This window comes from Kitasatospora sp. NPDC034023 (assembly GCF_055575795.1).
This window is the reverse complement of record NZ_JBVIRY010000022.1, coordinates 1-113,416: the sequence shown is the minus strand read 5'-3', so window position 1 is coordinate 113,416 and position 113,416 is coordinate 1. Positions and strand designations below refer to the sequence as shown.

Below are 113,416 nucleotides of genomic sequence, written 5' to 3'. Positions count from 1 at the left end.
GCCGACGTCGACGCCGCGGAGGTGCCGGAGCTGGTGGGCTTCCGGCCGGTGGCGCTGGAGCCGTTCCCGTTCCCGACCGTGGTGGTCTCCTCGACCGACGACCCGTGGGTCTCCCCCGAGCGGGCCCGTGCCTTCGCCGCGGCCTGGGGCGCCCGGTACGTCGAGCCGGGCGCGTACGGGCACCTCAACTCCGCCTCCGGACTGGGCGATTGGCCGGAGGGCCGCACACTGCTCGCCGAGCTGTGACACCGTGAACGGGGGGACGATGGACAAGCGGACGTCCCGGACCAGGCGCGTCCTGGTCCGGCTGCTGGCGGCCGGCGGGCTGGCCGCCGTACTGCTGTACACCGAGGGGCAGTGGGAGAGCCGCTCGGGCGGCCGGATGCTGGTCGCCGACCTGCTCAACCGGCCCGAACTGCTGCTCGGCGCGGCGCTGGCCACGCTGATCGCGGCCGCCTGGCTGGGCGACCTGCGCGGCGCCGCCCTGCGGACGGCCACCCGGGCGGTCACGGTGACCGCCGGCGTGGTGTTCCTGCTCGGCGTGCTGGCCGCGCACAAGGTGTCGGCGGCCGAGACCCGCAGCCGGGAGGCCGCCCCGGCGGGGGCGGAGCAGGCGCTGGTGGTGGTGCACCGCTCGTACGCCACCGGGCCGACGCCGGGCGAGCACTGGCAGGTGTTCCTGGAGTCCGGCGAGGGCTGGACGGCGCGGCGCTGGTCACTGGCCGACATCGGCGGGGGCCCGGACGACGCCCGGCTGGTGGAGGCGAGCTGGACCGGGCGGGAGCAGATCACCGTGGTGACGGACTCCTACCGGCGGGTGTTCAACCTCGACGAGGACAGCGGCGAGCCGGTCGAGGCCCGGTAGGCCCGAGGCATGCCAGAACGGCTCACCCGAGCCCCAGGGCGTGGGCGGCGAGCGCCAGCAGCGCGGCGTTGCCGGCCGCGCCCAGGGCGGTGGCGGAGAGGAAGCGGGCCGCGGTGCCGTCCGGGAACGGGTTGACGGTCATCGCGAGCAGGAAGCCCGGCATCGTCCAGACCACCGCCGTCCACTGCCGCACCGCCTTGGCGGCGCCGGGGCCGGTCGCGGCGCGCCGTTCGTGCGCGGCCGCGAGGCCGATCACCAGGGAGCCGGCCAGGTAGCCGATCGAGGGGCAGAAGACGGCGGGGACGCCGAGGATGCTGTGCGGCATGGCGCCATCGTCCGCCGACGCGGCGCGGCCCCGCATGAGTACGGGTACTCAGGCGGGGCCGGCCGGTGCGGACCGGGCTTCGGCTACTGGTCCTCGGGGTCCGGCGGGGTGGACGGCGCGGAGCGGCCGGTCGGGTTGGCGCCGCGCGGCTTGGCCTGGCCGCCGTTGTTCCCGTTGTTGCCGTTGTTCCCGTTGTTGCCGTTGTTCCCGTTGTTGCCGTTGTTCCCGTTGGCCCCCGGGCTGCCGGTGGCCGGGGCGCCGGTGCAGGTGACCGGGTTCGGCGAGCCGCCGGGGGTGCTGCAGCCGGTGTCGCGCTTGGGCGGGTCCGGGATGTAGACGGTGGTGAACCGCTGCTCCGGCATGTTCCGGACCGCGTCGCTCATCGCCTGCTGCCAGATCGGCCCCGGGCCGGTCGCGCCGAACACCTCGGCCTGGTACTTGCCGCCGATCCGGATGTTGCGCATCGGCACCTTGGTGCCCGGGCTGCCCAGCCAGACCGAGCCGGCCAGGTTGCCCGTGTAGCCGGTGAACCAGGCCGACTTCTTCTCGTCCGTGGTACCGGTCTTGCCGGCGATCTGGCGGCCGTCGTCCAGGCCCAGGTCCCGGGCGGTGCCGCCCTTCTCGGTGACCCCGAGCAGCACGCTGTTGACCACGTCGGCGGTGTCCTCCGACATCACCTGGGTGCACTGGGCCGACGGCACCGGCACGTCCTTGCCGTCGACCGTGGTGATCCGGTTGATCGCCATCGGCGCGCAGTGGCTGCCCCGGGCGGCGAAGGTCGCGTACACGTTGGCCATGGTCAGCGGGCTGACCTCCTGGGTGCCGAGGCCGAGCGCGGGCACCTCCTGCAGCGGCGAGCCGTCCGCCTTGCCCGCCACGCCCAGCTTGTTGGCCATCTGCTTGACCGCGCAGAGGCCGATCTCCTGCTCCATCTGCACGAAGTAGGTGTTGACCGAGAGCGCCATGGCCTGCTTGAGCTCGTACGGGCCCTGCTCGGAGGCGCTCTCGTTGGGGATCGTCCCCTCCTTCTTGCCCTTGCTGAGGTTCTTCCAGGTGCCGTCGCAGGTCTTCATCGTCGGCCAGTCCATCCGGTTCGGCGCGTCGTACCGCTGGGTCGACGACAGTCCGGCCTCCAGGGCGGCGGCGGCCACGATCGGCTTGAAGTTGGAGCCGGGCTGGAAGCCGATGCCACCGCCCATCGCCGCGTCCACGTTGTAGTTGACGACGGTCTCGTTCTTCTCCTTGGCCAGGCCGTACGGGCGGGTCTGCGCCATCGCCAGGATCTTGCCGGTGCCGGGCTCGACCATCGTCATCGCGGCCGAGACCGGGTCGGTGACGTACACCTTGGTGGAGACGGCGTTCTGGGCGGCGGCCTGCTTCTCCGGGTCCAGGGTGGTGTAGATGTTGAGGCCGCCGGTGTCCCACAGCTTCGTGCGCTCGGCCGCGCTCTTGCCGAACGCCGGGTCCTGCTTGACGACGTGGCGCACGTAGTCGCAGAAGAAGCCCATGCCGGCCTTGGCGGTGATGCAACCGTTCTGCGGGTCCTTGTAGGTGAGGCCCAGCGGGGCGGCCTTCGCCTCCTTGGCCTGGTCCGCGGTGATGTGCTTGTTCTCCACCATCTTGTCGATGACGGTGTCGCGGCGCTTCTGGGCGGCCACCGGGTGCAGCTTCGGGTCGTACTGGGTGGGGTTCTGCACGAGCCCGGCGAGCATCGCCGCCTCGGGGAGGCTCAGGTCCTTGGCGTCCTTGCTGAAGTAGCGCTGCGCGGCGGCCTGGATGCCGTACGCCTGGTGGCCGTAGAAGGTGATGTTCAGGTAGTTGGTGAGGATCTGTTCCTTGCTCAGGTCCTCCTCCAGCTTGATGGCGTACCGGAGTTCCTGGATCTTGCGGCCGAGCGTCTTGCGCTGCGCCTCGCGCACCGCCTCCGGATCGTCCCCGGCCTTCTCCACGTTGACGTTCTTCACGTACTGCTGGGTCAGCGTGGAGGCGCCCTGGACGGTGGCGCCGCTCTCGGCGTTCTTGGTGACGGCCCGCAGGACGCCCTTGAGGTCCACCGCGCCGTGCTCGTAGAACCGGGCGTCCTCGATGTCCACCTGGGCCTGGCGGATCAGCGGGGACATCTGGTCGGCGGTGAGGACGGTGCGGTCGCGTTCGTAGACCTTGGCGATCAGACCGCCGTTGGCGTCGAAGATCTGGGTGGCCTGGGTGAGCGGCGGCGTCTTGAAGTCGTCGGGGATGCTCTCGAAGCCCTCGGCGCCGCTCTTCGCCCCGAGCCCGACCGCGCCGGCCGCCGGGAGGATCAGGCCTGCCAGCAGCACCCCGCCGAGGACGCTGGCGCCGAGGAACTTGGCCGCGTGGCGCAGGATCCCGATCGGAGTCTCACGGCGCCTCGGGCGCGGCACCCAGGTGTCGCCCGGGTCCGGGGAAGATATGCGGCGGCTCTTCGGTGACATAGATCGAACATTAAGGCCGTGAACACCCCGCGTGGGCGGGGTGTCGGCGAGGGATTGTCACAAAATCGCGACAGATTCGACTCATTCACGAGAGTCGAACGGACGTGCACGCAGGGACAAGGGCCGTTCGTCCACGGCCTGTTGGCCCCGCGTGCCACCCGGCGGGCTCGGACCGCGCCCGGCTCCCGCTCAGCAATTCCCCGGCTCGCGCCCGGCTTTCCGGTACCCGGCCCGCACCGGTCCCACGCTCACTCCGGGCACGCCCACTCCGCCCGCGCTCACTCCGCCGGGCAGAAGACGTCCTCGGCCGGGCGGCGGCCCGTCACCAGGTAGTCCGTCACCACCGCGTCGCCGCAGGCGTTCCCGTGGGCCACGTACGTCTCGTGGCCGCCCGAGTCCACCGCCACCATCCGGGCCCGCTGCCCGAACGCGGCGCGCAGCTTGAGCGCGCCGGTGTACGGGCTGTAGGGGTCGCGCAGGTTCTGGGCCAGCAGGACGTTCGCCGGGCCGCGGTCGGTCACCTTCACCGGCGGCTCGGCGGGCGCGGACGGCCAGAAGGCGCAGGGCGTCACGTTCGCCGGCATGCCCGCGGTGAGCGGACGGGCGGCACGCTCGGCGGCGACGTCCTTCACGTACGCGGCCGGGTCGGTGGGCCAGTTGACGTCGTTGCACAGCGTGCCGACCGAGACGGCGATGGTGTTCTGCATGACCTGCTCCGGCGGCGTCATCGGGGCGGGCAACGGGCGGCGACCGAGACCGGCCAGCATCAGCCGGGCCAGGTGCGGGAAGGCGGCGTCCGCGGACAGGCTCTGCATCATGGTCTCGCGCAGCACGTTTCCGTTCAGCTCGGCCGGCTCGGCCCCGGGCCAGGGCAGCGGAGCGCGGTCCAGGCGGGCGGCGAGGTCGAGGAAGAGCGGGCGGACCTCCTCGGGGGTGTCCGCGACCCGGTCCGGATTGCCGGGCGACGCCGCCCACTTGGCGAAGTCCGGGAAGCGGTCCTCGGCACCCTGGCCGAAGGCGGCGAGCCAGCCGCGCTCCACCCGGGTCGGGTTCGGGTCGTCGTTGCTGTCCAGCACGATCCGGTCGGTCCGCTGCGGGAACATGGTGGCGTAGACGGCACCCGCGTAGGTGCCGTACGAGACGCCCCAGGCGGAGAGCTTGCGCTCGCCGAGGGCCCCGCGGATGGCGTCGATGTCGCGGGCCTCGTTCGCGCTGGAGATGCTGCGCAGTACCGGGCCGCCGTTGCTGGCGCAGGCCTCGGCGAGGCGGCGCGCGTAGCCGACGTTGCCGTCGATCGAGCCGTCGGCGGCGGGCCAGGAGCGCAGCTTGACCATCGTCAGGTCGGAGCGGTCCAGGTCGCAGCTGACCGGGGTGGAGCGGCCGACGCCGCGCGGGTCGAAACCGACCAGGTCGAAGCGGTCCAGGACGGACTGCGGGAGGCGCTTGGCCGCGCTGCTCGGAACGTCCAGGCCGGAGCCGCCCGGTCCGCCGGGGATGGTCAGCAGGACACCGTGGCGCTGGCCCGGCCGGGCAGCGGGGATGCGGGAGATCGCGAGGGTGATCTGCTCGCCGTACGGGTCGCGGTAGTCCAGCGGGACGGTGACGGTGGCGCACCGCTGGCGCGGGTCCGCGTCGCCCTGGCAGGTGGTCCAGGTGAGGCGGTCCTTCCCGCCGTTCGGGGCGTCGGCGGAGGCGGGCAGGGCGGTCAGCGCGGTGACGGCGAGTGCGGCGGCCGCGGTCGCGGCGGCGGTGACGGTGATCGTGTTCTTCGGCATGCCCAAGAGTCTGCTGCGGCAGCGCACTTGGCCCCATCCGGGCAGCGGGCCGGTCGGGGGTAGGGGAAACCCCCGTCCACCGGGTGGAGGCCGCAACCGGGTGCGGCCTCCGACGCCGGGGACCGGCGGATGGTGAGGGCGCCTCAGAGAGGATTCCGGCGGGCCGGCAGCGGGATGCGTCAGAGGGTGTGTCAGAGACCGAGCAGGGCCGGGTCGGCGGCGAGGGCGCGCAGCGGCTCGCGCGGGTCGGCGACCAGCCTGCGCCCGGCCAGGTCGAGGATGCCGCCGACGCCGGTGATCTCGGCGGCCAGCACGCCGTCCTCGCGGATCAGGCGCTGCACCACCTGGAAGGTCTTGCCGTCCCGCCAGGTGAACGAGCAGCTCACGTCCACCGAGTCGCCCGCGCGCAGCTCCCGCAGGTACTTGACCGTGGTCTCCAGGACGACCGGGCCGACGCCCTTGGCGACCAGGTCGGCCTGGCGGATCCCGGCCGCCTGGAGGTACTCCCAGCGGGCGTGCTCGGCGTACTGGAGGTAGACGGCCTGGTTGAGGTGGCCCTGGGTGTCGGTCTCGTACCCGCGGACAGTGATGCGGGTGGTGAAGTCCTGATCGGTCATGCCCGCACGCTACTCCTGGCAGCAGGGGTGCCACCTCGTGTCTTCCGTCACCCCGGACACGTCAATCGGGACCCGTCAATCCGGACCCGTCAGTCCGGCAGGGTCGCCGCCAGCGGTGCCAGGGCGTCCGGCCGTTGGTCGACGGGCAGGTGCTCGACCGGGTGGAAGCCGCAGCCGAGCGCGGTCGCGCCGCCGTCGCACGTCCGGTCGTCACCGACCATCAGCACGTCGGCCGGGGCCAGGCCGAGCCGGGCGCAGGCGGTCTCGAAGATCATCGGGTCGGGCTTCTGGGCGCCGATCTCGTAGGACAGGACGTACGTGTCGACCAGCTCGTCCAGCCCGTGGGCGCGGAAGACCGGGCGCAGGTCCCAGCCGATGTTGCTCACCACGGCGACCGGGACGCCCCGGCGGCGCAGCTCGCGCAGCACGGGGGCGGCGTCCGGGTAGGGGCGCCAGCTCGCGGGCGCCATGTGGGTCTCGTACAGGGCGTCCGCGTCGAGGCCGGCGGGCGGTTCGGCCGCGCGGGTCAGCGCGGTGTACGCGGCGCGGTGCAGCTCGGGGGTCAAGTCGCGGGTGTCCCATGCCTCCTGGACCTCCGGCGGGATCCGGCGCGGCGGCACACCCCCGGGTAGCGCCCCGAACTCCTCCAGCCGGTCCACCAGTTCGGCCTGCTCACGGGCGGGCAGGTCGAGGCCGGTGGCGGCGGTGAAGGCCGCCAGCCACTCGGCGGTGGAGACGACCCGGAAGAGGGTGCCGGAGAAGTCGAACATCACGCCTTTGGTCATGGCGTCGAGCCTAGCTGCGTGTTCGACGCGGCGAGGGGTCGTGAGGACTCAGCGCAGGGTGAGGATGCGCGGGCCGTCCTCGGTGATGGCGACGGTGTGCTCGATGTGGGCGGCGCGCGTGCCGTCGGTGGTGCGCAGGGTCCAGCCGTCCGGGTCGGTGTCGTAGTCGTCCCGGCCGCCGGCGATCAGCATCGGCTCGATGGCCAGCACCAGGCCCGGCCGCAACGGGTAACCCCGGCCCGGGCGGCCGACGTTGGACACATGCGGGTCCTCGTGCATGCGGCGGCCGATGCCGTGCCCGCCGAAGCCCTCCGGCGTGCCGAACCGTCCGCCTCGGATGACGCGGCCGATGGCGTGGGAGATGTCGCCGGTCCGGTTGCCGACCACGGCGGCGGCGATGCCGGCGTCCAGGGCGCGCCGGGTGGCGTCGATCAGCGCGGTGTCCTCGGGGCGGGCGGTGCCGACGGTGAAGCTGACGGCGGAGTCGCCGGCCCAACCGTCCAGCACCGCACCGCAGTCGATGCTCACCAGGTCGCCGTCGCACAGCCGGTAGCCGTTCGGGATGCCGTGCACGACGGCGTCGTTGACGGAGGCGCAGATGACGGCGGGGAACGGGACGGGCGCGAAGGACGGACGGTAGCCGAGGAACGGCGAACTCGCCCCGGCCGCGTTCAGTACGCCCCGTGCGACCTCGTCCAGCTCCAGCAGGCTGACGCCGACTGCCGCCGTCTCCCGCACGGCGGCCAGCGCGTCCGCCACCACCCGCCCGGCCTCGCGCATCGCCTCGAGGGCGGCGTCCGACTTGATTTCGACCATGGTGAACCACTCCCCTGGATCCAATTCTTATACCGGTATTTGTATCACGGTCGATGGTGGACGAGCATCCACCCGGCACGTGCCGCGAGGAAGCCGGCGGCGGGGCGGGGCGGCGGCCGCAGACGGCCTGCCAGGGAATATGTGGCGATCGGGTGGCTCGCGATCCGCTAGTGTTCGGCCGCGCAATCCGATGATCTGACCATGAGGAACCCACGTGACGACCCCGCCGACCGCCCCCGTCGACGAGACCCCCCAGCCTGCCGAGCCGCTCCCCCAGCAGCCCGAGGGCGCCGAACTCCCCGCCCCGGCCGAGCTCCCCGCCCCCGCCGAGCCCTCGCGGCTCCGCCGGATCACCCGCCGCGTGGGAGGCCCGCTCCTCCTGGTCGCGCTGATCACGGGCGGCCTGATCGTCGCCAACTTCGCCAGCAAGTCCGAGCCGGAAGCCGCCCAGGCCGGGGACTGCGTGCACGACATCGGCCACGGTTCCAAGCCGAAGATGGAGCTCGTGACCTGCACCAAGCCCACCGCCGACTACAAGGTCACCAAGGTCGTCCACGACGGTGGCGCCCAGGCCGCGTGCGACTCCGAGGCGGATGACGTCTTCGGCTCCTACTCCGAGGAGCGCAACACCACCGTCGTCATCCTCTGCCTGGCCCTGAACCGCGACCGGCCGGGCGGCCCGGCCGACCTCCCCAACTGGCCCGCCGACTCCACCGCGCCGAAGCCCTAGGGTCCGTCTTCGAGCCCCCGTCGTCCGGCCACGGGCCGGAGTCCGAGCCACAGGCCCTAGACTCTGGGGCATGGTGAGGACTCCGCTGACCCCGTGGGAGCACGCGCGTGGGGAGCGCTTCGGGGCGCTGCTGCGCGAAGCGCGTGGTGAGCGCAGCATGGTCGAGGTGGCGGCGGTGGCCGGTGTCTCGGCGGAAACGCTGCGCAAGATCGAGACGGGGCGGGCGCCGACCCCGTCGTTCTTCACCATCGCGGCGCTGGCCTTCGCGCTCGACCTGTCGCTCGACGAGCTCGCCTCCGCCTGCGCGGTGCCGGCGGACGGCGAGCACGGCGAGGCGCTCTCGGCATGACGGACGACGGCCCGCCCGGCGCGTGGTGCGCGGGGCGGGCCGTCGTCCTGGCCGTGGCCTTGGTGCTGGTTCAGCCGACCGAGCTGTTGTAGCTCTCGATCGCCGGCTGCAGCTCCTTGGCCGCGTCGGCCAGCGCCTGCTGGGCCGACTTGCTGCCCGAGATGGCCTGCTCGATCGCGGTCTCCACGCCCTTGCGGGCCTGCGGCATCACGCCGAGCAGGCAGCCGGCGGTGGCCGGGGTGGGCTTGGTGGTCTTCAGCTGGTCGATCGCGGTCTGGAACTGCGGGTACTTGGCCACCCACTCCTTGTCCTTGGGGTCGTCCAGGGACTTCGTGTTGACCGGGAAGTAGCCGGTGCCGGTGTGCCAGACGGCCTGCTGCTCGGGAGCCGTCACGAACTTCTCGAACTCCCAGGCGGCGCGCTTCTCGGCGTCCGAGTGGCCGGGGCCGCTGATCCACAGCGAGGCGCCGCCGATCGCCGGGCCGCCCTGGTCGGCGGCGGTGACCTTCGGGAAGGCCGCGGTGCCGACGCCGAACTTCGCCGCCTCGGTGTAGCCGCGCAGCACGCCGGTGGACTCCAGGTGCATCGCGACGGTGCCGGCCTTGAAGGCGGCCTGGGCGTCGTCGGTGGTGCGGCCGGTGTTGGCCGCGTAGCCGCCCTTGACCAGGTCGGCCCACCACTGGACGATCCGGGCGCCCTGCGCGGAGTCGAACACGACCTTGCCGGCCTTGTTGCTGCGGCCGTTGTCGTTGTCGCAGTACATGGAGCCGGACTCGGCCAGCAGCTGCTCGACGAACCAGCCGTAGATGGCGGCGCCGAAACCGTAGCGGACGGTCTTGCCGTCGGCGTCCTTCTTGGTCAGCTTCTTCGCCAGCTCGCCCAGCTCGTTGAGGTCCTTGGGCGGCTGGGCCGGGTCGAGGCCGGCCTCCTTGAAGGCGTCGGTGTTCAGGTAGAGCAGCGGCATCGAGGAGTTGAACGGCATCGACTGGAGCTTGCCGCCGACCGAGTAGTAGTTGCGGATGTTGGCGTCCAGGTCGTCCAGCGCGTAGCCGTCCTTGTCGGCGAAGGCCTGGGCGGGGACGGTCTGCTTGGAGTCGATCATGAACCGGGTGCCGATGTCGTAGACCTGCACCAGGGCGGGCGTGCCCTTCTGCTGCACCGAGGCCTTGTACTTGGTGACCAGCTCGTCGTACTTGCCCTGGAACTGCGCCTTGACCTCGATCTTGCCCTGGTGCGCGGCGTTGAACTGGTCGACCAGCCCGGTGAGCACCTCGGCGTTCTTGCCGGTCATCGAGTGCCAGAACTCGACGCTGGTGACGCCGGAGGCCTGGTCGAGGGCCTGGGCGCCGGGCGCGGCGGCGTCGTTGGAGCCGCCGGAGCCGGAGCCACCGGAGGAACTGCAGGCGGTCAGGGACAGGCCGGCCACCAGCAGGGCCGCGAGCGCGCGTGCACTCTTCTTCACGAGGGTTCTCTCTCTGGTAGGAGGGGGCGCACGTCGACAGGACGGACGCGGGCAGGACGGACGCGGGCGGGACGGACGCGGGCAGGACGGACGTGCGCGGGACGGAGGGTCAGCGCACCGCGCCCGCGGTGAGGCCGCGGACGATGAAGCGCTGGCCGAAGACCACCAGGGCGAGGGTGGGCAGCAGGGAGAGCACGACGCCGGCCAGGATCAGCCCGGGGTCGGCCATCTCGGAGTCGCGCAGCGAGGTGAGGCCGATCTGCAGGGTCTGCATGTTCGCCGTGCGGGTGATGATCAGCGGCCAGAAGTACTGGTTCCAGGCGGAGAGGAAGACGTAGATCGACAGCGCCGCGAGCGCGGGCTTGTTGAGCGGGACGACGATCCGCCACAGGAACCGCCAGTGGCCGGCGCCGTCGATCCGGGCGGCGTCGCGCAGTTCGCCGGGCAGCTGGCGGAAGGCCTGGCGCAGCATGAAGGTGCCGAAGCCGGAGGCCAGGAAGGGTAGCACCAGGCCGAAGTAGGTGTTGCCGAGACCCCAGCCGGACAGCGTCAGGTAGTTGGGGATGATGATGGCCTCCCACGGGACCATCAGCGTCGCCAGGAACACCCCGAACACCGCGGCCCGGGCCTTCAGCGGCAGGAAGACGAAGGCGTACGCGGCCAGGATCGAGGTGAACAGCTGGGCGAGGGTGATGGCGGTGGCCACGATCGCCGAGTTGGCGTACTGGCGGGCCAGCGGGATCGCGTCCACGGCGCCGGAGAAGTTCCGTCCGGTGACCGAGTGCGGTACCAGCGCGGGCGGGTACGAGGAGAGTTCGGACGGGCCCATGAAGGCGCCGGCGATCGCGTAGTACACCGGGAAGGCCACGGTGACGACGGCGACGGCGAGCAGTAGGTAGACCGCGGCGCGGCCGAGCAGGTCGCGCGGGGAGCGCCCGGCGAGGGGGCGGGTGCGCGGGCGGGGCGCCTTCGACGCCTCGGGCGCCTCGGCTCCGGTGGCGATGGTGGTCATGCGTAGTGCACCTTCCGCTCCAGGACGCCGAACTGGACGGCCGTGCAGGCGAGGACGACCACGAGCAGCACCACGGCCTGGGCGCTCGCGGTGCCGAAGTCGCTGGAGCCGTAGGCGAAGGCCTTCTCGTAGACGGAGTAGACGAGGGTCCGGGTGGAGCCGTCCGGCCCGCCCTTGGTGAGGATGTGGATCTGGCCGAAGCTCTGCAGCGCGTGGACGGTGGAGACCACGGTCAGGAAGAACAGGTTCGGGCCGAGCATCGGGATGGTGATCGAGCGGGCCAGCCGCAGGCCCGACGCGCCGTCGATGCGGGCCGCCTCCACGATCTCGCCCGGGATCGAGCCGATGCCGGCGGACAGCACCAGCACGTTGTAGCCGAGGTTCATCCAGACCGTGGTGACGGCCACCGACACCAGCGCGTACCGGGAGTCGGTCAGCCAGCCGATCGGGCCGAGGCCGACGTGCGAGAGCAGGCCGTTGAGCACCCCGCTGGCCGGGTTGAAGAACACCGCGAAGACCACCGACGCGCTGGCCACCGAGAAGGCGAAGGGCAGCGCGAAGGCGGAGCGCAGCAGTCGCACGCCCCGGATCCGGTTCTCCAGGAGCAGCACCAGCGCCAGCGCGCCGAGCACCCCGGGCACCACGGTGAGCACGGTGAACAGCCCCGTGGTGACGAGGGTGCGGCGGAAGTCCGCCGAGGTCAGCAGGTCGGTGTAGTGCTTCGTCCCGACGAAGCGGGAGGGCGCGCCGAAGAGGTCGTTGGCGTGCCCGCTCAGGTAGATCGTCCGTCCCAGCGGGTAGCCGATGAAGAGGACGAAGACCACCAGGGAGGGCAGCAGGAAGGCCCAGGCGAGCCCGTGTTCTCCCCAGCGGCTTCGGCGGCCCACCCGGGGCGCGGTGTGCGGTGCGGTCGGCATGCGGTGCGCGTCCGCCTTTCGTGATGTCGGTTCCGGCCGAAACCGTGTCTTGCCCACACGACGCGGCGGGAACCTCGTGGTGATCAACGGGTGTCACCCGGATTACGCGTTCGCGTCAGATTCGGCCGGTCGTGCCCGGACGGGCTCCCGGACGGCGGTTGAGCGGTTCACCGCGTTGTCGGAGGGGTGTCGTACGGTGCGCGGGTGGACGAAACGGAATTCGACATACGGGCCGCAATGGCCGAAAGTTTGCGCTGCCGCGCGGGCTCCTGGGCACTCGTCAGGGGCTTCGCCGCGTACTGGGGCGAGCCACTCGGGCCGGACGACGGCTTCTCGGACGCCGAACTCGACGCCGCCGAACAGCGGCTGGGCCTGCGGCTGCCGACGGCGCTGCGCGAGGCGTACCGGCTGTTCGGCCGGCGGGCGGACCTGACCAGCAACCAGGACGTGCTGCTGACGCCGGACGAACTGTTCGTACTCGATGGGGCGCTGGTCTACCGGGCGGAGAACCAGGGCTGCGCGCACTGGGGCGTGCTGCTGACCGACCTCGAGCGGGAGGACGTCGAGCGGGAGGGCGTCGGCCACGAGCGGGAGGGCGTCGAGCAGGAGGGCGTCGGCCACGAGCAGGAGGGCGCCGACCGCGACAGCCTCGACCACAAGGACCCGCCGACGGTGATCCGGCCGGACCTCGCCGACAAGTCGGCGGAGCGGTGGGAGCCCTGGGAGGAGCGCTTCTCGACGGCGGCCGCGGTGATGGCGATGACGGAGAAGCTACTGGAGGACCACGAGCTGACCGACGTCATCGAGTCGGAGGACGAACTTCCCGCCGGTTTCCGCGAGTTGCCCGCACTCGGCCGGAACTGCCGCTGGTACCAGGGGCCGGACGTGCTGGTCGGGGTGGTCGAGGACGCCTGGATGACGGCCCGGGCACGCACCCCGCAGGCGCTGGAGGCGCTGTACGAGGCGGTGCCCGGGGACTGGCTGGGCGAGTAGGCCCGGCGGCGGTCAGGCGGTGGCGCCGCCGTCCAGCACCAGGTCGGCGCCGACGGTGTAGCCCGCCTCGGGCGAGGCGAGGTAGAGCACGGCGGCGGCGATCTCCTCGACCGCGCCGGCCCGGCCGAGCGGGACCTGGGCCTTCATCCGCTCACCCTTGTCGGCGGCGCTCTCGCCGGGGCGGGAGGACATGGGGGTGTCCACCGGGCCGGGGCTCACCAGGTTGATCCGCACGCCCTCGGCGATGTGGTCGAGGGCGGCGGCGCGGGTCAGTGCGGTGACGGCGGCCTTGCTGGCGGCGTAGGCGCCGATGCCGGCGATCCGCCGGTGGGCACCGACATTGGAGGAGACGTTGACGATCGCGCCGCCGCCGTGGGCCCGCAGGTGGCCGATCTGGTGCTGCATCGCGAGCAGCGTGCCGGTGACGTTGATGTCGATCACCCGCTGCCACTCGGCCTCGTCGATGTCGGCGACCGGGCCGAGGGCGCCGAGCACCCCGGCGTTGTTGACGGCGACGTCCAGCCCGCCGAACCGCTCGACCGTCTCGCGGACCAGCCGAGCGGCGTCCTCACTGTTCGTCACGTCGCCGGTCAGCGCGACCGCCTTGCCGCCGGCTTGCTCGATCAGCTCGACGGTCTCGGCGAGCGGGCCCGCGGAGCGGCCGGCGACCGCGACCCGGGCGCCCTCCTGGGCGAAGGCGAGCGCGATGGCCCGTCCGATGCCGCTGCCGCCACCGGTGACGAGGACGGACTTGTCGGCGAAACGCGTGGTCATGAGGTGAACTCCTTGATCCGAGTGGTGCGTTCTGACGCGGTGCTGGTTCGTTCCGGTGCGGTGGTGCTTGGCTCCGGTGCGGTGGTGCTTGGCTCCGGCGCGCTGGTGCTTGGCTCCGGCGCGGTGGTGCTTGGTTCCGGTCCGGTGGTGATGCGATCCGGTGCGGTGGTGCTTGGTTCCGGCGCGCTGGTGGTTCGGGACAGGGCGGCGACCGCGACGGCGGTGAGTGCCAGCCCGGCGGCGGCCGCCGCGAAGGCCGTGGCGTATCCGCCGACGACGCTCGCGCGGGTGGCGGCGAGCGCCATCAGGGCGGCCAACCCGGCGGTGGGGCCGAGCTCCATGGCCGTGTTGTACACGCCCGCGGCCAGGCCGGTCCGCTCGGGGGCCACCCCGCCGGTGGCGAGGACGGCCGCTCCGGCGAAGGCCGCGGCGGCTCCGGCGGGCAGCAGGAGCAGTCCGGGCAGCAGCCCGAGGGTGTACCCGCTGCCGGGAGCGAGGCCCGCGAGCAGGGCGAGTCCGGCACCCGCCACGGCGAGCCCGCCGGCGGTGACCGACGCCGGGCCGTACCGGACGGTCAGCGGGCCGGCCAGGCGGCCGGACAGCAGCAGGGCGGCCGCGTACGGCAGGAAGGCCGCGGAGGTGGCGGCGGCGCTCCAGCCGCGCTGCTGCTGGAGGTAAAGCGAGAGCAGGACGAAGGTCAGCGTGGTGCCGGCGGCGGTCACCATGACGGCGGCGAGCGCGACGGCGCGGCGCCGGTCGGCCAGGAAACCGGGCGGCAGCAGCGGGTCGGCGGTGCGGCGTTCGGCGGCGGCGAAGGCGAGCAGCAGGGCGAGTCCGGCGAGCAGTGGCCCGTACACCTCGGGGTCGGCCCAGCCGCGCTCGGTGGACGCGACCAGGGCGTAGCTCGCCGCGCAGACACCGGCGGTGGCGAGGGCCGCGCCGCGCAGGTCCAGGGCCGGGCGGCGCCCGGCGGGGGTGGCGGCGGGCAGCGTGCCGGAGCGGGCGAGTCCGGTGAGGGCGACCAGGACGGGCACCGCGAACAGCCAGCGCCAGGAGACCGCGGCGGCGACCGCGCCGGACAGCACACTGCCGACGGTGGCGCCGAGCACCGACAGGCCGCCCCAGGTGGCCATCGCCCGTCGGTAGGCGGCGGGTTCGGGGTGGAGGACGCGGACCACCGCGACCGCCGCCGGGGCGGTGAGGGCCGCGCCGGCGCCCTGGACGAGGCGGCTCGCGAGCAGGACGGGGTAGCCGGGCGCGAGGGCGCAGGCGATCGAGGCGGCGCCGAGCAGGAGCAGGCCCGCTCGGAGGATCCGGCGCCCGCCGTGACGGTCGGCCAGCCGACCGCCGAGGAGGAGCAGGGAGCTGAAGGTGAGCCCGTAGGAGGCGCTGAGCAGCAGCACTCCGGACGGGCCGAGCCCGAACTCCCGGGCCACCAGTGGCAGCGGAACGGTGAGGATCGTGATCGTGAAGATCAGCACCGCCTGTACGACGCCCAGCAGTGCGAATCCGAACCGACCCGCCGTAGCGGCACTCATGAGAACCCCCCTTCTCTATAAAGACCGTTCGGTCCAGATTATGGACAGCAGGGGACGCGACCGGTCAGGCCTCGGCCGCCGGTCGCCAGTCGCCGGCCGTCACCTCGGGTCCAGCAGCGTCAGCGCCTGCTCGGCGGCGTCCCCCACCCGGGCCGCGCCGTCGGCGGCCTTGCCCATCACCCGCATGCCCTGCATCAGCACCATCAGCATCCGGGCGAGCGCCCGGGGCTCCCGCCCGGCGGGCAGTTCGCCCTGCGCCTCGGCCCGCACCAGGGCGGCGGTCAGCACCGTCTCCAGGTGGGCGAGGCTGGCTCCCACCCGGCGGGCCGCCGAGGGGTCGTGCGGGGCGAGTTCGACGGCGGTGTTGATGACGAAGCAGCCGCGCTCCCGCCGACCCCCGGCCGACTCCGCCGCGTACCGCCGCACCAGCGCCCGGACGGCCGGCAGCACCGGACCGGGCTGGGACAGCTCCGCCAGCAGCACCGGGTCGGTCTGCTCGGCGTACCGCTCCAGCGCCCGCAGGTAGAGCTCGTGCTTACTGCCGAAGGTGGCGTAGATGCTGGCCCGGGCGATGCCGAGGCGCTCGACCAGGTCGGCCATCGAGGTGGCCTCGTAGCCGCGCTGCCAGAACAGCTCGAGGGCCGCCTGCAGTACCGCGTCCGGGTCGAATTCCTTCGTTCTGGCCATGTCGCACACCCTAGCCAGTTCAAGAATGATCGGTCAAGAAAAGCCGAGCTCCGACCCGCGCCGAACATCTGACAGGGCATTGCCAAGTGGACTAGACCAAGGCTAGCCTTACCGCCCCATCCCTCCTCCCCACAGGAGGCGTTCCGGCATGTCCGCACACTTCCCCACCACCCCCCGCCAGGCCGCCGGGGCCGCCAGACCCGTGGTGCTGACGGCCTTTCGGATCGTCGTCGGCCTGCTCTTCGCCTGCCACGGCGCCGCCTCGCTCTTCGGCGTCCTGGGCGGCGCCAAGGGCGGCGGCACCCTCCCGCTCGGCCAGTGGCCCGGCTGGTGGGCTGCCCTGATCCAACTCGTCGGCGGCGCCCTGGTCCTGCTCGGCGCCGGCACCCGGTCGGCCGCCCTGCTCTGCTCCGGCTCCATGGCCTACGCCTACTTCACCGTCCACCAGGAACACGCGCTGCTGCCGCTGCAGAACGGGGGCGAGGCCTCGGTCATGTTCTGCTGGGCGTTCCTCACCATCGCCGTGCTCGGCTCCGGCCCGTACGCCCTGGACCGCGCCCTGACCCGCCGCTCCGCCGCCGGCGCACCGGCCGAACCGGCCCCGGCCGAAGCCCCGAGCACCACGACCTGAGCCCAGCCCCGACGGTGCGGAAGTCACCCGCACGGGAGGACGACCGCCCCTGGTCCCGAGCCGCACAACCCCCCGGCGGCCGCGGCTGCTTTCGGCCGGCCGCGGCCCCGGCCGGCCGAGACGGCGCACCGATCAGGCGGGCCCGCTTGCTCCCCCCGTGTCGGCGAGTGCGGCCACGGCGCGGTCAATGGCCTTCTCCACCCCTATCCGCCCCTTGCCCGCGTCGCCGAGCCGCCGCGTCATCAGGCGGACCAGCCCGTGGTGGAACAGGGCCGGGCCGCAGGCCGTCCAACGGCCCCGGACCTCGGGACTGAGCATGAACGCCAGCACGTCGTCGGGCTCGGCCGGGACGAAGCGGAACTCGCTGTGCTCCCACTTGTCGTCGATGCCCCTGCTCCACCGGTCGCGCAGCTGCTCCTCGCTGAGATCCGGCAGCACGGCCAGGAAGAACGCGGCCCACTGGTGCAGCTCGGTGTCCATCGCAAAGGAGAGCAACTCCAGCTCGCAGCGGTCGTCCTCGTGGACGGCCAGCTCCTCACGCAGGGCACGGCGGGCGGCACCGAAGAGGTCGGGCACCCCGTCCTTGAGGTCGTGCCGCCCGGACAGCCCCTCGTTGGCCGAGGAGTTCCAGTTCCCGGCGTTCATGCCGACGGTCGCGCTGCGCCGGGAGAACAGCATCTTCTGGTCGCGGCCCGTCACGACGGCCACATTGGCGCCGAAGCTGGCGGAGAGGAAGCCGTTGACGAGGATGGGATCCTGGCCGTCCAGGTAGTGCTCCCGCAGCGTCCTTCCCGCGCCCTCGCCGTCCTCCAGGGCCCGATCCAGCTGCTGGGCGGCGAGGAAGGTGAAGTAGTCGGCCGACGAGAACCTGATCTCCACGATCGGGTCCTCGCGGTCGTCGCTGCGGGTGACGGCCACCGTCTCCACCGCGAACAGCGGATGGTTCCAGCGCCGGTCACGGCCCGCCACCGCACGGGTGCGCTGCTCGTCCTCGATCTCCTGGCGCCAGCGCCGCACCTCCTCCGGCACGAACACGGGATCGTCGGCCTCGTAGTAGATCCTGAGGTTCCGCTCGCTGATGGGCCGGGTGCCGTCCCCTTCGTAGACGTAACAGGTGGTGCGCAGTGGCCCGATACGGAAGTGCTCCCGGTCGTGCAAGGGTTCCCCCATCCGTCAATCCGCTTCTGATACATGACAGTTGCACACCGGTGTGACGAGCGGCAACATGATCTGCCACGGACGGGGGAGGTCGAGTGGGGATGGGCGGGGACCACGGCGAGGCCGTTGTGGTGTGCCTGGACACCTACGATCACCACCCGCACTTCGACCTGCCCGGCGCCCGCGAGCACGCCGAGGAGTTCCGCTCACTGGCGCGTCGGCTGGGCTTCACGACCGACGCCCCACCCGTCACGGGCACGAGGCACGAGGTCCTTCAGGGGCTGCGCCGCTTCGCGGCCTCGCCCGCCAGGCGGAAGATCCTCTACTGGATCGGTCACGGGATCAAGAAGGGCCGGAGCAGGGCGGTCGTCCTGCCCTGCCGGGACCTCGATCCGGACCAGTACGACGGCAGCCTGACCACCGAGGACATGGCCGAACTGCTCAGACAGGCGAGCGGCGACATCCTGGTGGTCCTCGACACCTGCCACGCCTCGGACGCCGCCCGCGAGGTGCACGCGGGCTTCTTCGACCGAGAGGACGACCACCTCGGCCCGCGGCCGGCCGCCAAGGGCTCACCCGACTTCCGCGGGGTGGGCGTCCTCGGCACGGTGCACGGCGACCAGCGGGCGCAGCTCGGCGCCTGGCTGAACGCGTTCCGCCGCGTCTGCGACGATCCCCGCTTCGAGTTCCGCGAGCGGCTGCTGTGGACGCCGTACGCCCAGGCACTGCACGCGTCCGAGGTGGTCGAGGCAGTCAGCAGTGTGCTCGCCGACGAGTTGGTGTTCCCGCAGTTCCACGGCGGCAGCAGGCTCGTCGGCCTGATCGTCAACCCGTACTACGACGCGCTCGCCCGGCCGTTGTCCACGGCTGCCCGGTCGCGTCGGCAGGAGCTGCTCGACGCCCACGTGCAGACGATGCTGCGCAGCCGCTTCACCGGGCTGCTCGTGGAGGACGACGCCGGCTTCTTCACCGGACGGCGGAACTACCTCGGCCGCCTCGTCGACTGGATCGGTTCACCCGGCCGCAACGGCGCGCTGATCGTCACCGGGGGCCCGGGCAGCGGCAAGTCGGCTCTACTCGCCCAGCTGGCCCTGATGACCATCGCGAACACCCCGCAGTTCAGAGGGCTTTCGCCGATCCGCCGACGGGCGATGCTCAGCGCCATCGACGCCGGCATCCAGTGCCGCGGCCGCAGCGCCCTCGAATGCGCGCGTGAGCTGGCCGAGGGCCTGCAACTCGAGGAACCCGGGGACGGCTGGCCGGATCTGCGGGCGCTGATGGACGCCCTGCTGACGAAGTGCCGTGACGCCGCGTCGACGACCTTCCTGGTCGACGGGCTCGACGAGACCGACCCGGCCCACCTGGACTCGCTCATCGTCGAGGTCCTGATCCCGCTCTCCCACGAGCCGACCGTCCGCGTCCTGATCGGCACGCGACCCCTGCCCGAAGGGGGTGCCGCCGCGCTCCTGGACGGCGCACTCAGGTTCGACCTCGACCGCGCGCCGGACCGGGACGACGACATCCTCGGCTATGTGCGCGCCCGCCTCGGCGGCCCGGAAGGGCCGTACCGCGACGCCGAGGGGACACTCGACGCGGTGTGCCGCGCCCTGGGCCACCGGAGCGCGGGCACCTTCCTGGTGGCGAAGCTGCACTGCTCCGCCCTGCTGCGGCTGAACCGGGCGGTGGGACCGGAGGACGAGGAGTTCCGGCAGGTGCTGGCCTCGGGACTGGACGAGGCCCTGGACCACGAGATCCGGGCGCTGGACACGGCCGCACCGGGCGCAACCTCCGCCGCCGGCTGGGCTCTTGGACTCCTGATCCCGCTGGCGCTCTCCTTCGGAGCCGGTCTGCCGGAGGACGACAGGATCTGGCTCCTGGCGGCCCGGGCGCTGGCCGAGGCGCGAGGAGAGAGCCACCACTACGAGGCCCACGACATCGTCGCGATGCGCAAGTTCGGCGGCGCGCACATCGTGGCGCACGGTGAGGCCGGCCAGCCGGTCTTCCGGCTGAACCACGAGGCGCTCGTCAGCCACGTGCTGCGCGCCGCCGGCCTCCCGGACGCCGAGACGCACGCCACGATGGCCGCGGTGCTCCACCAGGTCCACCACGAGCTGTACCGAGGCCGCGGCGCCACCAACTCCTACATCGCGCGGTACGCGGCCGCGCACGCCGCCCGGGCCGGTCGGCTGGCCGGTCTCCTCCAGGACGCCGAACTGCTCGTCCGGCTCGATCCCGAGCGGCTCGTGGCCCAACTCGACCAGCCCGGCGCGGCCGCCTCGGCGGAGGTGGACCTGTACCGGCCGATCGCCGAGGACCTGGCGCGCAGGTCGCCGGACGAACGCGCCGCCCTGCTGCAGGCGGAGGCCCTGCGTCAGCAGCCGGAACTCATGCCCTGGGCGCGTTCCGCCGCACACCTGCACTGGACGGACGAGTGGACCACCGCTGAGCGGTCCGCCCCCGAACGCAGCCTGGGCCTGCCGTTCGGAGACGTCCTCGTCGTGTCGGCAAGCCCGGACGGAGGACTCTACGCCGCCGCCGAACGCCTGTGGCACTGGAGCACCCTCGGTGGTCGGCCCGACCTCGTACGGGGCCACGTACCCGCCGCACTCGGCGCGGCGACCCCTCGGCTGACGGCACTGGCCGCTCCCTCCCACGAATGCGGGATCGCAGCGGTGGCGGCAGCCGCCGAACGCGTCCTGGTCTGGCCGCGGAGCGGGCCGGGACTCGTCCACATGCTCGGCTGGGCGGCGCCCATCAGCGCCGTCGCCGTGGGGATCGTGGCCGGCCGGGCGATCGTCGCGGCCGCTTTCGGCACCCATGTGGCCGTCTGGGACTGGCGGGAGGGCCGGCTTCGGCATCTCGGGTTCTGGCGGAGCCGGGTGGGCGAGGTGTACGCCACGGCCGTCACCACCGTCGGGGGCTCGCCCTGCCTGTTGGTCGGCGGCGAGCGGGGGGTGGTCGCCCTGGATCCGTGGGTCGGCGTGGGGCGCGGCGCGTTCGGCTCCGACGCCGGCCGGGTGGAATGCCTCGCCGTCACCACGGCGGGCGACCGTCCCTGGGTGGCCGCGGTCACCACGTCGAGCCCGCAGGTTCGCGTGTGGCGGCTCGACGAGGAGGGCCGGCAGCTGCGGGCGGAGTCCGTCTTCAGCGCCCGTCTCCGGCACCCCTCGGGAGCGACCGCCGCCCTGACCGACTCCACGAACCCGCTGCTCTTCGCGGTGGACGGCGGGCGGATCCGCCAGTGGGACGTGGCAGCCCGCCGTGAGCTCGCCCCGCTGACCGGACTCCGGTCGCGGCCGACCTCCGTCACGGTACTGCGCGGCCGGGTGGCCGTGGCCGACGGGAGCCGGGTACGGGTGTGGGAGCACGGGCCCGCCGCGGACGCGGGCTCCCCGAGCGGCCGCACGGGGCTGCCCGCACCGGGCCTGGAGCACGCCGGGGCCCTGGTGTGCACCGCTCCCGGCGAGGGTGCCGTGGTCGTCGCCGCCCGGGGAGCCGTGCGGGTGTGGGACCTGCGGGGGCGGGTCGTCCACGACGAGTCGGAGCTCGCCGCCTACAAGGCCGTGGATCTGCGCGCTGACACCTCGGGTGCGTTGTGGCTGGCGGCAGCCGGGCGGAGCACGGCGCACGGGCCCACCGTCGTGGTCCGCCGGCTCGGGGCCGGCGCGGCGACCGCCCTGCCCGTCGCGCCCGGTGAGGACGGCACGGTGAGGGCCGTGACTCTGGCCGCCCGCCGGGCCGTCCGGGTGTTCGCCGCCGACAACCGCCATGTCCGGCGCTGGGACGTACGGTCCGCCACGGCCCTGCCGCCCCTGCACGTGCCCAACGACATGGTGCGCAGCCTCTCCTTCGTCGAGTCGCCGCTGGGCCGCTCCTTCCTGATCGCCGGTGCGGGCGACACCGTGTGGTTGTGGGACGGGGAGGAGCCCGGCACCCCGGTGCCGCTGAGGCCGTCGGACCGTGCACCCGTCCGCGCCCTGTCCGGCACGCACGACGACAACGGGCGCAGGCATGTCGCCGTGGCGACGGACAAGGGTGTCTTCGTCGCACAGCCGGCGGCACTGGAGGCGGCGCGCGGCGCCGTGGAACTGCGCCCGTTGAGCACGACGGTGACGGCGGTGCGTTCCCTGGTCTGCCGGAGCCTGCCGGGCAACCGCGTGGTGGTCCTGGCCGCCGACGCCTCGCACGTGCTGCACCTGTGGGACGTGCACGCGGATCGGCCCGCGCCGGGCGTACCCGATCGCGGCTTCGCCGTCTACCAGGTGATGGCACAGGCCGCGCCGGGGGGATCCGAGCTCGTCGTGGCGTCCGTGGGCCTGGAACGCATGGACGTCCTGACGGTGTCCCCGCCCGGCGGCGCCGTTCCGGCCTGAACGTCGGCACCGACAGCGAACCGGCGAAGTGAAGGAGGATCAGCAGGTGGCACACGATCTTGTGGTGTTCGTCCCCGGGGTGATGGGAAGCGTTCTGCGCGACGGAGACGGTCGCGACGTGTGGAACCTGTCGTTCGGCGTCGGCGGCAGACTGGCCCTGGGCGCCGAACGGTTCTTCGAACGTCTGACACTGCCTCCCGGACTGGGCGACGAGGCGCCCGACGGGCCGTACGCCTTGACGCCCGCCGGCCTGTTGCGGGAACCGCGCATCTACCCGGGGCTGCTGCCCCACGTGGCGTACCGGGAGCTGGCCCGGCACCTGGGGGAGCTGGCCGAGGGGCGGGTCGCCGTGTTCCCCTACGACTGGCGGCTGTCCAACCGGCACTCCGCGGCCCTGCTGAAGGAGTTCACCGGCCGCGAACTCGCGCGGTGGCGCGAGGAACGACGGGCGGCGGGCGACGAGGAGGAACCCCGCGTGGTCTTCGTCTGCCATTCCATGGGGGGCCTGGTCACCCGCTACTACCTCGAGGTACTGGGCGGGCGGGAGACCGCCCGGTCACTGGTGACCATCGGAACGCCGTACTCGGGTGCGGTGAAAGCCGTACGGATCCTCACCGGGACCCTGTCCGGCAGGAAGCTCCTCGGGATCGGGACCAGGCTGCGCGAAGCCCTCGTGACAGCTGCCCGCACCATGCCGTCCGTCCACCAACTCCTGCCCACCTACCAGTGCGTGACGGACCACGCCTCGGGGACGCGGCTGAACGCGGTGCCCCTTCCCGACCTCGACAGCGCCATAGTCGACGACGCCTTCGCCTTCCGCCGCGAGCTGGACGAGGCGGTGCGCCGGAACGCCGCGGCCGACCTGATGGCGGGCCGCCCCGCCGCGTACCGGGTGTTCGCCTCGGGTGGCAAGGGGGAGCCGACCGACGTCGCGCTCGGCGTGAGCGGGGGGACCGTCACCTACGCGGACCGCTTCGGGGACCAGGACCGCTGGCAGGGGGACGGCACCGTGCCGTGCCTGTCGGCCACGCCACCCGAGTGGGAGGACGCCGCCCGGGTCGACTGGTTCCGTCTCGGGCACACGGCCCTGCCCAATGACGCCATGCTCCACCGCCAGCTGTACGACCGATACGAAGCGCTGGACCACCGCCCGTACCAGACACTCGGCACCGGGTTCGGCATCGACGTCCCGGAGGCTGTGGCCGCCGGCACCCCGCTGCCGGTGACCGCGGTGTCCGAGGACCCCGGCCTCCTCCTGGAGGCCCGCCTCGTCTCGGCGGCCGGCGGGGAGACCGTCGAGCGGCGGCGGCTGCGCCCCGACGGCGACGGCGGCTACAGTGCCACCTTCTCGCCCCCGCCGGGCGTGTGGACGGTGGAGGCGAAGGCCGCGCAGGCCACTGGCATCCCCGTGCAGCGGGAAGCAGTGCTGGTCCTGGACTGAGGCCGCTCCCGCGTGGTGCCCGGCGCCGGCCGGAGCCGGTCGCCGAACGGGGCACGCGCTAACCCTCGGCGAGGTGGCGTTCCACGGAGGCGACCTTGGCGGTGAGGCCGTCGGTGACCCCGGCCCGGTCGTCGATCTTGATGACCGTGCTCACCCGGTTGCTGTGGGCCTTCACCGCCTCGATCGCCTCCCGGATCACCGGCATCACCTCGTCCCACTCGCCCTCGATGCTGGTGAACATCGCGTCCGTCCGGTTCGGGAGCCCGCTCGCGCGGACCACCCGGACGGCGGCGGCGACCGCCTCCCCCACGTCCTCGCCGATCCCCAGCGGGGTCACCGAAAAGGCTGCGATCACGGCTCTGCGCTCCTTGTGTCGACGGCACTGGTCGCCGGTTCGGACCCTCCCGAACCGGCGACCAGGCTAGCCGGACAGCCCGTCAGGCCACCGAAGGCAGCGGCGGTTCGACGGCCAGCGGTGCGGTGGAGCGGGCCCGGTGCTGGGCGGCCCAGGAGGTGAGGGCGACCGTGCAGGCGTGGTCCAGGTGGCGCAGCCCGGACCAGTCCAGCTCGACCGGCCGGTCGTCCGGCAGCCGTTCCAGGGTGTCCAGCAGCCGGGGCAGCCGCAGGAAGGTGGCGTTGCCGCTCAGCCGGACCCGGTGCAGCGCCTGGCCGCTCGGCAGCACCAGTTCCTCCACCGCGATCTGCAGGTGGGAGGTCTGCCAGGCGGACTTGACCACCGCCAGGCCGATGCCGATCAGCACCCCCTCGAACAGGTCGGTGGCGATGATCGAGACCGCCGTCACCACGAGCACCAGCGCCTCGCCCCGGTGGCCGCGCCAGAGCGCGACGATCCGGCGCAGCGGCACGAGCTTGGCGCCGGCGTGGACGAGCACGGCGGCGAGCGCGGTGAGCGGGACGAGCCCGAGCGCACCGGGCAGCAGCGCGGTGAACAGCAGCAGCCAGCAGCCGTGCAGGAAACGGGAGGCCTTGGTCTTGGCGCCGGCCTGGACATTGGTGGCGCTGCGGACGATCACCGCGGTCATCGGCAGCGCGCCGAGCAGGCCGCAGACGGTGTTGCCGACGCCCTGGGCGGTGAGTTCGCGGTCGTAGTCGGTGCGCGGGCCGTGGTGCATCCGGTCGACGGCGGCGGCGCTGAACAGCGTCTCGGCGGAGGCGATCAGGGTGAAGGCGACGACCGTGCCGATGCCGGCGGTGCCGGCCAGCGCGCCCAGGGAGTCACGGTCGGGCAGCCGGACGACGTCGAGCAGGCCGGCCACCCGGATCCGGGCGACCGGCAGGTCGGCGGCGGCGGTGACGGCGGCGGCGAGGCCGACGGCGGCCAGCGGCGCGGGGACGGCGCGGGCGACCCGCTCCGGCAGGTACCTCCAGCCGACCAGCACCAGCAGGGTGCCGAGGCCGAGGGCGACCGCGCTCGGTTCGGCCGCGGCGGTGATGACGTCCTTCAGCAGGCCGGGCAGTCCGGCGATCTTCTCCGGTCCGGTGGCGGGGGAGCGGCGGTCGGCGAGCGCGTAGAGCTGGCCGAACACCAGGGTCAGTCCGATGCCGGCCAGCATGCCGTGCACCACCGAGGCGGACATCGCCCGGAACCAGCGGCCGAGCCGCAGGGCGCCCATCGCCAGCTGGAGCAGGCCGGTGCCGAGCACCAGCAGGCCGAGGGCGCCGGTGCCGTACTGCCGGACGGCGTCGGCGACCAGGACGGTCAGCCCGGCGGCGGGCCCGCTGACCTGGAGGCTGCTGCCGGGCAGGGCGCCGACCACCAGGCCGCCGACGATGCCGGTGACCAGGCCGAGCTCGGCCGGGACGCCGGAGGCGACGGCCACTCCGACGCAGAGCGGGAGGGCGACCAGGAACACCACCAGCGAGGCGGGCAGGTCCCGGCGCCAGGGCACGGCGCGCAGCGCGGCGATCGAGAGCCGGGTCCGGCCCGGCGGGGCGTTCTTCCGGGGGCGGCCCGGCGGGCTCTCGCTCCGGTGCGGCGGTCGGTTCACCCGGTCACCGCCGGGGGTCGGGCAGGGGTACAGCAGCGCATGGGGACGTTCCTTCCGCGCGCCCGCCGCTGCGGGCACGCCGGTTGCCGTGCGGGAGAAAGGTGCCGTGCGGGAGAAAGGTGCCGTGCGGGAGCAGGTCTCAGCAGAAGAAGGCCGCAGCGGTTGGTCGCAGCGGGAGACGAGGGAAGGCGGGAGAGGAAGGGCGGAGGACCACGGTGCGGCCGGGGGGTGCGTCCCTCGCTCGGGTGCGGCGGACCGGGCGCGCTGGTCCTGGACGGGGCCGCCGGCGGACTTCCCCCGCTCCCCGGCGCTCCCGAACCCCCCTGCCGCGGCCTCAGTTGGACGTCACGGGCCCGGCGTGCCACCGACGGTACCCAGGGGGTCGGGGCGGACCCACCTCGGTCACCGCCCCTTCACGTGAGCTGCACACCGGGCACGCTTTCCCGCGCGGAACGATCGCTTCCCTCCGTACGCCCGCACGATCGTCGCCCGTTCGTACGGAATCTTCCTGGTCGACCCGCCAATTCCCCTCGGGCGCGGACTGACACATTCTGTTGAAGCCCCCTTGACGCCCCGACGAGGCCCGCCCTACCTTGTTTCCACATACAGAAACCGCTCTTCCGTATGGTGGAATTCAGGAGATGAGCCCTCCGAGCCACTGCGGGCCGACGCAGGAGAAACCCGATGCCTCGTATGACAGCCGCCCGCGCGGCCGTGGAGATCCTCAAGCTCGAAGGCGTTGAGGTCGCGTTCGGCGTGCCCGGTGCCGCCATCAACCCGTTCTACGCCGCCCTCCAGGCCTCCGGCGGGATCCGGCACACGCTCGCCCGGCACGTCGAGGGCGCCTCCCACATGGCCGAGGGCTACACCCGTGCCAAGGCCGGCAACATCGGAGTCTGCATCGGCACCTCCGGCCCGGCCGGCACCGACATGATCACCGGCCTGTACTCGGCGATCGCCGACTCCATCCCGATCCTGTGCATCACCGGCCAGGCGCCCGTCGCCCGGCTGCACAAGGAGGACTTCCAGGCCGTCGACATCGCCTCGATCGCCAAGCCGGTCACCAAGGCCGCGACCACCGTGCTGGAGGCCGCGCAGGTCCCCGGCATGTTCCAGCAGGCCTTCCACCTGATGCGCTCCGGGCGCCCCGGCCCGGTCCTGATCGACCTGCCGATCGACGTCCAGCTGACCGAGATCGACTTCGACCCCGAGGCCTACCAACCGCTCCCGGTCTACAAGCCGACCGCCAACCGCATCCAGATCGAGAAGGCCATCGCGCTGCTCCAGGAGTCGGAGCGCCCGCTGATCGTGGCCGGCGGCGGCGTCATCAACGCCGACGCCTCCGCGCTGCTGCTGGAGTTCGCCGAACTCACCGGCGTCCCGGTGATCCCGACCCTGATGGGCTGGGGCATCGTCCCGGACGACCACGAGCTGAACGCCGGCATGGTCGGCCTGCAGACCTCGCACCGCTACGGCAACGAGAACTTCCTCGCCTCCGACTTCGTCCTCGGCATCGGCAACCGCTGGGCCAACCGCCACACCGGCGGCCTGGACGTCTACACCGCGGGCCGCAAGTTCGTCCACGTCGACGTCGAGCCCACCCAGATCGGCAAGATCTTCGCCCCGGACCTCGGCATCGCCTCCGACGCCAAGGCCGCGCTGGAGCTCTTCGTCCAGGTCGCCGAGGAGCTCAAGGCCGCCGGGCAGCTCAAGGACCGCGGCGCGTGGGCCGCCTCCACCCAGGAGCGCAAGGCCACGCTGCAGCGCCGCACCCACTTCGACAACGTGCCGCTCAAGCCGCAGCGCGTCTACGAGGAGATGAACCGGGCCTTCGGGCCGGAGACCCGCTACGTCACCACCATCGGCCTCTCCCAGATCGCCGGCGCGCAGATGCTGCACGTCTACAAGCCGCGGCACTGGATCAACTGCGGCCAGGCCGGCCCGCTCGGCTGGACCATCCCGGCCGCGCTGGGCGTCGCCACCGCCGACCCCGAGGGCCAGGTCGTCGCGCTCTCCGGCGACTACGACTTCCAGTTCATGATCGAGGAGCTGGCGGTCGGCGCCCAGCACCGGATCCCGTACGTCCACGTGCTGGTCAACAACTCCTACCTGGGCCTGATCCGCCAGGCGCAGCGCAACTTCGACATCGACTTCCAGGTCAAGCTGGAGTTCGAGAACATCAACGCGCCGGAGCTGGGCGTCTACGGCGTGGACCACGTCAAGGTCGCCGAGGGCCTGGGCTGCAAGGCGATCCGGGTCACCGAGCCGGAGGGCCTGCTGCCCGCGTTCGAGGAGGCCAAGAAGCTGGCCGCCGAGTTCCGCGTCCCGGTCGTGGTCGAGGCGATCCTGGAGCGGGTCACCAACATCTCGATGAGCGGCAGCGACATCGACAAGGTCAACGAGTTCGAGGAGCTCGCCACCCTCCCGGAGCACGCGCCGACGGCCGTCAAGCCGCTCGCGCTCTGACGTAGCGCTCCGACCTGTCGCGAGGGGGCGTACGAGCCGCTCCGTACGCCCCCTCGCGCCCGGAACACCGGCGGCGCCGGCACGGTTGACCCGTCCGGGGCCGCTACCGTGTGCCCGGGCGCGAATCCGCTGCCGACCTGCCGAAAGGACCACCACCGTGAGCCTGTACGACATCCCGCTGCGCACCCTCGCCGGCGAGCCCACCTCGCTGGCCGACCACAAGGGCAAGGCCCTGCTGATCGTCAACGTGGCGTCCAAGTGCGGCCTGACCCCGCAGTACGCCGGGCTGGAGCGCCTCCAGGAGCGCTACGCCGCGCGCGGCTTCACCGTGCTGGGCTTCCCCTGCAACCAGTTCGCCGGGCAGGAGCCGGGCAGCGCCGAGGAGATCCAGACCTTCTGCTCCACCACGTACGGCGTGAGCTTCCCGCTGTTCGAGAAGATCGACGTCAACGGCGAGGACCGGCACCCGCTGTACCAGCAGCTCACCCAGGTCGCCGACGCCGAGGGCCAGGCCGGGGACGTCTCCTGGAACTTCGAGAAGTTCCTGATCTCCCCGGACGGCACCGTGGCCGCCCGGATCCGGCCGCGGGTCGAGCCGGAGGCGGCGGAGCTCATCGCCGCCCTCGAGGCCGTCCTCCCCGCCTGACCACCCACCCGCCGAAGGCCCGGGGCAACCGCCCCGGGCCTTCGGCGTCCCCGCACACCTGCCGGACGTGCCCCGGGCAGGTCCGGCGTTGACGGTGCCGGCCCCTGGCAGGGGCGGCGGCCGGGCCCTGGCGGATGATGGGGGCGAGGGTGGCGCGGCGGATGTGAGGGCGGTAGCGGTGACGACAGGGGAATCCATGAAATCGGGAGCGGAATTCCGGTCCGCGGACGGGGGTGCGGAGGCCGCGATGGCCGGCGCCCGGCCCGAGGTCGGGAGTGTCGGGGAGGCACCGCGCCGGGGCGCGCGGCGGCGGGGGACGGCCGGGCGGCTGGGCGTCCTCGTGCTCGTGCTCGTGGTGCTGTGCCTTCCGCCGTGGTGGACGCTGTTCGCCGCCGGCGCAGGCTGGCCGCTCCCGGTGTTCGTCGGCGGCACAGTCGTCCTCGCCGCCTGGATGGTCGCCTTCCCCTTCCTGATGATCGCGGGCCACGGGGCGCGGCAGTCCGACCGGGCCGCGCGGGTCGCCGACACCAGCCTCGGGGTGGTCTGGGTGCTGTTCACCTGGTCGGCCCTGGGCGGTCTGGCGGACCTCGTGCTGGGCGGTCTCGACGTCGGCGGCGCCGACCGGGCCAGAGCCGTGGCCGTGGCCGTGGCGGTGGTCTCCGCGGGGCTGCTGGGCTGGGGGCACTACGAGGCGATGCGCGTGCCCCGGGTGAAGCGGCTGGACGTCCACCTCCCGCGGCTCGGCGCCGGTCTGGACGGGACGCGGGTCGTGGTGCTGGCCGACACCCACTACGGGCCGATCGACCGGTCGGACTGGTCGGCACGGGTCACCGAGGTGGTCAACGGGCTCGACGCGGACGTCGTGGTCCACGCCGGCGACATCGCCGACGGCACGCCCGCCCGGCGCCGGCAGCAGTCCGCGCCGCTGGGGGCGGTCCGGTCGCGGCTGGCCAGGGTCTACGTCACGGGGAACCACGAGTACGGCAGCGAGGCCCAGGGCTGGCTGGATCGCATGGCGGACCTGGGCTGGGAGCCGCTGCACAACCGTCACGTCGTGGTGGAACGGGGCGGGGACACCCTCGTGCTCGCCGGGGTCGACGACGTGACCGCGGCGTCCTCCGGCCTGGCCGGGCACCGCGCGAACCTGCTCGGCGCGCTGGCGGGGGCCGACCCGGACCGGCCGGTCGTGCTCGTCGCCCACCAGCCCAAGTACGTCCCGCAGGCGGCGGCCGCCGGGATCGACCTGCAGGTCTCCGGGCACACCCACGGCGGCCAGATCTGGCCGTTCAACCTCCTCGTCCGGATCGACCAGCCGGTGGTGCACGGCCTGAGCCGGCACGGGGAGCGGACCCAGCTGTACACCAGCCGCGGCACCGGCTTCTGGGGGCCGCCCTTCCGGGTCTTCGCCCCGAGCGAGATCACCCTGCTCACCCTGCGCTCGGGCGGCCCGTCGACCACCGGATGACGTACCGGGCCCCGCGCCCCGGGCCCCAGGTCATGGCAGCAACAGCGTGGTGCCCGGGGGGAGTTCGCCGCTGCCGGCGGCGGTGTGCAGGTGGGCGAGGAGGGTGGCGCGCAGTGCGGTGGCGGCGCGGGTGGGGGGCACCTCGTGGCCGTGGGCGACGGCGATGGTGCGGCCCAGGCCCGGCCCGGCGAACGGGGTGACCGCCAGGCCGGAGCGGGCCGCGACCATGCCGGGGACGACGGCGGGCCCGAGCCCGGCGCGGACGAAGCCGAGCACCGCGTCCATCTCGCCGCCCTCCACCGCGAACTCCGGTTCGAAGCCGGCCGCCCGGCAGGCCGCCAGGGTCGTCTCCCGCAGGTCGTAGCCCTCCCGGAACATCACCAGCGGCCACCCCCGCAGCTCGGTCACCCGGACCTTGCGGCGGGGGCGCGGCTCGGCGGAGACCAGCACCAGCTCCTCGTGCAGCAGCTCGGTGACGGCCAGGGCGGGCGTCTGCTCCCCGCTGGTCGGGGTGATGATCAGCGCGAGGTCCAGCTCCCCCGCCGCCAGCGAGCGGACCAGGTCGCGCGAGCCGCCCTCGCGGACCACCAGCGCCACGCCCGGGTGGCGGTCCCGGAACACCCGCAGCACGTCCGGCACCAGACTGGTGCACAGGCTCGGCGGCGCGCCCAGCCGGACCCGGCCGCGGCGCAGCTGCACCGTCTCCTGGACGGCCAGCCGGGCGCTCTCGGTGTCCGCGAGGATGCGCCGGGCCAGTGGCAGCAGGGCGTCCCCGGCGTCGGTCAGTGCGATGTTGCCCCGGGTGCGGTGGAACAGCTCGGCACCCAACTCCCGTTCCAGCGCCCGGATCTGTTGCGAGAGGGACGGCTGTGCCACATGCGCGGCATCGGCCGCCCGGGTGAAGTGGCGGGTCTCGGCGACGGCCAGGAAGTAGCGGAGTTGTTGGAGCTGCACCCGGCCAGGATAGGCCGCGTCGATAGTCGGTGCCTATCGTCATGAGCCGCATCATGTCTTGGACGTACCCTCGCGGCCGTCCCTACCGTGGCAGCCATGACAACCGCGACTCGGACGGCCCGGCATCCGTCCACCCTGGCGACGCTCTGGCGGTCGACCGTCGGCAAGAAGGCGGTCATGGCCGTCACCGGACTGGTCATGCTGCTGTACCTGGTCGCGCACATGCTGGGCAACCTCAAGGTGTTCTTCGGCCCGGACGACATCAACGGCTACGCGGCCTGGCTGCGCACCATCGGCCGGCCGTTCCTGGGCCACGCGTGGTTCCTGTGGATCGCCCGGCTCGCCCTGCTGGCCTCCGTCGTGCTGCACGGCGTCTCCGCGTACCAGCTCAGCCGGCGCGACCTCGCCGCCCGGCCGAGCAAGTACGCGCACAAGCGCCGCCAGGCGAGCTACGCGACCCGGACCATGCGCTGGGGCGGGGTGATCCTGGCACTGTTCATCGTCTGGCACATCCTCGACCTGACCACGCTGACCGTGAACCCGGCCGCCGAGGAGGGCCACCCGTACCAGAACATCGTGGCCTCGTTCGGCACCTGGTACTCCTGCCTGATCTACGTCGTCGCGATGCTGGCCCTCGGCCTGCACATCCGGCACGGCTTCTGGAGCGCCGCGCAGACCCTCGGCGCCAACAACACCCGCCGGGACCGGGCCCTCAAGCTGACCGCCAACGGCCTGGCGCTCGTGCTGACCGCCGGCTTCCTGTCCGTCCCCGTGGCCGTGATGACCGGAGTGGTGAAGTGAACAGCCCTGAAGTGAGCAGCGGCGGAGTGAGCAGTGCTGACGTGAGCAGTGCTGACGTCAGCTACCTGGACTACACGCTCGGCGAGCCGGTCGCCGACACCAAGGCCCCCGCCGGGCCGATCGAACAGCGCTGGGACCAGCGGCGGTTCGACGCCAAGCTGGTCAACCCGGCGAACCGGCGCAAGCACACCGTGATCGTGGTCGGCACCGGCCTGGCCGGCGGCGCGGCCGGCGCGACCCTGGCCGAACAGGGCTACCACGTCGTCCAGTTCTGCTTCCAGGACTCCCCCCGGCGCGCCCACTCGATCGCCGCCCAGGGCGGCATCAACGCGGCCAAGAACTACCGCAACGACGGCGACTCGGTCCGCCGGCTGTTCTACGACACCGTCAAGGGCGGCGACTTCCGCGCCCGCGAGTCCAATGTGCACCGGCTCGCCCAGGTGTCGGTGGAGATCATCGACCAGTGCGTGGCCCAGGGCGTGCCCTTCGCCCGCGAGTACGGCGGCCTGCTGGACACCCGCTCCTTCGGCGGCGTCCAGGTCTCCCGCACCTTCTACGCCCGCGGCCAGACCGGCCAGCAGCTGCTGCTCGGCGCCTACCAGGCGCTCTCCCGGCAGATCGCCGCCGGGAACGTGGAGCTCCACCCGCGCACCGAGATGCTGGACCTGCTGGTCGTCGACGGCCGGGCCCGCGGCATCGTCGCCCGCGACCTGGTCACCGGCGAGATCCGCTCCCACACCGCGGACGCCGTCGTCCTCGCCAGCGGCGGCTACGGCAACGTCTTCTACCTCTCGACCAATGCCAAGAACTCCAACGCCACCGCGATCTGGCGGGCGCACCGGCGCGGCGCCTACTTCGCCAATCCGTGCTTCACCCAGATCCACCCCACCTGCATTCCGCGCTCCGGCGACCACCAGTCCAAGCTGACCCTGATGAGCGAGTCGCTGCGCAACGACGGCCGGATCTGGGTGCCCAAGGCCCAGGGCGACACCCGGCCGCCGGCCGAGATCCCGGAGGAGGAGCGGGACTACTACCTGGAGCGGATCTACCCGTCCTTCGGCAACCTGGTGCCGCGCGACATCGCCTCCCGGGCCGCCAAGAACGTCTGCGACGAGGGCCGCGGCGTCGGCCCCGGCGGCCAGGGCGTCTACCTGGACTTCGCGGACGCGATCCGCCGGATGGGCCGGGACGCCGTCGAGGCCAGGTACGGAAACCTCTTCGAGATGTACGAGCGGATCACCGCCGAGGACCCGTACCGGGTGCCGATGCGGATCTACCCGGCGATCCACTACACGATGGGCGGCCTCTGGGTCGACTACGACCTGCAGACCACCGTCCCGGGCCTGTTCGCGATCGGCGAGGCCAACTTCTCCGACCACGGCGCCAACCGGCTCGGCGCCAGCGCCCTGATGCAGGGCCTCGCCGACGGCTACTTCGTGCTGCCGCCCACCCTCAACGACTACCTGGCCCGCCACCCGCTGCCCGCCGTACCCGCCGACCACCCGGTGCTCACCGAGACCGAGGCCGAGGTCGAGGACCGCCTCCACCTGATCCTCGCCGTCGACGGCGACCGCACCCCGGACTCCTTCCACCGCGAACTCGGCGAACTGCTCTGGGACGAGTGCGGCATGGCCCGCGACGCGGCCGGGCTGAAGCGGGCGCTGGAGCGGATCCCGCGGCTGCGCGAGGAGTTCTGGCGCCGGATCAAGGTGCCCGGCACCGGGCAGGAGCTCAACCAGTCGCTGGAGAAGGCCAACCGGCTCGTCGACTACTTCGAGCTGGCCGAGCTGATGTGCCTGGACGCCCTGCACCGCGCCGAGTCCTGCGGCGGCCACTTCCGCACCGAGAGCCAGACCCCCGACGGCGAGGCCGCCCGGCGCGACGAGGAGTTCACCTACGCCGCCGCCTGGGAGTTCACCGGCACCGGCGCGGCGCCCGTCCTCCACCGCGAGGCCCTCGAGTTCGACCACGTCCACCCCACCCAGCGGAGCTACGCATGAACCTCACCCTGCGCATCTGGCGCCAGGCGGGCCCGGACGCACCTGGGTCGATGACCACCTACCGGGTCAGCGGGATCAGCCCGGACATGTCCTTCCTGGAGATGCTCGACACCCTCAACGAGGAGCTGATCACCCGCGGCGACCAGCCGGTCGCCTTCGACCACGACTGCCGCGAGGGCATCTGCGGCGCCTGCGGCATGGTCATCAACGGCCAGGCGCACGGCCCCGAGCGGACCACCACCTGCCAGCTGCACATGCGGCACTTCCAGGACGGCGACACCATCGACGTCGAGCCCTGGCGGGCGGCGGCCTTCCCGGTCGTCAAGGACCTGGTCGTGGACCGCTCGGCCTTCGACCGGATCATCGGCTCCGGCGGCTACATCACCGCCCCCACCGGCAGCGCGCCCGAGGCGCACGCCACGCCCGTCCCCAAGGACGCCGCCGACACCGCCTTCGAGCACGCCGAGTGCATCGGCTGCGGCGCCTGCGTGGCGGCCTGCCCGAACGGCTCGGCGATGCTCTTCACCTCCGCCAAGGTCGTCCACCTCAACGTCCTCCCGCAGGGCGCGCCGGAACGGGCGTCCCGGGTGCGGAACATGGTCGCGGCCATGGACGCCGAGGGCTTCGGCGGCTGCACCAACACCGGCGAGTGCGCCACCGCCTGCCCCAAGGGCATCCCGCTGCCCAGCATCGCGGCGATGAACCGGGAGTTCCTGCGGGCCGCCCGCGGCTGACACGCCCCCGGCACTCCCCCACATGCGGTCGGGCCCACCGACCGTCGGCCCCTCGCGCTGGTGCTCGCGCGAGGGGCCGGCCCCGTCCCGGCAGGGCGTGCGGCGCCAGTTCGCGCTCCCCGTACGGGTGGTGGATCGTCCCGAGCGGTGCTCCCGGGCGGAAAATCGCGCTACGGTGGTGCTCCGCCAGGGAGGGACGGCATATGCCCGAGGTTCAGTCCTGTTCCGGCTGCGGCGGGTCCGGGGGGACCCAGAAGACCGAGGCAACGGTCGAACTGGACGAGGAAGGAAGCATGGTGCCCAGGGTCCACGAGTTCTGGTCGCCCTGTGGTCGGTGCCACGGATCCGGGACGGTGATCGTCGGATGAGGTTGGTCTTCGAGTGCGTCGAGTGCGGTGGGCACTACCTGCCGCCCGAGAGCATGGTGTACCCGGACGGGCCGGCCTCGCCCGTCTGGTGCGCCCACTGCCAGCGCGCCCAGCACGAGGCCGGTGTCCGGGAGGACCCGCTGCTCGCCCGCGTCGCCCTGGCCGCCGCCCGGGCCGCGCTCGCCCGGCGGGCCGCCGAGGCCGCCGACCCGGGCACGCGCCACGACGTCCGCCCGTCCCGGCCCCCGCTGTCCCGCCGGGCCCGCTCGGGACCGGGCGGGGTGCGCAGCAAGCTCCAGTAACGGACCGGCCTCCGGGGCTCGGAGACAGCCTGCGGGAAGGAGTTCGCCTGGCCTGCGGCGACCGGGCCGGGAAGGCGTATGGCCGTCGGCGCGTCAGCGGCCGGGGTCCGCGCCCGTCCGAGCGGCTGCCTCCTGGGCGGTCCGGTTGAAGGCGTGGATGCGAGCGGTCGTGTCGATCGTGTTCGAGTCGAGCCAGGTGGGTACCCACTCCAGGGGTGGCGCATCGCTGAGGGGAACGTAGACGATGTCGGAACGGGCGTAGTAGAGGGCTGCCTGGGCGCCCACCACGAAGGCGCCGTGGCCGGCGCCGATCAGGGCCAGGGCCTCCTGGAACGTCTCGAAGTCCGGGCCGGTCTCGACGGGTTGGCCGCCCGGGGTCCGCAGGGGCGTGCGCGCCGTGCGCCAGTAGTCGGGGACGCTCTTGGCCACCTGGAGGAGCCTGACGTGTACGAGGTCCTCCATCGAGACGGTGGCACGGCGGGCCAGCGGGTGGCCGGAGGGGACGGCCAGCATCCGGGATTCGGAGAACAGGACCGGACCGTTGGTCATCCCGGGCTCCTGGTGGGGCAGGGAGACGATGAGCAGGTCCACGTCCCCGTCGCGCAGCCGGGGGAACCCGTCGACGATCTGTAGCTCTCTGGGTACTGCCCGGGCGCCGGGGTGGCGCTGGGCGTACAGTTCCGCGGCCTGGACCATGAGTTGTCCCGCGGCGGCACCGACGAAACCGACCCTCAGCACGCTCTGAATGCCTTGCGCGGCGTTGATCGCCTTCACCACCCCGGCCGTGATCTGCTGGTAGGCCGGAAGGAGATCGTCGTGGAGTTGCTGTCCGGCCGGGGTGAGGCGGACATAGCGGCTGGTGCGTTCGAACAGCGGCGTGCCGATCTGACGCTCCAGCTTCTTGATGCTCTGGCTGATCCGGCCGGTGGTCAGATGCAGGCGTTCGGCGGTGCGCCCGAAGTGCAGTTCCTGAGCCAGCGCCAGGAAAGCTTCCAGTTCCACCCGTTCCAGCACCGCTTCTCCTCGGTTGTTGAACCAGCCTAAACAAACGTTCCAGTATGACGCCTTGTCGGCGGCTCCGTCACCTTGCAGGGTTGGTACGAATCACGTTTCAAGGGAGCCGCATGAACACCGAGAAGCTGCACGCCGAGATCCGCGCCCTGACCGACCGCGCCGAGATCACCGACCTCTTCGACCGCTACCTCCGGTCGCTCGACGACCGACACTTCGACGAGGCATGGGCCGAGTCCTTCTTCACCGAGCAGGCCAGCACCGAGACCCCGGCCGGGTACGTCCGGGGGCGGGACGCCATCCTGGGCAACGTCCGTACCGCCCTCGATCTCTTCGACCGCACCGTGCACTTCGGTTCCAACTACGTCATCGAGGTGGCCGACGACCGGGCCACCCTGCGCGGAAACCAGCTCAGCACCCACGTACTCGCCGCCGGCCAGAGCCTCTTCCTGTCCGGCGGACGCACCGTCAACGAGCTGGTCCGTACGGCCGACGGCTGGCGGCTCACGCGAGCCGACCTGCACATCACCTGGACCCAGGGCAACCCGCCGGTCCTGCCGCCCGAGCTCATCCAGGGCCGTTCCTGACCACCTTGACGTCAAGTCAACTTCGTGTTTGAGGCTCTACGCATGCCAAACGAAACCGCCTCCCGCCGTCTCCCCGTCCCCGTCGCTCCGCACCCCGCCGCCGACGCCGACGCCCTCCCGCTGTCCGGTGCCGTGCTCGACGGGATCGCCGGGCGGCTCGCCGCCGCCACGGTGGTCGGCATCGGAGAGTCCACCCGCTTCTCCCGCGAGACCTTCGGGGTGCGGGACCAGCTGTTCCGCCGGCTGGTCCGGCACCACGGCTTCCGCGCGCTGGCCGTCCAGGACAACGTGGGTGCCGCCGCCGCCCTCGACGGGTACGTGCTCGGTGGGGAGGGCACGGCCGCGGCCGCGCTGGCCGGCGCCTGGAAGCCGTGGCGCACCGCCGAGATGGTCACCGCCCTGGAGTGGATCCGGGCGTTCAACCGGGACCACGCGGACGATCCGGTCCGGATCTTCGGCGTCAAGCCGGTCCAGGCTGCGCCCGCCGACTACGACGCCGTCCTGGCACATGTGCGCGCGTCGGCGCCGGAGAGGCTCGCCCGGGTGGCGGCCCACCTGGACCCCATCCGCACCGCCCACGAGACCGAGGAGCACGTGCAGCGCGCGCGGGGAGTCCACCCGGGCCGGCCGTTCACCGAACACGCCCGCGACGCACTCGCGTTGGTCGAACCCCTCCCCGGTGCCGACGACGCGGTCGCGAGGATGCGGCTGATCGTGTCCTTCCACGAGCACAGCGTGGCCGGGCGTGGCAGCTACGCGGGCGAGGCCGAGGCGTGGTCCGAGGTCGTCGCCGACTCCCTGGGCCGGACCGGTCTGCGCACCGTCTACTGGGACGGCATCGCGCACACGTCGGCGACCGGGACGGTGCTCGGTCTGGCACCCGACCGTGGTCCGCAGGCCACCGTCGGCAGCCTGCTGCGCAAGCGCTACGGCGCGCAGTACGTCTCCGTGGCGATCGGCTTCCATCACGGCGACCTCGGCGTGGCCGTCGTCCCGGACCCGGCCGCGGACCTGGTCGACGCGAAGCTCGGCGAGACGGACCTGCCCGCCCGCTGGTTGGATCTGCGTCACGAGGACGTACGCCGCCAGTGGGACGGACCGGCGAAAGCCCGGGTCATCAGCGGCGTCTACACCCCGGACAACGACGCCGCCGAATACCTGGCCGTCGCCTCGCTGGCCGAAGCCTTCGACGTCATCATCCACATCCGCCGGGTCTCCCCGGTACGACGCCTGCCCTGACCACCCCCGGGTTCGATGAACCCGGCCTCGGCGACGTCCTGTTCCGGATCGCGCCGGCGGGCTCGCCCGCCGGCGCGATCGTCCCGACCGTTCCGGTCGACGGACGGATGATCGGTCGCGGGCGCGGCCACGCGGCGGTTCACGCCCACCACCGGCACTGAACGCGACGCGCGGTGCAGCGCGGGTCGGAGTCGTATCAGTAGGTCTTGAGCTCGATGGCGTTGGCCGCCCGCTGGATCGGTTCCAGGACCTTGGCCATCATGCGGTCCTTGCCCGGCAGGTGCTGGAGGAGCGAGAGCATGGCCATCGAGAACCGGACCTGACCCCGGGTCCGCATGACCATGTGCTTGATGTTGGCCGGGCCGAGCTTCTGGTTGGCCTCGGCGAAGCCGCGCATCTGGTGTTCGTACGAGGTGAAGCCCCCGATGTCGCCCTTGGCGTCGGCCAGTTCACCCGCCAGGACGTAGGCCCCCACCAGGGCAAGGCTCGTCCCCTGCCCGGAGGCAGGGGAGGCGCAGTAGGCCGCGTCCCCGACCAGTGCCACCCGGCCGTTGGACCAGCTGTCCATACGGACCTGGGTGAGCGAGTCGAAGTAGAAGTCGGGCGTCGTGGGCAGTGCGTCGAGGAACCGGGGGACCTCCCAGCCCTCGTCGGCGTACGCCTCGCGAAGGAGCCCCTTCTGGCCGTCGGTGTCGCGGCGGTCGTATGTCAGGGTGTCCGCGGCCCAGAGGAACATCGCCTTGGCGCCGGCGTCCCGGGCGGTGGTGTACGTCAGTGCCGTGCGCCCGGGACCGACATAGGTGAGCTCCCAGCGGTCCAGGTCGAGATGGTTGGGCACACTGAAGATGGCGACCCCGTACCCCATGTCCTGGAGGAACTGCTCCTCCGGGCCGAAGGCGAGGGCTCGGGTGGCGGAGTGCAGGCCGTCCGCGCCGACGACGAGGTCGAAGGTGCGGGTCTCTCCACTCTCGAAGGTCACCTCGACACCCTCGGTGCCGTCCACCAGGCGGGCGATGGAGTCGTCGAAGCGGTACTCGACGTCGTCCTTGGTCAGGTCGTGCAGGATGCGGGTGAGGTCCCCGCGCATGATCTCGGCATCGCCGCTCACCCGGCCGCCGTGGCTGTCGGCGTCCATGCTCTTGACCCGCTTGCCCTTGGCATTGACGATCGAGGCCCCCAGCACGTCGGTCCTGTTGCGCCGGACCTCCTCCAGGATCCCCATCCTCTCGACCACGTCCAGGGCGGCCCCACGAATGTCGATCTTGTACCCGCCGGGGCGGATCCCGGGCGCACGCTCGACCACGGTCGGGGTGAAGCCGTGATCGCGAAGCCAGTAGGCGAGCGTGGTCCCGGCGACACCGGCTCCCGAAATCAGGACGTTCTGGCTCTCCATCGCGTTGCCCCCGTTGATCTTGAGATGTGGCGGGCTTCACTGTAGAGAAGATCACGCGGCCCGTACAGGAATCCGCCACTCCCGGTCGAAGCCGCCATCGGCCGGACGACGCCGCAGGCCCTTCCGGTCCTGCCGTGATGGAGGCCTTCCGGGTCCGCGGTGTCCGTGTGGTCAGCTCTTTCGTGTGGTCCAGAGCGCCGTGGCGGTGAGGGCGGTGAGAGCCGCCCCGGTCGCCAGGACACCGCTGATGGCCGTCTGGTTGGCGACGGCCCCGCCGAACAGCGCGCCGAGCGCGATGGCCAGGTTGAACACGGAGGTGTTCAGGGCGGTGGCCGCCTCGGTCGAGTCGGGCGCCGCCTTGAGGATCCACGTCTGGACACTGACCGGAACTCCGCCGAAGACCAGGCCCCAGCCGATCAGCAGGACCACGCCGCCGCCGGGGGTGCGGCCGGCGAGGGGGAAGGCCGCCAGGATCAGGGTCAGCAGGGCGCCGATGGTGATGACGGTCGCCCGGACGTTGCGCCCCGCGGCCGCGCCGGCCAGGAAGTTGCCGACGATACCCGCGGCGCCGAAGCCGAGCAGGAGGGGTGCGACCATCGCCTCGTCGATGCCGGACACCTGCTGCAGGATCGGGCTGACGAAGGTGAAGGCGGCGAAGTGGCCGCTCACCAGAACGAACGTGGCGATGACACCCGCGCGCACGACGGGGTTGCGGAACTGCTCCGGCAACGTGCGCAGCCGAACGGCCTGCTCGGCGGGCATCGGGGGCAACAGCAGGAACAGGGCGCCCAGGACGAGCATGCCGAGCCCTCCCACGGCCACGAACGCCACCCGCCAGTCGGCGAGCCCGCCGATCAGTGTCCCGGCGGGCACCCCGAGGACGTTGGCGGCCGTCGCTCCGCCGAACACCACGGAGACGGCCCGGTGGACCGACCGCTCCGGAACCAGGCGTACCGCGATGCCCGTGGCCAGCGCCCAGAAGCCGCCGATGCTGACGCCGACGAGGAAACGCGAGGCCAGCAGGACAGCGAAGTCGGGGGCCAGCGCCGACAGTCCGTTGGCCGCCACCATGAAGCCGATCAGCCAGAGCAGGACGATCCGCCGGTCCAGGCGCCCGATCGCCACCGGGAGCAGCGGTGCGGTGGCGGAGGCGACCAGGCCGGGGACCGTCACCATCAGACCCGCCGTCCCCGGGGAGACATCGAGTGCCCCGCCGATGAAGGGGAGCAGTCCCACGGGTAGCGACTCGACGGTCACCAGCACGAACGTGCCGACCGCGACGGACACGACGGCGAGCCACCGCCTGAGCGGGACGGGCTCGGCGGTGACGGGCGGTGCGGATGCGGCGATTGTCATGGTTGTACTCCCCCTGGACAGGACTCGGTCTGCGGGCAGGGTCTCGGGATCGATGACCCTGGTGTTCTGGGCGGCGGCGCTGCGCCAGCGGCCGTCGTCCTCGGCCGGCACGTACGGCGGGGCGCCCGGGACGGCCTCGGAGCGCAGGTTGCCACCGGCTCGGCAGCCGAAGGGAACGACCGGACGAGCGGGACCTGCGTGCATGACCACCCTGCTGTCCAGGAGCAACATCAACAAGGCAGGATGGCGGAACGCTTGTTTAGGCAGGCTCAACGGGCGCGTCGGATCGGCCTTCCCGCGAAGGGAAGACGGACCTGGCCCTGGTCAGCCTGGGGCCCGGGGCGTGGTTCGGGCGGGAAGGCCGATCGGTCCGATGAACCCGGCGTCGACCTGGACGCGTTTCCCTACGCAACCAGGCTGGTCAGGAGCGGTCCGCCCGACTCAGAACAGCGCCTCCTGGGTGTCCGGCTCCGGCGGGCGGACCCGCTCCCGCAGGGCCAGGCCCTCGGACGGGCGGCCGGAGACGGGCGTGAGCGTCCAGCCGGTGAGGCGGCGGGTGTCCAGCAGCAGCGGGCCGGAGCCGTCCGCCTGGTCGAGGAACAGGTGTTTGCCGATCGGCGGCCGGAGCCGGCCCGTGACCACCGCGCCGTCGGCCAGTCCGGCGATCTCCCGGTAGGCCTCCGGGGCGCCGCCCGCCAGGCCGTAGCGCTCCACGTGGTCCACCACCGGAGGGTCGGCGAGCAGCTCCACGGCGTGGCCGTCCAGCAGCCGGTGCGCCTGGGCGCGGGCCTCGGTGAGCACCGTACGGCGGTGCGCGGCGTCGCCGTGCGACCACCAGTGGTCGGCCTTCAGCCGGGACTTGTACCGCTCGCGGGCCAGGCCCGAGGCGGCGACGGTGAGTTCGGCGCGGCGCACCGCGGGCAGGCCGCCGCGGGCGGTGAACGCGTAGGCCAGCGCGCCCTGTTCGAGCAGCCGGCTGTCGCCGCGCTGCTCGGCGGTCAGGCCGACCTTCAGCAGGCCCTCGCCGAACCAGGCGAGGTAGAGCAGGTAGGTGCGGCCGTCGTCGAGGATCTGGTCCCGCGCCAGGGCGAGGCCGCGGTCCACGCTCTGGCAGGCCGGGCACTGCGTCGCGCCGCCGTCCGGATCGATCACCGAGTGGTGCGGGCAGGGCGTGCGCTCCGTCGCCCCGACCAGCCAGGCCCCGGTGCAGCGCCGCGGGCCGCCGAGCAGCCAGCCGACCTCCGTACCCGGCGCCACCGCACGCTCGTGCACCTGGGCGCCGCGCACGGCGCCGAGCACGGCGTGGCCGTCCTTCCAGCTCAGGCCGGTGGAGACCCAGCCCCCGGGGCGCTCCGGGTGCTGCGGTGCGGGGATCGTCACGGGCGTCCCTCCCTGTTGGTGCTCGACCAGGTGAGGCTACCTGCCGCCACCGACAACGGTGATTCAGCTCCCCGCCCGCCCGGGGATGTGAATCCGTGGCCGACGGCCCGAGGCGCTGCTAGCGTCGGGGCGTGATCGAATCCCCCACTCCGGACGACCTCGCCCTCGCCCTCCGGCTCGCCGTCGACGCCCTGCGCGGCGCGCCGGCCGACGCCGACTGGTCGCGCCCGGCCGGCACGCTCGGCTGGAGCTGCTGGGAGACCGTCGAGCACCTCGCCGACGACCTCCTCGCGTACGCCGCGCAGCTCGGCCCGGCGCGGCCGCCGCGCGACCGGTACGTCCCCTTCGTGGCGACCCGCCGCGCGCCGGGCGGCCCGAACAACTTCGTCCGCGCCGAACCGGACAGCGGGGTGGACGGACTGCTCGAAGTCCTGGAGGCCAGTGGCGGGTTGATGGTCGCCGTCGCCCGCGCCGCCCCGCCGCAGGCCCGCGCCCACCACCCGTGGGGGCTCGCCGATCCGACCGGCTTCGTGGCCATGAGCCTGGTCGAGACCCTGGTCCACCTCCACGACGTCGCCCAGGGCCTCGGACTCCCCTGGACCCCGCCCGCCGACCTCTGCGAACGCACCCTCGCCCGGCTCTTCCCCGACGTCTCGATCACCGACGCCCCCTGGCCCGCCCTCCTCTGGGCCACCGGCCGCACCTCCTTCCCGGGCCGCCCGCAGCGCACCGAGTGGCGCTGGTACGCCGCCCCGGCGGAGTGAGGCGGCCCGGCGCACCGGCAGGACCGCCGGGCTCACGCCCGACGGCGGCGGGGCGGCGGGGCGGGGGCCGATGAGGCGTCAGGGCCCGGCGCGCACGGGGCCGGGCGTCGGCGGGGAGCCTCGCAGGTCGCGGGGGCTTGGCCGGGTGGGGTGTCCACGTTCTATTGTGGCGGGCGCGGTCGGCGGCGTGGCCGGGAGGCGACGTCACGCGGCCGGGCCCGAGGGTCGGTGCGAGGCGAATGGGGTGGACGGTGTCGGGGCGGCGGAGCAGCGGTGTGCTGGCGATCTGGGCGGAGGCGCAGCGGCAGCAGCAGCGCCGGGAGGAGGCCCGGTGGCGCGCCGAGGCGGCGGAGGAGCGTCGGCGGGAGCGGGAGCAGCGCGAGGCGCAGCGGGCGGCCGCCCGGGACGAGCGGGAGGCGCAGCGCGCGTACCAGCAGTCGCGGGAGGCGGAGGTCGCCCGGCGGACGGCCGAACTGGACGCCCGGGTCGAGGAGTTGAAGGGGTTGCTGGCTTCCGGGCTGGCCGCGCCGGCGTTCGGTCCGCAGGCGCTGCTGGCGCCGAGCGCGGTGCCGCCGTTCGATCCGGGGCCGCTGGGTGAGCCGGTGGAGCTGCCGGACCAGGCGTCCGCCGCCTATTTCGTGCCGCCGCCGGATCCGGTGCAGGCGCGCAATCCGGGGGTGCGGCGCCAGTACGAGCAGTACCTCGCCCAGGCCCGGGCCCGGTTCGAGCAGGACTGGTACGCGGCGCAGGCGCGGGAGGCGGACCGGCAGCGCCGGCTGAGGGCGTTCCACGGGGAGTACCTGGCCTGGGCGGAGCAGTTCCGCCGCCAGGAGGAGGAGCGGGGCGCGCGGACCGAGGAGTTGCTGCGGCGGCTGCGGGCGGGTGAGCCGGAGGCGGTGCAGGAGTACTTCACGGCGGGCCTGTACGCCTCGGCGGCCTGGCCGGAGGGCTTCCCGCACCGGCTGGTGGCGGCCTTCGACGGGGCGGGCCGGCAGCTGGTGGTGAACTGGGAGCTGCCGGGCTCGGACGTGGTGCCGGCGGCCGCCCGGGTGCGGTACGTGAAGTCGGACGACCGCGAGGCCGAGGTGGCCCGCCCGGCGACGGAGCGCAAGGCGCTGTACCGGCAGGTCCTGGCGCAGTCGGCGCTGCGGGTGGTGGCGGAGGTGTTCCGGGCGGACCGGGACGGGCTGCTGGACTCGGTGGTGCTGAACGGTTTCGTCCTCGGCATCGACCCGGCGACCGGCCGGGAGGCCGAGCGTTTCGTGTCGACGCTGACCGCGACCCGGGCCGGGTTCGCCGGGCTGGCACTGGACCGGGTGGACGCGGTGGAGTGCTTCCAGGCTCTGGGCGGCCGACTGTCGGCGCGCCCGGAGCGGCTGGACGAGGTGCGGCCGGACCGGCGGCCGGAGACGGTCGGCGGGATCCTGGCCGGGCACGGCGGCGAGGACGAGCCGGACCTGTTCGCGATGGATCCGCTGGACTTCGAGGACCTGATCGCCGAGCTGTTCCGGCTGCGCGGTTTCCGGGTGATGACCACGGCCCGCAGCGGCGACGTCGGGGTGGACGTGGTCGCCGAGGACCTGGACCCGGTGACCGGCGGCAAGATCGTGATCCAGGCGAAGCGCTACAAGAAGACCGTCCCGCCGACGGCCGTGCGCGACCTGGAGTCCACGGTCCGCCACCACGGCGCGATCAAGGGCATCCTGGTCACCACGGCGGGCTTCGGCCGCGGCTCGTACAGCTACATCGAGGGCAAGCCGCTGACCCTGGTGAGCGGCCCGGAGCTGGTCGAGCTGCTGGCCGAGCAGGGCCTGCGCGGCCGGCTCGGCGGGGGCACCTCGGCCGCCGCGGGCGCTGCGGGCGTCAAGCCGGCGGAGGCCGAGCCGGCCGGGCGGGAGAGCGCGCTCACGGTGAGCTGGCAGAGCCGGACGGCCGCCGGGGACGCGGTGGAGCTGGACGTCACCGTCTTCCTGTGTGCCGGCGGCCGGGTGCTGAGCGACGAGCACTTCGTGTTCTTCAACAGTCCGCAGGATCCGGACGGCGCCGTCCGTCTGCACCCCACCCGTTCGGTGCCGGGCGAGCCGACCCGGGCGGCCCGGCTGACCCTGGACCTGCACCGGCTGCCGGCCGCGGTCGACGAGGTGGTGGTCGCCGTCTCCACCGAGGAGGAGGAGCCCCCGGCCCTGCCGCTCGGGTACGTGCACGGGCTGGCCGTCGCCGCCGCGTACGGGCCGGGCGCCGCCGGTCCGGCCGACTGGGCGGGCACCACCGGTGGGGTGCCGGACAGCGCGATGCTGCTGGGCGCCTTCCGACGGGCGGGCGGCGGCTGGGAGTTCAACCCGTCGGGCCGGTCGGTGACGAACGGTCTGGCCGGGTTGGCGACGGCCTTCGGCGTGGCGGTCGAATAGGGGAAGGTGGCACCCCTCAGGGATCACGTCATACCTGAGGAGGAGAGTTCCCCCGCCACCCCGCCGGGTCGGCGGGGGCCGACCGTCCCGTCGGCATACACATCGCAGAAGAACACCTTGGGAGGATGGATACGAGTCAGATTTTCCGCTTTTCCGTCCCCAGGAGTGAGTCCACGTGACGTTCCCCGCAACCGCCGTCCGTACCGGCCTGGCGGCCGCCCGCGCCACCGGCCTGAACAAGGTCTACGGGGAGGGGGAGACCCGCGTCGTCGCCCTCGACGACGTCAGCGTGACCTTCCCCCAGGGCGAGTTCACCGCCATCATGGGCCCCTCCGGCTCCGGCAAGTCCACCCTCATGCACTGCATGGCAGGCCTCGACACCGTCAGCTCCGGCTCCTCCACCATCGGCGACACCGAACTCGTGGGCCTCAAGGACAAGCAGCTCACCCAGCTGCGCCGCGACCACATCGGCTTCATCTTCCAGGCCTTCAACCTCCTCCCGACGCTGACCGCCCTGGAGAACATCACCCTCCCCATGGACATCGCCGGCCGCAAGGTCGACAAGCCCTGGCTCGACCGCGTCGTCGACACCGTCGGCCTCTCCGGCCGCCTCAGCCACCGCCCCTCCCAGCTCTCCGGCGGCCAGCAGCAACGCGTCGCCTGCGCCCGCGCCCTCGCCGGCAAGCCCGACATCATCTTCGCCGACGAACCCACCGGCAACCTCGACTCCCGCTCCGGCGCCGAGATCCTCACCTTCCTGCGCAACTCCGTCCGCGAACTCGGCCAGACCGTCGTCATGGTCACCCACGACCCCGTCGCCGCCTCCTACGCCGACCGCGTCGTCTTCCTCGCCGACGGCCGCATCGTCGACGAACTCCACACCCCCACCGCCGACACCGTCCTGGACCGCATGCGCCGCTTCGACGCCAAGGGCCGCACCAGCTAGGGGCCACACCAGCTGACACCGCGACAACCCGAAGCCCCGAAGCCACCCGTCCCAACGAGCATCCCAGGACTGACAACCCCTCATGTTCCGCACCGCATTGCGCAATGTGCTGGCCCACAAGGGCCGACTGCTGATGACGACACTCGCCGTCATGCTCGGCACCGCCTTCGTGGCCGGCACGCTCGTCTTCACCGACACGCTCGGCAGCGCGCTCAGGTCCCAGAACTCCAAGAGCTACACCGACATCGCCGTCACGGTCAGCGACCGGGAGGCGGTCGGCCGCGGCTACGACCACGGCGGCAAGGCCGGCACCGGCCCCACCCTCACCGAGGACACCCGCAAGGCCGTCGCCGCGCTGCCCGGCGTGGCCGAGGCCCGCGGCGTGATCAGCGGCTTCGCCGGCATCGCCGACAAGAAGGGCGCGCTGATCGGCAACGGCTTCTCCACCACCGGCACCAACTACGTGCCGGGCGCCGACGGCACCGACCCGCGCTACCCGCTGGTCGAGGGACGCGGCCCGAAGAACGCCACCGAGATCGCGCTCGACGCCAAGACCGCCGAGAAGGGCTCCTACAAGGTCGGCGACACGGTGCGGGTGGCCGTCAACGGCCCGGTGATGGAACTCAAGCTCACCGGCACCCTGCGCACCAACGACCCGCGCGTGACGGCCGGCGGCTCGCTGGCCGCCTTCGACAGCGCCACCGCCCAGCAGCTCTACCTGACCCCGGGCCGCTTCGGCGAGCTGGACGTCAAGGCCAAGCCGGGCACCGACGACTCCGCGCTGCTCACCGCCGTCAAGCAGGCCGTCCCGCACGGCGACACCATCGAGGCCAGGACCGGCCGCGAACTGGCCGACGAGCAGGACCGGATGATCCAACAGGGCACCAAGGGCATGAGCACCGCCCTGCTGGTCTTCGCGGGCATCGCGCTCTTCGTCGGCATCTTCATCATCGCCAACACCTTCACCATGCTGGTCGCCCAGCGCACCAAGGAACTGGCCCTGCTCCGCGCCATCGGCGCCAGCCGCAAGCAGATCACCCGCTCCGTCAAGATCGAGGCGGGCCTGGTCGGCCTGACCGCCTCGGTGGCCGGTCTGGCCGTCGGCATCGGGATCGCCGCCGGACTCCGGGCGCTGCTGAACGGCCCGCTGGAGGCCAACCTGCCGGACGGTCCGCTGGTGATCGCCCCGGGCACGGTCATCGCCGCGATCGCGGTCGGTGTCCTGGTCACCCTGCTCGCCGCGTGGCTGCCGGCCCGCCGCGCCTCCCGGATCGCGCCGGTGGCGGCGATGAGCTCGGCCGAGCAGCCCGCCACCCAGAAGAGCCTGGTGGTCCGCAACACCATCGGCCTGGTCCTCGCCCTGGCCGGCGCGGCCGGCCTGGCGGCGGGTGCGGCGAGCAAGGAGGTCAAGCTGGTCGGCGCCGGCGCGGGCGCGCTGCTGATCGGCGTGTTCGTGCTGACCCCGCTGCTGTCCCGGCCGCTGATCGCACTGTTCGCCCCGCTGCTGCGCGGGCTGTACGGCACCCCGGGCCGGCTGGCCAAGGAGAACGCGATCCGCAACCCGCGCCGCACCGCCGCCACCGCCTCGGCGCTGACCATCGGCGTCACCCTGATCACCGCGCTGACCGTGGTCGGCGCCTCGGTGAACAAGGCCGTCGACAGGGCGACCGCGAGCGACCTCAAGGCCGACTTCACGGTCACCATGCAGAACTACTCGATGCTCTCCCCCGAGGTCGCCACCCAGATCGCCAAGGTGCCCGGCGTCAGCGCGATGAGCGTGGACCGCACCGTCCCGGTGACGATCGGCGCGACCGGAGCGGCCGGTACCGCCGTCCCCGGGACCGCGGACGGCGCCGACACCGAGTGGCTGACGAGCGTGGACGCCGCCGGCATCGACCAGCTGGCGACCGTCAAGGTCAAGGAGGGCGACGCGGACGCCCTCAAGCAGGGCAAGCTGCTGGTGAGCGCCGGCTCCTCCGGGAACAGCCGCTACAAGGTCGGCGACACCCTCGCCGTCACCTACCCGGACGGCACCAAGGCCTCGCTGACCGTCGGCGCCGTGCAGGAGCCCAACAGCGCCCTGGCCGGGATCGTCGCCCCCGACGCCGTGGTCGGGCCGCACGCCGCGCCCGGCACCGGTCCGAACAAGGTCCTGGTCAAGGGCACCGACGGCCCGACCGCGAAGCTGAAGCAGGCGCTGCGCGACGCCACCGGCGGCAACCCGCTGATCGCCGTCAAGGGCGAGAAGGACATCAAGGCGGAGAACCGCCAGATCGTCACCGACATCCTGAACATGATGTACGGGCTGCTCGGGATGTCCGTGGTCATCGCGGTGCTCGGTGTGGTCAACACCATGGCGATGTCCGTGTTCGAGCGCCGCCGGGAGATCGGCATGCTGCGGGCGATCGGCCTGGACCGGCTCGGCATCCGCCGGATGGTCCGGCTGGAGTCGCTGCTGATCGCCCTGTTCGGCGGACTGGTCGGCGTCGCCCTCGGCATCGTGGTCGCCTGGGCGGGCCTGCGCACCCTCGCGGACACCTTCAAGGGCCTGACCACCGAGGTCCCGCCGGTGCAGATCCTCTGCTTCCTGCTGGCGGCCGCCGTGGTCGGCCTGCTGGCCGCGCTCTGGCCGGCCCACAAGGCCGCGAAGCTGGACATCCTGGACGCCATCAAGAGCGAATAGCCCGGGCGGCGCACCGACAGGAGCCCCCCGGGGCGGTCCGAACGGACCGCCCCGGGGGGCTCCTTCGCGTCGTCACGTCATCACGTCATCACCTGGTCGCCTCATCGCGTCATCGCGTCGTCACGTGATCGCGTCGTCATGTGATCGCGTCACGGCCCGGCGAACACCACGCCCTGGTTGGAGGGTTGCAGCGAGCCGGTGGTGAGCCCGGCCGCGGAGACCAGCAGTTGGACGACCGGCTTGCCGTCCAGGCCGATCACCTCGGTGGTCAGCGGCTTGGTCTCGTCCGGCGGGGTGAGCTGCAGACCGGCGACCACGTGGCAGCTCGGGTCGGCCTTGTCGCAGGAGTTCCACTTGAGGCCCGCGAAGGCGCTCGTCTTCGGCTTCAGGGTGGCCGCGGTCGGCGGTCCGGGGTGCGCCTCCCGCTTGACCGCGATCGTGTCCGCGCTGTTGTCGGGCCGCAGTCCGCCGTATCCCGGGTAGCCGAACAGGGTGCAGCTCCGGCTGCCCTTGTTGGTGAGGATCAGCATCGCCGAACCGGCGTCCTGGAGCTGGACGGTGGCTTCGAGTTCGTCGGCCTTGCACCGCGCGCCGGCCGACTGGGTCACCATCGGCCCGGTCGGTGTCGCCCCGGGGACGGTCACCTTGCCGGCGCTCGTCGGCGCGGCGGGCGTCGTCGCGGTGACGGTCACCGTCGGCGCCGGCTGCGCCCCCGTCCCGGCGTCGTCGTTGCACGCGGTCAGCAGCACGGCGGCGGCGAGCGCCGTCACACCGGCGGCCGCGAGCCTGGCAGGCCTACGAACGGTCATGTTCCCCCCACGGGTACGCGATCGGCACTTCCACCCCCAGCACGCCGCCCACGACCGAACCGGTTCCGGCTGTGACGGACTCATGACGAAACCGCCCCGCCCGGCGGGTGCCGGGCGGGGCGGTGAGGTGTGGTGGGGTGGGGCGCGACCTGCCTGGTCAGGCGGCCGGCTTGGCGGCGGCGGGCTTGGCGGGCTCGCTCTTGCTGCCGCTGCCGCCGCCGAGGACGTTGAAGAAGACGGCCAGCGTCGGGATCAGGTAGAGGAGCCAGACGACCAGCTGCAGCACCGTCGGGTCGGGCTGGAAGTTGAACACGCCCTTCAGCAGGGTGCCGTACCAGCTGTCCTTGGGGATGGTGCTGGAGATGTCGAAGGCCGTGCTGTGCAGGCCGGGCAGCCAGCCGGCCTCCTGCAGGTCGTGCACGCCGTACGCGAGGACGCCGGCCGCGACCACGACCAGCATCGCGCCGGTCCAGGTGAAGAACCTGGCCAGGTTGATCTTCAGCGCGCCGCGGTAGAACAGCCAGCCGAGCACCACCGAGGTGAGCAGGCCGAGCGCGGCGCCGATCAGCGGGTTCCAGCCGTCGCCGGTGGCCTGCACGGCCGACCAGATGAACAGCGCGGTCTCCAGGCCCTCACGGCCGACGGCCAGGAAGGAGGTGACGACCAGGGCCGTGGTGCCCATCGCGATCGCCGCGTCCAGCTTGCCGTGCAGCTCGGTCTTCAGGTGTCGCGCGGTGCGCCGCATCCAGAACACCATCCAGGTCACCAGGCCGACCGAGATGATCGACAGCGAGCCGCCGAGCGCCTCCTGGGCCTCGAAGGTGAGCTGCGAGGAGCCGAACTGCAGCACCGCGCCGAAGGCCATCGAGAGCACCACGGCGGCGGAGACGCCGAGCCAGACCGGGGGCAGTTTGTCCCGGCGGTCGGTCTTGACCAGGTAGGCGATCAGGATGCAGACGACGAGGCTGGCTTCGAGGCCTTCGCGCAGGCCGATCAGGTAGTTGCCGAACACGCGGGCTCCTGGGGTGTCGAGGTGGTACTGGGGAACGCGGTCGGGGTGTCAGCCGAACAGGGCCTGGCCCCACCACTCCCCCGGCTTGCGCACGCCCGCCGGGCAGGCGAAGTGGGCGGAGCCGACGTGCTGGATGTACTCGTTGAGCTTGTCGCTCGCCGCCAGGCGGGTCTGCAGCGGCACGAAGGCCTTGCGGGTGTCGCGCTGGTAGGCGAGGAAGAACAGACCGGCGTCCAGACGGCCGAGGCCGTCGGTGCCGTCGGTGAAGGAGAAGCCGCGGCGCAGGATCATCAGGCCGTTGTTGGCGTCCGGGTGGGCGAGCGCGACGTGGGAGTCGGCGGGCATCGCCTTGAGGTCGGGTGCGTCGTGCTCCTTGGCCTTGCCGTACGGGGCGCCCTCACCCTTGGTGCGGCCGAAGACGTCCTCCTGCTCCTTGAGCGAGGTGCGGTCCCAGGTCTCGATGTGCATCCGGATCCGCCGGGCGACCAGGTAGGAGCCGCCGGTCATCCACTCGGGGCCGTCGCCGGGGGCGGCCCAGACGTGGTCGGCGAGCTTCGCGGTGTCGGTGCCCGCGATGTTGTGGGTGCCGTCCTTGAAGCCCATCAGGTTGCGCGGGGTCTGCGCGTCCGGGGTGGTGGAGGAGGTCTTGCCGAAGCCGAGCTGGGACCAGCGGATGTTGACGGTGCCCATGCCGATGCGGGCCAGGTTGCGGATCGCGTGCACGGCGACCTGCGGGTCGTCGGCGCAGGCCTGGACGCAGATGTCGCCGCCGCTGCGGGTGGGGTCGAGCTTGTCGCCCTTGAAGTTCGGCAGGTCGATCAGGCCCTCGGGGCGCTTGGCCTGCAGGCCGAAGCGGTCCACACCGTCCTTCTCGAACAGGCTCGGGCCGAAGCCGATGGTGAGGGTGAGCCGGGAGGCGGGCAGGCCGAGGGCCTCGCCGGTGTCGTCCGGGGGCGCCTCGGGCAGGCCGGTGGCGGCGCCGGTGCCGACCTCGCGGCCGCCGGTCATGGCGGCGGCGGCCTTGGTCCACTCCTTGAGCAGCTTGACCAGGGACTCCCGGGTGGCCTTCTCGGAGATGTCGAAGGCGGCGAAGTGCAGCCGGTCCTGGACCGGGGTGGCGATGCCGGACTGGTGCTCGCCGTAGAACGGCACCTCGGCGCCGGCCGGGGCGGCGGCCACCGGGGCGGGGTCGTCCTGACGGGTGGCCGCGGCGACCGAGCCGACGGCGGCGGCACCGAGCGCGACGCCCGCGCCGGCCCAGCCGATGACGGCGCGCCGGCTGACCGCGCCCTTGGTCGCGGTGGCGTCGGTGGTGGCGTCGGTGGTGGCCGGCGTCCCGTTCTGCTGCTCGTTCTCGGCGTCCATCGGCGGGCGGGCCCTTCTCGGTACTGATCTGCTCGGCGTGCTGTGCGGTGCTGAACTGCTGTGGGGTGCTGAACTGCTGTGCGTTGAACTGCTGTGCGTTGAACTGCTGTGCGCGGACTCACGGATGCCGCGGCGGCCGGTCGGGCCGCCGCGGCGTCGGTGGGGTGGGTGCTTCCGGTGGCGGGTCGCCGGTTACTTGACGACCACGGCGGCGGCCAGCTTCGACAGCGGCTCGCCCAGCGAGTTGACCGCGTCGGAGAAGGTCTTGCGCTCGGCCTCGGTGACCTTGTCGTAGGAGGTGAAGGTGCCGTCGGCCTGCTTGTACTTGGCGAGCAGGGCGTTGATGGCGGCGAACTCGGAGTCCAGGGTCTTGGCCAGCTCCGGGTCCTTCTCGGAGGCGACCGGCTTCAGCAGCTCGTAGGCCTTCTGCGCGCCCTCGACGTTGGCCTGGAAGTCGGCCAGGTCGGTGTGGCTGTAGCGGTCCTCCTCGCCGGTGATCTTGTTGGTGGCGACCTCGTCCAGCAGTTCCTTGGCGCCGTTGGCCATGCTGGTCGCGGTGATCTCGGCCGCGGGGATCTTCTTCTGCCAGTCCTTGAGGTCGTTGACGAGCTGGTCGGCGAGCTTCTTCTCGTCGTCGCCGATCTTGGCGTCGGCCCAGAGCGACTTCTCCAGCTTGTGCCAGCCGGTCCACTGCTGGCCGACCTCGACCTTGTCCTCGCGGGTGTCGGTCTTGGGGTCGACGTCGCCGAAGCTCTCGGCGACCGGCTCGGTGCGCTCCCAGCCGGTGCGCGAGGCCGCGTACAGCGACTTGGCCTTCTCCGGGTCGCCGGCCTTGATGGCGGCGGCGAAGGCCTCGACGGCCGGGATGGTGGCGTCGGCCTGCTCCTGGGCGTACGTGCGGTAGGCGTCGACGGCGGCGGCCAGGCGCGGGTCGGCGGGCGCGGCGCTGCCGCTGTCACCGGTCACGGTGATCTTCTGGCGGATGCCGTCGCCGACCATTCCGGGCTTGCAGGCGACCTCGTACGAGCCGGCCTTGATCTCGGCGTTGATGCTGGCCTTGGTGCCCGGGCCGATGTTCTCGCGCTCGGTGATGATCTTGTCGCCGTCGCCGTAGACGTAGACCTCGGTGGTCTTGGAACCCTTGTTGCTGATGTCCAGGACGACGTGGCCGGCCGGGAAGGTGGTCTTGGAGACCTCGCAGGCGCTGTCGCTCGCGTTCACCTTGACCGCGTCGGAGGAGCCCGCCTTGTCGTCGCTCTTGGACGAACAGCCGGCCAGGGTTGCGGTCGCCACGGCGAGGGAGAGCAACGCTGCTGCGGTGGAACGGCGACGGGCGGACATGCGGGCTCCAACGGAAAAGGGCATGGGAGTGCCAAGGCAGTGCGGTGGTCGGCGGGGCGGGCCCCGTCGTTAGCTAAGGCATACCTTACGTAAGGATGTCCGAACGTCTACACCCACCCCCCTGAACCGTTACCTTCCCGGTGTGCGGCGCGCGGCGGCCCGGGCGGTCCAGCGGCCCTCCTGGCGGCTGATCCGGATCGGGTGGCCGAAGGTCGCGCTGATCAGCTCGGTCGTCATCACCTCGTCCACCGGCCCGGCGGCCACGCACTCGCCCCCGCGCAGCAGCAGGGCGTGGGTGGTGCTCTCCGGCAGCTCCTCCAGGTGGTGGGTGACCAGCACGCTGGCCAGGTCCGGGTGCTGGTGGCGCAGCAGGTCCAGGCTGTCGAGCAGCAGTTCGCGGGCGGTGAGGTCCAGCCCGGTGGCGGGTTCGTCGAGCAGCAGCAGGCGGGGGCTGGGCATCAGGGCGCGGGCGATCAGGGCCCGGCCGCGCTCGCCCTGGGAGAGGGTGGTCCACGGGGCCTCGGCCATCGCGCGCATGCCGAGCGTCTCGATCAGCCGCTCGGCCCGCTCGAGCACCTCCGGAGCCGGCTTGCGGTGCGGCTCGGGCTCGATGGTGTTGGTGTGCCCGGTCAGGACCACCTCGCGGACGGTCAGCGGCGAGCGCAGCGGGTGGCGCGGGTTGACGTGCCCGAGGTGGGCGCGCAGCTCGCGGATGTCGACCCGGCCGAGCCGGCGGCCGAGCACGTCGACCTCGCCGCGGGTGGGGTGGGAGACCGCGCCGAGCAGGGCGAGCAGGGTGGACTTGCCCGCCCCGTTGGGGCCGAGCAGCGCCCAGTGCTCGCCGGGGCGGATCTCCAGGCTGATCCCGCGCAGCAGGTGGCGGCCGTCGCGCACGACGTCCACGTCCCGGGTGCGCAGCAGCGGGCCGTCGAACGAGGGGGTGGGGGAACTCACGGTGGGGGGACTCCGATCGCGGCGCCGGGCAGGGTGCGGGCGGGGCGCCGCACCGGACGGTCCGGCGCCGTCCGTCCGCGTGCAGAGTACAACTGTCGGCCGGGGCGGGGTCGGTCCGTCCGACGGGTGGACGTGCCAGAACTCTGTTGCCTGAAGGGAGTTGGGAGGAGGATCGTGCCTTCGAGGGGACGTCTCGAAGGCACGCGGGGACCAGGGACGCGGGGACGCGGGACGCGGGGACGAGGGGGACGCGGGATGGGCGTGGATACCGGGCGGGCCGACACCCTGCACGGGCTGGTCGAGGAGCAGGCCCGCCGGGCGCCGGCCGCGGTGGCCGTGCGCTGCGGCGAGCGCGAACTGACGTACGGGCAGCTCGACGAGCGGGCGGACCGGCTGGCCGCCCTGCTGGCCGAGCGCGGACTGGCCCCGGGCGGCCGGGCGGCGGTCGCGCTGGGCCGGGGCACCGAGGTGTACGTGGCGCTGCTGGCCGTGCTGAAGGCCGGCGCCGCGTACGTGCCGCTGGAGCCGAGCGCGCCCGACGCACTGCTGCGGCACGTCCTCACCGACGCCGCGCCGGACCTGGTGGTGACGGAGGAGGCGCACCGGGTCCGGCTGGCGGACGCGGGCGGCGCGCAACTGGTCTGCGTGGACTCGGCGGCGCGCCCGAAGGCGCCGTTCGCGCCGCCCCTGGTCGCGCCGGAGGACCTCGCCTGCGTCTTCTACACCTCCGGCTCCACCGGCCTGCCCCTGGGGACGCCGGTCGAGCACCGCAACCTGCTGGCCGCCCACGAGGGTTGGCGCACGGTGTACGGGCTGACCGCCGAGGACCGGATCCTGCAGACGGCGAGCCTGGAGTTCGACGTCTTCACCGCCGACTGGGTCCGCGCGCTCTGCACCGGCGCCACCCTGGTCGTCGCCCCGTACAACCTCACCCTGGACCGCACCGCCGACCTCGTCCTGCTGCCCGAGCTGGTGGCCGCCGAGCGGATCACCGTACTGGAGCTGAACGTCCGCACCGCGCGCCGGCTGGCCGCCCTGCTGACGCAGCGCGGCGGCGCCCGGACCGGCGGCACCGGGACCGGCGGCACCCCGGCCGAGGGCGCGCTGCCCGGGGTTCGGCTGCTCACCGTGGGCGCCGAGAAGTGGTACCTGGACGAGCAGTTGGGCCTGCAGCGCCTGCTCGGCCAGGGGACCAGGGTGCTGAACGTCTACGGGCTGGCCGAGGCCACCGTGGACAGCACGTACTTCGACGCGCAGGGCACGGCCGCCGCCGACGGCGCCGAGCGGGTCTCGCTGGTCGGCCGCCCCTTCCCCGGCACCCGGGTGTACGTGCTGGGCCCGGACGGCACCCCGGTGCCGCAGGGGCGGCTCGGCGAGATCGCCGTCGCCGGCAGCGGCCTGACCCGCGGCTACCTCAACCGCCCTGTGGACACCGTCCGCCGCTTCGTGCGGGCGGACTTCGACCCGGACGGGCGGGTGCTGCTGACCGGCGACCTCGGGGTGCTGCGGGCGGACGGCGTGCTGGAGTTCACCGCCCGGGCCGCGACCGTGGTCGGGCCGCTCGGCGCGCAGCGGGCGACCACGGTGCTGGAGCGGGTCCGGGCGGCGGCCCGGGCCGAGGCGGCGCTGCGCGGGCACCCGGCGGTCCGGGAGGCGACCGTCGTCGAGGTGGAGCCCGCGCCGGGGCAGCGGCTGCTGGTCGGCTACGCGGTGACCGCGCCGGGAGTGGACGGCGGGGACGGCTGGTCGCTCTCGCAGTACCTGCGCAGGGAACTCGACGGCCGGTCGGCGCCCGCCGCCGTCGTCCCGCTGTCCGAGCTGCCGCGCACCCGGGCGGGCAAGTTGGACCGCGCCGCCCTGCCGCTGCCGGCCGTGCCGGCGTACACCGCCGCCCGCTCGGGCCCGGCCGGGTCCCGCTGGACCGGGTCCCACACGGCGGGGGCCCACCCGGCCGGGTCGCGGAAGGCCGGGTCCCGCCCGTCCGGCTCCCGGAAGGGCGGCGGCAAGGCCGGGGGCGGGGGCGGCTCGGGGAGCGACTCGGGCTGCTCCGCCGTGGCGCTGACGGTGTTCGGGGCGCTCTTCGCCTGGGTCACCACCAACATCTTCTACCCGGGCTCCACGGACCTCTCGGCGGTGCCCTCCGACTACCACCTCGGGTTCGAGCTGCTCTACCTGTGCGAGAACCTGTCCTTCGGCGCCGGGATGGCCTTCCTGTTCCTCGGCCTCCCGGCGGTGCTGCGACAGGGCCGCTCGGTGCGGCTGTCCGTGCTCACCCACCTGTCGGTGTTCTGGCTGCTCGCCTCCTGGTGGCCGCAGGACAACCTCTACCGGCTAACCGCCGCCACGGACTGGCCGCGCGAGACCACGATGATCTTCGTCTTCAACGTCCCGCTGATGCTGGCGGCGGCCGTCGTGGTGACCTTCCTACTGACCAAACCACGTACTGCCGCGAGGAGCTGACGAAGCATCAGAGAAGCGCCTCGAACATCCCGGCCAGCCCGTCGTTCGCGGCGGCGACCAGTGCCTCGGCCGCGTCCAGCGCCTCGGCGTCCCGCCCGGCGAGGGCGAGGCCGACGACGGGCTCCGGCTCGTGGCAGGCCGTCGGGATCAGCGGTAGCAGCGTCACGCCGAGCCGGGCGCAGCGGGGCCGCAGCCGCTCCAGGTGGTCGTGCAGCGCCGCCGGGGCCAGCCGGGCGCCGAGCGGCATCCCGTCGAGGGTGCGGACCAGGTGGCCCGGGCCGCGCACCCCGTCGAGGCGGGCGCGCAGCACGAAGGCGGCGGCCGGGCCGGTGAGCCGCAGGTTGATCTCGGTGGGGGCGAGCCGGCGCTGCCGGTCGGTGACGAAGTCGACGTCGTACCAGCCTCGGTAGCCCTCGGCGGCCAGCCGCTCCCCCACCGCCAGGGCGAACCGGCGGGCCGTCCCGGCGGCGTCGCGCGGCACCGTGCCGGGGCCGACGGTCACGCCCTGATACTGGGTGCCGGCCACGTCCATGACGCCCGTGCCGACCGGGTGGACGGTGCCGTCCGGGCCGACCAGCGCGTCGTAGGTGAGGTCGCGCAGCCGGGCGGCCGGGCCCGGATCCACGTACTCCTCCAGCAGCAACTCGCCCTCGGGCGGCAGGATCTCGGCCCGGACCAGCCGCCGCAGCAGCGCCCCGCCGCCGCCGGCGGCGAACAGGTCGGCGGGCTCGACCACGACGGTGCCGTAGCCGCCGACGCCGTACGGGCTCTTCAGGACGGTGGTCAGACCCCGGACGGCGCGGACGGTCAGCCGGCGGGCGGCCCGGCGCCGGCCCGCCGGGCGTTCCTGGTCCGGCAGGCGGATCCCGGGGTGCCCGGGGGCGAGGGCGGCGAAAAGGTCGTGCGCGGCGGCCTTGGACTCGTAGCGTCGGACGGCGGCCAGCTCGGGCCCCTCGCCCTGCGCGGCGGTCCGGCCCCAACGCACCACCGGGCGGCCGGAGTCGGCGATCCGCGCGGCCAGGGCGGGGCGGGCGGCGAGCGCCTCGGCGACCGTGCGGTCCGGCGCGACGCCGCTGTGCACCTCGACCGGGCCCCAGGCCAACTCCCGGGCCAGCCAGTCGGTCCACTCCGGGGCGACCTCGGCGGGCAGTACCAGCAGCGCCGGTTCGGGGCTGTAGCAGACGGCCAGGCAGGCGTAGTGGTGCGCCTGCCGCAGCCGGCGCAGGCGCTGCGCCGCGTCCATGCCGGGGGCGAAGAACTGCGCGTTGAAGTCCGCGACGTCGCCCACGTGGACCGCCGCCCGCCCACCGGTCCAGGCCCCCACCCATCCGTCCATGGACGCAGAGCCTAGGGCTTTCACGGGCCGCACCACAGGTAGTCGATCGTCACGACCGCACCATGGAGGACTTGTTAATTCCTGATCACTTTTGACTGTCCAAGGACACAACTTGGCAAAGTTATGACCTTTCCCCTAGCTGGACCTGACTGATCGCCGTCAATCTCTGACCCAGCTCCTTTCCCTGCAGCTAACCCCCACTGGAGTCAGAGTGACCCCCACGTCCTCCTTCCGCCGTGCCCGCGTGGCCGGAGCCGTCGCGATCGTCGCCGCCCTCGCCGGCGCGACCATCCCCGCCGCCACGGCCTCCGCCGCGCCCAACCCGCGCGAGGCCGCGATATCCCAGGCCCGCGTCAACGTGGCCCACAACGCCTCGGTGTTCGGCTTCGGCGCCGACCAGGACCTCGTGCTCAAGGACGTCGTGCTCGACGCCGACGGCACCTCGCACGTCCGCTTCGACCGCACCTACCAGGGCCTGCCCGTGGTCGGCGGCGACCTGGTCGTCCACCAGGACGCCAAGGGCAAGCTCAAGGACACCTCCCGCGCGGCCGCCCACGACGCCGCCGTGAAGTCGACCGTCCCCAAGGTGCCCGCCCAGTCCGGCGCCGCCGACGCGCTCTCCGCCGCCCCCGGCGTCCAGGACGCCGTCAGCACCCCCGAACTGGTCGTCTGGGCCGCCGACGGCACGCCCCGCCTCGCCTGGCGCACCACCGTCGAGGGCACCGGCGAGCACGGCCAGCCGGCCGGCCGGGTCGTCGTCACCGACGCCACCACCGGCGAGCAGATCGAGGCCTACGACGCCGAGCACCAGGCGTCCGGCACCGGCAACTCCGAGTACACCGGCACGGTCACCATCGACACCACCCCGGTCAGCGGGGGCTACACCCTGACCGACCCGGTCCGCGGCACCGTCACCAAGGACGCCCACAACCTCGCCGCGAGCTCGATCAAGGCCTCCTCGGGCACCGCGTTCACCAGCGCCACCAACATCTGGGGCGACGGGAAGAAGTTCTCCACCGACCGCTCCACCGCGGCCGTCGACGCCCACGCCAACACCGCCTGGACGTACGACTACTACAAGAACACCTTCGGCCGGAACGGCATCAAGAACGACGGCAAGGGCGCCACCGTCTTCGTCCACGTCGGCACCAACTGGGACAACGCCCAGTGGTCCGACACCTGCTTCTGCATGATGACCGGCGACGGCGACGGCAGCCACGACCCCGAGCAGGTCGACCTCGACACCATGGGCCACGAGATGACCCACGGCGTCACCAGCGCCACCGCCAACCTGCGCTACAGCGGCGAGTCCGGCGGCCTCAACGAGTCCACCAGCGACATCTTCGGCACGATGGTGGAGTGGTACGCCAACAACAAGGTCGACACCCCCGACTACCTGTTCAGCGACCAGTCCACCCCGCCGTGGCTGCGCCGCTTCGACAAGCCCTCGCTGGACGGCCGCTCGGCCGACTGCTGGAGCAGCTCGGTCGGCAAGCTCGACGTGCACAACTCCTCGGGCGTCGGCAACCACTGGTTCTACCTGGCCAGCGAGGGCAGCGGCAGCAAGACCATCAACGGCTACACCTACAACAGCCCCACCTGCAACGGCTCCACGGTGACCGGCATCGGCAACCAGAAGGTCGCCAAGATCTGGTACCGCGCACTGACCGTCTACATGACCTCCACCACCAACTACAAGGGCGCCCGCGCCGCCTCGCTCAGCGCGGCCAAGGACCTCTACGGCGCGACCAGCACCGAGTACAAGGCCGTCGCGGCGGCGTGGAGCGGCGTCAACGTCAACTAGCTTGTCAGGCCTAGTGGTTGAACCCCACGTGGCAGTGGTCGTGGTGGGTGTCGTCGGTGAAGAACCGATTGCCGGCACCCGGGATCGCCACCGGGCCGCCCACGTTGTACGAACCGGCGGCGGCCGCGTCCCGCATGAAGGACTCGATCAGCTGCCGGGGCGTGGCCGGGTCCACCACGGCCATGCCGTCGATCCGCCAGACGTCGAAGGCCCGGCCCAGCGGATGGTCGCTGGGCCGGGTCGTCCCGAAGACGTCCGACGGATGGCCGGTCCGCACCACGCTCACCGACAGCGTGTACGGGCCGGCCATCCGCAGCATCGCCTCCGGCACGCTGTCGTGGACGGTGCCGCTGCGCAGGTCCGCCGCCGCCTCCGGCGGCAGCTCGATCCTCGGCTCGGCCAGCACCCGGGCCACCGCCGACGGCGGTGCGTCGGCCGCCGGGCCCGCCACCCCCGGATGCAGCTCGGTCACCGTCCAGCGCGGCGCGGCCCGGCTCAGCCGCACGTCCACCGTCGTGCCGCCCCCGACCACCGAACCGTCCGGGCCCCGGGTCCACTGACGGCACACCACCAGCACACTCGCCGAATCGGCGAGGATCCCGCCGTACTGGGCGACAATCACCTCCAGGCTCGCCTCCGACGCCGCCGGCGCCAGCGGCCCCGCCTGGTCTGCCAGCGCGGGCGGCAAACCCAGCGCCGCCACCCTGGCCCGGGCCGCCTCCACCCCCTGCCCGCCGGGCGGCCAGGCACCGAGCGCCGCCACCAGCTCGACGGCCCGGCGCTTCACGTCGGGCTGGATCTCGGACGGGCCGGGCTGCCAGAGCGGCGGCTGGGGCAGCTGCGTGGGCGTCGGGGTGGGCGTGAGCGTCGGTGTGGGCGTGGGCATCGGGGTGGGCGTGGGTGTCACGGTCGGTGTTCCCGGCGTCATCGTGCTCGAACTCGGCCCCGCCGACTGCGGCTTGCCCTCGCTCGTACACCCCGCCACACCCAGCACCGCCGCCGCCGCGCCCGCCCGCAGCACTCCGCGCCGGCCCGTGCCCCGGCCGGCGTCTCCGCCCGTCATACGGTCAGTCATGCCGTCAGTATGCGACCCGGGGCGCCGCGACCGGCGGAGGCGTCAGCCCAGCCGGCCCCGGCCCCGGCCTCGGCCTCGGCCTCGGGAACGGCTGTCACACGGCGGCGGGCTGCGGGAGTCGGGTCCTCGCGCCGACAGCGAGGACCAGGCCGAGCAGACAGCCCGCCACCAGGCCGGCGCCGTGGTTGTTCCGCATCGCGCACAGGAACAGTCCCGCCACGGGGATGAGCAGCACCGGCCAGTTGGCCTTGAGCCCGGGGCCCCGGAGGTCCCCGCGCAGCAGGCAGGTGACGGCGAGGGCCCCCAGCAGGCCGCAGACGGCCACCGAGTCGCCGCCGCCGCGCGGCGACCAGCCGGACAGGCTCACCACGTGGGCGAGGACGCCGCTGACGAGGAAGACCGCCGCCGTCCGCCACCAGCCGAGCACCGACTCGGCGACGGCGCCGATCACGAGCAGGGCCGGCAGGTTGATCGCGATCTGCATCAGGCCGGAGGACTGCACCAGCAGCGCGGTGCCGGCCCGCCACCACTGCCCGTCGGACAGCGCATCCGGCTGCCGCATCAGATCGTCGATCACGGACGGCACCGCGTACTGGACCACAGCCATCACCGCCATGACGGCGAACAGCGCGGCGGTGACCCAGGGACGACGTGCGAGGGCGGCGCGGACGACGGCGAGCACGTCGCCCGGGCCGCCGGCCTGCGCCGTGGTCGCGTCGGTGGACGCACCCGTGGATGCGCCCGTGGGCGCACCCGTGGATGCGCCCGTCAAGCCCGCTGGGGATCCCGCCAGCACCAACGTCCGCAGCCCCGCGCCGATCACCACGGCAGCGCTCGCGTACAACCCGATCTCGTGCGGCGTCATCGCCGAACCCCCGTTGTCGAACAAGACCCGGGCGGTTCTGCCCGGTCACCCGGCCATCATCTCGACCGGGCCGGGTCCGGCGCCAGCTCAGACGATCATGGATCGGGCATGACAGCTGTCACAGCCGGAACCGGCAGCCGTCCGCGACCTGACCTACGGACGCGCCGGGGGCCGCAGGGCGTAGCCGTCCGCGGTCCGCTCGATCCAGGACGGCTCGCCGAGCTTCGCCCTCAGGACGGCCATCGGGTACCTCAGCTCCTGGGGGTGGAACGGTGCGTTGTAGACCTCCCACATGATCACGCGCGACTCGTGCACGCCCTCGCCCAGCGCGATCAGGCCGCGCAGCAGCTTGGTGTCGGCACGGGTGAGCTGCGCCGCGCGGCCGTCCACGGTGGCGATCCGGGTGTCCAGGTCGAGGACGAGGCGGCCGTCGAAGGCGGTCAGCGAGCCCTGCGGTTGCGGCGCCGGATTCTGCCGGTCGCGGAGCAGGTCCTACAGGCTCCCGCCGTCGGCCGGGGCGCTGCCCTCCGGGCGGGCGCTGCTGTCCGGGCGGGCACTGCTGTCCGGGCGGGCACTGCCCTCCGCGTTCTCGCCGTCCACGCCCGGCAGCCTAACCGGCGGCGCCCGAGGCCGACCAGGCCGCGTTCCAACCGGCCAGTTCGGCCGGGCGGTTGGTGATGATGCCGTCCACCCCGGCGTCCGCGAGGGCCTTCCAGCGGGCGGGCCGGTCGACCGTCCAGACGTTGACGGCGACCCCGGCGGCGTGCAGGTCCGTGACCACGCCGGGGCGGGCGGAGAGCGCGTCGTCCGAGGGGTTGTAGGCGGCCAGGCGGAGGTCGTGCGCGGTGGCGACCGGGTCGGCGTCCAGGGTGGCGCGGAGCAGGCCGAGCGGCAGTTCGGGGGCCAGCTCGCGGGTGTAGCGGAGGGCGTCCACCTCGAAGCTCTGGACGAGGACGCGGTCGGTCATGCCGTGGTCGCGCACCTCCTGCACGATCCGGGCGACTTCGTCGCGGGTGTGCGGCCCCTTGATCTCCAGCAGCAGCCGGCCACCCCGGGTGTGCAGGTCCTCCAGCTGGGCGGCGAGGGTCGGCAGGCGGGTGCCCGCGTACGCCGGGGCGAACCAGGAGCCGGCGTCCAGCGTGTCGAGCTGGGCGGCGGTCAGGTCGCGGACGCGGCCGGTGCCGTCGGTGGTGCGGTCCACGGTGTCGTCGTGCAGCACGTACGGGACGCCGTCCTTGCTGGGCTGGACGTCGTCCTCGATCCACTCGGCGCCGGCCCGGCGGGCGACCTCGTCGGACACCAGGGTGTTCTCGGGCGCGGCGGAGGAGGCGCCGCGGTGGGCGTACACGGTCGGCGTCGCACCGGCCGGGCGCAGCCGGGCGTCGGACGCCGGGGCGGCCGACCGCGGTGCGGACTGCGGGGCAGGTGCCCCGGTGAGCGCGACGGCGCCGCAGGCGGCCCCGAGCAGCGTGGTGACGAGGACGGTCCGACGGCGGTGGCGGTGCCGGGGGTGCCGAATGGGTGTCATGCTCCCGCACGCTACGGGCGTCCGGCGGATCCGGCCCGACGACACCGGAATCCGGGGTGACATTACGGTAGGCGGAGGAACGGATGATCACCCCTGCGCCAGTGGCGCGAGCAGCGCCTCCGCCGAGGCCGTCCGCGCGTACAGCACCGACCGTCCGGCCCGGTGGGCGCTGACCAGGCGGGCGTCCCGCAGGGCCGTCAGGTACTGGGACACGGCCGACGGCGACAGCCCGGTGCGCCGGGCGAGTTCGGTCGTGGACGCCGGGGCCGCCAGCTCCGTCAGCAGCCGGGTGCGGGAGCGGCCCAGGACGGCGGCCAGCGCCTCGGTGCCGGCCGCCGGGGCGGACGCCCACAGGGCGCCGATCCCGCGCGCCGGGTAGGCGAGTTGCAGCGGGTCCGGCGGGGCGAGCCGGGTGTAGAGCGCCGGGCCGGTGAACGCGGACGGGACCAGCAGCAGCCCGGCCCCGGCCGTCCGGCCCGACAGTGGGCGGGAGCGGTGGCGCAGCCGCAGGGTGTCCTCCGTCCAGCGGAGTTCGGTGTGCAGGTCGTTCAGGACCCGGGCCGCGCCGTGCTCGGCGGCCTGCCGGGCCCGGTGCAGCACGTCGGCGTCCAGGACGGCCCGGATCCGCGCCCAGTACGGGGCGAGCGCGAGCTCCCAGTACGCCTCGACCGCCTCGGTGAGCCGGCCCAGCCCGCCCGCCGGGTCGCCGTACAGGGCGCGCAGCCGGGGGCCGAGCCGGCCCCGGCCGTCCCGCAGCCGGTCGAGGTCGCGGCGCAGCCGCTCGGCCGGGGTGGCCCGGATCGCGGCCAGTTCCTCCGCCAGGGTGGGGGCGGGCCCGGCGGGGGCCGGGTTGATGAAGTCCGGCACGTACCCGGCGGGCGGGACGAGTTCGGCGAGCAGCGCGTACGCCGGGCCGAGCGCCGCCAGCCGGGGGCGCACCTGCTCCACCCAGGGCCGGTGGACCGGGTGGGCGAGCCCCGAGCGCAGCAGCCGCAGGCTCGGGCCGACCTCCCACATCGGGGAGACCGCGAAGCGCATCCGTGCCAGGTCGCCCGCCGTGAACAGCAGCTCGGCCGCCAAGCGCCCACCCCCGTGGATTCAGACATGTTCGAATCTTTGGCGGTCAGGCTAGTGCATTGGCGATCATGACAGGCATGACCTCGGAGACCACCGTGAACACCACCGTGAACACCGCCCTGAGCACCGCCCTGAACACCCCCGTGTCCGCCGCCGCCTCCGGCACCTGGACCCTCGGCGACCGCGCCGTCCACCGCATCGGCTTCGGCACGATGCGCCTGCCGCAGACCGGCCCCGCACTGGTGCCGCACGCCGTGCCGCGCGACCGCGAGCAGGCCCTGCGGGTGCTGCGCCGCGCGGTCGAACTCGGCGTCAACCACATCGACACCGCCGCCTTCTACTTCTCCTCGCTGCGCTCCGCCAACGAGCTGATCAACCGGGCGCTCGCGCCGTACGGCGACGACCTGGTGATCGCCAGCAAGGTCGGCCCGGCCCGCGGCCTCGACGGCCAGTGGGCGGAGCACGCCCGCACCCCCGAGCGGCTGCGCGCCCAGGTCGAACAGAACCTGCGCGAACTCGGCCGCGACCACCTCGACCTGGTCAACCTGCGGATCCTCGGCACCGACTCCGTCGCCGAACGCTTCGGCGCGCTGGCCGAGTTGCGCCAGGCCGGGCTGATCCGCCACCTCGGCCTGTCCAACGTCCACCCGCACCAGCTCGCCGAGGCGCAGACCATCGCGCCCGTGTCCTGCGTGCAGAACCCGTACGGCATCGGCGCCTCGCCCGCGCAGGACGAACTGCTGCGGCTCTGCGGCGAGCAGGGCATCGCCTTCGTCCCCTTCTACGCCATCGCCGGCGCGGGCCGGGAGGGCGGCGCGGGGCCGGCCGAGCCCGCCCAGGTACGGGCGGTGGCCGAGGCGCGCGGGGTGAGCACGGCGCAGGTGCGCCTGGCCTGGACGCTGCACCGCGGCCCGCACGTCCTGGCCATCCCGGGCACCGGCGACGAGGCGCACCTGGAGGACAACATCGCCGCCGGGGCGCTGCGACTGTCGGCGGAGGATCTCGCCCTGCTGGACGAGGCCCACACGGACGCCCACACCGGCTGAGCCGGAACCGGGCGGGGCCCGGTTCGCGTCGCTCCGGGACGACCCGACGTTGATCCCTGTCGACTTGACGCTCAGCCCTGTCGACCGAACGTCGATCCCTGTTGAGGAGTCCCGGAGCATGACCGACGCCACCGCCACCCGCTACCTCTACCTGGCCCGTCACGGCGAGGCCACGCCCGACGAGAGCGGGCTCACCGATGCCGGGCGCCGGCAGGCCGTCCTGCTGGGCCGGCGGCTGGCGGGCCGGCCGATCTCGGCGGTGCACCACGGCCCGCTGCCCCGGGCCGCGCAGACCGCGCGGCTGGTCGCGGAGCAGCTGGACGGCGTGACGCCGGTGGTGTGCGAGGAGGCCGGCGACTTCGTCCCGTACGTTCCGGAGCGGGCGGAACTGCCCGAGGACAGCGCCGATTTCCTGCTGGAGTTCCTCTCGCACGCCACCCCTGAGGAGTGCGAGCGCGGTGCGGCGCTGGCGCCACGGGCGGTCGAGCGGTTCACCGGGCCGGCGGCGGGCGGCGAGGAGCGGCACGAGCTGGTCGTCACCCACGCCTTCCTGGTCGGCTGGCTGGTCCGGCACGCCCTGGACGCCCCGGCCTGGCGCTGGCTCGGCCTCAACGCCGCCAACGCGGCGCTGACCGTACTGCGGTTCACCCCCGGCCGCCCGTCCGCCGTCCTGCTGCTGAACGACCAGGGCCACCTGCCCGAGGAGCTGCGCTGGACCGGCTTCCCGCCCGCACTGCGCTGCTGACAGCGCCCCTGAGGTCTCGTCAACCCGCCGTCGACAGAATATGCAGACCGGTCTACTATCTCCGCATGGGAGTCAAGGGCGAGGAGACCCGGGCCCGGCTGATCGCCGGCACCAGGGACCTGATCGAGGCACAGGGCTACTTCGGCACCGGCCTCAACCGGATCGTGGCCGCCACCGGCGCGCCGCGCGGCTCCCTCTACTTCCACTTCCCCGGCGGCAAGGACCAGTTGGTGGCGGCCGCGCTCACCGAGGCCGGCCAGGAGGTCGAGGCGCTGCTCACCGCACTCGCCGCCGAGGGCGCCGACACCGCCGCCCTCGCCGAACGGCTCGTCGAGGCCTTCGCCGAACGCCTCGCACAGTCCGACTACACCAGCGGCTGCCCGATCGCGACCGTCGCCCTGGAGACGGCGGGCACCAACGAGCCGCTGCGGACCGTCTGCGCCGAGGTGTACGCGCGGTGGCAGCAGGTCCTGACCGGCCGGCTGGAGGCCGAAGGCTACGGCCCGACCGAGGCCGAGACCGCCGCCGGCCAGACGCTCGCCCTCCTGGAGGGAGCGGTCCTGCTCGCCTCCGTCCGGCGCAGCCGCGAACCGCTGGACCACGCCCGGCACGCCGTCCGGCAGCTGCTCGGCAACCGCGACACGTAGGCGAGGGCACGCCGCCGTTCGTGCGGCGCCTCCGCACGCCGTCGCATCCTCGCGCGTCCTCGCACGCCCAAAAAATATGCAGACCGGTCTACTGAATACCTGAACCCTGGAGCGCCCCATGACGTCCGTCCCGCCGCCCCGCACGCTCGTCCTCGGCGCCACCGGCTTCCTCGGCCGCTGGCTGGTCCTCGAACTCCTCGCCCGCGGCGAACCCGTGGCCGCCACCGCCCGCGACACCGGCCGCGCCGCCGACCTCCGCCGCTGGCTGCGCGCACACCGGGCCGACGACTCGGCGCTCACCACCGTCACCGCCGACCTCACCCGCCCCGGGCTCGGCCTCTCCCCCGAGGACGACGCCCGGCTCGCCGACATCCGCGACGTCCACAACCTCGCCGCCCGCTACGACTTCGGCCTCACCCGCGCCCAGGCCGAACCCGCCAACGTCGACGGCGCCCTGCACGCGCTGCGGTGGTCCGCCACCCGTCCCCGGCTGCGCCGTCTGGTCCACCTCTCCGGCTACCGCGTCGGCCGCGACCCCGACCCCCGGTACCCGCTCCCGGAGCGCGCCACCGCCGCGCTCTACACCCGCCTCGGCGCGTACGAGGCCTCCAAGCAGCTCGGCGACGCCGCCGTCCGCGTCACCGCGCCCCACCTCGGCGTACCGCTCACCACCGTCAACCCGAGCAGCGTCATCGGCCACTCCCGGACCGGCGAAGCCGGCCAGTACCTCGGCCTGGCCCAGCTGGTCCGCCAACTCCACCGCGGCCGCCTCCCCCTGCTGCCCGGCACCCGACGCACCTTCCTGCCCGTCGTCACCGTGGACCACCTGGCGCGCTTCCTGGTCGCCGTCCCCGACCACGACCGCGTCCCCGTCCAGGCCCACACCGTCCTCGACGCCACAACCCCTTTCCTCCCCGACCTGATCACCCTGCTCGCCACCCACCTCGGCGTCCGCCCACCCCGCGCCCTGATCCCCGTCCCCCTCGTCCGCCGCCTCCCCCGCACCCTCACCGGCGCCGACCCGGAAACCCTCACCTTCCTCTCCGCGGACCGGTACGACACCACCTCCGCCGACCGCCTCGCCACCGCAGCGGGCCTCGCCCACCCACCCCTCGCCCCCGCCCTGACCACCTGGGCGACCCGCCTCGTCGAGGAGGACTTCGGCGCACGGTAAAGCGGCACGGGAAGTCGGCCAGGCCGACTTCCCGCGCAGGCCGCCACCGCAGGTCCCGGCCGGTCGTAGGTCCGTCAGTCGAAACGGGGACCGTACGCCTGACGGACGATCGGTCGGATCTCGCCCTCGGCCAGGTCCAGGGGGCCGAATCCCCGCATCTTCACCTCGCGGCCCGTCACCATCCTGGTGAGGTACCCGTGCGAGAGGGGGGCAGGCTCAGGGGGGCCGTCCTCGGCCACGATCCGACCGAGCCAGTCGACCACGGCATCGACCTTCTCCGGCGGTACACCGAGGGCTGCCGCACAGCGCCGCAGGTCCGGCAGGGCGACCTGGTCCGCCCCTTCGGCCCGCTTCGGGTCCGAAGCCGGGGTGTCCGTGTGGACCGTGTTGTTCGCGATCTGCGTCTGGACGGCGAGTTGCTCGGCCGCTTCCCCGTACCCCGCCGTACCGGCCAGGTCGTCGTTCACTGCGCCTCCCGGACGATCACGGCGCCTTCCGGACAAGCACCGCGTCTCCGGCGGCGGCCGCGCCGGCGAAGAAGTCGCGCAGTTCGCGCAGGTCGTGGACGACCCTGGCGGCCACGGATTCGGACCAGGGGGTCGGGTAGCCGAGGTGCGCGGCCGTGCGGGCGAGCACGGTGCCCTGTTGGCGGACGAGTTCGCCGAGGGCGAGTCCGGCGGCGGCCAGCCGGTCGTACCGGACGTCGCGGTCCTGGGGTGCGAGGTCGCCGAGTTCTTCCGGGGAACAGGTGTCCGCGGCCTGGCCGGGCAGGCGGCGCCAGAAGTGATCCACACTCACCCGCTCAGCCTAACGAAGTCCCGACGACCGGGTGGGGACGGTTCAGGCCTCGCCGGGGTGCCAGGCGGGCCATTCCCAGGGACGGTCGGCCCAGTGGACGCGTTGGGGGTCACGCGCGTCGAGGTCCGGGAAGAGCTGGTGGATGCGCGGTTCGAACTCCTCCGGCGCGAGCGGTTCCCAGCCGTGGCCCTCGAAGTGGACGAGGCGGTAGCGGCTGTCGGTCCGGAACTCGGCCACCTCGACCAGGGGTGCGGTCGTGCTGTTGGTCTCCATGACCCCAAGCATGTGGCGCGGTGGCAATCAACGCCCGTTCAGACCCCTCTTCCGGGTCATGTCCCGGCGTCGGCGCGCTCGTTGAGCACGGGAAGGTACGACGGGGGCCGACGGGGGGCCGCTGGAAGGACGAACACATGACTGGGCAGCCCACCGGAGGGCAGTGGCAGTGGCCGCAGAACGCGTGGCAGCCCCCTCCCGTCCCCACGCTTCCCCCGCCGCCGGTGCCCGCTCCCGCCCCGCCGAGGCGCCGCTCGCGCAAGGCGTGGGCGGCCGCGGCGGTCGGGACGGGTGCGGTGCTGGCCTCGGTCCTCGTGATGTGCGGGCCGGGATCGGGCGACGACGTGCGGATGGTGGCGTTGCCGTCGGCCTCGCCCTCCGCCACGGCCCCGGGCTCGCACCTGCCGCCGGTGTCCCCGCCGCCTGCCACGCCCGCGCCTTCTCCGCTGCCGGCCCCGGTCCCGGGGGGCGGTGCGACGGGCATGATGGGCACAACGGGCACGGCGACGGCGGCGACGGCGACGGCGACGGCGACGGCGGCCGATCCGGGGGCGGCGGACGCCCAGCACGGGTCGGCGAGCCCGCACCCGAAGACCGGCCGCAGCCCGCACGCCACCGCCCCGGCCCGGGGTACGTCGGGCGCGCCCGCCCCGACGGTTCCGGGGTCGGGCGCGTCGGTGCCGGGCGTCGGACCGGGCACCATCTGTGACCAGGCCGAACGCGTCGGCCGCTGGCCGGCCGGCTCGGAGCAGGCCCGCCTCTGCCGAGGGGTCTACGGCTGAGCGGCCGGAACACCGGGTACCGCTGCCGCACCAGGCACCCCCGATACACCTGAAACCCCCAGCAGCCCCTTGTCCAGCCGCGGCGCCAGTACCCGCGCCAGCGTGTCGGTGATGTGCCCGGTGTCCCGGTACAGCACCACGCCCTCCAGGACCGCCGGGCAGGAGGTCCCGGTGCCGGGGCAGAGCAGTGGGCCGAGGTCGAGGGCCCGGACGCCGTACCGGGCGGCGAGCCCGCCGTCGAGCAGCGGGTCGGGTTCGAAGGCGGTGTCGCGCGGGAACGAGCAGGCGTCCGAGCGCCCGTCGGAGGCGGCGAGGCAGGTCGGGATGTCCTTGCCGGGCATCGGGGTGTCGCCGAGGTAGGCGAGCGGGGCGCCGAGCGCGGTGAGGCGGTCGAGGGTACGGGTCCAGCCTTCGGTGCGTTCCTCCTGGTTGCCGTAGCGGTTGAGGCCGGCCATCAGGACGAGGCGCGGCTTGGGTCCGGAGGTGAGCCGGGTGAGGGTGTTCTCGCGCCAGCGGTCGCATTCGTCGAAGGTGCGACCGAGCACGTTGTTGCGCACGGTGAGGGTGGCCAGTGGGCAGCCGGGTTTGACGAGGACTTCCAGCGCCCAGTGCCGCTGATCGGCCAGGGCGAGGGCGGCGGAGATCCACTGGCCGGCGTGTGAGTCGCCGAGCAGCACGATCCGGTCGGGGCTGTTGTCGGCGCCGAAGAGGCAGCGCGGGCTGGTGTCGGCGTTGAGCGGGATCTCGCAGCCCTTGCCGGGTGGGAAGTCCTCCCGGGCGCGGGCCAGCGAGGGGGTCAGGGTGAGGACCCGGGTGCCGGGGGCGAGCAGGCCGGGCCCGTCGGCGGCTCCGGCGGGGGCGGCGGTGGGCCCGGTGGTGGCGGCTCCGAGGGCGCGGACGGTGCCGCCGCCGAGGGTGAGCGCGGCGATCAGGGGGATGACGAGGGCGCTCGCGCCGACCGCGAGTCCGCGTCGGGGTGCCGGGCTGCTGCCGTAGCGCAGTGGCTGTTCGACCAGGTGCAGGGTGAGCCAGGCGGGGAGCGCACTGGCGGCGGTGAGCGCGGCCAGGGTGGTCCAGGGCAGCGCGCCGTACCGGGCCTGGGCGATGGTCAGCACCGGCCAGTGCCAGAGGTACCAGGCGTAGGAGAGGCGTCCGGCGGCGCGCAGCGGGCGGGTGGCGAGCAGCCGTCCGGCGTCGACGGCGCGGGGCGAGCCGTGTCCGGCGAGCAGGACGGCGGCGGTACCGAGGACGGGCAGGAGTGCGGCGGAGCCGGGGAACGGCGTACTGCGGTCGTACAGGAGGACCGGCGCGACGACGGCCGCCAGGCCGGCCCAGCCGAGCAGTCGGAGCGACCACCGCACCGGGCGCCGCGCGGTGCGGGAGGCGAGCGCCCCGCCGGCGAGGGCCGCGCAGGCGCCCGCCGCGAACTCCCAGAGCCGGCTGCCGGTGGAGAAGTAGGCGAGCGGCGCCGAGGTCTGTGTCCAGCGCAGGCACAGCACCAGCGAGGTGCCGCCGACGGCGACGGTGGCGAGGGTGATGGCGACGGTGCGGCGCCGCCCGTGCAGGTAGCGGGCGAGGCCGAGCAGCAGGACGCCCCAGAGCAGGTAGAACTGGTTCTCCACACCGAGGGACCAGAAGTGCTGCAGCGGGCTGGGGTCGCGTTCGGCGGCCAGGTAGTCGGTCTGCCGGCCGACGAAGCGCCAGTTGGCGAACTGGCCGGCGGCGGCGATCAGGTCGCGGGCGAGGTCGGTGCCGCGCAGCGGGTCGAGCAGGGCGCCGCCGGCGGCGGCGGTGGCGACCAGGACGGTGGCGGCGGCGGGCAGGATGCGCCGGGCGCGGCGGGCGGCGAAGTCCCACAGGCCGAGCGGGCGGCTGGTCAGCAGGCCGGTGATGAGGAAGCCGGAGATGACGAAGAAGATGTCGACGCCGACGTAGCCGCCGGTCAGGCCGGGGACGGCGGCGTGGAAGCCGAGGACGGAGAGCACGGCGATGCCGCGCAGCCCCTCGATGTCAGGGCGGAAGGCGGTGCGCCGGCGGGATTGCCCGCTCTCGGCGACGGTGGCGCCCTTCGGGACGGCGACCTCCCGGTCCACCCGGACGAGGTCGGGCAGCAGGTCGGAGGAGCCGACGGCGGATGATGACGAGGCGGACGGTGGGACGGCCGTGGACACGGCGGCGCTCCTTGCAGGGCTGGCAGCGGTGGTCGGGGCCGCCGGGCCGTTGGGGCGGCCGGGCGGAGTCCGCGCCGGTGGGGCGACGCGCAAGGAAACTCAGGGGGTGGAGCAGGGAATTGACGGAGTCTCAGAAGATCAGAAGATCAGCGGATCGGCCCAGCCCGACGCCAGCAGCCCACAGAGCAGCAGCACGGCGGTGACGGCGACGGCCTCGGCGCGTCCGAACCCGAGCTCGGAGCGGCTGCGTGCGGGGGCGACGACCTCGCCGACGGTGGCACCCTTGCCACCGTTCGCTCCGCCCGCCACCTTCGCACCGTTCAGGAGCGGCCACAGGGACCGGATCAGCGGGATCATGGTGTACGCGGTGAGCGCGAGCAGGGCGGTGAGCGCCCAGTACGGCCGCCAGCCGTGCAGCAGCGCGGCCCGGACCAGTCCGGCGGCGCCGGCAAGGACGACGAACCCGAGCCAGCCGACCCCGATCCGGGCGACCGCGCGGGCGAGTGAACTGCCGCCCGACACGGCGCCGGTGGGCACCCAGTCGGCGGAGCGGCGGCGCAGCGCGTGGGCGATGGCGACCACGTGGCAGAGCCCGCCGAGGAGTTGGACCCGGGTGACCTCGAAGCGCCAGCGGGTGCGGGACATCGCGGGCAGCAGCACGAGGGCGACCCAGATCGGCGGCAGGAAGGGGAGCACCTGCCAGGGTTCGATCTCCTCGGGCCGGAAGAACAGCATGATCAGGGCGGGCAACGGCACGGCGAAGACGTTCACCGCGCTGGTGAGGTAGCCGAGGATGCCGTTCCAGAAGCAGAGCCGGGCGGAGCGGGAGAGCGGTCCGCGGCGGAAGTCCGGGTCGCGGACGAGGGCCAGGGAGCCGAGGCACCAGCGGTACTGCTGGCTGATGAAGGCGGGCAGGCCGGTGGGCGACATGCCCTTGGCGACCAGCGCGGGCACGTAGCGGGTGGCCCAGCCGGCGCGGGCGAGGGCGAGGCCGGTGTAGAGGTCCTCGCTGTGGTCGATCTCGGCGAAGCCGCCGATCCGCTGCAGGGCGGCGCGGCGGTAGAGGGCGTTGGTGCCGCAGCAGACGGTGCCGTCCTGCGCGTCCCGGGAGGGCTGGATCCAGCGGTAGAAGATCTCCTGGGTGGCTCCCGCGGCGCGTTCGAGCCAGGACATGTTCGCGTCCGTGTCGAAGCACTGCGGGCTCTGCACGATGCCGACCCCGGGGTTGTCGAGGTAGGGCACCAGGTGGTGCAGGAAGTCGGGGCGGGGGCAGAAGTCGGCGTCCAGGACGGCGATGATCTCGCCGGTGCCCTCGGCCAGGCCGTGGTTGAGGTTGCCGGCCTTCTTGAAGCGGCCGCGGTCGGGGCGGGCGCGGTACTGGAAGCCGTAGGACTCGGCGAGTTCGCGCACCTCGGGGCGGTCCGCGTCGTCGAGGACCAGGACGGTCAGCTCGCCGGGCCACCGGACGGCGGCGGTGTGCCGGTAGGCGTTGTCGAGGACGGCCGACGGTTCGCCGGCGGTGGGCAGCAGCAGGTCCACGCTCGGGTGGCGGGCGGGCTGCCAGGCGCGCAGCAGCAGGTCGTGCGAGTCGCGGGTGAAGCGGCGGGCTCGCTGGCCGTCGGTGAGCGAGAGCAGCCAGGTGACCGCGTTGAGCACGGTGAGCAGCAGGAAGGGCCAGAGCAGCGGCTTGCTGAGGGCGAACAGGCCGAGCGTGGCGGTGGCTCCCGCGTAGGAGAGGGTGGCGCAGAGCAGCACCCAGCGGCGCTGCGGGCCGAAGTACCAGTAGAGCTCCTCGTCGTCGGGCGGGTCGGGCAGGCGCGGGTCGGGGTCCGCGGGTGTCCGGCGCGGACCGGCGTCGGGTGCGGGCATGGCGGTGCCATGGAGTACGGGCATGCGGAAATGGCCCCCCTGGGCATCGGACGGAACGTGGCCGTTCGACCTCAGCCTCTCACATTGGCCTAGACCAATCATGAACGAGGTATGACATCTCCGCATCGCCCCTGCTCAGTGACTTGACGCCGCATCACCTGCGGAATCCGGTCGACGCGCCTGAACCGAACCCCGAGGACGGCCCGTTGACCAGGCCGCGAGCGCGGCCCCGCGTCAGGCGGTCTTCAGCTCCTTGACCAGGTGCTCGAACCGCAGGTCCGGCCGCAGCGGGATGCCGAAGCGCTCGTCGCCGTAGGGGAACGGGCTGAACTCCCCGGTCCGGCGGAAGCCGCGCCGCTCGTACCAGGCGATCAGCTCGGCGCGCTGCTCGATCACCGTCATCTCCATCGCGCCGACGCCCCACTCCTCGCCGGCCAGCCGCTCGGCCTCGGCCAGCACGGCCCGGCCGACCCCGCCGCCCTGCTGGCCGGGGCGCACCGAGAACATCCCGAAGTACGCCCGGTCGCCGCGCCGCTCCAGCTGGCAGCAGGCGAGCAGCTCGCCGTCACGCTCGGCCAGCAGCACCAGCCCCTCGGGGTGGCCGACGGCCTCGGCGACGGCCTCGGGGTTGGTCCGCCGCCCGGCCAGCAGATCGGCCTCGGTGGTCCACCCGGCCCGGCTGGAGTCGCCCCGGTAGGCGGATTCGACCAGCTCCACGAGGGCCGGGACGTCGGCGGGCGTGGCGGCCCTGAAAGCGGGCTCCCCGACGGGCCGGGCGGTGTCGGTGGCGGTCTCGGTCATGGCTGGTCCTTCCTCCGTACTGGGGTGCCGCCCGTGCCGGCCGGCCCGCGGGCATCGTGTCACAGCGTGCGGGCCGTCCCCGGGCCCGGGATCGGCAGAACCGGCAACGTGCGTTGCCGGTGGTGGCGATCCGGCACCTGTGACGCCGGTTCAGAAATGTGTTCCAAGATGCCTGGCGGCACTGGCGGGGACATGGCTACTCTGCGGTACGGCCGCGCCAACACCCGGCCGCACCGGGCCATTTGGGCCATCCCGCACCGGATCAGAGGAGTGCTCATGCCTCGCTCTTCCCGCTCCGCCCGCACCACTGGCACCGCCCACACTGCCCGCACCACCGGCACCACCGGCACCACCCCCCGCCGCCGGCTGCCCGCGGTGGCCGCGCTCGCCGCCGCCACCGCCCTGGTCGCGGGCGTGGCCGCCCCGGCGTACGCGGCCGAGCCCGCCCCGGTCGCCCCCGTCGTCGAGGGCCACCCCGCCTTCCACCCGGACCGCGACTTCGCCGGCTCCACCGTCGCCGCCCACGAGGGCCGCGGCGCCACCGCGCCGCTCGCCTCCCTCGCCGTCACGCAGACCCCCGGGCTGGACGTCGCCAGCTACCAGGGCAACGTCAACTGGTCCTCGGTCGCCGCCAACGGCGCCAAGTTCGCCTACGTCAAGGCCACCGAGGGCACCGGCTACACCAACCCGTATTTCGCCCAGCAGTACAACGGCTCCTACAACGCCGGCCTGATCCGCGGCGCCTACCACTTCGCGCTGCCGAACTCCTCCTCCGGCGCCACCCAGGCCGCCTACTTCGTGAACCACGGCGGCGGCTGGTCCGCCGACGGCAGGACCCTGCCGCCCGCCCTGGACATCGAGTACAACCCCTACGGCGCCACCTGCTACGGCCTCGGCCAGAGCGCCATGGTCAGCTGGATCCGCGACTTCAGCAACACCGTGCACTCCCGCACCGGCCGCTACCCCACCATCTACACCACCACCAACTGGTGGACCCAGTGCACCGGCAACTACGGCGGCTTCGGCGCCACCAACCCGCTCTGGGTAGCCCGCTACGCCTCCACCGTCGGCACCCTGCCGAACGGCTGGGGCTACCAGACCTTCTGGCAGTTCGCGGACTCCGGCACCTTCCCCGGTGACCAGAACTACTTCAACGGCGCGGCCGACCGCCTCCGGGCCCTCGCCCTGGGCTGAGGCACCCGTGCCGGTGCGGGGCGCCGCAGCGCGCCCCGCACCGGCCGGAGTCGAGCCGAAGAGCCACCGGGCCCAAGCGGCCACCGAGGAGGTCGCCGGACCGAGGAGGTCACAGGGCCTTGAGGCCGTCCAGGAGCTGCCGGCCGCCGGGGCTGCCGAGGCCGGTGCACGGGTCCCAGCCGGGCCCGGAGGCGTACGCGCCGTTGCTGCCCCGGGTGACGTCCCGCAGGACCTTCGTCGCGAACTTCCCGTACAGCAGCGGGTTGAGGAAGCCGACCTGCGCGGAACCGGGCAGGGCCTGGTTGACCCGGGCGAGCAGGGCGGACCACATCGGGGCGGCGGCGCTGGTGCCGCCGGTCTGGTGGAAGTTCACACCGTCCACGCTCGGGACGACCACACCGGTCTCCGGGTCGGCGAGGGCGGCCACGTCCGGGACCCCGCGTCCCCGCCGGTGCAGCGGGTTGACCGAGGGCGGCACGTTGACGTGGTCCTGGTACGGCGGCACCGGGAAGATCGCGCTGACGCCGCCGCCCGTACGTCGGCCCGGACCGTCGTCCCAGACGGTCTCGCTGGCGACCTGCCCCTGGCGCACCACCAGCCGGGTGCCGCCGACGGCGAGGACGTGCGGGTCGGAGGAGGGGTAGTCGGCGTGGGCGCGCTCGTCGTCGGCCTGGTCGCGGGAGCCGTCGTCGCCCGAGGCGCAGCAGATGCTGATGTTCCTCTCCGCCGCGCTCGCGAAGGCCCCGTCGATCCGGTCGACCGCGCCGGCGGTGAACAGGCTTGCGGCGACCAGCTCGGGGTTGCCGTAGCTGCAGGAGATCACCGTGGGCCGGTTGTCGGTGTCGTTGACGATCCGGGTGATCACGTCGACCCAGCCGCGCTCGGTGAACTTCGTGAAGTACACGACGATCTTCGCCTTGGGGGCGAGAGCGCCCACCACCGCGAGGTCGAGCATGATCTCGCCGGTGGTGTCCGGCGTGTCGAAGTCGGCGTCCTGGCCCGGATCGTTGCCGGGGCTTCCGACGTTCGGGATCACCACGTCGGTGATGTCCGGCATCGGCTGGTGCAGGACGTCGACGAAGTAGTTCCGCAGGGCGTCGAGCGAGTAGCCCCCGGAGGGGACGCCCGGCGCGGTGTCCCCGTTGAAGGCGAGTACGGCGATGCACTGCCCGGTCCCGTCGGTGCCCTCGGGGTAGGCGTACGGGGCCTGCAGAGCCGGCGGGAGGAAGGCGCCCGGCCGGACCACCGGGGCGGCGTGGGCCACCGGGGTCGCCTCGGCGGTCCGGCGGATCAGCAGGCGGGAGCCGATCGGCCGGTCGTCCAGGCCGAACACTCCGGTGACGATGCCCTGCAGCTGGGCGGGCACGTAGACCTGGCCCTCCCGGCCGCGGTAGACCCGGGGCTTGCCCTGGGCGTCCTGGAAGCGGTAGCGGGCGAGGGTGACCCGGAAGGCGTCGGCGATGTCCTCGGTGGTGCCGGTCAGGTCGACGCTGCGGGCCAGCGGGTCCTCGTCGGAGAGGGCGAGGCGGTGCTCGGCGGCGAACGCCTCGAGCGTCTTGCGGTCGGTGTCGCTCCACCGGTGGGTGGCGGCGTACTCGTCGTCGGTGGGCACCGTGCGACGGGTCGGCGGTTGGAGCGCCAGCTCGTACACGTCCGGGCGCGGGGGCGCGCCGGGGTCGCGTCGCAGGTAGACGGTGACGGTGAGGGGGGTTCGTGGGTCGGCCGGTCCGATGACCCGCGCTCCGCCGAGCGGAACGCGGGAGCTGTCCGGCAGCGCCACGTAGTGGGTGCTCGACATGATCGCTCCAGCGGTCGGGGTCAGCGCCGGGAGCTCGCGACGGTGGGTCGTGCGCTTTCGACTGTCCGTATACGGCACACGTTTATGTCGTACACGTACAGCGTCCCGCCGGTCCCGCGCGGCGTCAACCCGCGTGGCGTCGAGCGCACCGCCCCCGGCCGGGACCGGGGGCGGTGCGGGCGATCGGCGGATGGGCGCTGCCGCTCAGCCGTCGATGCGGTGCTGGCTCCAGAAGGAGGTCAGGTCCACGGTGGTGGCGGCCTGCGCCGCGGCCTTGAACTCCGCGGTGGTGGACACGCCGTACCAGTGCGACTGCGCGTAGTTGCGCAGCAGCGTGGTCATCGCGCTGTCGCCGATCGTCCGGCGCAGGTCGTGCAGGGCGCACTTGCCGTAGTCGTAGACGACCGTGGCGTAGCGGGAGGAGTTGGCGTCCCAGTAGGCCATCGAGTTGGTGATCTTCTCCGCCGACGAGGCCCAGGAGACGCTGTTCCAGCAGCCGTTGCCGGTCTTTCCGAGGGCGAGGTCGGTGGCGTAGTCGGTGAAGGCCTCGTCCAGCCAGGGCCCGTTGTACTCGTCGTCGCCGACGATGCCGTACCACCACTGGTGGCCGATCTCGTGGGTGAGCGCCGTGGTGCTGACCAGGTCGAGGACGAAGCCCGGGTACTCCATGCCGCCGAACCAGAAGCTGTTGTCGATCACCGCGTCCAGTTCGCCGTACGGGTAGGCGCCGAAGCGCTGGGCGTGGGCGTCGACGGCCGAGGTCGCGGTGGAGAGCATCGACCTGGCGTCCGCGCTGCTGATCCCCGCCACCGAGTAGACGTTGACCTTGATCCCGGCCGCCGAGGTGCCGGAGATCCTGGTGAACGGCCCGGCGCCCCAGGCGAAGTCGCGCACCTTGCTCGCGGTCGCCTTGGTGACGGTCCGGCCGGCCGCGCCGGGGGTGTCCACCGAGGTGCCGGTCGCGGGCACCAGCAGGCTCGTCGGGTGGTCCAGGGTGACGGTGAAGTCGGAGGCCACCGAGTAGAAGGACTCACCGTTGTTGGTGTACGGGTCGAGGTGCCAGCCGGCCGCGTCCCGGATCGCCAGGACGGGCAGGGCGTTGCCGAGGAAGTTGTACGCGCCGTCGTGGCCGAAGCGGTCCGCGCCGCTCGGCACGGTGATGCCGAGGTCGAAGCCGACGGTGCCGCTCTGGCCCTGCGCGAGCGGCGCCGGCAGGGTGATCTTGAGCGCCGTGCAGTTCACCGTGAGCGGGGAGGGCGTGCCGCCGGCCACGTTGGTCACCGTGATCGGGGTGCTGGGGCAGCTGCCGTGGGCGTTGTCCCACAGCCGCAGGTACACCTCGGTCAGCGGGGTGGGCGAGGCGTTGGTGAAGCTCACGCTCTCGTGCCCGGTCCAACTGCCGCCGGAGGCGTCACTGGTGAGGCTGACGGTGTAGCCGGGCGCGGCCGGGGTGCGGGTCGGGTCGCCGGGCTGGGGTGGGGTGGTACCGCCGGAGGCGTCCAGGGTGACGTCGTCCAGCACGAAGCTGGTCTGCAGGCTGGAGTCCTCGACCCCGGTGAAGGAGAGCGTCCCGGTCTGGCCCGCGAGGGCGGAGACGTCGACGGTCTTGTGCACGTACCCGCTCTGGGCGTCCAGGTTGGAGTAGGTGGCCAGGGTGGTGGAGCCCAGCTTGACGGACAGTTTGTCGTAGGCGGTGCTGGTGGTCGTCTCGGCGGTGTCGATGTGCAGCCAGAACCCGAGCGTCGCGGTGCCGCACCCGGCGGGGAGGGTAACGGACTGCGAGAGCGTGTCGGTGTGGGTGGAGCCGTAGCCGTCGAGCCAGGCGTAGGAGCCGCCGGAGTGCGCGCTCTGGCCGCTGTCGGCGGTGATCGCGCCGCTCGGTGCCGTCCAGGGCGAACTGCCGGACTCGAAACCGCCGTTGGCCACCACCTGGGCGGGTGTGCAGTCGGCGGCGCTCGCCACATTGGGGGTGGCGAGCGCCGTGAGGCCGGCCGCCGCGAACAGGGCGGCGCCGGTCAGGGCATGCAGGAGTCTTCTCATCGGAACCTCTCATGGGGGAGCGGGCCGGGAGGAGCAGCGTGACAGCAAACGCGTGCCGTTGAAAGGCTCATGACACCAGGTGAGACGGGAACGGGCCCCGACCAGGCCCGGAGCGAGACCGGTGCCGAACCCCGAGCGGGACCCCGAGCGGGACCGCCGCGGGCTCGGCACCAGCCCAGCACCGGCTCAGCACGGACTCAGCACCGGCTCAGCACCGGCTCAGCGCGGGTCGACCAGCTCCGGGGCGAAGACCGTGCCGAGCGGCTCCGGACCGATGTACTGCTGGCAGTTGCAGGGCCGCGCCTCGTACTGCAGCGGGCGGCGATCCGCGTCCCAGGCGGTCGGGGCCTCGACGACCTCGTGGCAGCGGCCCTGCTTGTCGTGCTTGGCCAGGTGGTGGGTGCAGCCGCAGACCGGCTCCGGCGGCCGGTTCCCCGCCTCGAGGGCCGCGTGCTGCCGCTCGGTGGCGGCGAGCAGCTCCATCTTTCGCTCGTGCCGCACCTTCAGTGCCTTCCGGGCGTCCTTGACGATCCATCCGCTGCCGTACAGGACGGCGGGCAGCACCCACCACAAGTTGAAGACCTGGTCCATTGACTCTCCCCCGATCGGGCCGGTTCCGGCCGCTGATCATACTGCTGACCAGGGCTTACCGCCCCCGCCGGAAGGGCCGCCTCAGCGGATGACCGGCAGCACCGGCTGCACGCTGCGCCCGGTCGCCGCCTCGATGAAGGCCACCGGGTCGGCGACCTCCGCCAGCAGGGCACGGGTCGCGCGCAGGGCCGCGTCGGCGGGCGGCGGGCCGCCGACGGCCGCGATCAGGTCGAGCAGGTGAACGGTCGCCTCCATCAACGCCACCTCGCCGAGCGCGCCGACCGTCACGCTGCCGAGCAGCGGGTGCGCCACCGTCGCGCTCGGCGGCAGGTCGTCGAGCGCGGCCAGGGCGGCCGGGCCCTCGACCCCGAACCGGGCGAGCAGCAGCGCGGGTTCGGTCTGCCCGGCCGCCTGCTTCGCCGCGTCGGCGATCTGCCCGGCGGCGGTGTGCGCGAGGCCACCGGGCCGGTTGTAGGCGCGCAGGATCCCGGCGCCGGTGGTGATCTCGGCCGGCCCGTCGAGGACGGCCGTGCGCAGCCCGGTGAACATCTCCGGCACCGGCGCCGTGTGTGTGTACAGCTCCCGGACGGTCCACTCGGGCAGCCGGGTCGGCCGGTCCCAGTCCTCGGCGCTCAGGGCCGCGCCGCGCTCCGCCCAGGAGGCCCAGGCCTCCGCCAACATCGCGCGCACCGGGTCGTTCTGACTGATCATCGGTTCTCCTCGGGGCAGTGGCTGCGAAACAGGGGCTGGGGACGGCCCCACGCTACCCGGCACCCCCGAAAACCACTTGCCGCCCCCGGGCCCCGGCCACCACGATCGGCGCATGACCGACTCCGCCGCCCGCCCGCTGTCCGTGACCGCCGCCGCCCGCCCGGCCGTGGTCCGACAGCAGCCCGGCCGCCCCCGGAGGCCCGACGCCGCACGCGCGTGAGGGCCGCGCTGGTCGCGGGCCTGCTCGCCGGGTACGGCGTCGCCGTCCCGGTGGGGGCTGTCGGGGCCTACCTGGTCGCGCTCACCGCACGGACCTCGCTGCGCACCGGCGCCTGCGCCGCCCTCGGCGTGGCCGCCGCGGACGGGCTGTACGCGCTCCTCGCGGCGGCCGGGGGCGGCGGTCTCGCACCGCTGCTGGAACCGGTCGCCCGGCCGCTGCGGATCGGCTCCGCCCTGGTCCTGCTGGCCCTGGCCGCCCGGACGACCCACACCGCGCTCCGTCACCGTACCGGGGCAGCCGCGACGCCCGAGCCGGCGCCGCCCGCCCCCGCCCGGGCCTTCCTCACCCTGCTCGGGATCACCCTGCTGAACCCGCTGACCGTGCTCTACTTCGCCGCCCTGATCCTCGGCGGCGGGGGCCGGGACGACGCGACCTCCGGCACCCTCGCCCGGGCGGTGTTCGTGGCCGCCGCGTTCGCCGCCTCGGCGAGCTGGCAGCTGCTGCTCGCCTCGGGCGGCGCACTGCTGGGCCGTGCGCTGACCGGTCCGCGCGGCCGACTACTCACCGCACTCGGCTCCTCCGCCCTGGTGGCCTGGCTCGCGGTCCGGCTGCTGGTCGGCTGACCAGCGGAATCGCCGGAGCGGCGGAGCGGCGGAGCAGCACCCGTTACGCCCGATTCATACCTTGTATCCTGGTTCTGTATCCGCTGAGTGACATCCGCTGCAGAGGGATCCGCTGAGCGACATCCGCTGATTGACATCCGCCGCGGAGAGATCCGCCGAGAGAGATCCGCCGCAGAGCCCCCGCCGGTCCGCCCGACCGGCTCGGGCACGGCCGACGACGTTGGCACCGACCCCGAGGAGCGCGGACATGGTTGAGCGGAACGACACCGAGAAGCGGGGGCGGCTGAGCCGCCCGCTGGTGCTCGACGCCGCCGTGGCCCTGGTCGACCGCGAGGGCCTGGCCGCGCTGACCATGCGCCGGCTGGCCACCGAACTGGGCGTCGAGTCGATGGCCCTGTACCGCTACACGCCGGGCAAGGAGGCCCTGCTCGACGGCCTGATCGAGGCCTACTTCACCGAGGTCAACGCCCGGCTGCGGACCAGCGCCGCGAGCGGCCCGCGCGAGCCCGAGCGGCACCGGCCCGAGCGGCGTCGGCCCGAGCAGCGCCTGGCCGTGTGGCGGCTGGAACTGCGCCGGATCGCCCGGTCCTTCGCCGCCGCGGCGCACGCCCACCCCGAGATCCTGCCGCTGGTCGCGACCCGCCCGCTGGCCGTCCCGATGGCGCGGCGGCCCGCGCCGGTGCTCGAACTCACCGAGCACATCCTCGCCGTGCTCGGGCGGGCCGGCTTCGACGACGCGACCGCGCTGACCGTCTACCGCGCCTTCGTGGCCTGGAACCTCGGCTGCCTGCTGGTGGACAAGCGCCAGGTGGTCGACAACCCGGAGGAGCCGGACCCTGCCCTGCGGCTCGGCCTGCACCGGCTGCCCGCCGCCGAGTACCCGCGGCTGCGCGCCCTGGTGCCCCGCTTCGCCGACTTCGACGACGAGGGCGAGATGCTCAGCGGCCTGGACAGCCTGCTGGACGGGATGCCGCAGCCACCCCTTGACGCGTTCTACGGCGGCGACGCATCCTGAGGATACGAGGTACACGTCGGACATATCCGCTCATATCGGCGCCGTCGGGCGGGCCGCCAGAGACCGCTCCGGCCACGCTTCGACGGCGCCCGGAAGAAGTCCCCCATGTCCGCCGTTCCGAACGAACCACTCCACGATGACATCCTGCGCCTGCGCGTCACCGCCAGGGACCCGGAGACCCTGCGCGCGCTGCTCCGCGACACCCGACCCGACACCGGTGGACGCCCGCACGTCGAGGCGGACGGCCGCGTCGGCATCGACGTCTACGCCACGGCCGACCAGGTCCCGGCCCTCGAACGCGAGGGCATCACGGTCACCCGGACCGGCAACGCCAGCGAGGCCGGGCGCGCCGCCCAGGCCGAGGTCGGCAGCGGCGACCGGTTCGCCCCCGCCGACGCCGTCCCGCGCGGCCTGGCCGCCAAGCTCGCCGGCTGACCCGGGAGGCCCGCCATGCCGTACCTGAACGTCACCGAGGTCGAATCCGCCGTGACCAGCCTGGCCACCGCCTACCCCGGGCTCACCCAGCTCATCACCCTGCCCGACCAAACCTACGAGAACCGCACCGCCCACGCCCTGAAGATCGGCGGCCCCGCCCCCTTCCCCAAGCCGTGCCTGATGATGATCGGCGGTGTCCACGCCCGCGAATGGGGCAGCTGCGAGATCCTCATCCACCTCGCCGCCGACCTGCTGGAGGCCCAGCGGGACGGCACCGGCCTCGGCTACGGCGACACCGCCTTCACCGCCGACCAGGTGCAGGCCCTGCTCCGGCGCCTCGACCTGGTGCTCTTCCCGCTGGTCAACCCCGACGGCCGGCACTACAGCCAGACCGTCAAGTCGATGTGGCGCAAGAACCGCAACCCGGCCAACGCCGGCATCAACCCGCGCCCGGCCTGCATCGGCGTCGACATCAACCGCAACTACGACTTCCTCTTCGACTTCGCCACCGCCTTCGACCCGAACGCCAACCCCCAGGTGTCGGCCGACCCCTGCGACCCGATGGTCTACGCCGGCCCGACCGCGTTCTCCGAGCCGGAGACCCGCAACGTCCGCTGGCTGCTCGAGCAGTTCCCCCGGACCAGGTGGTTCGTCGACGTGCACAGCTACTCGCAGGACATGCTCTACAACTGGGGCGACGACGACAACCAGTCGATCGACCCCGACATGAACTTCCGCAACTCCCAGTACGACCACAAGCGCGGACTGCCCGACGACGACGCGTACGCGGAGTACATCCCCAAGACCGACCTCGACAGCGCCGTGCTGCTCGCCGACGCGTTCTGCCATGGCGTCCAGGGCGTGCGCGGCCTGACGTACAAGGCGATCACCGGCTTCCACCTGTACCCGACCAGCGGCACCAGTGACGACTACGTCTACTCCCGCCACTTCGTCGAACCCGACCGGGGCAAGGTGCTCGGCTTCACCGTCGAGTGGGGCACCGAGTTCCACCCGCCGTGGGCGGAGATGGAAAAGATCGTCCTCGACGTGGACGCCGGGCTGCTGCAGTTCTGCCTGGCCGCGACCTGAACGACCCCGAGCCGGACGACCCCCAACGACCCCCAGCCACAGTGCCCGACAGCAGGGCGCCCGCCACGACCGACCGTGGCGGGCGCCTTGGGTGTGCGTGCTCAGGCGGCCCGGTGGAAGAAGAACGGGTCGATGGACGGCGGGACGCGGGACACGCCGTCGAGGTTGAGCAGTTGGTGGGTGGTGAAGTTGGCGTTGCGCAGGTACGTCACGCCGACCGGGAAGTTGGCGAGGTCCGGCGTGTTGTTGCCGGCGAAGATTCCGTAGAAGTCCTTTCCGACCGTGACCATCCGGATGTAGTCACCGAGGTACGGCAGCTGAGCGCCCGCTGACGGGACGTCGCCGGGAGCCTGGTGCAGCACGTGGCTGTCCACCGTCTTGAAACCGTCGTCGGTCAACTCCAGCACCGTCGACCACTGGTTGTGGGCCAGTTCCTGGTGGACCAGCCCGACCAGGCCGTCGGAGTTCACCGCCAACGACGGGTTCTTGCCGTTGATGATGTCCTTGCGCGGCGCGGTCCAGGTCTGTCCCCGGTCCGCCGAGTGGCGGACGTGCAGGACGTAGTCGGTGGGGGCGTTTCCGCCGACGTTGTCGCAGAAGGCGACCCACACGCTGTTGGAGTCCGTGGGATCGACCGCGATGGACAGGTCCGCGCCGGTGCGCTCCTGGCCCAGCGTCCGCAGTTGCGAGTTGAACCGGACCTTCCGGCCGGTGACCACCCGCTGGCCCATCTCGCCGTCGACCGAGTCCAGCAGGTCCTCGAACGGGTTCGGTCCGATACCACCCTTGTCGTCGCGGGTCACCACGACGTCGAAGGTGAAGATGTCCCCCGGGCTGGTGCCGGTCACGCTCTGGAACGCGATGTACACCGTGCCGTCCGGGTGCGTGGCGATCCGGACCGGCGGCCCGTCGAAAAGCGTACCGGGGCGCCGGTCGAGCCGGACCGGCGCGAACCCGGCCGGGCGCGGCCCGGTACCCGCGTCGCTGGACACGTCCACCGTGGCGGACCCGGCCGGTTGGGAGGCGTCGTTGTTGCCGACGTACACCCGGTCGGTGCTGTGGTTGTTCACCGCGACGGTGGTGGCGACCACCCAGGGCTGGTCCTCGTCGGTCCGGTCGACGAGCACGGACATCGGGGTGGCCGCGGTGATTCTCGGCGCGCGCAGGATCTGCATGTCGCCGGTCACGCCGTTGAGGATGCCCGTGTAGAGCTTGCCGCCCTGCGAGCCGAAGCCGACGCTGATGTCCCCGGTGCCGAGGTCCCCGTTGCCCGGGACGACGCTGTTCAGCACCCAGGTGTTCCCACCGTCGGCCGAGACGTAGACCGGGGCGAGCGGACCGCCCATCGGGTCGGGGGTGAAGGCGGTCGCGACCATCTCGTTCGGGTTCTCCGGGTTGACCGCGAGGCTGGGTTCACTGTCCAGGAGCCGGTCGCCGCTCAGCGCCTTGGGGGTGATGTTGACGACCTTGATGGTGGGCATGTCGGCTCACCTTCCTTCCCGCAGTACGGCGAGCTTCTGCGCCGGCTGGCGGTCGTCGCGGTCGAGCAGCCGGAACGGCGCCTCCGCGGCCAGTTCGCTGCCCTTCTCCGTCGCGTGCAGGAGCCACAGGGCCTCCTGCCCGGCTTCCGGCTTGGGCACATCGCGCCAGCGGACGTCCACACTGCTCGGGTAGAGGACGGTGGTCCGCCCGGGGGAGAGCTCGCCGCGATGGACGATCGAGACGTCGAGGGCGGCACGCCACCAGTGCGGCGCGTGCTCGGAGTAGGCCTCCTTTCCGAGGTCCTCCAGCCCGACCACCCTGGCGACCACCACGGCGTCGGCCACGGCGGCGTGCGCGACGATGTCCTCGTTCCGGATCCTGCGCTGCACCGACGAGAACGGCATCTCGTCGGCGGTGGTCGCGGCGAGCGCGATGTGGGACTGGACGGCCGCTGCGGGCAGCCGGCCGATCTCGGTGACACCCAGGCCTTCGCCGTAGACCAGGCCCTGGGTGAAGAACGCGGCCGTGTCACCGACCTTGAGCAGATCGGCGTCGGGCGCCAGTTGGACGGTGACCTCGCTGCCCGCGAGCTGCCGGAAGGCGTCGGGCGCGTGCAGCACCTCGTCCACCTTCACCACCGCCGTCCGTTCGTTGCGGTCCTCGACCGGAACGGCCGCCAGGGACGTACCGCCGACCCTGGTCACGGTGCCGCGGAAACTGAGCGGGGCCTGCCGGACGAGTGCGGTCAGCTGGTCGTGCTCGGCAGTCGATGTTGCGTCAGTCATGACGATCTCCCTCCCCCCTCATCGCGCGGCGCGGACCGAGGAAGGGTGCGCCCGGCGCCACTCGATCCGCGCGCCGAGCAGGCAGGCGGCGGTGACGGCGGCCGCGAGCGCGACCACGAGCCACTCCGCCGCGCCGCTGCCGGCGTCCGGGTCGATGCCGAGGAGCGTCTCGATCCACTGCGGCCACACCAGGGTGAGCAGGAACAACAGTCCGGACAGCCCGCCGAGGGCCGTCTCCAGCCAGAAGCGGGGCCGGACCGGATTCGATTGTCGGAAGGGCATCACTGCGCCTCCCCTTCTCCAACCGCCCGGGCCGCGCCGCGACGCAGTGCGCGCCGTTCCCGTGCCGCCGCACCGTGGCGGCGGCACGGGCCGGCCGGGCCGGCCCGGGTCGGGGGTCGCTCCCCTCGGCGCCGCCGGTCGGGGGCGCGGTCGCCGTGGGAGATGGGTTGCTTCGATCCGCAGTGTCGGGCTGCGGTGGGAGTGCGTCGGGGAGGGCTCGCGGTGTGACGCTGCGTGCCGCTCCCAGCGCTGTACGCCTACGAGGCACACGTACTTCGTATACGAGTCTGCGCGCCGCGCCCGGCCAGGTCAAGGGCGGGGCGGGGCGGGGCGGGGTCGGGCAGTCGGCGGACGGGGCTCGGGTCAGATCCGGGCGCCGAGCATCCGCAGCACCAACTCACCGTAGCGGCGGCCGAGTTCCTCGGGCGTCTCGGTCGAGCGGTCGGTGTACCAGCGGGAGACGTCGATGCCCAGCGAGGTGACCGCGCGGGCCGCCGTCCGCACCTCCGAGACCTGGAACTCGCCGGCCGCCGCGCCCGCCTCGATCAGTGCGCTGACCTCGCGCTCGATGTCCAGCCGCAGTGCGGCGACCACCGCGTAGGCGTCCTCGGGCAGCGCGTGCAGCTCGTAGTTGACCACGCGGCCGACCGTCCGGGCCCGGGCGTGCCAGGCGGTGAACTGCTCGACCAGTCGCCGCATCCGCACCGCCGGGCCGCCCTCGCCGACCACCGCGTCCCGGACCAGGGCCAGCGTGGCGGCGTGCCCGGCCTGGCTGATCTCGGCCAGCAGCGCGGCCTTCGACTGGTAGTGGATGTACAGCGCGGCCGGGCTCATCCCGGCGGCGGTGGCGATGTCCCGGGTGGTGGTGGCGTGGAAGCCGCGCTCCGCGAACGACTCGACGGCCGCCTGGAGCAGCCGGTACGCCGCTTCGGGGCGGGTATCGGCGCCGGGCAGGGTCGGCCAGAGGTCGGCCATCGGGGTGCTGGTCATGGCGTCATCCTCCCAGAGAACCCACACGGGGACTCGCACAAACTTTCCCACCGGCCGGGTCGGCGGGCTGTTGACAGGCTCCCGCACCGACACCATGCTGAGCAAGCGCTTAGTCAGCGATGGTAAGCCGGATCCTCGCACGAAAGGCAGGACGCTCCGTGGTGCACTCCTTCAAGGGCCGGGTGGCCGTCGTCACCGGATCGAGCCGGGGCATCGGCCTCGGCATCGCGCGCGAACTGGTCGACCGCGGCGCCAAGGTCTGCCTCACCGCCCGCAACCCCGAGCCGCTGGCCGAGGCCGTCCAGGACCTGGGCGGCCCGGAGAACGCCATCGCCGTCGCGGGCAAGGCCGACGACCCGGCCCACCAGGAGGAGGCGATCGCCCGCACCCTGGAGGCCTTCGGCCGACTCGACCACCTGGTCAACAACACCGGCATCAACCCGGTCTACGGGCCGGTCCTGGACACCGACGAGGACGCCGCCGCCAAGATCATCGCCGTCAACGTGCTCGGCCCGCTGGCCTGGACGCGCCGCGCACACGCCGCGTGGATGGGCGAGCACGGCGGCTCGATCGTCAACGTCGCCTCGATCGCCGGCATCCGCGCCTCCGCCGGGATCGGCATGTACGGCGTCAGCAAGGCCGCGCTGATCCGGCTCACCGTCGAACTCGGCGCCGAGCTGGGCCCGCAGGGCATCCGGGTCAACGCCGTCGCACCCGCCGTGGTCAAGACCAGGTTCGCCGAGGCGCTGTACGAGGGCCGCGAGGAGCAGGTCGCCGCCGCCTACCCGCTCGGCCGGCTCGGCGTCCCCGAGGACGTCGCGGGCGCGGTCGCCTTCCTGCTCTCCCCGGACGCCGGCTGGATCACCGGCCAGACCCTGGTCGTCGACGGCGGGGTCACGCTCGGTGGCGGGCTGTGACGGCCGGGGCGTTCCACGACCAGGGCGTCGTGGTCACCGGCGCCGGGCGGGGCATCGGCGCCGCGCTGGCCCGGGCCTTCGCCGCAGCCGGGGCCCGGGTGGTGGTCAACGACCTCGACGCCGAGGCCGCCCATGCCGTCGCCGAGGACTGCGGCGGCACCGCCCTGCCCGGGGACGCCGCCTCCGCCACCGGCCTCGCCACGCTCGTGGACCGGGCCCGCGCGGCCCTCGGCGAGATCGACGTGTGGTGCGCCAACGCGGGCGTCGCCCCGGTCGGCGGGGCCGACGCGCCGGCCGCCGCCTGGGCCAGCGCCTGGGAGGTCAACGTGCTCGCCCACGTCCGGGCCGCCGAACTGCTGCTCCCCCGCTGGCTGGAACGCGGCGAGGGCCGCTTCCTGTCCACCGTCTCCGCCGCCGGGCTGCTCACCATGCTCGGCTCGGCCCCGTACGCCGTCAGCAAGCACGGCGCGCTCGCCTTCGCCGAGTGGCTCTCCGCGACCTACCGCCACCGGGGCGTACGGGTGCACGCGCTCTGCCCGCAGGGCGTGCGCACCGACATGCTCGCCTCCACCGGGGCGGTCGGCGAGGCCCTGCTCGCGCCGACCGCGCTGGACCCCGAGGACGTCGCCGAGGCGGCCCTGGCCTGGCTGCTCGAGGACCGCTTCCTGATCCTGCCGCACCCCGACGTCGCCGAGTACTACCGGGTCCGGGCCACCGAACCGGACTGCTGGATCGCCGGGATGAACCGGCTCCAGCAGGGACTGGAGAGGAGTGAGGCACTGTGAGGGCCTGGCAGGTGGGAGAGCTCGGTGAGCCGGCCGCGGTGCTGCGGCTCGTCGAGGACGTGCCGCGACCGGTGCCGGGCCCGGGGCAGCTGCTGGTCCGGGTGCGGGCCGCCGCCGTCAACTTCCCGGACGCGCTGATGGTGCGCGGGCAGTACCAGGTGCGCCCGCCGCTGCCGTTCACGCCCGGAGTGGAGCTGTGCGGCGAGGTCGCGGACGGGCCGAGGCAGGGCGAACGGCTGATCGGCAACCCGGTGCTGCCGCACGGCGCCTTCGCCGAGTACGCGCTGCTGGACGCCGCCGCCGCCTTCCCGGCACCCGAGGCGCTGGACGACGCCGAAGCCTCGGCACTGCACATCGGCTACCAGACCGCGTGGTTCGCTCTGCACCGCCGGGCCCGGCTGCGCTCCGGCGAGACGCTGCTGGTGCACGCGGCGGCCGGCGGCGTCGGCAGCGCGGCCGTCCAGCTCGGCCGGGCCGCCGGGGCCAGGGTGATCGCGGTGGTCGGCGGGCCGTCGAAAGCGGAGGCCGCGCGGGCGCTCGGCGCCGACCTGGTCGTGGACCGGAAGGCCGAGGACTTCGTCACCGCCGTCAAGGAGGCCACCGGCGGGCGCGGCGCCGACGTGGTCTTCGACCCGGTCGGCGGCGACGCCTACACCGGCTCCACCCGGTGCGTCGCCTTCGAGGGCCGGATCGTGGTGGTCGGCTTCGCCGCCGGGCAGATCCCGGCGCCGGGGCTCAACCACGCGCTGGTGAAGAACTACGCGATCCTCGGCCTGCACTGGGGCCTCTACAACACCCACGACCCGCGCGCCGTCCGCGCCGCGCACGACGAGCTCACCAAGCTCGCCGAGCAGGGCACGGTCCGCCCCCTGGTGAGCGCCCGGGTGCCGCTGGCCGGGGCCGCGGACGCCGTCCAGCGGGTCGCCGACGGGCTGAGCACGGGCCGGATCGCCGTCCTGGGCGACTGACCCCGGCCCGCGCGGGCGGAACCGGCTGCCCGGCCGGTAATCCGGCTGCGCGGGCACCACGGCCCTGCCAGGATGCCGGGATGACATCCTTTTCCGCCGCTCGCGACTCATTGGAGGGCCTGGCCCTCGGGGACGGATTCGGGGAGCGCTGGTTCCCCCTCTTCCGGTCGCCCCAGGAGGCGTTCGAGCAGATCCGGGCCCGGCACACGCCGGAGGAAGGGCCCTGGCACTGGACCGACGACACCGCGATGGCGCTGTCGGTGTACGGGATCCTGACCGCCTTCGACGCGGTCCACCAGGAGCGGCTCGCCCAGGCCTTCGGGGCCTCCTACCGGGCGGACTCGGGCCGCGGCTACGGGCACGGCATGCACCTGCTGCTGCCCAAGCTGGCCGAGGCGCCCGGGAGTTGGCGCACCGAGGCGCGGGAGCTGTTCGACGGCCAGGGCAGCCTCGGCAACGGCGCGGCGATGCGGGTGGCCCCGCTGGGCGCCTGGTTCCACGACGACCTGGACGAGGCGGCGGAGCAGGCGGCGCTGTCCGCCGAGGTCACCCACGCGCACCCGGAGGGCGTCGCCGGGGCGGTGGCCGTCGCCCTGGCGGCAGCCCTCGCCGCGCGCGGCCGCTCCGGGCCCTCGCCCGCCCCCGCCGGCTCCCCCGCACCCGCTCCCGCTCTCGCCCTCACCGGCGCCGAACTGCTCACCGAGGTCGCCGAGCGCACACCGGCCGGCGAGGTCCGCGACGGGCTGCACCGGGCCGCCGGGCTGTCCGCCGGCACCGAGCCGTGGCGGGCGGCCGACCTGCTGGGCAACGGGCAGCAGATCCGGGCGGGCGACACCGTCCCCTTCGCGCTGTGGTCCGCCGCGCACCACCTGGACAGCCTGACCGACGCCCTGTGGACCACCGCCGAGGGCCTGGGCGACGTGGACACCACCTGCGCCATCACCGGCGGTGTGGTCGCCGCCCGCACCGGCCTCGCCGACGTACCGCAGGAGTGGCTGGCCTGCCGCGAACCGCTTCCCGACTGGGTCGCCAAGGCCGAGGTGGAGGACACTGTCTGACGCTCCATCGGGTCGGAGTCCGGTCCTGGGCCCAGTCGGCCGGGACCGGGCTCCGGGCTGATGCCGCACACCTCGCGCCTCGCTTCTCGCGCCTCGCTTCTCGCTTCTCGCTTCTCGCTTCTCGACGGCGATCCGGAACCGACGGCGATCCGGGACCGGCGGTGTGACGACAGACCGTGACCGCCCGAGCGGCCTCATCGCCCGGCGGCGATGACCTCCAGGGCCGGGCGGGGCGGGCGGCCGAGCAGGGTCGCGAGGTCGCCCGGCTTGCCCGGCCCGGCCAGGAAGCCGTGGGCGATCGCCGAGTAGGTGGCCACCACCATCGGCACCTGGAAGTCCAGCGCGTCCGAGGCCGCCACCGCCGTACGGGCTTCGGCCAGTCGGCCCGGCCGGTACTCGGCGCCGAGCGCCTCGGCCACCTCCGCACCGCCCAACGCCCGCTCCCCCACCAGCTCGTACGTCCGGCCGGTGTGCTCCTCCGGCGCCAGAGCCACGTTCACCGCCGCTTCGGCGAGGTCGGCGCGGGCCACGGCCGCCAGCTTCCCGTCCCCGAGCGGCGCGGTGATCACCCCGTCCGGGTCCGGTGCGGCGACCGCGGCCAGCAACTCCGCGTACAGCCCGTTGCGCAGCACCGTCCAGCGCAGGGATGCCGACTCGCGCAGCCGCCGCTCGGTCCAGCGGTGGGCGAGGGCGAACGGCAGGTGGTCGCCGTCGCCCGACAGGCTGGTGTAGACCACCTGCCCGACGCCCGCCTGCTCCGCCGCCTCGATCGCCGCGCCGTGCCGGGCGATCACCACATCGTCCTCGGCGGCGCCGGCCGAGATCAGCAGCAGGGTCCGTACCCCGGCGAAGGCCTCGGCCAAGGTGTCCGGGCGATCGAAGTCCACCAGCCGGGCGGGTGTGCCGCCCGGCGCCTTCTCGGGAGTGCGGGAGCCGGCCACGACCCCTTCCCGTCCGGCGAGGCGCTCCAGCACGAGGGCGCCCAGACCTCCGTTGACACCGGTGACGAGCAGCATGGGTTCCTCCAGGGGTGATCGGCGGTCGGCGACGTGACCATTCTCGATAGCCTGGGCGTTCGGCATAAGGAGGCACTTTCATGTCAGCAGGGCACAGCGCGGTAACCACCCCCCGCCCGGTGGTCTGGTGCGAGGACGGCGTGGACTGCGGGATCCGCGACCTGCTGGACCGTCTGGGCGACAAGTGGTCGGTCCTCACCGTCGTCGAACTCGCCCAGGGCGTACGGCGGTTCCGTGAGCTGCAGCGCGCGCTGCCGGGGATCTCGCAGCGCATGCTGACCCTGACGGTGCGCCGCCTGGAGCGGGACGGCCTGGTGTCACGGACCGTCCACCCGACCGTCCCGCCGCAGGTGGAGTACGAGCTGACGCCGCTCGGCCACAGCCTGACCCACCTGGTCCGGGCGATGGCGGACTGGTCCTACGGCCACCACGACGCGATCGTCGCCTCCCGTCGCGACTGGGACGAGGCCAATCCGGGCTCGGAGATCCGGTAGGACCTGCGCCGGGCCTCGCCCCTCGCGCGCCACGGTGCCGGTCGGCGGGGCCGCTCAGCAGTGCCAATCAGCGGGCCAGGGCCCGGGCGCCGTGCCGTTCCCGTCAGCTGTGGCGGCCTGGTCGGCCGGGTCCGTCGTGTCATCCTCACGGCTGCTGAACGCGATGGGCGACGCACCGGGTTGCCTGCTGAGCGAAAGAATTTTACGGCGGGACGGAACGAGCAGGAACCCGGTGGCGTCCGGGGTGGAAATCGGGAAGGCTCACCCGCATGGTCTCAGTACTGCAGAACGTGGCGATCGACTGTGCGGATGCCTACGAGCTGGCCCGGTTCTGGAGCAGGGTGACCGGCCGGCCGCTGCATCCGGAGGACGAACCGGGTGTTCCGGAGGCTCAGGTGATGCTGGCGGACGGCCCGGTCCTGTACTTCAACCAGGTGCCCGAGGCCAAGACGGTCAAGAACCGGATCCATCTGTGCCTGCGCCCGGAGACCTCGCGTGAGCAGGAGGTGGACCGGCTGCTGGGCCTCGGCGCCACCTTCGTCAGCGATCACCGGAATCCCGATGGCTCCGGTTGGGCGATCCTCGCCGATCCCGAGGGCAACGAATTCTGCGTTCTGCGCAGCGCGTCCGACCGGGCCGCCACGACGTCCTGACCTTGCTGGGGCCGTGCTGACGTTGCCGGGCCGTCCTGACGTTTCCCCGACCGTCCTGGCCGGCCCGGCTGTCCCGGCTGTCCCGGCCGGCCTGACGGGCGGGTCCCCCGCGGACCTCAGCCGGTGACCTCGACCGTGACGTCGTAGGCGCGCTGCTCGGGCGGGCAGTTGAGGGCCTCGCCGCAGCTGGTGCGGGTGGCGGTGAGGTGGGCGCTGCCGGGGGCGTGGGCGGCGAAGGAGGCCGTGACGGTGCCGCAGCCGCCGCCGGGGCGGCACGAGGGGGACGGGGCGGTGGTCGGGGTGCCGTTCGGGGTGACGACGTCGGGGGCGGAGCTGGCGGCGGCGGACCAGTAGGTGTTGTGGAGCTCGAGCGTGATGGTCGTGCCGACGGCGACCTTCACGGTGGTGTGGTCGGCGTGCTCGTCCACCGTGACGGTCGCCGGGCTCGGGGTGGTCGCGGCGGGGGCGGTCGCCGAGGGGCTCGTCCCGGTGGAGGCGCAGCCGGCCAGGGTGAGCAGGGCGGCGGCCAGGGCCAGGGTGGCGGGTCTTCTCAGGTTCACGGTGGTTCCTTCTGCCGGTGTGCGAGCGGTACCGGTGGGTGAGCGGTGCCGACGGTGTCGATTCGACGCACCGGGGGCCTGATCGGATCCCCGATTCCCGATCCCGGTTCCCGATTCCGGATCCCCGACCCCGGATCCCGGATCCCCGACCCCGGATCCCGGTTCCCTCCGGACAGACGGACGGACGGACAGGCGGACAGACGGACGGACGGACAGACGGAAAACGGCACCGGGGCGGGCGCTGGGCCCACCCCGGTGCGTTCGGCGCGGTGATCGTCAGGAGACGGTCACGTCGTCGTAGTAGGTGTAGGTCGGGTCACCCGGGTAGTTGTCGTCGTGGTTGCTCAGGGTGAGCGTGTAGGAGTGGCCCGGGGTGACGGTGGCCGTCTTGTTGGTCCAGCTGCCGGTGGTGGTGCAGGTCTTGGCGAGGACCGTGGTGGTCGTGCCGGTGGTGTTGTCCTTCAGGGTGGCGGTGGCCCAGTCGTAGGTGACCGTGTCGTTGCAGGTGTTGCTGTACCAGAAGGACAGCTTGCTGGAGCCGGTCGGCGCGGTGAAGGTCTGGGCGAGCGAGGAGTCACCGGTCGGGTTGGCGGAGCCGACCATGGCGCCGTAGCTGCCGCTGTGGGCGGCGCCGGTGGTGGCGGAGGTGGTGCCGGCGGCGGTCCAGCCGGTCAGGTTGCCGGTCTCGAAGGTGCCGTTGGCGACGGGGTTGCCGCCGCCACCGCTGGTGGACTCGGTCCAGCCGAAGCTGGTGCTGCCGGTGGCGCCGGTGGTGTCGGTGGCGGTGACCGTGACGCTGGAGGTGCCGGCGGCGGTCGGGGTGCCGGAGATCAGGCCGGTCGAGGAGTTGATCGACAGGCCGGCCGGCAGGCCGGTGGCCGAGTAGGTCAGGGTCTGGCCGGAGGCCGAGTCACTGGCGTTGATCTGCAGGCTGGCCGCGGTGCCGACGGTGCCGGTCTGGCTGCCCGGGTTGGTGACGGTGACCGTGTTGCCGTGCGTCAGGATGGCGTGCGAGATCGCGCAGGAGTTGGTGTCGTTGGACCAGCTGGCCTGCTCGGCGTAGCTGCCGAAGGAGCCGAAGGAGATGTTGGCGGCGCCGCCGGTGCTGCCGGGCCGGATCCAGGCGCACTCGTCGGAGTTCTCCTGGCCGTTGTAGCTGCTGCCGGAGACGTGGTTGGTCCAGCCGCCGGCCGGGTTCTGGTCGGACATCATCTCGTGCCACTCGTGGCCGAGGGTCATCGTCCAGCCGTCCAGCGTACCGGGCGAGTTGACGAAGCCGACGCCGCAGTTGGCGCCCGCGTCGATGTTGTACGGCTGGTTGGAGAACGCGATGTCGCCGTAGGGCGAGTTCGCCGCACCGCCGGTGAGGGTGGTGTCGCCGTTCCAGTCGTGCCAGGCGCAGTACCCGGTGCTGGGGTTCTGGTAGTCGTCCGGGTTGGTGCCGTGCGGCGACAGGACGATGTAGTAGGCGTCCCGGTTGGCCGCGGCGGTGGTGTTGCCGAAGTGGCCGGCAGCCTTGACCGCTTCCTGGGCGAGCTGGTTGCCGGTGGCCTGGCTCGGCGAGGCGGCCGCGTTGTCGTACCAGACGCCGGACAGCACGCCGCCGCTCTGGTACGGGATGAAGTTGGCGTTGGACGGGCAACTGACGGCGCCGGTGGCGACGTTGGGGCCGTCGCACCACTGGGTCAGGTCGGCCGACCAGGTCTCGCCGTTGGTGCCGATGCCCTTGAACATCTGCTGGGTGGCGCCGGCCGCGCCGGCCGAGTCGTTGGTGAACTTCGCGTTGCCGTTGGCGTCGGTGCTCTGGGTGCCCCACTGGGTGCCGTAGAAGATCAGGTAGACCTTCGAGTGCCCGCTCTGCACGCCGATGCCGTCGACGCCGCCGCCGTAGGACAGCGTCTGCTGACCGGTGGCCGCGGCCTGGTTGTGGGCGTCCAGCCACTTCTTGTAGTTCTCGTGCTGGGACATGCCCGGCACCGCACCGTGCCGGTACGGGTGGCCGTTCTGCGGGCTCCAGGGGTTGAACTCGTTGCCGGTGCTGCCCTGCGAGCTGGAGATGTCCTGCGCGGAGGCCGGGCCGGCCGCGCCGGCCAGGCCGGCGGCGGCGAGCGCGAGCGACGCTATTCCGGTGAGCGCCGCGTACTTCGCGCGTCCGATTCTGGGGGAGTGACCCATGGGTGAGGGTGCCTCTCTTCTGCCGATCGCCCTGCGGCTAGGGGGAGGCCGCGAACGATCCCTTGTGGGGAAGGGAGCAACGGCGAATTCCGCCGGGAGTCGACTCCGTTCGGGGTCTTTCACCCATTCGGAATTGACTGTCCGTCGACTCGGCGCCGTCTGCTGGGCAGAAGGAAAGCAGTACTGATGAACACTGGTCAACGGCGAAGAGTAAGGACTGATTAAGAAACGCGTCCATGCAGGTAAAGGCGCAGATGGCCGGGGTGGGATGAACGCGGATCAACGCGCGTAGCTCATTCACTGAATGTGGATCGGAATACTGTTCCGCATTCGGCGGATCACCACTTTCCGGCGACTCCGACGATCGGTGAATCAGCGTCAGAAAATCCCGCCGCCGGCCGGTGCACTAACCCTCGTACGCCATCTCCGGGAAGCGCGGCGAAGGGCCCTCCAGCAGGTGGTCGTCGTGGTCGCGCAGCCAGCGGTCGAAGAAGGAGGCGACGTACGAGCGGGTGGCGAGTTCGGCGCGGCCCGGGCGGATGTCGCCGACGTCCGAGCGCAGCTGCTCCTTGGTCAGCGCGCCCTGCCGGGCGAGCTGCGGCAGCAGGGACTGGGCATCGGTGTACGAGCCGTGGCGGGAGCCGGTGAGGGTGAGGTCGGCGTGCCAGCCGGTGCTGTGCTGCCACAGGGCGTTCCAGCCGGGCTGCTTGCGGTAGTCCCCGGAGTCGTCACTGCCGGTGCCCATCAGCAGGAAGGGCCGGTCCAGGCCGTCCTCGGCGACGCTGGGCAGGAACACGCCGGTGTGGCCGTCCGGGCCGGGGAAGTGCAGTTGGCCGTCGAGGTTGATCCCGGCGGCGATCCGCGGGTCGTCGTGCATGGCCTGGAGCGCGGTGAAGCCGCCCGCCGAGTGGCCGACCATGCCGATCCGGTCGAGGTCGAGCGACCCGGCCAGACCGGCCGGCAGGCCCTTCCGGGCGCCCAGCCCGGCCAGCTCGTCCAGGACGAAGCGGGTGTCGTCCACTCGGGTGGCGAGGGCCTTGCGCAGCACGGCGCCGATGTCCAGATCCGGCCGGCCGAGCATGCCGGGCAGCACAGAGGAGGCCAACTCCCCGCCGGGGAAGGCGACTTCGGAGGCCTCGTAGGTGTGGTCGACGGTGACCACGACGTAGCCGCGCGAGGCGAGGTCCTCGACGAGCGCGGTCCCCCAGGTGCGCGGGTCACCGAGGCCCGGCGAGTACAGCACCACCGGGCGACGGCCGCCGGGCAGCGCCGGGGCGTCCTCGCGGGCGTGGGTGCGGATGCCCGACCAGTCGGTGCGGTCCGGCTCGGTGCCGTAGTTGACCCGGGCGAGGCCCTCGGCGCCGCCGAAGTGCGCCCCGGCGGCGGGCTCCATGTACGGGGCGCGGTCGGCGGGGCCGGCCGGGCGGGACGTCGGGTACCAGAGGCTGATCATCAGCTCGCGTCGGTGCCCGGGCTGCCAGGGGTCCTCGCGGCCGGCGTCGGTCAGGTGCAGCGAGGTCGTCCCGATCGGGTACGGCCCGGTGGGCTCCGGCAGCCATGCCCGCGCCTGCTGCCCGGCGCTCCCGCCCTCCCCCGCCGCCACCGCCGCGGGCGCGCCGACCGTGCCCAGCACCGCCGTCGCCGCCAGCAGAACCGCCGCCAAGGCCCGTCCCCCACTGCCCATGATGTGTCTCCTCGTGCCGATCGATCGAACACGCAGGACACTACGGGCGGAGACGGGCCTCCGCCGTCATACCAGGGAGCCAACCAGCCCCTGAATACCCGGGTATGACACCCCTAAGGGCTACCTCCGGTGCCGCGTCGGCTCCCCGGACGGCAGGTCAGTCCAGCCCGAGCGCCTCGGCGAACTCGACCGCCTCCCGGAGGATCGGCTTCATGCGGGGGTGACCCGTGCCCGGGGCTGCCGGGCCGCCCCCTCCCCCGCCTAGCGGTACTTCTTCAGCTCCCGGCGGGCCAGCGAGCGCTTGTGCACCTCGTCCGGGCCGTCGGCGAGGCGCAGGGTGCGGTTGCCGGCCCAGAGCTGGGCGAGCGGGGTGTCCTGGCTGACGCCGGCGGCGCCGTGGGCCTGGACGGCCTTGTCCAGGATCCACTCGACGGTGCGCGGCGTGGCGATCTTGATCGCCTGGATCTCGGTGTGCGCGCCCCGGTTGCCGACGGTGTCCATCAGCCAGGCGGTCTTGAGGACGAGGAGCCGCAACTGCTCGATGCGCACGCGTGATTCGGCGATCCAGTCCTGGACCACGCCCTGCTCGGCGAGCGGCTTGCCGAAGGCCACCCGCTCGCTCGCCCGGCGGCACATCAGCTCCAGCGCCCGCTCGGCGATGCCGATGCCGCGCATGCAGTGGTGGATCCGACCCGGGCCGAGCCGGGCCTGGGCGATGGCGAAGCCCGAACCCTCCTCGCCGATCAGGTGGTCGGCCGGGACGCGGACATCCTCGAACAACACCTCGGCGTGGCCGCCGTGGTCGGCGTCGTCGTAGCCGAAGACCGTCATGCCGCGCTTCACCGTCACGCCCGGGGTGTCGCGCGGGACGAGCACCATGCTCTGCTGGCGGTGCGGCTCGGCGGACGGGTCGGTCTTGCCCATCACGATGAACAGCTTGCAGTCCGGGTTCATCGCGCCGGTGATGTACCACTTGCGGCCGTTGATCACGTACTCGTCGCCGTCCCGCTCGATCCGGGTGGCGATGTTGGTGGCGTCCGAGGAGGCCACCTCGGGCTCGGTCATCGCGAAGGCGGAGCGGATCTCGGCGTCCAGCAGCGGCCGCAGCCACCGCTCGCGCTGCGCGACGCTGCCGAACTGGGCGAGCAGCTCCATGTTGCCGGTGTCGGGGGCCGCGCAGTTGAGCGCGGGCGGCGCCAACTGCGGGCTGCGGCCGGTGATCTCGGCGAGCGGGGCGTACTGCAGGTTGGTGAGGCCGGCACCACGCTCACCCGGCACGCCCTGCTGGTCCACGAAGAAGAGGTTCCACAGGCCCTGCTTGCGGGCCTCGGCCTGCAGCTCGGCCACGACCGGAGGGATCGTCCAGGGGGCGCGGGCCGGGTCGGCGAGCTGGGCGGCGAGGACGGCCTCGGCGGGGTAGACGTGCTCGTCCATGAAGGCGAGCAGCTGGGCCCGGAGTTCGTCGGTCCGGGCGTCGTAGGCGAAGTCCATCGGTCAGTTCTCCTTGAGGGTGCTCAGGCCGTGCCGGGCGAGGATCGGGGCCATCTCGCCCGCGCGCTCGAAACCCGCGCCGAGGGTGCGGCCCTGCTGGAAGCGGAAGTGGATGCCCTCGGCGACGGCGGCGAGCTTGAACGAGGCGAAGGCCACGTACCAGTCCAGGTCGGCGGCCTCGCGGCCGGTCGCCTCGGCGTACCGGGAGACGATCTCGTCGGGCTTCGGGAAGCCGGGGGCGGTCATCGCGGAGGGGATGATGCCGCCGCCGACGCCGGCCAGCTCGGTGTACATCACGAGGAGGCCGATGTCGGTGAGCGGGTCGCCGAGGGTGGACATCTCCCAGTCCAGGACCGCGGCGATGGTGTCATCCTCATCGACCAGGACGTTGTCGAGCCGGTAGTCGCCGTGCACGAGGGCGGGCGCGGGCGAGACGGGCAGCCGCTCGGCGAGCAGGGCGTGCAGCCGGTCCATCTCGGGCAGCTCGCGACTGCGGGAGGCGGCGAGCTGCTTGGACCAGCGGCGCAGCTGGCGCTCCAGGTAGCCGTCCGGGTGGCCGAAGTCCTCCAGCCCCACCTGAGCCGGGTCGATCCGGTGCAGGGTGGCCAGGGTGTCGACCAGCCTCTGCCCCAGCGCATGCACCCGCTGCTCCCCGAGAGCGGCCAGCGGGGCGGCATCCCGGTGGGCGGTGCCGGTGACGTGCTCCATGAGGTACCAGGGCGCGCCGAGGACGTCCTCGGTGTGGTCGATCAACAGCATGCGCGGGACGGGCACCCCGGTGCCCCGCAGGGCCGACATCACCCGGTACTCGCGGCCCATGTCGTGCGCGGTGGCGAGGACGTGCCCGAGCGGCGGCCGCCGCAGTACCCAGCGGGAGGCCCCGTCGGAGAGGACGTACGTGAGGTTGGACCGGCCCCCCTCGATCAGGTCGGCCCGCAGCGGCCCCTGGACAGTCCCGGGCAGCTCACGGTCCAGGTGGACACGGAGACGCGCCAGGTCCAGGCCGGGCGGGTCGACGGGAGTCTCGGGCATCGGGCGGCTCCTCGGATCGGCAGGGATTGACTAAGCGCTTGCTTAGCATTCAACCGAGAGCTGCCCCTGTCAATGCCACAACCCCCCGGGCCACCCGGCCCAGGGGGTCGTCCGCACGGGCGCGACGCGAATCAGAGGCCGCTTTCCGCAGCGTCCAGGGCGTCCAGGGTGGCGGGGTCGAGGGCGATGACGGGCTCTGCGGAGAGGCGCTCACGCCAGGGCTTGATCTGCACTCGGCGGATACCGAAGTTGAAGGCCCAGCTCTCGTCGGGGACGAGTTTTCCGCCCCGCTCGTACATGACGATGAGAGGCTCGAACGGATCCGGCAGGTCCGGTAGTTGCACTCCCGGAGTGTCCCGCAGGGTTGCCCACCGCACGGCCGCACGGCAGGCGTTCTCGGTCGAGATGCCGCCGACATGCGCCACGAGGAACTCCTCAAGCCGCTCGGCCACCTCGGGGTCCACCTGGATCTCCGGGGCGAGCGCTCCGGCGATGTCGAAGATGGGCCACTTCGGCGGACCGCCCAGCACCTCGGCCCAGAGCGAAGCCCGACGGAGATATTCGACCATCAGCCGGGACATCGAGATCGAATGCGCGTTGTGACCCTCCATGTTGGTCCACGCGATGGCGGTCAGACGGTCCACTACCGCATCAGCGGGATTTGCACTCATTCACACGCCCCCTCCCGCGAAGAGTCGTTCACTCTGCAACGGTCGGGTTCTGGGGGCGGAGGCGGGCCCAGCCCTGGCGTTTCCCTCCACGCACCCGTCGACCTCGATCACTCCCGTGACAAGGTCGACGAACGACGCGACAAGGTTTCAGCCTGATCGCGGGATACCGGTCACGTTCGTGACGAAGCGTTCGACGGCGGTCAGTTGCCGCCGAACTCGCCTGCGGCAGCGGCGGCGACGAAGGACCGCCATACACCGATCGGGAAGACGAGCGCGGGCCCTTCCGGGTCCTTGGAGTCGCGGACAGGAACGACGCCGGGGAAGTCGGGCGAGACCTCGACGCAGGAACCGCCGTTGCCGGAGTGCGACGACTTGAACCAGGAAGCGCGGGACAGGTCTGGCCGGATCATGGGTCAAAGTTCCTCTCGGGCCTTGCGGATCAGGTCAAGGGAAGCAGCTCTGGTCAGCGCTTCCACCTGCAACCGATGGTAGGCCGTTTCCCACTCCCTGACAGTCCTGTCCTCCCGCACGACAAAGCCGTGGTCCGCAGATTCCGTGTAGCCGACCACCGAACGGTCGGCAAACGTCAGCAAGGTGACGAACGCGCGGAACGGGGCATGCTCGGCCATGGCGAACGGAGCCACCTGAAAGATCACATGGGGCTTCATCACCATCTCGACCAGGTGATCGAGCTGGGAATGCATGGTCCCAGCGCCGCCCACCGGGCGCCGGATGCAACTCTCGTCTATCACTGCATGGATGACCGGCGGCTTGGCACGCTTGAGAAGCCCCTGCCGCTTCATGAGGAACTTCACTCGCTCCTCGGCCTGGTCAGGCGTACTACTCCCCCGCTGCACTGCCGCCGCCTCGATCGCGGATGCGTAGGCCTTGGTCTGGAAGAGCCCGGGGACGAGGTTCGGTTCGTAAATCCTGATCTCGGACGCCCGGGCTTCCTGCGCGGCATGCTCGGGGAAGCCCTCCAAGAACCCCTTGCGCCTCATCCCGAGCCACATCAGCTCCAGCGTCTGGCCCGTCCCGAGCGCCTTGTCGGCCGCCCTGACGAAGGCTCGGCTGGTGGATTTGCGGCCTGTTTCCACCGCCGAGATGTAGCTGTCCGAGTAGCCCATGGCTGCGGCCAGGTCTTGCTGGGTCCAGCCCAGTGCCTCGCGCGAGCTGCGAAGCAGGGCGCCGAAGGACTCTCGCGGGGATGACGTTGGATCAAGCTCTCTGCGGTTCAAAGCTCACACCCGATTCCACTTGAGACGCAGGCAAGTTGAACGATTGCCAAGCTTAGCCGACAGTGGGCACACCTGGTAGTCGAGTTACTACGGAGAGGAGTGGACGATGGCCAGTCCCACGTCCTGCGACAACCCCACCCCGCCCTTCCGGGTCGTGATGTACCTGGCGCGGAGCGGTTCCGACTTCCCCGAGCGCGAGTTGAGCGTGTGTGAGGCCTATGCCGGGGCCTTCAACTGGGGCATCGACCTGATCGTGGTGGACGACGAGGTGAACCGGAAGGGGCCGGAGCACCGGCCCATGCTCCGGGCCGCCTTGCAGCGGGTCCTCGACAGGCAGGCCGGCGCGATCCTCGTCCCCCACAAGGCCGCGATCTCGCCGATCGAGGGCGAGTTCGACGACTTCTCCAAGCGTGTGGAGAAGGCCTCCGGGTTCATCCAGGTGGCGACGCGGCGATGACCGACGGCCCCACCACCCCCACGGAGCTCGAGATCCGCGTGATCGACTCCCGGAGCCCGCACTTCTTCACCCTGGAGTGCTGGGCCCTCTGGGACCAGGTTCGCAACGACTACGTCCGCGTTCCCGGTTCCTCGGACCGGATCCGGCGCTTCTACACTCTCGCGGCTGCCGAGGCGTTCCAGCGGAGTCTCGGACACCGTTCAACGTAGGCCCGCCGCTTGGTGGTTCACCTCGGCAGGCGCAACCTTTCCCGCCCTCTCACACGTCGATCAAGGTGTTCTAATGATCGAACTTCAGGGCGATTTTCGGAGGTACGGTGCGGCTTGCTCGTGGCGCGACCGGTCTGCTGGCGGTGGGGGTCGTCTCGGCTCTCGTCCTGACCACGGGATGCTCCGACACCAGGAGCAGACCCACCGCCACCGGCACCACTTCCGCGAGCCCCGCACCCACCACCCCGAGTGGGGCCCCCTCCGACACCCCCGCTCCCACCCCCACCCCGACCCCGGTGCCGACCTGGGACGGCCAGGTCAAGGTGCTGGGCGACGGCTCCACCTCCGACACCGGGCCGCAGCCCAAGCAGCCCGTGCCCGAGAAGCTGAAGCCCGGTGAGAAGCCGCCGCAGTTCGTCGTCTTCTCCTGGGACGGGGCTCTGGAGGGGGACGACCACCAGTTCTCCCACTTCCGCAAGCTGGGCCTGGAGAACAACGCCCAGATGACGTTCTTCCTGAGCGGCATCTACACCCTGCCCAAGTCGAAGCGCACGCTCTACCACCCGCCGCAGCACGACGTCGGCGCCACCGCCATCGACTTCGCCACCGACGGCCATCTCAAGGACACGCTGGAGCAGCTGCGCCTGGCCTGGCAGGACGGCAACGAGATCGGCACCCACTTCAACGGGCACTTCTGCGGCCCCAAGAGCGGTGGCGGCGGGGACTGGTCCACCGACGAGTGGAGGAGCGAGCTCGACCAGGCGGTCTCCTTCGTCACCAACTGGAAGACCAACACCGGCTACAAGGACCTCCCGCCGCTTCCCTTCGACTACACCAAGGAGCTGGTCGGCGGACGTGCCCCCTGCCTGGAGGGCCAGAAGAACCTGCTCCCGGCGGAGAAGGCGGCGGGCTTCCGCTACGACGCCAGCTCGCCCGGCGAGTTCCAGGTCTGGCCCGTCAAGAAGGAGGGCATGTGGAACTTCCCCCTCCAGATGCTGCCCTACCCGGGCACGTCGGCCCAGGTCCTCTCGATGGACTTCAACTTCCTCGCCAACCAGTCCGGGAACACCACCAAGGGCGACCCGAAGAAGTATGACGAGTGGGAGAAGAACACCCGGGACGGCTACCTGGCCGGCTTCGAGCGGGTCTACAACGGCAGCCGGGCGCCGCTCTTCATCGGCAACCACTTCGAGGACTGGAACGGCAGCATCTACATGCAGGCCATCGAGGACGTGATGAAGGGCGTCTGCAAGCGCGAGGAGGTGCGCTGCGTCTCCTTCCGCCAGGTCGCCGACTGGCTGGACGCCCAGGACCCCAAGGTGCTCGACAAACTGCGCCAACTCGACCCCGGGCAGCCGGCCGACTGGTCCCGCCTGGTGAAGTGACCGGCCCCGGGCGGCTGCGGGCTCCGCAGCCGCCCGGCCCGGCCTACCGCCCGCCCGCCGGCCCGCCCGCCGCCTTCATGTACGAGGTCCAGATCCGCGCGGGCAGCGCCGAGTCGGGGGTTTCCGGCGCCGCCCCGCCCAGTCCCTCCAGCGAGAGCAGCTTCATGTCCCGCAGGTCCGCCCGGAACACGGTGACCGCCGTCGACAGCTGCCCGTTGTAGCCGACGATCCACCCCGCCGTCCGGTCCGCCGTCGTGCCGGGCTTCGCGGCCAGGTCCGGGCCGGCCTCCGCCGCCGGCGTGGCGCTCCCGCCGCGGACGGCACCCTTGAGCGCGGCGTCCACCTCGCCCGCCACCGCCACCGGCAGTGCCCGCGCGGCGGCCGGCAGGCGCAGCGCGAGCGGCGCGCCGTTGCGGGTGATCCGGAGCACCGAGTACGGGTCCGTCCGGTTCCCGCCGGCGGCGAAGGCGGTGTACGCGTCCGCCGTCCTGATGGCGCTGGGGGTGGAGTTGCCGGCCGCGAAGGCCGGTACCAGTTCGCCCATGCTGCCGGGGAGCAGGCCGAGGTCGGCGGCGGTCTTCTGGACCCGGTCCAGGCCGATGTCCATGCCGAGTTGCATCATCGGCCCGTTGACGGACTGCTCCACGGCACTTCTCAGACTCACCGGGCCCCAGTCGCGCTTGCCGTCGTTGGCGGTCTTCACGATCTTGCCGTCACGTCCCCAGTACGGCCCCTCCGGGGTCATCACGTTCACCCCGTTGTCCCCGTTGTAGGTGGTGGTGGGCGTGATCGGGGTGCGGTTGCCGCCCCGTCCGCGCTGGACGCCCTGGCTGAGCCCGGTGGCGTACACGACCGGGGTGAAGGCCGAACCGATCGGCACCGTCGAGGTGTTGGCGTTGTTGAAGCCCTGTTTCAGGTAGTTCGGGCCGCCGTAGAGCGCGACGATCCTCCCGTCGAGGCCGACCGAGGCGGCACCGACCTTCAGGGCTTTGTCGGCCTCGCGATTGTCGGGGTCGATCCCCTTGGTCGCTTCCTGCACCGCGACGGCCAGCGCGTCGACCCTGGGCTTCTCGAAGGTGGTGAAGATCTGGTGGCCGCCGAGGTCCAGCTGGGCCGGCGTGATGTCGCTGTGGCTCTCCACGTAGGACCGGGCCGTGTCGACGAGGTACCCGACCTGGCCGCCCAGGCCCGCCGACTTCGGCTGGGCCATGGGCTCGGGGAACACCGTGTACCGGGCGCGTTCGGCGCGGGACAGCTTTCCGACCTCGACCTCCCGGTCCAGGATCCAGGACCACCGTTCCTCGGCCCTCTTCCGGTTCTCCGCGCCGAGCGCCGGGTCGTACTGCCCCGCGCCCTTCAACAGGGCGGCCAGGAAGGCGCCTTCGCTGGGGTCGAGCTGCGAGACGTCCTTGCCGTAGTACGCCGCGGCGGCACGTTCGATGCCGTAGCTGCCGCGGCCGAACCAGCTGCTGTTCAGGTAGCCGGCCAGGATGTCGTTCTTGCTCATCCGGTCGTCCAGCTTGATCGCGATGACGGCCTCTCTGAGCTTGCGCGCGTAGTCCTGGTGCTGGTTCAGGTAGATGTTCTTGACGTACTGCTGGGTGATGGTCGAGCCGCCCTGGGTGTCGCCGCCCGAGAGCATCGACCAGAACGCGCGGCCGATGCCCTTGACCGAGATCCCGGGATCCGAGTAGAAGGTCTCGTTCTCGGCGGCCAGCACCGCCCACCGCACCGACTCCGGCACCTGTTCCAACGGCACCTCCTGCCGGTTGGTCTCGCCGATGCGGGCCATCTCGGTGCCGTCCGCCCAGAAGTAGACGTTGTTCTGCTGGGTGGCGAAGGAGTTCAGGTCGTCCGGCACCTTCGTGGTCGCGAAGAACCAGGCCAGCCACCCCGTCAGCGGCAAGGCCCCCACCCCGGCCACCAGGAGCAGCTGCCGCCAGGACGGGAGCCAGCGGCGGACCCCGCGCCGCCGCTGGCGCGGATAGTCGAGCCACCGCAACGGCCGCCGTCGCCGGCGTCGCCGCCGTCCGGGCTTCTCCTCCTCGGCCCCGCCACCTCGCTGTGGACGCACAGTCCGCTCTCCGCTTCGCTCATCCGACGACCCTCTCGAACAGATAGACGAGATGAGGGCGGCATTCCGACGGCGGGGAAAGGATGTGATCGTCGTCATACTGCGCGCGACGGCGCGTCGGAACCGGACCGGGCCTCCGCCGCAACCGCTCCGGCCGACCGTCAGAATGGCGCCATGAGGTTGATCCACACCGTGATCGGTGCGCTGCTGCTCCTGCTCGTCGTCGGCAGCATCCTGCGCACGCTGGTCGTCCCGCGCGGGCTCTACTCGTCCCTGGTGAACCGGCTCTGGGCGGTGCTGCGGGGCGTGCTGCGGCTCTCCGCCACGCCGTTCGGCGGTTACCGCGCACAGGACCGGGCGCTCACCTGGCTCGCGCCGCTGGTCCTGCTGGGGATGCTCGGGCTGTGGCTCAGCGGGATGCTGGTCGCCTACACGCTGCTGCTGCACGGCACGTCCGACCTCAACTGGTCGACCTCGATCCGCGAGGGGGGCTCCAGCCTCTTCACCCTCGGCTACGCCAGCGGCGAGCGGCTGCAGCTGTCCGCGATCGACTTCATGGCCGCCGCCAGCGGCCCGCTGGTGGTCGCCCTGCAGATCGCCTACCTGCCGACCCTCTACGCCGCCTACCAGCGGCGCGAGACCGAGGTGACCCTGCTGCAGTCCCGGGCCGGCGAACCCGCCTGGGGCCCCGAGCTGCTGGCCCGCCAGTCCCTCGTCGACACCGAGAACGCGCTCCCCCAGCTCTACCGGGACTGGGAGCGCCTCGCCGCCGACATCGGCGAGAGCCACTCCAACTACCCGGTGCTGCTCTCCTTCCGCTCCCCGCAACCGAACCGCAGCTGGGTGGTCGGCCTGATCGCCGTGATGGACGCCGCCGCGCTGCACCTCGCCCTGTGCCCGCGCACGGCCCCCGCCGAGGCCCGGCTGGTGATCCGCGCCGGGTTCACCGCGATGCGCGACATCGCCCGCGCGCTGCGGATCCCCTTCGACCCGGACCCGGACCCGGAGGTCCCGATCCGGCTGACCTACGCCGAGTACCTGGGCGCCGTCGCGATGATCATGGCGGCCGGCTTCCGCCGCGAACGCCCGGTCGAGGACGCCTGGGCGCACTTCCACGGCTGGCGCGTCAACTACGAGGCCGTCGCGTACGAACTGGCCCGCCGCAGCGACGCCGTCCCCGCGCTCTGGACCGGCCCGCGCGACTTCCGCGCGGCCGTCATCCCCCCGGCCCGGCCCACCGACCGCCGCCCGGCCGGGTCCCCGCCGGCCCTGCCTCCGGCCTGACCGGCCCGACCGGCCCGACCGGGCTGACACGCCCGACACGCCTGGCGCGCCTGACCGGCCCGACACGCCCGGCGCACGAACGACACACGAACGAAGGACGCACGAACGGACGACGCCGGGCGGGGCACCGAAGCGCCCCGCCCGGCGTCACCGAGTCCGCGAGGCCTCAGACCTGCACCGGTCCGCCGACGGCCAGCGAGCGCTCGGCCGCGGCGAGGATCTCCACCACCCGCAGCCCGAAGTCCGCCCCGCACGGATGCGGCTCGCCGGAGGCCGCCGCGGACTGCAGGGCGTCCAGCGCCCGGTGCAGCGCGGCGAGCGGACCCTCACCGCGCTCCGGCAGGTGGGCCACGCCGTGCTCGCCGCGCAGCTCCAGGCCCGTCCCGCCGGCCGCGACCGGCGCCGTCAGACTGAGCGCGAGCGTGCTGGACGCGCCGCCGGCGTGCCGCAGCACCAGGTGCACGGTGTCCAGCGGGCCCGCCACCGCCGTCACCTGCGTCGCGTCGCCGAGCACCGGCAGCAGTACGGACAGCGCGTGCGGGCCGACGTCCCACAGCGAGCCCTTCTCCTTGCGCCACGGCGAGGCCGCGTACGGGCTGGAGCTGCCCGGCGCGAACACCGAGCCGAGCCAGTCCGAGCGGCCGGTGTACCAGCCGCCCAACGCCGCCTGCTCCTCGAGCCACGGGATCTGCGGGCCGCCGAAGCGCACCGTGAAGAACACCACCGAGGCGACCTTGTGCGCGCGGACCGCCTCGGCCACGGCCTCGGCGTCCGGCACGGTCAACGCGACCGGCTTGTCCAGCAGCAGGTGGCAGCCGGCCTCGGCGGCCCGCACCGCGAGGCCCGCCTGCACCGACGGGGGCAGCGCGATGGAGACCGCGTCCACGTCGGCCAGCAGCCGGTCGAGGTCGGCGTACCCGGGCACACCGTGCGCCGCGCCCAGGGTCTCGGCCGCCTCCGGGCGGCGGCCCCAGACACCGGCGAACTCCAGCCCGGGATGCTCCGCCAGCACGGGCGCGTGCACCCGCTCCGCCCAGGGGCCGGTGCCCAGCAGTCCGATCCGCACGATGTCTCCGTTCCTCGGTGGTGCTGAAAAACTCAGCCCTGCACGCGGGCGAGCGTGAAGCCGTCGTAGCCCTTGCTGCCGACCGTCTGCACCGAGGTCGCGGTGACCCTCGGCTCGGCCGCGATCAGCTCGTGCAGGGCCCGGGTGCCGAGCACCGCCGGGTCGGTGCTGTCCGCGTCGGCGACGGCGCCGCCGCGCACCACGTTGTCGACGATGATCAGCGAGCCGGGCCGGGTCAGCTGGAGCGCCCGGCGGAAGTACTCGGGGTTGCTCGGTTTGTCCGCGTCGATGAAGACCAGGTCGAAGGGCTCCACGCCCTGCTCCACCAGCGCCGCGAGCGAGTCGGCGCCCCGGCCCAGCCGTACCTCGGCGACCTTCTCCAGTCCGGCGGCGGCCAGGTTCCCCCGGGCGACCTCGGCGTGCTTCGGGTCGATCTCCAGGGTGATCAGGGTGCCGTCCGCGGGGAGCGCCCGGGCCAGCCAGATCGCGCTGTAGCCGCCGAGCGTGCCGACCTCCAGGATCCGCTTCGCGCCCTGGGTCAGCGCCAGCAGGTGCAGCAGCTTGCCCTGGTTGGGGGCCACCGCGATGTTCGGCAGCCCGGCCGCGTCGGCGGCGGCCGCCGCCGCCTCCAGCGCCGGATCGTGTCCGACCAGCTGCTCGGAGAAGTACGCGTCCACCGCGTCCCAGGTCGGCTGCAACGTCATCGGGCCCTCCGGAGTGCAAGATCGGCAGGTACTCCGCCGATGCTACTCCGAGGGCCCGATGGCTCCGGGACGGCCGTCAGTCCCGTCCCGTGGCGTTCTGCTGGGTTCCGTTCCGTTACTCCGGGACGGCGGTCCTGGCGGCGGCCGCGGTCGCGGCCGCCTCCTCCGCCTCGATCTTGGCGTGCGTCTTCGCGGCCCGACGCTTCATGATCCAGGCCGACAGGCCGCCGATCACGACGGCTGCCGCCAGACCGGCCCAGGAGAAGCGGGACAGCCACGGCTCGATGCTCTTGCCCACCTTGTACACCAGCAGCGTCGTGCCGCCGGCCCAGACGACGCCGCCCAGCACGTTGGCGATCAGGAACTTCCAGTACGGCATCTTCAGCGCGCCTGCCAGCGGACCGGCGAAGATGCGCAGCAGGGCGATGAACCGGCCGAAGAAGACCGCCCACATGCCCCACTTCTGGAACGAGCGCTCCGCGGTGGCCAGGTGCGAGGGCCCGAAGTGCTTGGGGAACTTGCGTCCCAGCTTCTCGAAGAGCGGCTTGCCCCCCTTACGCCCGATCGAGTAGCCGATCGAGTCGCCGATGATCGCACCCGCGATCGCGCAGCCCGCGACGCCCCACGGGCTCACCACGCCCTTGACCGCCATCAGGGACGCCGTGACCAGGGCGATCTCGCCGGGCAGCGGGATGCCCAGCGATTCGATCCCGATGATCAGGCCGACCACGGCGTACACCGCCGTCGGTGGAATGCCCTCGATCCAGGCGTCGATGTGCAAGGCCAGTACCTCCGTGGCAGGACGGGACCGGCCGCGCTCCCCGTGGAGCCGCGGGCCGGTCCCGGCAGTGGTCCGATGGCGGCAACGCCGCCGCTCCCCCTCAGGGCAGCGTAACGTGCCGGGCGGCCTGTCCCCCCGGCCGATAACCCGTGGTTTTCGACGTGCGGCCGCACGCCATGGTTCCAGTCCGACCGGCATTTCTTCAAGATTCGGCAAAGTACCTCTGCCCTCGAGAGCCCTCCGCTGCCTTCGGCTGACGCCGGCCTCGGCCCGCCTCGGTCGGATCATGCGCGGCACCGCGTCGAGCACCAACGCCCGGACCTCCGCCGGACGCAGGTCCTGAGGACTCGGAGTGAAGGCTGGGAGGAACAAGCGGAACAATTTGATTCCGCAAATCGCGGCGCTCATCAAATCGACTCGCGCCCGACGCTCCGGCAAGGCCGCCCCATCGGACCAGTCGACCTCGCCGCTGGTTGATACATCGTCGACCATTGGCCCTGTATCAACCGCAGCGCCTATTCGGAGCCCACCGGAGGAAGCATGACCACGACCCAGAACGGCCCGACCGATGATCAAGTCGTTGCAGCGCCGACTTATCTGGCGGACATTCGTTTCTTCTTCCGGCCTCAGGACCTGGACCACATGGCCACCATCGGAATCGATCTCGGCACCTATGAGGGAGTGAAGAGAAACGCGCTGGCGATTTACGCACAGACCTCTCCGCCGAACTCGCACATGCCCCCGGACGCGGAGGGGAAATGGAGTGCCGAACGCTCGCAGACATTCCGGAACTGGATCCTCAACGGATTCCCCCTCGGTACGGCGACCCCGGTCGAGCCACCACCGCCCGTGACGCCCCCGACCCGGCTCCGCAAGAACATCACGACGTTGAGCGACGCCGAGTTCGAGCTGCTGAAGACGGCGTTCACCGCGGTGATGGCCCGCCCTCCCGAGGCTCCGGACGGCTACTTCGCCATGGCCGGGCAGCACGGCCTCCCGGAGAAATGGTGTTTGCACCACGAAAACCGCTTCAACCCCTGGCACCGCGTTTACCTGCGGGTGTTCGAGGACGCGTTGCGTTCCGTCCCGGGTTGCGCGGAGGTGACACTCCCCTACTGGGACATCGCGACCGACCTGCCGGACCGGCTGCAGCATCCGCCGTTCGACCAGTACGTTCTTCCCGCCGATCCCGGCGCCACCGCCCTGCCGCCCAAGACCGGATTCTTCCCGTACACCACGCAACGCTTCTCGCCCGCCGACATCGCACAGAACGTGAAGGATTTGAGTGTCCTGGATGAAATCGCCACCTCGCTGAAGCAGTCGGTGTGGGGGGCGTCCGATCTGAACGGCTACCAGGACTTCTCGATCCAGGCCCACGACGGTGGCCACGGGTCGATCGGGCCGACGATGGGCAACCAGTGGGTAGCTTCCTTCGACCCGGTGTTCTGGTTCTTCCACTGCAACATCGACCGCCTCTGGCTGAGCTGGCAGACCCGCGTCGGCGCGACCACGCTGGCCGGATTCCGAACCACGCTGGGACAGGACCCCAACTGGCCCACGGATCCGCTCGGCGGCGCGCTGCCACCGTTCACCGCGACCGCCGGCCAGACGATCGAAACCGAGGTCTCGTACGATCGGCTGGAACTCGCCGACCCCGCGGAGGGCGTGTTGGAGAATCTGTCCGGAAACATCGAGGCCGCCCGCACCTTCGCGTTCCGGAGCGCCAACCCTGTTTCGGTGCGGGTCAAGGGGATCGACCGGCTGAACATCCCGGGTTCGTTCATCGTGAGTTTGCTCGCGGACGGTGAGCCGATCGCGAAGCGCTTCTTCTTCCAACCGGACAATCCGCGGAACTGCGAGAATTGCGCGCAGCACGGCCTCGTCAACATCGACTTCCGAATGACACAGGAACAGCTTCTCGACCGGACGCTGTCCGTCCGCATCGACGTTCCCGGGCAACCCGAGGAAATCGGTACGGCCTTCCCGCTCTCCCAGGCAGGAAATCCCACCATCAATGCGCGGCTGCTGGTGCAGGAAGCGTAGCCGCCGGGCCACCGGTACCCGGGCTCGGTGCCGCACGGCGGACGGTGACGGCCGTCGGCATGTTCTACATGCTGGTCGGCATGAGCTGACCGCAGCGCCCTGGGCACCCGGTCCACCGGCATTGATCAGGTGTTCGACGACTGCATGCTGTCCTACGACGGCTTGCAGTCCTAGGACCAATGCCGGTGACTTTGTGGTCTGTGTGTCGTTGGTTGTGGTGTGGCGAGGGTGGGGCAGGTCAAGTCGTGTGCGGGTGAGCGGTTGTCGGATC

Annotated in this window: 102 protein-coding genes (1 of these 102 cut by a window edge); 44 read left to right on the top strand and 58 right to left on the bottom strand. The window is 72.7% G+C overall.

The features are described from left to right. On the top strand, positions 1–246 hold the 3' portion of the coding sequence (locus tag ACZ52R_RS27000; RefSeq protein WP_465663254.1) for an RBBP9/YdeN family alpha/beta hydrolase. The gene continues 303 nt to the left of window position 1, outside the view; 246 of the gene's 549 nt are visible here — the last part of the coding sequence; the start codon falls outside the window, past its left edge; it ends in the stop codon at positions 244–246. Positions 247–265: 19 nt separating this feature from the next. Continuing rightward, entirely contained in the window at positions 266–865 is a 600-nt protein-coding gene (locus ACZ52R_RS26995) for a hypothetical protein (protein WP_360491443.1), read from the top strand. Between the two features lie 22 nt (positions 866–887). Here the strand turns inward: ACZ52R_RS26995 and ACZ52R_RS26990 are convergent, their stop codons facing one another. The 6 genes from ACZ52R_RS26990 to map form a co-directional block, all read right to left on the bottom strand. Further along, positions 888–1,190, bottom strand: coding sequence for a hypothetical protein (locus ACZ52R_RS26990; protein WP_465619140.1), 303 nt, complete (start codon positions 1,188–1,190; stop codon positions 888–890). 83 nt (positions 1,191–1,273) lie between these two features. Next, complete coding sequence (locus tag ACZ52R_RS26985) at positions 1,274–3,643, bottom strand: transglycosylase domain-containing protein (protein WP_465754314.1); 2,370 nt, start codon at positions 3,641–3,643, stop codon at positions 1,274–1,276. Positions 3,644–3,921: 278 nt separating this feature from the next. Beyond that, on the bottom strand, positions 3,922–5,418 hold the full coding sequence (locus ACZ52R_RS26980; RefSeq protein WP_465754313.1) for an alpha/beta hydrolase: 1,497 nt from the start codon (positions 5,416–5,418) through the stop codon (positions 3,922–3,924). Positions 5,419–5,609: 191 nt separating this feature from the next. Further along, a complete protein-coding gene (locus ACZ52R_RS26975) occupies positions 5,610–6,035 on the bottom strand; it encodes an acyl-CoA thioesterase (protein WP_360491455.1) in 426 nt (141 codons plus the stop codon). Between the two features lie 89 nt (positions 6,036–6,124). Continuing rightward, positions 6,125–6,820 carry an HAD-IA family hydrolase gene (locus ACZ52R_RS26970; RefSeq protein ID WP_465619133.1) on the bottom strand — a complete coding sequence of 232 codons (696 nt, stop codon included), beginning with the start codon at positions 6,818–6,820 and terminating at the stop codon, positions 6,125–6,127. A 48-nt stretch (positions 6,821–6,868) separates the two neighbouring features. After that, positions 6,869–7,636 (bottom strand): type I methionyl aminopeptidase, encoded by a 768-nt coding sequence (gene map / locus ACZ52R_RS26965; protein WP_465619131.1) that lies wholly within the window; start codon positions 7,634–7,636, stop codon positions 6,869–6,871. 214 nt (positions 7,637–7,850) lie between these two features. Between map and ACZ52R_RS26960 the strand changes: the two genes are divergently transcribed. Then, positions 7,851–8,366, top strand: coding sequence for an LppU/SCO3897 family protein (locus ACZ52R_RS26960; protein ID WP_465619129.1), 516 nt, complete (start codon positions 7,851–7,853; stop codon positions 8,364–8,366). A 70-nt stretch (positions 8,367–8,436) separates the two neighbouring features. Next, entirely contained in the window at positions 8,437–8,715 is a 279-nt protein-coding gene (locus tag ACZ52R_RS26955) for a helix-turn-helix domain-containing protein (RefSeq protein WP_360491467.1), read from the top strand. Positions 8,716–8,785: 70 nt separating this feature from the next. Here the strand turns inward: ACZ52R_RS26955 and ACZ52R_RS26950 are convergent, their stop codons facing one another. The 3 genes from ACZ52R_RS26950 to ACZ52R_RS26940 all read right to left on the bottom strand — a co-directional run bounded on the left by ACZ52R_RS26950 (position 8,786) and on the right by ACZ52R_RS26940 (position 12,106). Then, positions 8,786–10,177: an ABC transporter substrate-binding protein gene (locus ACZ52R_RS26950; protein ID WP_465619126.1), complete on the bottom strand. Its 1,392-nt coding sequence runs from the start codon at positions 10,175–10,177 to the stop codon at positions 8,786–8,788. Positions 10,178–10,286: 109 nt separating this feature from the next. Continuing rightward, positions 10,287–11,189 (bottom strand): carbohydrate ABC transporter permease, encoded by a 903-nt coding sequence (locus tag ACZ52R_RS26945; RefSeq protein ID WP_465619124.1) that lies wholly within the window; start codon positions 11,187–11,189, stop codon positions 10,287–10,289. Next, entirely contained in the window at positions 11,186–12,106 is a 921-nt protein-coding gene (locus ACZ52R_RS26940; RefSeq protein ID WP_465619122.1) for a carbohydrate ABC transporter permease, read from the bottom strand. Before ACZ52R_RS26940 ends, ACZ52R_RS26945 begins: the two co-directional genes overlap by 4 nt. A 237-nt stretch (positions 12,107–12,343) precedes the next feature. Between ACZ52R_RS26940 and ACZ52R_RS26935 the strand changes: the two genes are divergently transcribed. Further along, a complete protein-coding gene (locus ACZ52R_RS26935; RefSeq protein WP_465663251.1) occupies positions 12,344–13,099 on the top strand; it encodes an SMI1/KNR4 family protein in 756 nt (251 codons plus the stop codon). A gap of 12 nt (positions 13,100–13,111) precedes the next feature. Here ACZ52R_RS26935 and ACZ52R_RS26930 read toward each other — a convergent pair whose 3' ends face one another. The 3 genes from ACZ52R_RS26930 to ACZ52R_RS26920 all read right to left on the bottom strand — a co-directional run bounded on the left by ACZ52R_RS26930 (position 13,112) and on the right by ACZ52R_RS26920 (position 16,098). Next, positions 13,112–13,873 carry an SDR family NAD(P)-dependent oxidoreductase gene (locus ACZ52R_RS26930; protein ID WP_465619118.1) on the bottom strand — a complete coding sequence of 254 codons (762 nt, stop codon included), beginning with the start codon at positions 13,871–13,873 and terminating at the stop codon, positions 13,112–13,114. Beyond that, on the bottom strand, positions 13,870–15,411 hold the full coding sequence (locus ACZ52R_RS26925; RefSeq protein WP_465754312.1) for an MFS transporter: 1,542 nt from the start codon (positions 15,409–15,411) through the stop codon (positions 13,870–13,872). The genes ACZ52R_RS26930 and ACZ52R_RS26925 overlap by 4 nt, the downstream gene beginning before the upstream one ends. Positions 15,412–15,510: 99 nt before the next feature. Continuing rightward, on the bottom strand, positions 15,511–16,098 hold the full coding sequence (locus ACZ52R_RS26920) for a TetR/AcrR family transcriptional regulator (protein WP_465754311.1): 588 nt from the start codon (positions 16,096–16,098) through the stop codon (positions 15,511–15,513). A 148-nt stretch (positions 16,099–16,246) separates the two neighbouring features. Here ACZ52R_RS26920 and ACZ52R_RS26915 point away from each other — a divergent pair, with 148 nt between their 5' ends. Next, positions 16,247–16,729 (top strand): DoxX family protein, encoded by a 483-nt coding sequence (locus ACZ52R_RS26915; RefSeq protein WP_465754310.1) that lies wholly within the window; start codon positions 16,247–16,249, stop codon positions 16,727–16,729. 132 nt (positions 16,730–16,861) lie between these two features. Here ACZ52R_RS26915 and ACZ52R_RS26910 read toward each other — a convergent pair whose 3' ends face one another. Then, positions 16,862–17,899 carry a translation initiation factor 2 gene (locus tag ACZ52R_RS26910; RefSeq protein ID WP_360491494.1) on the bottom strand — a complete coding sequence of 346 codons (1,038 nt, stop codon included), beginning with the start codon at positions 17,897–17,899 and terminating at the stop codon, positions 16,862–16,864. 89 nt (positions 17,900–17,988) lie between these two features. Here ACZ52R_RS26910 and ACZ52R_RS26905 point away from each other — a divergent pair, with 89 nt between their 5' ends. Both ACZ52R_RS26905 and ACZ52R_RS26900 read left to right on the top strand, forming a co-directional pair. Then, the gene (locus tag ACZ52R_RS26905) at positions 17,989–22,260 is read left to right on the top strand and encodes a hypothetical protein (protein ID WP_465754309.1); all 4,272 of its coding nucleotides are present in this window, start codon (positions 17,989–17,991) and stop codon (positions 22,258–22,260) included. A 46-nt stretch (positions 22,261–22,306) separates the two neighbouring features. Beyond that, positions 22,307–23,701 (top strand): lipase family alpha/beta hydrolase, encoded by a 1,395-nt coding sequence (locus tag ACZ52R_RS26900; RefSeq protein ID WP_465663248.1) that lies wholly within the window; start codon positions 22,307–22,309, stop codon positions 23,699–23,701. A 58-nt stretch (positions 23,702–23,759) separates the two neighbouring features. Here ACZ52R_RS26900 and ACZ52R_RS26895 read toward each other — a convergent pair whose 3' ends face one another. Further along, positions 23,760–24,056, bottom strand: coding sequence for an MTH1187 family thiamine-binding protein (locus tag ACZ52R_RS26895; RefSeq protein ID WP_360491503.1), 297 nt, complete (start codon positions 24,054–24,056; stop codon positions 23,760–23,762). An 82-nt stretch (positions 24,057–24,138) separates the two neighbouring features. Further along, a complete protein-coding gene (locus ACZ52R_RS26890) occupies positions 24,139–25,629 on the bottom strand; it encodes a SulP family inorganic anion transporter (RefSeq protein ID WP_465663286.1) in 1,491 nt (496 codons plus the stop codon). 774 nt (positions 25,630–26,403) lie between these two features. On the opposite strand from ACZ52R_RS26890, the gene gcl reads away from it, so the two are divergent. From gcl to ACZ52R_RS26875, 3 genes are all read left to right on the top strand, one after another. After that, positions 26,404–28,176, top strand: coding sequence for a glyoxylate carboligase (gcl, locus tag ACZ52R_RS26885; RefSeq protein ID WP_465619242.1), 1,773 nt, complete (start codon positions 26,404–26,406; stop codon positions 28,174–28,176). Positions 28,177–28,333: 157 nt separating this feature from the next. Beyond that, complete coding sequence (locus ACZ52R_RS26880) at positions 28,334–28,822, top strand: glutathione peroxidase (RefSeq protein WP_360491506.1); 489 nt, start codon at positions 28,334–28,336, stop codon at positions 28,820–28,822. A gap of 247 nt (positions 28,823–29,069) precedes the next feature. Beyond that, a complete protein-coding gene (locus tag ACZ52R_RS26875) occupies positions 29,070–30,287 on the top strand; it encodes a metallophosphoesterase (protein WP_465754336.1) in 1,218 nt (405 codons plus the stop codon). 30 nt (positions 30,288–30,317) lie between these two features. Here the strand turns inward: ACZ52R_RS26875 and ACZ52R_RS26870 are convergent, their stop codons facing one another. Beyond that, a complete protein-coding gene (locus ACZ52R_RS26870) occupies positions 30,318–31,241 on the bottom strand; it encodes a LysR family transcriptional regulator (protein ID WP_465754308.1) in 924 nt (307 codons plus the stop codon). Positions 31,242–31,337: 96 nt separating this feature from the next. Here ACZ52R_RS26870 and ACZ52R_RS26865 point away from each other — a divergent pair, with 96 nt between their 5' ends. The 4 genes from ACZ52R_RS26865 (at position 31,338) to ACZ52R_RS26850 (ending at position 35,446) form a co-directional block, all read left to right on the top strand. After that, positions 31,338–32,042: a succinate dehydrogenase cytochrome b subunit gene (locus ACZ52R_RS26865; protein ID WP_465754307.1), complete on the top strand. Its 705-nt coding sequence runs from the start codon at positions 31,338–31,340 to the stop codon at positions 32,040–32,042. A 41-nt stretch (positions 32,043–32,083) separates the two neighbouring features. Further along, a complete protein-coding gene (locus ACZ52R_RS26860; RefSeq protein WP_465619096.1) occupies positions 32,084–34,042 on the top strand; it encodes a fumarate reductase/succinate dehydrogenase flavoprotein subunit in 1,959 nt (652 codons plus the stop codon). Next, positions 34,039–34,776: a succinate dehydrogenase/fumarate reductase iron-sulfur subunit gene (locus ACZ52R_RS26855; protein WP_360491526.1), complete on the top strand. Its 738-nt coding sequence runs from the start codon at positions 34,039–34,041 to the stop codon at positions 34,774–34,776. Before ACZ52R_RS26860 ends, ACZ52R_RS26855 begins: the two co-directional genes overlap by 4 nt. 364 nt (positions 34,777–35,140) lie before the next feature. Continuing rightward, positions 35,141–35,446, top strand: a complete 306-nt coding sequence (locus ACZ52R_RS26850; protein WP_465663247.1) for a hypothetical protein — start codon at positions 35,141–35,143, stop codon at positions 35,444–35,446. A 93-nt stretch (positions 35,447–35,539) separates the two neighbouring features. Here the strand turns inward: ACZ52R_RS26850 and ACZ52R_RS26845 are convergent, their stop codons facing one another. After that, positions 35,540–36,460, bottom strand: a complete 921-nt coding sequence (locus ACZ52R_RS26845) for a LysR family transcriptional regulator (RefSeq protein ID WP_465619092.1) — start codon at positions 36,458–36,460, stop codon at positions 35,540–35,542. A gap of 110 nt (positions 36,461–36,570) precedes the next feature. Between ACZ52R_RS26845 and ACZ52R_RS26840 the strand changes: the two genes are divergently transcribed. Further along, the gene (locus ACZ52R_RS26840; protein ID WP_465754306.1) at positions 36,571–37,044 is read left to right on the top strand and encodes a nuclear transport factor 2 family protein; all 474 of its coding nucleotides are present in this window, start codon (positions 36,571–36,573) and stop codon (positions 37,042–37,044) included. A 42-nt stretch (positions 37,045–37,086) separates the two neighbouring features. Continuing rightward, complete coding sequence (locus tag ACZ52R_RS26835; RefSeq protein WP_465754305.1) at positions 37,087–38,283, top strand: erythromycin esterase family protein; 1,197 nt, start codon at positions 37,087–37,089, stop codon at positions 38,281–38,283. 196 nt (positions 38,284–38,479) lie between these two features. On the opposite strand, the gene ACZ52R_RS26830 is transcribed toward ACZ52R_RS26835, so the two are convergent. The 3 genes from ACZ52R_RS26830 to ACZ52R_RS26820 all read right to left on the bottom strand — a co-directional run bounded on the left by ACZ52R_RS26830 (position 38,480) and on the right by ACZ52R_RS26820 (position 42,412). Continuing rightward, entirely contained in the window at positions 38,480–39,676 is a 1,197-nt protein-coding gene (locus ACZ52R_RS26830; RefSeq protein WP_465754304.1) for an FAD-dependent monooxygenase, read from the bottom strand. Between the two features lie 171 nt (positions 39,677–39,847). After that, complete coding sequence (locus tag ACZ52R_RS26825) at positions 39,848–41,032, bottom strand: MFS transporter (RefSeq protein WP_465754303.1); 1,185 nt, start codon at positions 41,030–41,032, stop codon at positions 39,848–39,850. Between the two features lie 441 nt (positions 41,033–41,473). Continuing rightward, positions 41,474–42,412 carry a DUF2797 domain-containing protein gene (locus tag ACZ52R_RS26820; RefSeq protein ID WP_465663244.1) on the bottom strand — a complete coding sequence of 313 codons (939 nt, stop codon included), beginning with the start codon at positions 42,410–42,412 and terminating at the stop codon, positions 41,474–41,476. A gap of 134 nt (positions 42,413–42,546) precedes the next feature. Here ACZ52R_RS26820 and ACZ52R_RS26815 point away from each other — a divergent pair, with 134 nt between their 5' ends. From ACZ52R_RS26815 to ACZ52R_RS26800, 4 genes are all read left to right on the top strand, one after another. Next, positions 42,547–43,176, top strand: coding sequence for a maleylpyruvate isomerase N-terminal domain-containing protein (locus ACZ52R_RS26815; protein WP_465663284.1), 630 nt, complete (start codon positions 42,547–42,549; stop codon positions 43,174–43,176). 275 nt (positions 43,177–43,451) lie between these two features. Then, a complete protein-coding gene (locus ACZ52R_RS26810; protein WP_465663243.1) occupies positions 43,452–45,584 on the top strand; it encodes a restriction endonuclease in 2,133 nt (710 codons plus the stop codon). Between the two features lie 175 nt (positions 45,585–45,759). After that, on the top strand, positions 45,760–46,530 hold the full coding sequence (locus ACZ52R_RS26805) for an ABC transporter ATP-binding protein (protein ID WP_465619076.1): 771 nt from the start codon (positions 45,760–45,762) through the stop codon (positions 46,528–46,530). Positions 46,531–46,612: 82 nt separating this feature from the next. Next, positions 46,613–49,213 carry an ABC transporter permease gene (locus ACZ52R_RS26800; protein ID WP_465754302.1) on the top strand — a complete coding sequence of 867 codons (2,601 nt, stop codon included), beginning with the start codon at positions 46,613–46,615 and terminating at the stop codon, positions 49,211–49,213. A gap of 149 nt (positions 49,214–49,362) precedes the next feature. Here the strand turns inward: ACZ52R_RS26800 and ACZ52R_RS26795 are convergent, their stop codons facing one another. The 5 genes from ACZ52R_RS26795 to ACZ52R_RS26775 form a co-directional block, all read right to left on the bottom strand. After that, a complete protein-coding gene (locus ACZ52R_RS26795; RefSeq protein WP_465619072.1) occupies positions 49,363–50,022 on the bottom strand; it encodes a DUF4232 domain-containing protein in 660 nt (219 codons plus the stop codon). A 157-nt stretch (positions 50,023–50,179) separates the two neighbouring features. Further along, complete coding sequence (gene efeU / locus ACZ52R_RS26790) at positions 50,180–51,034, bottom strand: iron uptake transporter permease EfeU (protein WP_465663241.1); 855 nt, start codon at positions 51,032–51,034, stop codon at positions 50,180–50,182. A gap of 48 nt (positions 51,035–51,082) precedes the next feature. Continuing rightward, complete coding sequence (efeB, locus tag ACZ52R_RS26785) at positions 51,083–52,399, bottom strand: iron uptake transporter deferrochelatase/peroxidase subunit (protein WP_465619068.1); 1,317 nt, start codon at positions 52,397–52,399, stop codon at positions 51,083–51,085. A 192-nt stretch (positions 52,400–52,591) separates the two neighbouring features. Then, entirely contained in the window at positions 52,592–53,740 is a 1,149-nt protein-coding gene (efeO, locus tag ACZ52R_RS26780) for an iron uptake system protein EfeO (RefSeq protein WP_465754301.1), read from the bottom strand. Positions 53,741–53,869: 129 nt separating this feature from the next. Then, entirely contained in the window at positions 53,870–54,694 is an 825-nt protein-coding gene (locus ACZ52R_RS26775) for an ABC transporter ATP-binding protein (protein ID WP_465754300.1), read from the bottom strand. A 255-nt stretch (positions 54,695–54,949) separates the two neighbouring features. Here ACZ52R_RS26775 and ACZ52R_RS26770 point away from each other — a divergent pair, with 255 nt between their 5' ends. Then, positions 54,950–57,154: an AMP-binding protein gene (locus tag ACZ52R_RS26770; RefSeq protein ID WP_465754299.1), complete on the top strand. Its 2,205-nt coding sequence runs from the start codon at positions 54,950–54,952 to the stop codon at positions 57,152–57,154. A 7-nt stretch (positions 57,155–57,161) separates the two neighbouring features. Here ACZ52R_RS26770 and ACZ52R_RS26765 read toward each other — a convergent pair whose 3' ends face one another. Next, positions 57,162–58,490 carry a hypothetical protein gene (locus ACZ52R_RS26765; protein ID WP_465754298.1) on the bottom strand — a complete coding sequence of 443 codons (1,329 nt, stop codon included), beginning with the start codon at positions 58,488–58,490 and terminating at the stop codon, positions 57,162–57,164. Between the two features lie 211 nt (positions 58,491–58,701). Between ACZ52R_RS26765 and ACZ52R_RS26760 the strand changes: the two genes are divergently transcribed. After that, on the top strand, positions 58,702–60,294 hold the full coding sequence (locus tag ACZ52R_RS26760; RefSeq protein ID WP_465619058.1) for a M4 family metallopeptidase: 1,593 nt from the start codon (positions 58,702–58,704) through the stop codon (positions 60,292–60,294). Between the two features lie 10 nt (positions 60,295–60,304). Here the strand turns inward: ACZ52R_RS26760 and ACZ52R_RS26755 are convergent, their stop codons facing one another. The 5 genes from ACZ52R_RS26755 to ACZ52R_RS26735 form a co-directional block, all read right to left on the bottom strand. Next, positions 60,305–61,369 carry a hypothetical protein gene (locus ACZ52R_RS26755; protein ID WP_465663239.1) on the bottom strand — a complete coding sequence of 355 codons (1,065 nt, stop codon included), beginning with the start codon at positions 61,367–61,369 and terminating at the stop codon, positions 60,305–60,307. Between the two features lie 94 nt (positions 61,370–61,463). Next, complete coding sequence (locus tag ACZ52R_RS26750) at positions 61,464–62,234, bottom strand: rhomboid family intramembrane serine protease (RefSeq protein WP_465754297.1); 771 nt, start codon at positions 62,232–62,234, stop codon at positions 61,464–61,466. Positions 62,235–62,387: 153 nt separating this feature from the next. Then, positions 62,388–62,624, bottom strand: coding sequence for a hypothetical protein (locus tag ACZ52R_RS26745; protein WP_465754296.1), 237 nt, complete (start codon positions 62,622–62,624; stop codon positions 62,388–62,390). A 220-nt stretch (positions 62,625–62,844) separates the two neighbouring features. Then, positions 62,845–63,762, bottom strand: a complete 918-nt coding sequence (locus ACZ52R_RS26740; RefSeq protein ID WP_465754295.1) for a glycerophosphodiester phosphodiesterase — start codon at positions 63,760–63,762, stop codon at positions 62,845–62,847. An 87-nt stretch (positions 63,763–63,849) separates the two neighbouring features. Next, positions 63,850–64,842, bottom strand: coding sequence for an ArsR/SmtB family transcription factor (locus tag ACZ52R_RS26735; protein ID WP_465619046.1), 993 nt, complete (start codon positions 64,840–64,842; stop codon positions 63,850–63,852). 74 nt (positions 64,843–64,916) lie between these two features. Between ACZ52R_RS26735 and ACZ52R_RS26730 the strand changes: the two genes are divergently transcribed. The 4 genes from ACZ52R_RS26730 to ACZ52R_RS26715 all read left to right on the top strand — a co-directional run bounded on the left by ACZ52R_RS26730 (position 64,917) and on the right by ACZ52R_RS26715 (position 68,451). Then, the gene (locus ACZ52R_RS26730) at positions 64,917–65,885 is read left to right on the top strand and encodes an aldo/keto reductase (RefSeq protein ID WP_465754294.1); all 969 of its coding nucleotides are present in this window, start codon (positions 64,917–64,919) and stop codon (positions 65,883–65,885) included. A gap of 118 nt (positions 65,886–66,003) precedes the next feature. Continuing rightward, the gene (locus tag ACZ52R_RS26725; RefSeq protein ID WP_465754293.1) at positions 66,004–66,630 is read left to right on the top strand and encodes a histidine phosphatase family protein; all 627 of its coding nucleotides are present in this window, start codon (positions 66,004–66,006) and stop codon (positions 66,628–66,630) included. Between the two features lie 65 nt (positions 66,631–66,695). After that, positions 66,696–67,277, top strand: coding sequence for a TetR/AcrR family transcriptional regulator (locus ACZ52R_RS26720; RefSeq protein WP_465754292.1), 582 nt, complete (start codon positions 66,696–66,698; stop codon positions 67,275–67,277). A 118-nt stretch (positions 67,278–67,395) separates the two neighbouring features. Further along, a complete protein-coding gene (locus tag ACZ52R_RS26715) occupies positions 67,396–68,451 on the top strand; it encodes an SDR family oxidoreductase (protein ID WP_465754291.1) in 1,056 nt (351 codons plus the stop codon). 74 nt (positions 68,452–68,525) lie between these two features. On the opposite strand, the gene ACZ52R_RS26710 is transcribed toward ACZ52R_RS26715, so the two are convergent. Genes ACZ52R_RS26710 through ACZ52R_RS26700 form a run of 3 tightly spaced genes read right to left on the bottom strand, consistent with a single transcriptional unit; the run spans position 68,526 to position 69,522 of the window. Next, a complete protein-coding gene (locus tag ACZ52R_RS26710; protein ID WP_465754290.1) occupies positions 68,526–68,918 on the bottom strand; it encodes a hypothetical protein in 393 nt (130 codons plus the stop codon). A gap of 16 nt (positions 68,919–68,934) precedes the next feature. Beyond that, complete coding sequence (locus tag ACZ52R_RS26705) at positions 68,935–69,249, bottom strand: hypothetical protein (protein WP_465754289.1); 315 nt, start codon at positions 69,247–69,249, stop codon at positions 68,935–68,937. A 42-nt stretch (positions 69,250–69,291) separates the two neighbouring features. After that, entirely contained in the window at positions 69,292–69,522 is a 231-nt protein-coding gene (locus ACZ52R_RS26700) for a hypothetical protein (protein WP_360507057.1), read from the bottom strand. 482 nt (positions 69,523–70,004) lie between these two features. Here ACZ52R_RS26700 and ACZ52R_RS26695 point away from each other — a divergent pair, with 482 nt between their 5' ends. After that, the gene (locus tag ACZ52R_RS26695) at positions 70,005–70,304 is read left to right on the top strand and encodes a hypothetical protein (RefSeq protein WP_465754288.1); all 300 of its coding nucleotides are present in this window, start codon (positions 70,005–70,007) and stop codon (positions 70,302–70,304) included. Here the strand turns inward: ACZ52R_RS26695 and ACZ52R_RS26690 are convergent. The 3 genes from ACZ52R_RS26690 to ACZ52R_RS26680 form a co-directional block, all read right to left on the bottom strand. Beyond that, positions 70,295–72,475: an acyltransferase family protein gene (locus ACZ52R_RS26690; protein ID WP_465754287.1), complete on the bottom strand. Its 2,181-nt coding sequence runs from the start codon at positions 72,473–72,475 to the stop codon at positions 70,295–70,297. The two genes, ACZ52R_RS26695 and ACZ52R_RS26690, sit on opposite strands and share 10 nt — an antisense overlap. A gap of 138 nt (positions 72,476–72,613) precedes the next feature. Beyond that, positions 72,614–74,368: a glycosyltransferase family 2 protein gene (locus ACZ52R_RS26685; protein ID WP_465754286.1), complete on the bottom strand. Its 1,755-nt coding sequence runs from the start codon at positions 74,366–74,368 to the stop codon at positions 72,614–72,616. A gap of 210 nt (positions 74,369–74,578) precedes the next feature. Then, the gene (locus ACZ52R_RS26680; protein WP_465663229.1) at positions 74,579–75,145 is read right to left on the bottom strand and encodes a GNAT family N-acetyltransferase; all 567 of its coding nucleotides are present in this window, start codon (positions 75,143–75,145) and stop codon (positions 74,579–74,581) included. 276 nt (positions 75,146–75,421) lie between these two features. On the opposite strand from ACZ52R_RS26680, the gene ACZ52R_RS26675 reads away from it, so the two are divergent. Next, the gene (locus ACZ52R_RS26675) at positions 75,422–76,339 is read left to right on the top strand and encodes a lysozyme (RefSeq protein WP_465754285.1); all 918 of its coding nucleotides are present in this window, start codon (positions 75,422–75,424) and stop codon (positions 76,337–76,339) included. Between the two features lie 109 nt (positions 76,340–76,448). Here ACZ52R_RS26675 and ACZ52R_RS26670 read toward each other — a convergent pair whose 3' ends face one another. The 4 genes from ACZ52R_RS26670 to ACZ52R_RS26655 form a co-directional block, all read right to left on the bottom strand. Further along, positions 76,449–78,137, bottom strand: coding sequence for a S53 family peptidase (locus ACZ52R_RS26670; protein WP_465754284.1), 1,689 nt, complete (start codon positions 78,135–78,137; stop codon positions 76,449–76,451). Between the two features lie 204 nt (positions 78,138–78,341). After that, positions 78,342–80,177 carry a M1 family metallopeptidase gene (locus ACZ52R_RS26665; protein ID WP_465754283.1) on the bottom strand — a complete coding sequence of 612 codons (1,836 nt, stop codon included), beginning with the start codon at positions 80,175–80,177 and terminating at the stop codon, positions 78,342–78,344. Positions 80,178–80,396: 219 nt separating this feature from the next. After that, positions 80,397–80,768 (bottom strand): hypothetical protein, encoded by a 372-nt coding sequence (locus ACZ52R_RS26660; RefSeq protein ID WP_465619021.1) that lies wholly within the window; start codon positions 80,766–80,768, stop codon positions 80,397–80,399. 81 nt (positions 80,769–80,849) lie between these two features. Further along, positions 80,850–81,479, bottom strand: coding sequence for a maleylpyruvate isomerase N-terminal domain-containing protein (locus ACZ52R_RS26655; protein ID WP_465663225.1), 630 nt, complete (start codon positions 81,477–81,479; stop codon positions 80,850–80,852). A gap of 216 nt (positions 81,480–81,695) precedes the next feature. Between ACZ52R_RS26655 and ACZ52R_RS26650 the strand changes: the two genes are divergently transcribed. The 4 genes from ACZ52R_RS26650 (at position 81,696) to ACZ52R_RS26635 (ending at position 84,861) form a co-directional block, all read left to right on the top strand. Further along, positions 81,696–82,322 (top strand): LysE family transporter, encoded by a 627-nt coding sequence (locus tag ACZ52R_RS26650; RefSeq protein ID WP_465754282.1) that lies wholly within the window; start codon positions 81,696–81,698, stop codon positions 82,320–82,322. Positions 82,323–82,569: 247 nt separating this feature from the next. Then, positions 82,570–83,337, top strand: a complete 768-nt coding sequence (locus ACZ52R_RS26645) for a TetR/AcrR family transcriptional regulator (protein WP_465619017.1) — start codon at positions 82,570–82,572, stop codon at positions 83,335–83,337. 105 nt (positions 83,338–83,442) lie between these two features. Next, a complete protein-coding gene (locus ACZ52R_RS26640; protein WP_360507021.1) occupies positions 83,443–83,772 on the top strand; it encodes a hypothetical protein in 330 nt (109 codons plus the stop codon). A gap of 15 nt (positions 83,773–83,787) precedes the next feature. Beyond that, the gene (locus tag ACZ52R_RS26635; protein ID WP_465619015.1) at positions 83,788–84,861 is read left to right on the top strand and encodes a M14 family metallopeptidase; all 1,074 of its coding nucleotides are present in this window, start codon (positions 83,788–83,790) and stop codon (positions 84,859–84,861) included. 101 nt (positions 84,862–84,962) lie between these two features. On the opposite strand, the gene ACZ52R_RS26630 is transcribed toward ACZ52R_RS26635, so the two are convergent. The 4 genes from ACZ52R_RS26630 to ACZ52R_RS26615 all read right to left on the bottom strand — a co-directional run bounded on the left by ACZ52R_RS26630 (position 84,963) and on the right by ACZ52R_RS26615 (position 88,400). Next, complete coding sequence (locus tag ACZ52R_RS26630) at positions 84,963–86,342, bottom strand: hypothetical protein (RefSeq protein WP_465663223.1); 1,380 nt, start codon at positions 86,340–86,342, stop codon at positions 84,963–84,965. 6 nt (positions 86,343–86,348) lie between these two features. Further along, the gene (locus ACZ52R_RS26625; protein ID WP_465619011.1) at positions 86,349–87,128 is read right to left on the bottom strand and encodes a hypothetical protein; all 780 of its coding nucleotides are present in this window, start codon (positions 87,126–87,128) and stop codon (positions 86,349–86,351) included. 18 nt (positions 87,129–87,146) lie between these two features. Beyond that, positions 87,147–87,410 (bottom strand): ABC transporter permease, encoded by a 264-nt coding sequence (locus ACZ52R_RS26620; RefSeq protein ID WP_465619009.1) that lies wholly within the window; start codon positions 87,408–87,410, stop codon positions 87,147–87,149. Between the two features lie 363 nt (positions 87,411–87,773). Then, a complete protein-coding gene (locus ACZ52R_RS26615; protein ID WP_465619007.1) occupies positions 87,774–88,400 on the bottom strand; it encodes a TetR/AcrR family transcriptional regulator in 627 nt (208 codons plus the stop codon). A gap of 158 nt (positions 88,401–88,558) precedes the next feature. On the opposite strand from ACZ52R_RS26615, the gene ACZ52R_RS26610 reads away from it, so the two are divergent. The 4 genes from ACZ52R_RS26610 (at position 88,559) to ACZ52R_RS26595 (ending at position 92,128) form a co-directional block, all read left to right on the top strand. After that, positions 88,559–89,317 (top strand): SDR family oxidoreductase, encoded by a 759-nt coding sequence (locus ACZ52R_RS26610; protein WP_465619005.1) that lies wholly within the window; start codon positions 88,559–88,561, stop codon positions 89,315–89,317. Further along, on the top strand, positions 89,314–90,102 hold the full coding sequence (locus ACZ52R_RS26605) for an SDR family oxidoreductase (protein WP_465754281.1): 789 nt from the start codon (positions 89,314–89,316) through the stop codon (positions 90,100–90,102). Before ACZ52R_RS26610 ends, ACZ52R_RS26605 begins: the two co-directional genes overlap by 4 nt. Then, a complete protein-coding gene (locus tag ACZ52R_RS26600) occupies positions 90,099–91,070 on the top strand; it encodes an NADPH:quinone oxidoreductase family protein (RefSeq protein WP_465619001.1) in 972 nt (323 codons plus the stop codon). Before ACZ52R_RS26605 ends, ACZ52R_RS26600 begins: the two co-directional genes overlap by 4 nt. 80 nt (positions 91,071–91,150) lie before the next feature. Next, a complete protein-coding gene (locus tag ACZ52R_RS26595; protein WP_465754280.1) occupies positions 91,151–92,128 on the top strand; it encodes an ADP-ribosylglycohydrolase family protein in 978 nt (325 codons plus the stop codon). A gap of 194 nt (positions 92,129–92,322) precedes the next feature. Here the strand turns inward: ACZ52R_RS26595 and ACZ52R_RS26590 are convergent, their stop codons facing one another. Next, on the bottom strand, positions 92,323–93,144 hold the full coding sequence (locus ACZ52R_RS26590) for an NAD(P)H-binding protein (RefSeq protein WP_465754279.1): 822 nt from the start codon (positions 93,142–93,144) through the stop codon (positions 92,323–92,325). Between the two features lie 80 nt (positions 93,145–93,224). Between ACZ52R_RS26590 and ACZ52R_RS26585 the strand changes: the two genes are divergently transcribed. Together ACZ52R_RS26585 and ACZ52R_RS26580 are read left to right on the top strand one after the other, a co-directional pair. Continuing rightward, a complete protein-coding gene (locus tag ACZ52R_RS26585; protein ID WP_360506992.1) occupies positions 93,225–93,638 on the top strand; it encodes a winged helix-turn-helix transcriptional regulator in 414 nt (137 codons plus the stop codon). Between the two features lie 269 nt (positions 93,639–93,907). Further along, complete coding sequence (locus tag ACZ52R_RS26580; protein WP_465754278.1) at positions 93,908–94,291, top strand: VOC family protein; 384 nt, start codon at positions 93,908–93,910, stop codon at positions 94,289–94,291. Positions 94,292–94,407: 116 nt separating this feature from the next. On the opposite strand, the gene ACZ52R_RS26575 is transcribed toward ACZ52R_RS26580, so the two are convergent. From ACZ52R_RS26575 to ACZ52R_RS26540, 8 genes are all read right to left on the bottom strand, one after another. After that, positions 94,408–94,851, bottom strand: a complete 444-nt coding sequence (locus ACZ52R_RS26575) for a hypothetical protein (RefSeq protein ID WP_465754277.1) — start codon at positions 94,849–94,851, stop codon at positions 94,408–94,410. Positions 94,852–95,127: 276 nt separating this feature from the next. Then, the gene (locus tag ACZ52R_RS26570) at positions 95,128–97,026 is read right to left on the bottom strand and encodes an Ig domain-containing protein (protein WP_465618992.1); all 1,899 of its coding nucleotides are present in this window, start codon (positions 97,024–97,026) and stop codon (positions 95,128–95,130) included. A 406-nt stretch (positions 97,027–97,432) separates the two neighbouring features. Then, positions 97,433–98,710: an alpha/beta hydrolase family protein gene (locus ACZ52R_RS26565; RefSeq protein ID WP_465618990.1), complete on the bottom strand. Its 1,278-nt coding sequence runs from the start codon at positions 98,708–98,710 to the stop codon at positions 97,433–97,435. 261 nt (positions 98,711–98,971) lie between these two features. After that, positions 98,972–100,201, bottom strand: a complete 1,230-nt coding sequence (locus ACZ52R_RS26560; RefSeq protein WP_465754276.1) for an acyl-CoA dehydrogenase family protein — start codon at positions 100,199–100,201, stop codon at positions 98,972–98,974. A 3-nt stretch (positions 100,202–100,204) separates the two neighbouring features. Then, positions 100,205–101,233 (bottom strand): phosphotransferase family protein, encoded by a 1,029-nt coding sequence (locus ACZ52R_RS26555; protein ID WP_465754275.1) that lies wholly within the window; start codon positions 101,231–101,233, stop codon positions 100,205–100,207. Between the two features lie 131 nt (positions 101,234–101,364). Next, entirely contained in the window at positions 101,365–101,904 is a 540-nt protein-coding gene (locus ACZ52R_RS26550; protein WP_465754274.1) for a hypothetical protein, read from the bottom strand. Positions 101,905–102,104: 200 nt separating this feature from the next. Then, a complete protein-coding gene (locus ACZ52R_RS26545) occupies positions 102,105–102,314 on the bottom strand; it encodes a DUF397 domain-containing protein (protein ID WP_465618982.1) in 210 nt (69 codons plus the stop codon). A gap of 3 nt (positions 102,315–102,317) precedes the next feature. Continuing rightward, a complete protein-coding gene (locus ACZ52R_RS26540) occupies positions 102,318–103,142 on the bottom strand; it encodes a helix-turn-helix domain-containing protein (protein ID WP_465754273.1) in 825 nt (274 codons plus the stop codon). A 106-nt stretch (positions 103,143–103,248) separates the two neighbouring features. On the opposite strand from ACZ52R_RS26540, the gene ACZ52R_RS26535 reads away from it, so the two are divergent. From ACZ52R_RS26535 to ACZ52R_RS26525, 3 genes are all read left to right on the top strand, one after another. Beyond that, on the top strand, positions 103,249–103,599 hold the full coding sequence (locus ACZ52R_RS26535; protein ID WP_465754272.1) for a recombinase family protein: 351 nt from the start codon (positions 103,249–103,251) through the stop codon (positions 103,597–103,599). Continuing rightward, positions 103,596–103,808, top strand: coding sequence for a hypothetical protein (locus tag ACZ52R_RS26530; RefSeq protein ID WP_465618976.1), 213 nt, complete (start codon positions 103,596–103,598; stop codon positions 103,806–103,808). Before ACZ52R_RS26535 ends, ACZ52R_RS26530 begins: the two co-directional genes overlap by 4 nt. A 107-nt stretch (positions 103,809–103,915) precedes the next feature. Next, positions 103,916–105,193 (top strand): polysaccharide deacetylase family protein, encoded by a 1,278-nt coding sequence (locus ACZ52R_RS26525; RefSeq protein WP_465754271.1) that lies wholly within the window; start codon positions 103,916–103,918, stop codon positions 105,191–105,193. A 43-nt stretch (positions 105,194–105,236) separates the two neighbouring features. On the opposite strand, the gene ACZ52R_RS26520 is transcribed toward ACZ52R_RS26525, so the two are convergent. Further along, a complete protein-coding gene (locus tag ACZ52R_RS26520; protein WP_465754335.1) occupies positions 105,237–107,108 on the bottom strand; it encodes a transglycosylase domain-containing protein in 1,872 nt (623 codons plus the stop codon). Positions 107,109–107,441: 333 nt separating this feature from the next. Between ACZ52R_RS26520 and ACZ52R_RS26515 the strand changes: the two genes are divergently transcribed. Next, positions 107,442–108,551, top strand: coding sequence for a hypothetical protein (locus ACZ52R_RS26515; RefSeq protein WP_465618972.1), 1,110 nt, complete (start codon positions 107,442–107,444; stop codon positions 108,549–108,551). A gap of 166 nt (positions 108,552–108,717) precedes the next feature. Here ACZ52R_RS26515 and ACZ52R_RS26510 read toward each other — a convergent pair whose 3' ends face one another. From ACZ52R_RS26510 to ACZ52R_RS26500, 3 genes are all read right to left on the bottom strand, one after another. Next, a complete protein-coding gene (locus ACZ52R_RS26510) occupies positions 108,718–109,617 on the bottom strand; it encodes a Gfo/Idh/MocA family protein (RefSeq protein ID WP_465618970.1) in 900 nt (299 codons plus the stop codon). Positions 109,618–109,649: 32 nt separating this feature from the next. Beyond that, positions 109,650–110,321 carry an O-methyltransferase gene (locus tag ACZ52R_RS26505; protein ID WP_360503084.1) on the bottom strand — a complete coding sequence of 224 codons (672 nt, stop codon included), beginning with the start codon at positions 110,319–110,321 and terminating at the stop codon, positions 109,650–109,652. Between the two features lie 115 nt (positions 110,322–110,436). Continuing rightward, the gene (locus tag ACZ52R_RS26500) at positions 110,437–111,102 is read right to left on the bottom strand and encodes a DedA family protein (protein ID WP_465663210.1); all 666 of its coding nucleotides are present in this window, start codon (positions 111,100–111,102) and stop codon (positions 110,437–110,439) included. A 540-nt stretch (positions 111,103–111,642) separates the two neighbouring features. On the opposite strand from ACZ52R_RS26500, the gene ACZ52R_RS26495 reads away from it, so the two are divergent. Beyond that, positions 111,643–113,145 (top strand): tyrosinase family protein, encoded by a 1,503-nt coding sequence (locus ACZ52R_RS26495; protein ID WP_465663208.1) that lies wholly within the window; start codon positions 111,643–111,645, stop codon positions 113,143–113,145. Positions 113,146–113,416 lie beyond the last annotated feature (271 nt).

Coding starts and splice junctions, on each gene's coding strand:
- ACZ52R_RS26995 (WP_360491443.1), top strand. CDS start 266: ATGGACAAGCGGACGTCCCGGACCAGGCGCGTCCTGGTCCGGCTGCTG.
- ACZ52R_RS26990 (WP_465619140.1), bottom strand. CDS start 1,190: ATGCCGCACAGCATCCTCGGCGTCCCCGCCGTCTTCTGCCCCTCGATC.
- ACZ52R_RS26985 (WP_465754314.1), bottom strand. CDS start 3,643: ATGTCACCGAAGAGCCGCCGCATATCTTCCCCGGACCCGGGCGACACC.
- ACZ52R_RS26980 (WP_465754313.1), bottom strand. CDS start 5,418: ATGCCGAAGAACACGATCACCGTCACCGCCGCCGCGACCGCGGCCGCC.
- ACZ52R_RS26975 (WP_360491455.1), bottom strand. CDS start 6,035: ATGACCGATCAGGACTTCACCACCCGCATCACTGTCCGCGGGTACGAG.
- ACZ52R_RS26970 (WP_465619133.1), bottom strand. CDS start 6,820: ATGACCAAAGGCGTGATGTTCGACTTCTCCGGCACCCTCTTCCGGGTC.
- map (WP_465619131.1), bottom strand. CDS start 7,636: ATGGTCGAAATCAAGTCGGACGCCGCCCTCGAGGCGATGCGCGAGGCC.
- ACZ52R_RS26955 (WP_360491467.1), top strand. CDS start 8,437: ATGGTGAGGACTCCGCTGACCCCGTGGGAGCACGCGCGTGGGGAGCGC.
- ACZ52R_RS26945 (WP_465619124.1), bottom strand. CDS start 11,189: ATGACCACCATCGCCACCGGAGCCGAGGCGCCCGAGGCGTCGAAGGCG.
- ACZ52R_RS26940 (WP_465619122.1), bottom strand. CDS start 12,106: ATGCCGACCGCACCGCACACCGCGCCCCGGGTGGGCCGCCGAAGCCGC.
- ACZ52R_RS26935 (WP_465663251.1), top strand. CDS start 12,344: ATGGCCGAAAGTTTGCGCTGCCGCGCGGGCTCCTGGGCACTCGTCAGG.
- ACZ52R_RS26930 (WP_465619118.1), bottom strand. CDS start 13,873: ATGACCACGCGTTTCGCCGACAAGTCCGTCCTCGTCACCGGTGGCGGC.
- ACZ52R_RS26925 (WP_465754312.1), bottom strand. CDS start 15,411: ATGAGTGCCGCTACGGCGGGTCGGTTCGGATTCGCACTGCTGGGCGTC.
- ACZ52R_RS26920 (WP_465754311.1), bottom strand. CDS start 16,098: ATGGCCAGAACGAAGGAATTCGACCCGGACGCGGTACTGCAGGCGGCC.
- ACZ52R_RS26915 (WP_465754310.1), top strand. CDS start 16,247: ATGTCCGCACACTTCCCCACCACCCCCCGCCAGGCCGCCGGGGCCGCC.
- ACZ52R_RS26910 (WP_360491494.1), bottom strand. CDS start 17,899: ATGGGGGAACCCTTGCACGACCGGGAGCACTTCCGTATCGGGCCACTG.
- ACZ52R_RS26905 (WP_465754309.1), top strand. CDS start 17,989: ATGGGCGGGGACCACGGCGAGGCCGTTGTGGTGTGCCTGGACACCTAC.
- gcl (WP_465619242.1), top strand. CDS start 26,404: ATGACAGCCGCCCGCGCGGCCGTGGAGATCCTCAAGCTCGAAGGCGTT.
- ACZ52R_RS26875 (WP_465754336.1), top strand. CDS start 29,070: ATGGCCGGCGCCCGGCCCGAGGTCGGGAGTGTCGGGGAGGCACCGCGC.
- ACZ52R_RS26865 (WP_465754307.1), top strand. CDS start 31,338: ATGACAACCGCGACTCGGACGGCCCGGCATCCGTCCACCCTGGCGACG.
- ACZ52R_RS26855 (WP_360491526.1), top strand. CDS start 34,039: ATGAACCTCACCCTGCGCATCTGGCGCCAGGCGGGCCCGGACGCACCT.
- ACZ52R_RS26850 (WP_465663247.1), top strand. CDS start 35,141: ATGAGGTTGGTCTTCGAGTGCGTCGAGTGCGGTGGGCACTACCTGCCG.
- ACZ52R_RS26840 (WP_465754306.1), top strand. CDS start 36,571: ATGAACACCGAGAAGCTGCACGCCGAGATCCGCGCCCTGACCGACCGC.
- ACZ52R_RS26835 (WP_465754305.1), top strand. CDS start 37,087: ATGCCAAACGAAACCGCCTCCCGCCGTCTCCCCGTCCCCGTCGCTCCG.
- ACZ52R_RS26830 (WP_465754304.1), bottom strand. CDS start 39,676: ATGGAGAGCCAGAACGTCCTGATTTCGGGAGCCGGTGTCGCCGGGACC.
- ACZ52R_RS26825 (WP_465754303.1), bottom strand. CDS start 41,032: ATGACAATCGCCGCATCCGCACCGCCCGTCACCGCCGAGCCCGTCCCG.
- ACZ52R_RS26800 (WP_465754302.1), top strand. CDS start 46,613: ATGTTCCGCACCGCATTGCGCAATGTGCTGGCCCACAAGGGCCGACTG.
- ACZ52R_RS26795 (WP_465619072.1), bottom strand. CDS start 50,022: ATGACCGTTCGTAGGCCTGCCAGGCTCGCGGCCGCCGGTGTGACGGCG.
- efeB (WP_465619068.1), bottom strand. CDS start 52,399: ATGGACGCCGAGAACGAGCAGCAGAACGGGACGCCGGCCACCACCGAC.
- efeO (WP_465754301.1), bottom strand. CDS start 53,740: ATGTCCGCCCGTCGCCGTTCCACCGCAGCAGCGTTGCTCTCCCTCGCC.
- ACZ52R_RS26770 (WP_465754299.1), top strand. CDS start 54,950: ATGGGCGTGGATACCGGGCGGGCCGACACCCTGCACGGGCTGGTCGAG.
- ACZ52R_RS26765 (WP_465754298.1), bottom strand. CDS start 58,490: ATGGACGGATGGGTGGGGGCCTGGACCGGTGGGCGGGCGGCGGTCCAC.
- ACZ52R_RS26755 (WP_465663239.1), bottom strand. CDS start 61,369: ATGACTGACCGTATGACGGGCGGAGACGCCGGCCGGGGCACGGGCCGG.
- ACZ52R_RS26750 (WP_465754297.1), bottom strand. CDS start 62,234: ATGACGCCGCACGAGATCGGGTTGTACGCGAGCGCTGCCGTGGTGATC.
- ACZ52R_RS26740 (WP_465754295.1), bottom strand. CDS start 63,762: ATGACACCCATTCGGCACCCCCGGCACCGCCACCGCCGTCGGACCGTC.
- ACZ52R_RS26730 (WP_465754294.1), top strand. CDS start 64,917: ATGACCTCGGAGACCACCGTGAACACCACCGTGAACACCGCCCTGAGC.
- ACZ52R_RS26725 (WP_465754293.1), top strand. CDS start 66,004: ATGACCGACGCCACCGCCACCCGCTACCTCTACCTGGCCCGTCACGGC.
- ACZ52R_RS26720 (WP_465754292.1), top strand. CDS start 66,696: ATGGGAGTCAAGGGCGAGGAGACCCGGGCCCGGCTGATCGCCGGCACC.
- ACZ52R_RS26715 (WP_465754291.1), top strand. CDS start 67,396: ATGACGTCCGTCCCGCCGCCCCGCACGCTCGTCCTCGGCGCCACCGGC.
- ACZ52R_RS26700 (WP_360507057.1), bottom strand. CDS start 69,522: ATGGAGACCAACAGCACGACCGCACCCCTGGTCGAGGTGGCCGAGTTC.
- ACZ52R_RS26695 (WP_465754288.1), top strand. CDS start 70,005: ATGATGGGCACAACGGGCACGGCGACGGCGGCGACGGCGACGGCGACG.
- ACZ52R_RS26685 (WP_465754286.1), bottom strand. CDS start 74,368: ATGCCCGTACTCCATGGCACCGCCATGCCCGCACCCGACGCCGGTCCG.
- ACZ52R_RS26680 (WP_465663229.1), bottom strand. CDS start 75,145: ATGACCGAGACCGCCACCGACACCGCCCGGCCCGTCGGGGAGCCCGCT.
- ACZ52R_RS26675 (WP_465754285.1), top strand. CDS start 75,422: ATGCCTCGCTCTTCCCGCTCCGCCCGCACCACTGGCACCGCCCACACT.
- ACZ52R_RS26670 (WP_465754284.1), bottom strand. CDS start 78,137: ATGTCGAGCACCCACTACGTGGCGCTGCCGGACAGCTCCCGCGTTCCG.
- ACZ52R_RS26665 (WP_465754283.1), bottom strand. CDS start 80,177: ATGAGAAGACTCCTGCATGCCCTGACCGGCGCCGCCCTGTTCGCGGCG.
- ACZ52R_RS26660 (WP_465619021.1), bottom strand. CDS start 80,768: ATGGACCAGGTCTTCAACTTGTGGTGGGTGCTGCCCGCCGTCCTGTAC.
- ACZ52R_RS26655 (WP_465663225.1), bottom strand. CDS start 81,479: ATGATCAGTCAGAACGACCCGGTGCGCGCGATGTTGGCGGAGGCCTGG.
- ACZ52R_RS26645 (WP_465619017.1), top strand. CDS start 82,570: ATGGTTGAGCGGAACGACACCGAGAAGCGGGGGCGGCTGAGCCGCCCG.
- ACZ52R_RS26640 (WP_360507021.1), top strand. CDS start 83,443: ATGTCCGCCGTTCCGAACGAACCACTCCACGATGACATCCTGCGCCTG.
- ACZ52R_RS26635 (WP_465619015.1), top strand. CDS start 83,788: ATGCCGTACCTGAACGTCACCGAGGTCGAATCCGCCGTGACCAGCCTG.
- ACZ52R_RS26630 (WP_465663223.1), bottom strand. CDS start 86,342: ATGCCCACCATCAAGGTCGTCAACATCACCCCCAAGGCGCTGAGCGGC.
- ACZ52R_RS26625 (WP_465619011.1), bottom strand. CDS start 87,128: ATGACTGACGCAACATCGACTGCCGAGCACGACCAGCTGACCGCACTC.
- ACZ52R_RS26620 (WP_465619009.1), bottom strand. CDS start 87,410: ATGCCCTTCCGACAATCGAATCCGGTCCGGCCCCGCTTCTGGCTGGAG.
- ACZ52R_RS26615 (WP_465619007.1), bottom strand. CDS start 88,400: ATGACCAGCACCCCGATGGCCGACCTCTGGCCGACCCTGCCCGGCGCC.
- ACZ52R_RS26595 (WP_465754280.1), top strand. CDS start 91,151: ATGACATCCTTTTCCGCCGCTCGCGACTCATTGGAGGGCCTGGCCCTC.
- ACZ52R_RS26590 (WP_465754279.1), bottom strand. CDS start 93,144: ATGCTGCTCGTCACCGGTGTCAACGGAGGTCTGGGCGCCCTCGTGCTG.
- ACZ52R_RS26585 (WP_360506992.1), top strand. CDS start 93,225: ATGTCAGCAGGGCACAGCGCGGTAACCACCCCCCGCCCGGTGGTCTGG.
- ACZ52R_RS26580 (WP_465754278.1), top strand. CDS start 93,908: ATGGTCTCAGTACTGCAGAACGTGGCGATCGACTGTGCGGATGCCTAC.
- ACZ52R_RS26570 (WP_465618992.1), bottom strand. CDS start 97,026: ATGGGTCACTCCCCCAGAATCGGACGCGCGAAGTACGCGGCGCTCACC.
- ACZ52R_RS26565 (WP_465618990.1), bottom strand. CDS start 98,710: ATGGGCAGTGGGGGACGGGCCTTGGCGGCGGTTCTGCTGGCGGCGACG.
- ACZ52R_RS26560 (WP_465754276.1), bottom strand. CDS start 100,201: ATGGACTTCGCCTACGACGCCCGGACCGACGAACTCCGGGCCCAGCTG.
- ACZ52R_RS26555 (WP_465754275.1), bottom strand. CDS start 101,233: ATGCCCGAGACTCCCGTCGACCCGCCCGGCCTGGACCTGGCGCGTCTC.
- ACZ52R_RS26550 (WP_465754274.1), bottom strand. CDS start 101,904: ATGAGTGCAAATCCCGCTGATGCGGTAGTGGACCGTCTGACCGCCATC.
- ACZ52R_RS26545 (WP_465618982.1), bottom strand. CDS start 102,314: ATGATCCGGCCAGACCTGTCCCGCGCTTCCTGGTTCAAGTCGTCGCAC.
- ACZ52R_RS26535 (WP_465754272.1), top strand. CDS start 103,249: ATGGCCAGTCCCACGTCCTGCGACAACCCCACCCCGCCCTTCCGGGTC.
- ACZ52R_RS26530 (WP_465618976.1), top strand. CDS start 103,596: ATGACCGACGGCCCCACCACCCCCACGGAGCTCGAGATCCGCGTGATC.
- ACZ52R_RS26515 (WP_465618972.1), top strand. CDS start 107,442: ATGAGGTTGATCCACACCGTGATCGGTGCGCTGCTGCTCCTGCTCGTC.
- ACZ52R_RS26505 (WP_360503084.1), bottom strand. CDS start 110,321: ATGACGTTGCAGCCGACCTGGGACGCGGTGGACGCGTACTTCTCCGAG.
- ACZ52R_RS26495 (WP_465663208.1), top strand. CDS start 111,643: ATGACCACGACCCAGAACGGCCCGACCGATGATCAAGTCGTTGCAGCG.